This is a genomic window from Solwaraspora sp. WMMA2065 (assembly GCF_030345075.1).
Lineage (GTDB): Bacteria > Actinomycetota > Actinomycetes > Mycobacteriales > Micromonosporaceae > Micromonospora_E.
On sequence record NZ_CP128361.1, the window covers coordinates 3,104,227 to 3,219,569 of the forward strand.

General features: G+C 69.6%; 94 protein-coding genes, 2 tRNA genes and 4 pseudogenes (2 of these 100 only partly in view). 35 read left to right on the forward strand and 65 right to left on the reverse strand.

The window, feature by feature from the left end:
• A protein-coding gene (cobC, locus tag O7610_RS14000; RefSeq protein WP_502959094.1) for an Rv2231c family histidinol phosphate aminotransferase CobC crosses the window boundary here: on the reverse strand, positions 1-10 show its 5' end (the start). It extends 1,040 nt beyond the left edge of the window; 10 of the gene's 1,050 nt are visible here — the first part of the coding sequence; its start codon is at positions 8-10; the stop codon falls past the left edge of the window.
• A gap of 224 nt (positions 11-234) precedes the next feature.
• Here cobC and O7610_RS14005 point away from each other — a divergent pair, with 224 nt between their 5' ends.
• Positions 235-2,298, forward strand: a complete 2,064-nt coding sequence (locus tag O7610_RS14005; RefSeq protein WP_289213623.1) for a transglycosylase domain-containing protein — start codon at positions 235-237, stop codon at positions 2,296-2,298.
• Here the strand turns inward: O7610_RS14005 and O7610_RS14010 are convergent.
• Positions 2,278-3,873, reverse strand: a complete 1,596-nt coding sequence (locus O7610_RS14010; protein WP_289213458.1) for a cobyrinic acid a,c-diamide synthase CobB — start codon at positions 3,871-3,873, stop codon at positions 2,278-2,280. The genes O7610_RS14005 and O7610_RS14010 overlap by 21 nt on opposite strands.
• A gap of 127 nt (positions 3,874-4,000) precedes the next feature.
• Here O7610_RS14010 and O7610_RS14015 point away from each other — a divergent pair, with 127 nt between their 5' ends.
• Positions 4,001-4,840 carry an SURF1 family cytochrome oxidase biogenesis protein gene (locus O7610_RS14015; RefSeq protein WP_289213459.1) on the forward strand — a complete coding sequence of 280 codons (840 nt, stop codon included), beginning with the start codon at positions 4,001-4,003 and terminating at the stop codon, positions 4,838-4,840.
• Complete coding sequence (locus tag O7610_RS14020; protein ID WP_289213460.1) at positions 4,837-6,099, forward strand: APC family permease; 1,263 nt, start codon at positions 4,837-4,839, stop codon at positions 6,097-6,099. The genes O7610_RS14015 and O7610_RS14020 overlap by 4 nt, the downstream gene beginning before the upstream one ends.
• A 180-nt stretch (positions 6,100-6,279) precedes the next feature.
• Here O7610_RS14020 and araA read toward each other — a convergent pair whose 3' ends face one another.
• The 7 genes from araA to O7610_RS14055 all read right to left on the reverse strand — a co-directional run bounded on the left by araA (position 6,280) and on the right by O7610_RS14055 (position 15,036).
• On the reverse strand, positions 6,280-7,776 hold the full coding sequence (gene araA / locus O7610_RS14025; RefSeq protein ID WP_289213461.1) for an L-arabinose isomerase: 1,497 nt from the start codon (positions 7,774-7,776) through the stop codon (positions 6,280-6,282).
• Between the two features lie 76 nt (positions 7,777-7,852).
• The gene (locus O7610_RS14030; protein WP_289213462.1) at positions 7,853-8,545 is read right to left on the reverse strand and encodes an L-ribulose-5-phosphate 4-epimerase; all 693 of its coding nucleotides are present in this window, start codon (positions 8,543-8,545) and stop codon (positions 7,853-7,855) included.
• Positions 8,545-10,227 carry a ribulokinase gene (gene araB / locus O7610_RS14035; RefSeq protein ID WP_289213463.1) on the reverse strand — a complete coding sequence of 561 codons (1,683 nt, stop codon included), beginning with the start codon at positions 10,225-10,227 and terminating at the stop codon, positions 8,545-8,547. Before araB ends, O7610_RS14030 begins: the two co-directional genes overlap by 1 nt.
• A 43-nt stretch (positions 10,228-10,270) precedes the next feature.
• Positions 10,271-11,293, reverse strand: a complete 1,023-nt coding sequence (gene yjfF / locus O7610_RS14040; protein ID WP_289213464.1) for a galactofuranose ABC transporter, permease protein YjfF — start codon at positions 11,291-11,293, stop codon at positions 10,271-10,273.
• A complete protein-coding gene (locus tag O7610_RS14045; RefSeq protein ID WP_289213465.1) occupies positions 11,290-12,423 on the reverse strand; it encodes an ABC transporter permease in 1,134 nt (377 codons plus the stop codon). Before O7610_RS14045 ends, yjfF begins: the two co-directional genes overlap by 4 nt.
• Positions 12,420-13,946, reverse strand: a complete 1,527-nt coding sequence (locus O7610_RS14050) for a sugar ABC transporter ATP-binding protein (RefSeq protein WP_289213466.1) — start codon at positions 13,944-13,946, stop codon at positions 12,420-12,422. The genes O7610_RS14045 and O7610_RS14050 overlap by 4 nt, the downstream gene beginning before the upstream one ends.
• Positions 13,947-14,082: 136 nt before the next feature.
• Entirely contained in the window at positions 14,083-15,036 is a 954-nt protein-coding gene (locus tag O7610_RS14055) for an ABC transporter substrate-binding protein (RefSeq protein ID WP_289213624.1), read from the reverse strand.
• Positions 15,037-15,700: 664 nt separating this feature from the next.
• On the opposite strand from O7610_RS14055, the gene O7610_RS14060 reads away from it, so the two are divergent.
• The 4 genes from O7610_RS14060 (at position 15,701) to mmsB (ending at position 20,917) form a co-directional block, all read left to right on the forward strand.
• On the forward strand, positions 15,701-16,684 hold the full coding sequence (locus O7610_RS14060) for a LacI family DNA-binding transcriptional regulator (protein WP_281555677.1): 984 nt from the start codon (positions 15,701-15,703) through the stop codon (positions 16,682-16,684).
• 351 nt (positions 16,685-17,035) lie between these two features.
• Entirely contained in the window at positions 17,036-18,178 is a 1,143-nt protein-coding gene (chvE, locus tag O7610_RS14065) for a multiple monosaccharide ABC transporter substrate-binding protein (protein WP_281551187.1), read from the forward strand.
• A 10-nt stretch (positions 18,179-18,188) separates the two neighbouring features.
• Positions 18,189-19,739 carry a multiple monosaccharide ABC transporter ATP-binding protein gene (gene mmsA, locus O7610_RS14070; protein WP_289213467.1) on the forward strand — a complete coding sequence of 517 codons (1,551 nt, stop codon included), beginning with the start codon at positions 18,189-18,191 and terminating at the stop codon, positions 19,737-19,739.
• A complete protein-coding gene (gene mmsB / locus O7610_RS14075; protein ID WP_278170952.1) occupies positions 19,736-20,917 on the forward strand; it encodes a multiple monosaccharide ABC transporter permease in 1,182 nt (393 codons plus the stop codon). The genes mmsA and mmsB overlap by 4 nt, the downstream gene beginning before the upstream one ends.
• A 275-nt stretch (positions 20,918-21,192) precedes the next feature.
• Here mmsB and O7610_RS14080 read toward each other — a convergent pair whose 3' ends face one another.
• The gene (locus O7610_RS14080) at positions 21,193-22,623 is read right to left on the reverse strand and encodes a condensation domain-containing protein (protein ID WP_289213468.1); all 1,431 of its coding nucleotides are present in this window, start codon (positions 22,621-22,623) and stop codon (positions 21,193-21,195) included.
• A 183-nt stretch (positions 22,624-22,806) separates the two neighbouring features.
• On the opposite strand from O7610_RS14080, the gene O7610_RS14085 reads away from it, so the two are divergent.
• The 4 genes from O7610_RS14085 to O7610_RS14100 all read left to right on the forward strand — a co-directional run bounded on the left by O7610_RS14085 (position 22,807) and on the right by O7610_RS14100 (position 33,481).
• Positions 22,807-28,416, forward strand: a complete 5,610-nt coding sequence (locus tag O7610_RS14085) for a non-ribosomal peptide synthetase/MFS transporter (protein WP_289213469.1) — start codon at positions 22,807-22,809, stop codon at positions 28,414-28,416.
• The gene (locus O7610_RS14090) at positions 28,413-29,951 is read left to right on the forward strand and encodes a class I adenylate-forming enzyme family protein (RefSeq protein ID WP_289213470.1); all 1,539 of its coding nucleotides are present in this window, start codon (positions 28,413-28,415) and stop codon (positions 29,949-29,951) included. The genes O7610_RS14085 and O7610_RS14090 overlap by 4 nt, the downstream gene beginning before the upstream one ends.
• A gap of 63 nt (positions 29,952-30,014) precedes the next feature.
• Positions 30,015-33,155, forward strand: a complete 3,141-nt coding sequence (locus O7610_RS14095) for a non-ribosomal peptide synthetase (protein WP_289213471.1) — start codon at positions 30,015-30,017, stop codon at positions 33,153-33,155.
• Between the two features lie 44 nt (positions 33,156-33,199).
• A complete protein-coding gene (locus O7610_RS14100) occupies positions 33,200-33,481 on the forward strand; it encodes an acyl carrier protein (protein WP_281551206.1) in 282 nt (93 codons plus the stop codon).
• Between the two features lie 116 nt (positions 33,482-33,597).
• Here the strand turns inward: O7610_RS14100 and O7610_RS14105 are convergent, their stop codons facing one another.
• From O7610_RS14105 to fabI, 5 genes are all read right to left on the reverse strand, one after another.
• Positions 33,598-34,491 carry an IS982 family transposase gene (locus O7610_RS14105; protein WP_281551207.1) on the reverse strand — a complete coding sequence of 298 codons (894 nt, stop codon included), beginning with the start codon at positions 34,489-34,491 and terminating at the stop codon, positions 33,598-33,600.
• A 317-nt stretch (positions 34,492-34,808) separates the two neighbouring features.
• On the reverse strand, positions 34,809-35,231 hold the full coding sequence (locus O7610_RS14110; protein WP_281551208.1) for a hypothetical protein: 423 nt from the start codon (positions 35,229-35,231) through the stop codon (positions 34,809-34,811).
• Between the two features lie 65 nt (positions 35,232-35,296).
• Positions 35,297-36,103 carry a helix-turn-helix transcriptional regulator gene (locus O7610_RS14115; RefSeq protein WP_281555678.1) on the reverse strand — a complete coding sequence of 269 codons (807 nt, stop codon included), beginning with the start codon at positions 36,101-36,103 and terminating at the stop codon, positions 35,297-35,299.
• Between the two features lie 41 nt (positions 36,104-36,144).
• A complete protein-coding gene (locus O7610_RS14120) occupies positions 36,145-36,606 on the reverse strand; it encodes a MaoC/PaaZ C-terminal domain-containing protein (RefSeq protein ID WP_281551209.1) in 462 nt (153 codons plus the stop codon).
• A gap of 38 nt (positions 36,607-36,644) precedes the next feature.
• On the reverse strand, positions 36,645-37,469 hold the full coding sequence (gene fabI / locus O7610_RS14125; protein ID WP_475052506.1) for an enoyl-ACP reductase FabI: 825 nt from the start codon (positions 37,467-37,469) through the stop codon (positions 36,645-36,647).
• A gap of 232 nt (positions 37,470-37,701) precedes the next feature.
• Between fabI and O7610_RS14130 the strand changes: the two genes are divergently transcribed.
• Entirely contained in the window at positions 37,702-38,067 is a 366-nt protein-coding gene (locus tag O7610_RS14130; RefSeq protein WP_281551211.1) for a nuclear transport factor 2 family protein, read from the forward strand.
• 319 nt (positions 38,068-38,386) lie between these two features.
• Positions 38,387-39,802 carry an MFS transporter gene (locus tag O7610_RS14135; RefSeq protein WP_281551212.1) on the forward strand — a complete coding sequence of 472 codons (1,416 nt, stop codon included), beginning with the start codon at positions 38,387-38,389 and terminating at the stop codon, positions 39,800-39,802.
• Positions 39,803-39,891: 89 nt separating this feature from the next.
• Here the strand turns inward: O7610_RS14135 and O7610_RS14140 are convergent, their stop codons facing one another.
• The 9 genes from O7610_RS14140 to O7610_RS14180 all read right to left on the reverse strand — a co-directional run bounded on the left by O7610_RS14140 (position 39,892) and on the right by O7610_RS14180 (position 52,710).
• Positions 39,892-40,335, reverse strand: coding sequence for a PaaI family thioesterase (locus tag O7610_RS14140; RefSeq protein WP_289213472.1), 444 nt, complete (start codon positions 40,333-40,335; stop codon positions 39,892-39,894).
• Between the two features lie 8 nt (positions 40,336-40,343).
• On the reverse strand, positions 40,344-41,132 hold the full coding sequence (locus O7610_RS14145) for a thioesterase II family protein (RefSeq protein ID WP_281551214.1): 789 nt from the start codon (positions 41,130-41,132) through the stop codon (positions 40,344-40,346).
• Between the two features lie 19 nt (positions 41,133-41,151).
• A complete protein-coding gene (locus O7610_RS14150; protein WP_281551215.1) occupies positions 41,152-42,153 on the reverse strand; it encodes an LLM class flavin-dependent oxidoreductase in 1,002 nt (333 codons plus the stop codon).
• 1 nt (position 42,154) lies between these two features.
• Positions 42,155-43,762, reverse strand: coding sequence for a long-chain-fatty-acid--CoA ligase (locus O7610_RS14155; protein WP_281551216.1), 1,608 nt, complete (start codon positions 43,760-43,762; stop codon positions 42,155-42,157).
• A 63-nt stretch (positions 43,763-43,825) separates the two neighbouring features.
• The gene (locus O7610_RS14160) at positions 43,826-49,594 is read right to left on the reverse strand and encodes a type I polyketide synthase (protein ID WP_281551217.1); all 5,769 of its coding nucleotides are present in this window, start codon (positions 49,592-49,594) and stop codon (positions 43,826-43,828) included.
• A complete protein-coding gene (locus O7610_RS14165) occupies positions 49,591-49,920 on the reverse strand; it encodes an acyl carrier protein (protein WP_281551218.1) in 330 nt (109 codons plus the stop codon). The genes O7610_RS14160 and O7610_RS14165 overlap by 4 nt, the downstream gene beginning before the upstream one ends.
• 67 nt (positions 49,921-49,987) lie before the next feature.
• Positions 49,988-51,100 (reverse strand): fatty acid desaturase family protein, encoded by a 1,113-nt coding sequence (locus O7610_RS14170; protein WP_281551219.1) that lies wholly within the window; start codon positions 51,098-51,100, stop codon positions 49,988-49,990.
• Between the two features lie 159 nt (positions 51,101-51,259).
• Positions 51,260-52,480, reverse strand: a complete 1,221-nt coding sequence (locus tag O7610_RS14175) for a beta-ketoacyl-[acyl-carrier-protein] synthase family protein (RefSeq protein ID WP_281551220.1) — start codon at positions 52,478-52,480, stop codon at positions 51,260-51,262.
• Positions 52,480-52,710, reverse strand: coding sequence for an acyl carrier protein (locus O7610_RS14180; RefSeq protein ID WP_281551221.1), 231 nt, complete (start codon positions 52,708-52,710; stop codon positions 52,480-52,482). Before O7610_RS14180 ends, O7610_RS14175 begins: the two co-directional genes overlap by 1 nt.
• Positions 52,711-52,942: 232 nt before the next feature.
• On the opposite strand from O7610_RS14180, the gene O7610_RS14185 reads away from it, so the two are divergent.
• Together O7610_RS14185 and O7610_RS14190 are read left to right on the forward strand one after the other, a co-directional pair.
• Entirely contained in the window at positions 52,943-53,134 is a 192-nt protein-coding gene (locus O7610_RS14185; RefSeq protein WP_281551222.1) for a hypothetical protein, read from the forward strand.
• Between the two features lie 18 nt (positions 53,135-53,152).
• Positions 53,153-53,386 (forward strand): hypothetical protein, encoded by a 234-nt coding sequence (locus tag O7610_RS14190; protein WP_281551223.1) that lies wholly within the window; start codon positions 53,153-53,155, stop codon positions 53,384-53,386.
• 4 nt (positions 53,387-53,390) lie between these two features.
• On the opposite strand, the gene O7610_RS14195 is transcribed toward O7610_RS14190, so the two are convergent.
• From O7610_RS14195 to O7610_RS14230, 8 genes are all read right to left on the reverse strand, one after another.
• Positions 53,391-54,443 (reverse strand): beta-ketoacyl-ACP synthase III, encoded by a 1,053-nt coding sequence (locus tag O7610_RS14195; protein WP_281551224.1) that lies wholly within the window; start codon positions 54,441-54,443, stop codon positions 53,391-53,393.
• On the reverse strand, positions 54,440-55,420 hold the full coding sequence (locus O7610_RS14200; RefSeq protein ID WP_281555679.1) for a ferritin family protein: 981 nt from the start codon (positions 55,418-55,420) through the stop codon (positions 54,440-54,442). The genes O7610_RS14195 and O7610_RS14200 overlap by 4 nt, the downstream gene beginning before the upstream one ends.
• A gap of 83 nt (positions 55,421-55,503) precedes the next feature.
• Entirely contained in the window at positions 55,504-56,172 is a 669-nt protein-coding gene (locus tag O7610_RS14205; protein WP_289213473.1) for a flavin reductase family protein, read from the reverse strand.
• Positions 56,169-56,672: a hypothetical protein gene (locus O7610_RS14210; protein WP_289213474.1), complete on the reverse strand. Its 504-nt coding sequence runs from the start codon at positions 56,670-56,672 to the stop codon at positions 56,169-56,171. Before O7610_RS14210 ends, O7610_RS14205 begins: the two co-directional genes overlap by 4 nt.
• 15 nt (positions 56,673-56,687) lie before the next feature.
• Positions 56,688-57,179: a type II toxin-antitoxin system RatA family toxin gene (locus O7610_RS14215; RefSeq protein WP_289213475.1), complete on the reverse strand. Its 492-nt coding sequence runs from the start codon at positions 57,177-57,179 to the stop codon at positions 56,688-56,690.
• A gap of 2 nt (positions 57,180-57,181) precedes the next feature.
• A complete protein-coding gene (locus O7610_RS14220) occupies positions 57,182-58,477 on the reverse strand; it encodes an aspartate aminotransferase family protein (RefSeq protein ID WP_281551228.1) in 1,296 nt (431 codons plus the stop codon).
• A 34-nt stretch (positions 58,478-58,511) separates the two neighbouring features.
• The gene (locus O7610_RS14225) at positions 58,512-59,651 is read right to left on the reverse strand and encodes an acyl-CoA dehydrogenase family protein (RefSeq protein ID WP_281551229.1); all 1,140 of its coding nucleotides are present in this window, start codon (positions 59,649-59,651) and stop codon (positions 58,512-58,514) included.
• Positions 59,652-59,723: 72 nt separating this feature from the next.
• Positions 59,724-61,394 (reverse strand): aldehyde dehydrogenase family protein, encoded by a 1,671-nt coding sequence (locus O7610_RS14230; RefSeq protein WP_281551230.1) that lies wholly within the window; start codon positions 61,392-61,394, stop codon positions 59,724-59,726.
• Between the two features lie 303 nt (positions 61,395-61,697).
• On the opposite strand from O7610_RS14230, the gene O7610_RS14235 reads away from it, so the two are divergent.
• Positions 61,698-62,216, forward strand: coding sequence for a transposase family protein (locus O7610_RS14235; protein WP_289211540.1), 519 nt, complete (start codon positions 61,698-61,700; stop codon positions 62,214-62,216).
• Positions 62,135-62,470 (forward strand): transposase family protein, encoded by a 336-nt coding sequence (locus O7610_RS14240; protein ID WP_289213476.1) that lies wholly within the window; start codon positions 62,135-62,137, stop codon positions 62,468-62,470. The genes O7610_RS14235 and O7610_RS14240 overlap by 82 nt, the downstream gene beginning before the upstream one ends.
• A 151-nt stretch (positions 62,471-62,621) precedes the next feature.
• On the opposite strand, the gene O7610_RS14245 is transcribed toward O7610_RS14240, so the two are convergent.
• The 3 genes from O7610_RS14245 to O7610_RS14255 form a co-directional block, all read right to left on the reverse strand.
• Positions 62,622-64,172 carry an MmgE/PrpD family protein gene (locus O7610_RS14245; protein WP_281551232.1) on the reverse strand — a complete coding sequence of 517 codons (1,551 nt, stop codon included), beginning with the start codon at positions 64,170-64,172 and terminating at the stop codon, positions 62,622-62,624.
• 4 nt (positions 64,173-64,176) lie between these two features.
• Complete coding sequence (locus tag O7610_RS14250) at positions 64,177-65,232, reverse strand: diacylglycerol/lipid kinase family protein (RefSeq protein WP_281551233.1); 1,056 nt, start codon at positions 65,230-65,232, stop codon at positions 64,177-64,179.
• A 29-nt stretch (positions 65,233-65,261) separates the two neighbouring features.
• Positions 65,262-65,346 (reverse strand) — tRNA-OTHER (locus tag O7610_RS14255).
• 206 nt (positions 65,347-65,552) lie between these two features.
• Between O7610_RS14255 and O7610_RS14260 the strand changes: the two genes are divergently transcribed.
• A complete protein-coding gene (locus O7610_RS14260; protein ID WP_281551234.1) occupies positions 65,553-66,551 on the forward strand; it encodes a bifunctional lysylphosphatidylglycerol flippase/synthetase MprF in 999 nt (332 codons plus the stop codon).
• Between the two features lie 28 nt (positions 66,552-66,579).
• Positions 66,580-66,747: a hypothetical protein gene (locus O7610_RS14265; RefSeq protein ID WP_281551235.1), complete on the forward strand. Its 168-nt coding sequence runs from the start codon at positions 66,580-66,582 to the stop codon at positions 66,745-66,747.
• Positions 66,748-66,862: 115 nt separating this feature from the next.
• On the opposite strand, the pseudogene O7610_RS14270 reads toward O7610_RS14265, so the two are convergent.
• From O7610_RS14270 to O7610_RS14290, 5 genes and pseudogenes are all read right to left on the reverse strand, one after another.
• A pseudogene (locus tag O7610_RS14270) lies at positions 66,863-67,006 on the reverse strand (IS5 family transposase); the annotation flags it as partial.
• A 109-nt stretch (positions 67,007-67,115) separates the two neighbouring features.
• Positions 67,116-69,179 carry a reverse transcriptase/maturase family protein gene (locus O7610_RS14275; RefSeq protein WP_281551236.1) on the reverse strand — a complete coding sequence of 688 codons (2,064 nt, stop codon included), beginning with the start codon at positions 69,177-69,179 and terminating at the stop codon, positions 67,116-67,118.
• A 253-nt stretch (positions 69,180-69,432) separates the two neighbouring features.
• A pseudogene (locus O7610_RS14280) lies at positions 69,433-70,125 on the reverse strand (IS5 family transposase); the annotation flags it as partial.
• A 498-nt stretch (positions 70,126-70,623) separates the two neighbouring features.
• Positions 70,624-70,934, reverse strand: a pseudogene (locus O7610_RS14285) (transposase family protein); the annotation flags it as partial.
• 217 nt (positions 70,935-71,151) lie between these two features.
• Positions 71,152-71,949: an AfsR/SARP family transcriptional regulator gene (locus O7610_RS14290; RefSeq protein WP_281551237.1), complete on the reverse strand. Its 798-nt coding sequence runs from the start codon at positions 71,947-71,949 to the stop codon at positions 71,152-71,154.
• Between the two features lie 831 nt (positions 71,950-72,780).
• On the opposite strand from O7610_RS14290, the gene O7610_RS14295 reads away from it, so the two are divergent.
• The 6 genes from O7610_RS14295 to O7610_RS14320 all read left to right on the forward strand — a co-directional run bounded on the left by O7610_RS14295 (position 72,781) and on the right by O7610_RS14320 (position 81,060).
• Complete coding sequence (locus O7610_RS14295) at positions 72,781-74,169, forward strand: IS1380 family transposase (RefSeq protein ID WP_289212459.1); 1,389 nt, start codon at positions 72,781-72,783, stop codon at positions 74,167-74,169.
• A gap of 454 nt (positions 74,170-74,623) precedes the next feature.
• On the forward strand, positions 74,624-76,090 hold the full coding sequence (locus tag O7610_RS14300; protein WP_281567291.1) for an MFS transporter: 1,467 nt from the start codon (positions 74,624-74,626) through the stop codon (positions 76,088-76,090).
• A gap of 2 nt (positions 76,091-76,092) precedes the next feature.
• The gene (locus O7610_RS14305) at positions 76,093-76,800 is read left to right on the forward strand and encodes a TetR-like C-terminal domain-containing protein (protein WP_281551238.1); all 708 of its coding nucleotides are present in this window, start codon (positions 76,093-76,095) and stop codon (positions 76,798-76,800) included.
• A gap of 332 nt (positions 76,801-77,132) precedes the next feature.
• Positions 77,133-78,788: an IS66 family transposase gene (gene tnpC, locus O7610_RS14310; protein WP_289213477.1), complete on the forward strand. Its 1,656-nt coding sequence runs from the start codon at positions 77,133-77,135 to the stop codon at positions 78,786-78,788.
• Positions 78,789-79,082: 294 nt separating this feature from the next.
• The gene (locus O7610_RS14315) at positions 79,083-80,210 is read left to right on the forward strand and encodes a cytochrome P450 (RefSeq protein WP_281551241.1); all 1,128 of its coding nucleotides are present in this window, start codon (positions 79,083-79,085) and stop codon (positions 80,208-80,210) included.
• Between the two features lie 19 nt (positions 80,211-80,229).
• Positions 80,230-81,060 carry an alpha/beta fold hydrolase gene (locus tag O7610_RS14320; protein WP_281551242.1) on the forward strand — a complete coding sequence of 277 codons (831 nt, stop codon included), beginning with the start codon at positions 80,230-80,232 and terminating at the stop codon, positions 81,058-81,060.
• A 543-nt stretch (positions 81,061-81,603) separates the two neighbouring features.
• Here the strand turns inward: O7610_RS14320 and O7610_RS14330 are convergent.
• Positions 81,604-82,026, reverse strand: a complete 423-nt coding sequence (locus O7610_RS14330; RefSeq protein ID WP_281551244.1) for a phospholipase D-like domain-containing protein — start codon at positions 82,024-82,026, stop codon at positions 81,604-81,606.
• Between the two features lie 172 nt (positions 82,027-82,198).
• Here O7610_RS14330 and O7610_RS14335 point away from each other — a divergent pair, with 172 nt between their 5' ends.
• The gene (locus tag O7610_RS14335; protein ID WP_289213478.1) at positions 82,199-83,401 is read left to right on the forward strand and encodes a PP2C family protein-serine/threonine phosphatase; all 1,203 of its coding nucleotides are present in this window, start codon (positions 82,199-82,201) and stop codon (positions 83,399-83,401) included.
• Positions 83,402-83,476: 75 nt separating this feature from the next.
• Here O7610_RS14335 and O7610_RS30655 read toward each other — a convergent pair whose 3' ends face one another.
• Together O7610_RS30655 and O7610_RS14345 are read right to left on the reverse strand one after the other, a co-directional pair.
• On the reverse strand, positions 83,477-84,190 hold the full coding sequence (locus tag O7610_RS30655) for an iron transporter (protein ID WP_502959095.1): 714 nt from the start codon (positions 84,188-84,190) through the stop codon (positions 83,477-83,479).
• A gap of 449 nt (positions 84,191-84,639) precedes the next feature.
• Positions 84,640-85,308: a DUF433 domain-containing protein gene (locus O7610_RS14345; protein ID WP_289213479.1), complete on the reverse strand. Its 669-nt coding sequence runs from the start codon at positions 85,306-85,308 to the stop codon at positions 84,640-84,642.
• A gap of 230 nt (positions 85,309-85,538) precedes the next feature.
• Between O7610_RS14345 and O7610_RS14350 the strand changes: the two genes are divergently transcribed.
• Together O7610_RS14350 and O7610_RS14355 are read left to right on the forward strand one after the other, a co-directional pair.
• A tRNA-Arg gene (locus O7610_RS14350) sits at positions 85,539-85,611 on the forward strand.
• 360 nt (positions 85,612-85,971) lie between these two features.
• Positions 85,972-87,525: a DUF3824 domain-containing protein gene (locus O7610_RS14355; RefSeq protein ID WP_289213480.1), complete on the forward strand. Its 1,554-nt coding sequence runs from the start codon at positions 85,972-85,974 to the stop codon at positions 87,523-87,525.
• Here O7610_RS14355 and O7610_RS14360 read toward each other — a convergent pair whose 3' ends face one another.
• The 8 genes from O7610_RS14360 to O7610_RS14395 are packed head-to-tail and all read right to left on the reverse strand — an operon-like array spanning position 87,526 to position 97,138.
• Positions 87,526-88,770: a DUF1501 domain-containing protein gene (locus O7610_RS14360; RefSeq protein WP_289213481.1), complete on the reverse strand. Its 1,245-nt coding sequence runs from the start codon at positions 88,768-88,770 to the stop codon at positions 87,526-87,528. It abuts the gene before it with no gap.
• Position 88,771: 1 nt separating this feature from the next.
• Complete coding sequence (locus O7610_RS14365) at positions 88,772-90,043, reverse strand: DUF1800 domain-containing protein (RefSeq protein WP_289213482.1); 1,272 nt, start codon at positions 90,041-90,043, stop codon at positions 88,772-88,774.
• 5 nt (positions 90,044-90,048) lie between these two features.
• On the reverse strand, positions 90,049-91,521 hold the full coding sequence (locus O7610_RS14370) for a tyrosine-protein kinase domain-containing protein (RefSeq protein ID WP_289213483.1): 1,473 nt from the start codon (positions 91,519-91,521) through the stop codon (positions 90,049-90,051).
• A gap of 58 nt (positions 91,522-91,579) precedes the next feature.
• Positions 91,580-92,965, reverse strand: coding sequence for an O-antigen ligase family protein (locus O7610_RS14375; RefSeq protein WP_281551251.1), 1,386 nt, complete (start codon positions 92,963-92,965; stop codon positions 91,580-91,582).
• On the reverse strand, positions 92,965-94,098 hold the full coding sequence (locus tag O7610_RS14380; protein ID WP_289213484.1) for a glycosyltransferase: 1,134 nt from the start codon (positions 94,096-94,098) through the stop codon (positions 92,965-92,967). Before O7610_RS14380 ends, O7610_RS14375 begins: the two co-directional genes overlap by 1 nt.
• Before the next feature lies 1 nt (position 94,099).
• The gene (locus tag O7610_RS14385) at positions 94,100-95,005 is read right to left on the reverse strand and encodes a glycosyltransferase family 2 protein (protein ID WP_289213485.1); all 906 of its coding nucleotides are present in this window, start codon (positions 95,003-95,005) and stop codon (positions 94,100-94,102) included.
• Positions 94,998-96,257: a lipopolysaccharide biosynthesis protein gene (locus O7610_RS14390; RefSeq protein WP_289213486.1), complete on the reverse strand. Its 1,260-nt coding sequence runs from the start codon at positions 96,255-96,257 to the stop codon at positions 94,998-95,000. The genes O7610_RS14385 and O7610_RS14390 overlap by 8 nt, the downstream gene beginning before the upstream one ends.
• Entirely contained in the window at positions 96,254-97,138 is an 885-nt protein-coding gene (locus tag O7610_RS14395) for a glycosyltransferase family 2 protein (RefSeq protein ID WP_289213487.1), read from the reverse strand. Before O7610_RS14395 ends, O7610_RS14390 begins: the two co-directional genes overlap by 4 nt.
• 389 nt (positions 97,139-97,527) lie before the next feature.
• On the opposite strand from O7610_RS14395, the pseudogene eccB reads away from it, so the two are divergent.
• From eccB to O7610_RS14410, 3 genes and pseudogenes are all read left to right on the forward strand, one after another.
• Positions 97,528-98,355 (forward strand): annotated as a pseudogene (eccB, locus tag O7610_RS14400) (type VII secretion protein EccB); the annotation flags it as partial.
• 121 nt (positions 98,356-98,476) lie between these two features.
• Entirely contained in the window at positions 98,477-98,986 is a 510-nt protein-coding gene (locus tag O7610_RS14405) for a type VII secretion protein EccB (protein ID WP_289213488.1), read from the forward strand.
• Between the two features lie 355 nt (positions 98,987-99,341).
• Positions 99,342-100,172 carry a siderophore-interacting protein gene (locus tag O7610_RS14410; protein ID WP_281551257.1) on the forward strand — a complete coding sequence of 277 codons (831 nt, stop codon included), beginning with the start codon at positions 99,342-99,344 and terminating at the stop codon, positions 100,170-100,172.
• 38 nt (positions 100,173-100,210) lie between these two features.
• On the opposite strand, the gene O7610_RS14415 is transcribed toward O7610_RS14410, so the two are convergent.
• The 6 genes from O7610_RS14415 to O7610_RS14440 all read right to left on the reverse strand — a co-directional run bounded on the left by O7610_RS14415 (position 100,211) and on the right by O7610_RS14440 (position 104,155).
• Positions 100,211-101,206, reverse strand: a complete 996-nt coding sequence (locus tag O7610_RS14415; protein ID WP_289213489.1) for a DNA polymerase domain-containing protein — start codon at positions 101,204-101,206, stop codon at positions 100,211-100,213.
• 142 nt (positions 101,207-101,348) lie between these two features.
• Complete coding sequence (locus O7610_RS14420; RefSeq protein WP_281551259.1) at positions 101,349-101,708, reverse strand: hypothetical protein; 360 nt, start codon at positions 101,706-101,708, stop codon at positions 101,349-101,351.
• Positions 101,709-101,787: 79 nt separating this feature from the next.
• Entirely contained in the window at positions 101,788-102,489 is a 702-nt protein-coding gene (locus O7610_RS14425; RefSeq protein ID WP_281551260.1) for a TetR/AcrR family transcriptional regulator, read from the reverse strand.
• 266 nt (positions 102,490-102,755) lie between these two features.
• Entirely contained in the window at positions 102,756-102,962 is a 207-nt protein-coding gene (locus tag O7610_RS14430) for a histidine kinase dimerization/phosphoacceptor domain-containing protein (RefSeq protein WP_281555681.1), read from the reverse strand.
• 110 nt (positions 102,963-103,072) lie between these two features.
• On the reverse strand, positions 103,073-103,267 hold the full coding sequence (locus O7610_RS14435; RefSeq protein ID WP_289213490.1) for a hypothetical protein: 195 nt from the start codon (positions 103,265-103,267) through the stop codon (positions 103,073-103,075).
• A gap of 123 nt (positions 103,268-103,390) precedes the next feature.
• Entirely contained in the window at positions 103,391-104,155 is a 765-nt protein-coding gene (locus O7610_RS14440) for an FAD-dependent oxidoreductase (RefSeq protein WP_281551262.1), read from the reverse strand.
• 656 nt (positions 104,156-104,811) lie between these two features.
• On the opposite strand from O7610_RS14440, the gene O7610_RS14445 reads away from it, so the two are divergent.
• Positions 104,812-105,873, forward strand: a complete 1,062-nt coding sequence (locus tag O7610_RS14445) for a YihY/virulence factor BrkB family protein (RefSeq protein WP_502959096.1) — start codon at positions 104,812-104,814, stop codon at positions 105,871-105,873.
• Between the two features lie 35 nt (positions 105,874-105,908).
• On the opposite strand, the gene O7610_RS14450 is transcribed toward O7610_RS14445, so the two are convergent.
• The 3 genes from O7610_RS14450 to O7610_RS14460 form a co-directional block, all read right to left on the reverse strand.
• A complete protein-coding gene (locus tag O7610_RS14450; RefSeq protein ID WP_289213491.1) occupies positions 105,909-106,643 on the reverse strand; it encodes a Clp protease N-terminal domain-containing protein in 735 nt (244 codons plus the stop codon).
• Between the two features lie 53 nt (positions 106,644-106,696).
• Positions 106,697-107,116 (reverse strand): roadblock/LC7 domain-containing protein, encoded by a 420-nt coding sequence (locus O7610_RS14455; protein WP_281551266.1) that lies wholly within the window; start codon positions 107,114-107,116, stop codon positions 106,697-106,699.
• A gap of 129 nt (positions 107,117-107,245) precedes the next feature.
• On the reverse strand, positions 107,246-107,617 hold the full coding sequence (locus tag O7610_RS14460) for a hypothetical protein (protein WP_281551267.1): 372 nt from the start codon (positions 107,615-107,617) through the stop codon (positions 107,246-107,248).
• A 228-nt stretch (positions 107,618-107,845) separates the two neighbouring features.
• On the opposite strand from O7610_RS14460, the gene O7610_RS14465 reads away from it, so the two are divergent.
• Positions 107,846-108,871, forward strand: coding sequence for a glutathione S-transferase family protein (locus O7610_RS14465; protein ID WP_281551268.1), 1,026 nt, complete (start codon positions 107,846-107,848; stop codon positions 108,869-108,871).
• Between the two features lie 74 nt (positions 108,872-108,945).
• A complete protein-coding gene (locus O7610_RS14470; RefSeq protein WP_281551269.1) occupies positions 108,946-109,230 on the forward strand; it encodes a putative quinol monooxygenase in 285 nt (94 codons plus the stop codon).
• 51 nt (positions 109,231-109,281) lie between these two features.
• On the opposite strand, the gene O7610_RS14475 is transcribed toward O7610_RS14470, so the two are convergent.
• Complete coding sequence (locus O7610_RS14475) at positions 109,282-109,506, reverse strand: hypothetical protein (RefSeq protein ID WP_281551270.1); 225 nt, start codon at positions 109,504-109,506, stop codon at positions 109,282-109,284.
• Positions 109,507-109,516: 10 nt separating this feature from the next.
• Positions 109,517-110,902, reverse strand: a complete 1,386-nt coding sequence (locus O7610_RS14480) for a dipeptidase (protein ID WP_289213492.1) — start codon at positions 110,900-110,902, stop codon at positions 109,517-109,519.
• A 90-nt stretch (positions 110,903-110,992) separates the two neighbouring features.
• On the opposite strand from O7610_RS14480, the gene O7610_RS14485 reads away from it, so the two are divergent.
• Complete coding sequence (locus O7610_RS14485) at positions 110,993-112,471, forward strand: plasmid pRiA4b ORF-3 family protein (protein ID WP_281551272.1); 1,479 nt, start codon at positions 110,993-110,995, stop codon at positions 112,469-112,471.
• A gap of 76 nt (positions 112,472-112,547) precedes the next feature.
• Here O7610_RS14485 and O7610_RS14490 read toward each other — a convergent pair whose 3' ends face one another.
• The 3 genes in view from O7610_RS14490 to O7610_RS14500 are tightly spaced (at most 32 nt apart) and all read right to left on the reverse strand, a layout consistent with a single transcriptional unit that may run on beyond the window.
• Positions 112,548-113,666, reverse strand: a complete 1,119-nt coding sequence (locus tag O7610_RS14490; protein WP_281551273.1) for a M48 family metallopeptidase — start codon at positions 113,664-113,666, stop codon at positions 112,548-112,550.
• Between the two features lie 32 nt (positions 113,667-113,698).
• Positions 113,699-114,427, reverse strand: a complete 729-nt coding sequence (locus O7610_RS14495) for a uridine kinase family protein (protein WP_281551274.1) — start codon at positions 114,425-114,427, stop codon at positions 113,699-113,701.
• Positions 114,424-115,343, reverse strand: the 3' portion of a protein-coding gene (locus O7610_RS14500) for a cobyric acid synthase (RefSeq protein WP_281551275.1). The gene runs 685 nt beyond the window's last position; only the last 920 of its 1,605 coding nucleotides appear in the window; the start codon falls outside the window, past its right edge; it ends in the stop codon at positions 114,424-114,426. Before O7610_RS14500 ends, O7610_RS14495 begins: the two co-directional genes overlap by 4 nt.

Genomic DNA, 115,343 nt, shown 5'->3' on the forward strand with positions numbered 1-115,343 from the left:
ACTCCTGCATGGTGGCGATCATGCCGGGCGGGCGGGATGAAATCGACGAAGGGTGACGCTTGTGACACGATTCGTCTTGTGGTTTTAATCCTTTTGGTCACTTTTTGTAGCTGTCCGGCTTAGCTTTGGGCCGTGAGGAAACACACCCGCCACCCCGCTCGCCGTGGCCGCCTCGTCCAACTGCTCCGGGCCGGTCTGATCGCCGGTGTCGTGGTCGCCGCCGCCGCGTACCCGATGGCCGCCGTCGCCGGACTCGGCATCATCGCCAGCACCAGGGCGATCGACCAGATTCCCAGCGAGCTGCGCGACGCCCAGCCGGCCCAGACGTCGTACGTCTACGCCGCCGACGGCAAGACCCTGGTGACGATGTTCTACGAGGAGCACCGCAAGTACGTACCGCTGACCGAGATGTCGCCGTTCATCCAGCAGGCCATCGTCGCCTCGGAGGACAACCGGTTCTACCAGCACTCCGGCGTCGACCCGAAGGGCGTCGCCCGGGCGTTCGTCGCCAACCAGCAGGCCGGCGGGGTGTCCCAGGGCGGCTCCACCCTGACCATGCAGTACGTCCGGCTCGCCCTGCAGCAGACCGCCCAGAACCCGCTGGAGCTGCAGGCAGCCACGGCACAGACCCCCGGCCGCAAGATCCGGGAGATCCGGATCGCGATGGAGCTCGAGAAGCAGATGTCCAAACCGGAGATCCTGGAGCGGTACCTCAACGCCGCCTACTTCGGTCACCGGGCGTACGGCATCTACGCCGCCGCGGAGATCTTCTTCTCCAAGCACCCGAAGGCGCTGACCGCCAGCGAGGCCGCGCTGATCGCCGGACTGGTCAAGGCACCGTCGGAGTACGATCCGGCGACATCGGACCAGGCCGCGGCCACCGAGCGGCGCAACTACGTCATCGACCGGATGGCCGACCTGGGCTACCTCTCCCCGGTCGCGGCCGAGCAGGCCAAGGCCGAACCGATCCGACTCAACCTGAGCACCCCGCCGAACGAGTGCGTGTCGGTGCCGCAGGAGCACAACGACTGGGGCTTCTTCTGCGACTACCTCAAGTCCTGGTGGATGAGCCAGAAGGCGTTCGGCGACAGCCCGTCCGAGCGGCTGGCCAACCTGCGTACCGGCGGGTACCGGATCGTCACCAGCCTCGACCCCGGCATCCAGAAGGTCGCCCAGGAACAGGTCACTTCCCGGGAGTCGATCGGCAGCCCGTTCGCGCACGGCCTGGTGGCGGTCGAACCCGGCACCGGACAGGTCAAGGCGATGGCGGTGAACCGGGTCTACTCGCTCGACCAGACCGGCAACGGCCAGCACTCCAACCCCAACCTGCGGGAGAAGGTCAAAGGCAACTACCCGAACACGGTGACACCGCTGCTCGGCGGCGGCGACCTGCCCGGGTACCAGGCCGGCTCGACCTTCAAGATGTTCACCATGCTGGCCGCGCTGGACGCCGGAATGCCGTTGCGTTCCGGATTCAACGCGCCGCACCGGATCAACTCCATCTACGACGGCGGCCAGGGCAGCAGCAGTTGCGGCGGACGGTGGTGCCCGAGCAACGCCGACGGGTCGATGGCCGGCTTCCACTACATGTGGTCCGGGTTCGGTAAGTCGGTCAACACCTACTTCGTCTGGCTGCTGCAGCAGGTCGGCGCGGAGAAGGCGGTGCAGATGGCCGAGCGGCTCGGGCTGCGTTGGCGCACCGACGTCGACCGGCGCAACGCCTCACCCGAGTACGCCAGCAAGTGGGGCGCGTTCACCCTCGGTGTCTCCGACGTGACCCCGCTGGAGATGGCGAACGCGTACGCCACCATCGCCGCCGACGGCAGCCACTGCGAGGACTCGCCGGTGCTGGCGGTGGAGAACCCGGACGGCAGCCCGGTCACCTACCGGGCATTGACCGGGGCCGACGTCGAGGTGGCCACCCCGCGCTGCCGGGCGGCCTTCTCTCCGGACGTGGCCCGGGCCGCCACCGACGCCGCCCGCTGCCCGGTCGGCGACCGCCCGGCCACCGGCGGCTGTGGTGGCTGGGCCACCGCTGAAGGGGTCGCCAAGGCGGTCGGGCGACCGGTCGCCGGCAAGACCGGTACCACCGACAGCACCCGGTCCGCCTGGTTCACCGGCTACACCCCGGAACTCGCCGTGGCCAGCTTCATCGCCGACCCGGACAACCCGTTCAACGCGGTCGGCGACTGGCAGTCGCAGAAGCCGGTGGACTCCGCCGCCGGCACGTTGAAGAACGCCCTCAAGGGCAAGCCGGTACGCCAGTTCACTCCGCCGTCAGCCGAGATCGTCGGCTGAGGCCACCAGCACCGGCTCGGTGTCCTCGTCGTCGCCGACAGCCGGCGGCCGGGGCCCGGGGGGATGCGGCGCGGACGCATGCGGCGCTGCCGAATGCGGTGCAGGCGGGTGCGGACCGGGCGGATGCGGCGGCACCGGCGGATGCGGTGCGGGCTCGCCGGCCGGCGGGCCGACCGGGGAGCCCGCACCGGGGCGGCCGTCGGCGGCGGCGACCACCAGTCGCCGGGCGATCTCCGGCGCCCCCGCCCAGTGCAGCGTCAACTGGGAGGCGTGCACCCGACGCCAGACGAAGCCTTCCGGCACCCCGTTGCCCCAGGTCCACGCGGGGGTGTGGCCGGCACGCGGGGAAACCACCGCCTGGTGCTGCTTGTAGCCGATCAGGCGACCGCCGAGCGGCGCGACCGGGGTGGCCGCCCGCGACGTCGCCTCCCGGTAGCCGACGATCATCCGGTCGGTGGTCGACGCCACCGCGTCGAACACCTCACCCATCGGCCGCCCGTCACACTCCCGGACCAGCCAGAGCAGCCCGGTCCCCTCGGCCAGCACCGGCCGACCGGACCGGGCCAGGTCGGCCACCGCGAGGGTCAACGCCCGGTTCGCCGACAACTCCGGCAGGTAGGTCTCCGGCAGCCCGCCGGGCAGTACCAGCGCCGCCGTCGCCTCCGGCAACGACTCGTCCCGCAGCGGATCGACCGGCACCACCGCGGCACCGGCGGCGGTGAGCAGTTCGACCGTCTCCGCGTAGCCGTAGATCAGCTCAGCGGTGCCGGCGACCGCGATCACCGGACGCCGGGCCGGCGGCGGCGCCGGCGGCACCCCGGCCGCCTCGGCCTCGGCGGCCAACGCGTCGCCGGCGGTCCACTCCGGCACCGGCAGCTGCGGCGCCGACCGGGCCATCGCCAGCACCAAGTCCAGGTCGACGGCCGCGTCCACCGCCTCACCGAGCCGGCGGATCAGCCGTACCGTGTCGATGCTGTGGTGCGCGACCGGCACCACCCCGGCCGGGCGCGGGATCCCCGCCGGCAGTTCGCCCCGGTGCAGCGCGCCGAGCACCGGCACGCCGATCTCGTCCAACGCGGTACGGAGCACCTGTTCGTGCCGCGCCGAGCTGACCCGGTTGAGGATCACCCCGCCGAGCCAGAGCAGTTCGTCGTACGCCCGGAAACCGTGGACCAGCGCACCCACCGACTGGCCCATCGTCGCCGCGTCCACCACCAGCAGCACCGGGGCGCGCACGGCGGTGGCGACGGTCGCCGTGGACGGGCTGTCCGGCCGGCTGCCGAGACCGTCGAACAGCCCCATCGCCCCGGCGACCACGGCGATGTCGGCTCCGGCCGCACCGTGCACCAGCAGCGGACCGATCCGCCCGGAGCCCACCAGCATCGGGTCCAGGTTGCGGCCCGGACGCCCGGCGGCGGCACCCAGGTACGCGGCGTCGGTGTGGTCCGGCCCGACCTTCAGCCCGGCGGTGCTCAGCCCTCGGTGCCGCAGCGCGGCCAGCAGGCCGATCGCCACCGACGACTTGCCGTGGCCGGACGCGGGGGCGCTCACCACCAGGCGGGGCAGGGACGGCATCTGCGACTCCTCTGTACGTACGGGTGACGGGCGGTCCCGGGTGACGGACGCCCGGTGGGGTCGGCCGGACCGCCTCCGGCGGCATCGGTGGAACAGCCGCAAGACGATACCCGGTAGTCTCCGCCATGTGTACCGGTTCCTGCTGACGCCCCGGTGGCTGGGCTACCTCGTGGTGGCCCTGGCCGCCGCGGCGGTGATGGTTCAGCTGGGAAACTGGCAGCTCGACCGCTACCACCAACGCAGCGCGGTCAACGACCGGATCGACACCGCCGGGCAGCAGACCCCGGTCGAGCTGACCCGGGCCGCCGGCCACCCAGGCCCGGCACCCGGCCAGGCCGGCGACCCGCCACCGGAGTCGGCGACCTGGACCAGGGTGACCGCCGTCGGACGCTACGACAGCGACAACGACGTGCTGGTCCGCAGCCGTACGGTGAACAGCCGGGTCGGCTACGAGGTGCTCACCCCGCTGGTGCTGGCGGACGGTTCCGCGGTGCTGGTCGACCGGGGCTGGATCCCGCCGGACGACAGCGGGCTCGCCGTCGCGCCGCCGGTGCCGCCGGCGCCGACCGGCGAGGTGAGGGTGACCGGGCTGCTGCGCCAGCCGGAGCCGATGTCCGGCTCGGTGACCCGCCAGGACGGCACGCTGCAGACCCGGCGGATCGCCACCCCGGTGCTCGCCGCCGAGTTGCCCTATCCAATCTACGGCGGCTACGTGCTGCTGCAGGAGCAGGATCCGCCGGCCGACCCGGTCTTCGTCGCCGTACCGATCCGGCACGAGAACAGCTGGCAGAACGGCGGCTATGTGGCCCAGTGGTGGATCTTCGCGGCGATGACCCTGGTCGGTTTCGGCTGGCTGGCCCGGCGCGAGGCACACCACCGGCGGCGGCCGGCCGGTGACGGTGACCGGGCCGACGCCATCGGAGGCGATGCCGACCCGGTCGACCGGCGTCCGACTACCGTGCGGTGAGCCCGACCGACCCGTCGCCCGGCGGCCTGGCCCGCCGGCTGGGCACCGGCGACGCGGTGGTCGTCGGTCTCGGCGCGATGATCGGCGCCGGGGTGTTCGCCGCGTTCGCCCCGGCGGCGGCGGCCGCCGGCGGCTGGCTGCTCGCCGCGCTCGGCGTCGCCGCCGTGGTGGCCTACTGCAACGCGATGTCGTCAGCGCGGCTGGCCGCCCGTTACCCGGAGTCCGGCGGCACCTACGTGTACGGCCGACGCCGGCTCGGCGATTTCTGGGGCCACCTCGCCGGCTGGGGGTTCGTGGTCGGCAAGACCGCCTCGTGCGCGGCGATGGCGCTCACCGTCGGCAGCTACCTGGCCCCGGGGTACGCCCGGCCGGTCGCCGTCGCGGCGGTGGTCGCGCTCACCGCGCTGAACCTGTTCGGCGTGCACCGGTCGGCCCTGGCCACCCGGATCATCGTCGGTGTCGTGCTGGTGGTGCTGGCGGCGGTGGTCGTGGCCGGGCTGATCGGCGGCACCGGGCCGGTCGTCGGCGGGGCAGGCGGCGTACCCGTCGACGGCTGGGGGGTGCTGCAGGGCGCCGGGCTGCTCTTCTTCGCCTTCGCCGGCTACGCCCGGATCGCCACCCTCGGCGAGGAGGTCCGCGACCCGCGGCGCACCATCCCGCGGGCGATCCCGATCGCACTGGGCATCACCCTGGCGGTCTACGCGCTGGCTGCGGTCGCGGCGCTGCGGGCCCTTGGCCCGGCCGGGCTGGCCGACGCGCCGGCACCGCTGGCCGCCGCCGTGTCGCAGGCCGGTGCCGGCTGGTTGACCCCGGTGGTACGCGTCGGCGCGGCCACGGCGGCGCTCGGGGCGCTGCTGGCATTGATCCTCGGGGTGTCCCGGACCGTGTTCGCGATGTCCCGGGGCCGGCATCTGCCGGCCGGGCTGGACGCCGTACATCCGCGCCGTCAGGTGCCGCACCGGGCGGAGATCGCGGTCGGGGTCGCGGTGGTCGCCCTGGTCTGCGTCGCCGACCTGCGCGAGGCGATCGGCTTCTCGTCGTTCGGGGTACTAATCTACTACGCGGTGGCCAACGCCGCCGCGTTGACCCTGCGCCGCGACGAGGGCGCGCTGCCGAAGGCCGTACCGGTCGTCGGGATCGCCGGCTGCCTGCTGCTGGCCGCCACCCTGCCCGGCACGGCAGTGCTCACCGGGCTGATGGTGTTCGCTGTCGGCGTCGGCGTCTGGTGGGCCGGCCGCAGCGTCCGGTCCCACCGCTGAGCCGTCCGGCCGCCCGCTGAGCCTTGCCCGGCGGCGAGGGAACCCACCTGGATGTCCTGGAGCCGATTTCACGACGTTGACGGTCCCTCGACGGCCAGGACGGTCCCTCGACGGCCAGGACCGTGGACCTGCTGGTCCCGCTGCCCGGGGCGCCAGCACCCGGGCAGCAGGACCAGCAGGTCAGAAGCCGCGGGCGAGCCGATGGTACGCCTGGCTCCAGCGCAGCTCGGCGGCGAACCGCCGGACCGTCGTGTCGGCGTCGATGACCGCCAGTTCAGTGCCGGTCATCTCGGCCAGATCGTGCAACTCGTCCACCCCGACGGCCTGGGAGAGGACGGTGTGGTGCGGGCCGCCGGCGGTCAGCCACGCCTCGGCCGACGTCGGCAGGTCCGGCTCGGGGCGCCACACCGCCCGGGCCACCGGCAACTTCGGCAACGGCTGTGCCGGCGGCACGACCTCTATCTCGTTGGCCACCAGGCGGAACCGTTCGCCCAGGTCGACCATGCCGAGCACGACGGCCCGGCCGGGTGCGGCGTCGAAGACCAACCGGACCGGGTCCTCCCGGCCGCCGATGCTCAGCGGGTGAATCTCACACGACGGGGTGTCGGCGGCGATGCTCGGGCAGACCTCCAGCATGTGCGCGCCGAGGATGAGCTCCTGACCAAGGGTCAGGTCGTACGTGTAGTCCTCCATGAACGACGTACCACCGGAGGTGCCGACGGACATCGCCTTGAGGGTGCGCACCAGTACGGCGGTCTTCCAGTCGCCTTCACCGCCGAAGCCGTAGCCGTCGGCCATCAGCCGCTGCACCGCCAGACCGGGCAGCTGCCGCAGCCCGCCCAGGTCCTCGAAGTTGGTGGTAAAGGCCCGGAAGCCGCCCTCGGTCAGGAAGCCGCGCAGGCCCAGCTCGATGCGTGCGGCGTAGCGCAGCGAGTCGTGCCGGTCGCCGCCGGCCCGCAGCGCCGGGTCCACCCGGTAGCGCTGCTCGTACTCGTCGACGAGAACCTTGACGTCGGTGTCGAGCACGGCGTCGACCGCCTCGACGAGTTCGTTCACCCCGTACGTGTTGACCGAGACTCCGAACCGGACCTGCGCCTCCACCTTGTCGCCTTCGGTGACCGCGACGTTGCGCATGTTGTCGCCGAACCGGGCCAGCTTCAGTGAGCGCAGCTCGGTGTGGCCGATCGCGGCCCGCGCCCAGCCGGCGATCCGGCCGACGACCCGGGGGTCGCTGACGTGGCCGGCGACGGTCTTGCGGGCCACCCCGAGCCGGGTCTGCACGTAGCCGAACTCGCGGTCGCCGTGCGCGGCCTGGTTCAGGTTCATGAAATCCATGTCGATCTCGGCCCACGGCAGCGTCACGTTCGCCTGGGTGTGCAGGTGCAGCAGCGGCTTGCGCAGCGCGTCCAGGCCGGAGATCCACATCTTCGCCGGGGAGAACGTGTGCATCCAGGCGACCACCCCGACCACGCCGGGTTCGGCGTTGGCGGCAAGGCAGACCCGCAGGATCTCCTCCGGGCTGGTCAGCACCGGCTTCCAGACGATCTTGACCGGCAGCCCGTCGGCGGCGTCCAACCGCCGGGCGATCTCCTGGGACTGCTCGGCCACCTGCTGCAACGTCTCCGGACCGTACAGCCCCTGGCTGCCGGTCAGGAACCACACCTGCGCCGACCGCATCGATGCCTCCATCACCACGGATCCCCCCTGTGCCCCACTTCTCGGTCCCATCTGGACAATCTCTGCCGGCCGCGGTTCACCGCTGGCCGTACACGTTCTGGTAACGCTCGTACAGCGCGTCGACCGCTGCCTGCGGCAGCGGCTCGACCGGACCGAGCTGGCGGGCCAGGTGGATGGTGCGGGCCACGTCCTCGCACATCACCGCCGCCTTCACCGCCGCCTTCGCGGTCGCCCCGATGGTGAACGGGCCGTGCTGGCGCATCAGCACCGCCGGTGACCGGTGTCCGGTGAGCGTCGCGACGATACCCCGGCCGATCGCGTCGGAGCCGATCAACGCGAACGGCCCGACCGGGATCTCGCCGCCGAACTCGTCGGCCATCGCGGTCACCGCGCACGGGATCGGTTCGCCGCGCGCCGCCCAGGCGGTGGCGTACGGGCTGTGCGTGTGCACCACCCCGCCGACGGACGGCATGTGCCGGTAGACGTACGCGTGCGCCTCGGTGTCGCTCGACGGCGCGTAGTCGCCCTCGACCAGCGCGCCGTCCAGATCGGTGACGACCATGTGCGCCGGGGTGAGCTCGTCGTAGCTGACCCCGGACGGCTTGATCACCAGCAGGTCGGCGCCGGGCACCCGGGCCGAGACGTTGCCGCTGGTCCAGGTGACCAACCCCCAGCGGGTCAGGTGCTCGTGCAGCCGGCACACCTCGGCACGCAGTCGGGTGATCTCGGCGGCGAGTTCGGCGGAGTGGATGGCGGTTGTCGTCGTCATTACGCGGAAGCCTCCCGGTCGGAGCGGGCGAGCGCGGCGTTGCGGATGTCCCGCAGCCGGTGCATCGCCTTGTCGGCACCGGCGCCGAAGTGGTCGTGCAGCAGCTGGTACTCGGCGTACAGCCGGTCGTAGCCGGCGGCGGCGTCGGGGTCGGGGCGGTAGACGGCGGTCTCCACCGCGCCCATCACCCCTGCCGCGGTGACCACGTCCGGGTAGGCCCCGGCGGCGACCGCCGCGTGGATCGCCGAACCGAGCGCCGGTGCCTGGTCGGAGCTGGCCACGCTGACCGGCCGGCGCAGCACGTCGGCGTAGATCTGCATGATCAGCTTGTTTCGTTTCAGCCCGCCGGCGACGACGAACTCGGTCACCGGCAGCCCGGCCCGTTCGAACGTCTCCACAATGGTGCGGGTGCCGAACGCGGTCGCCTCGATCAGCGCCCGGTAGATCTCGTCCGGTCGGGTGGCCAGGGTCAGCCCGACGATCAGCCCGGACAGGTGATGGTCGACCAGGACCGACCGGTTGCCGCTGTGCCAGTCCAGGGCGACCAGCCCGTGCCCGCCGACCGGCTGCTCGGCGGCCTGCCGGGTGAGCAGCTCGTGCACGCTGAGTCCGAGGCGCGCGGCCTCGTCGTGCACCGCCGGCGGTACGCCGTTGTCGACGAACCAGGCGAAGATGTCACCGACGCCGGACTGGCCGGCCTCGTAGCCGTACGCCCCGGCGGTGATGCCGCCGTCGACGACGCCGCAGATGCCGGGGACCTCGACCAGGTCGGTGCCGTTCATCACGTGGCAGGTGGAGGTGCCCATCACGGCGAGCAGTTGCCCCGGCGCGACCGCGCCGGCCGCCGGCGGGGTGACGTGCGCGTCGACGTTGCCGACGGCGACCGCGATGCCGGCCGGCAGCCCGGTCCAGCCGGCGGCCTCGGTGGTCAGCCCGCCGGCCCGGGCGCCCAGCGGCAGGATCGGATGCTCCAGCCGGGTGGCCGCGAAGTCGGCGAAGTCGGGGTGCAGCGCGGCCAGGTACGCCGGGTCCGGGTACCGGCCGTCCTGGTAGATACCCTTGTAGCCGGCGGTGCAGGCGTTACGGGTCTCGGCGCCGCACAGCTGCCAGACGATCCAGTCGGCGGCCTCGATCCACCGCTCGGTACGGGAGTAGACCTCCGGATCCTCCTCCAGCAGCTGCAACGCCTTGGCGAACTGCCACTCGGCGGAGATCTTTCCGCCGTACCGACCGATCCACGGCTCGCCGCGCTGGTGGGCCAGGGCGTTGATCCGGTCGGCCTGTGGCTGCGCCGAGTGGTGCTTCCACAGCTTCGGCCAGGCGTGCGGCCGGTCGGCCAGCTCGGGCAGCTGGCACAGCGGGGTGCCGTCGGCCAGGGTCGGCAGCACGGTGCACGCGGTGAAGTCGGTGGCGATGCCGATCACCTGTGCCGGGTCCACGCCGGCGTCGGCGAGCGCCGCCGGTACGGCGTGGCGGAGCACGTCCCGGTAGTCCTCCGGGTCCTGCAGGGCCCAGTCCGGCGGCAGCGGTTTGCCGCTTGACGGCAGTGTCCGGTCGATGACGGCGTTGCGGTACTCGTGCACCGCCGAGCCGGCTTCGGCGCCGTCGGCGACCCGGACCACGACGGCCCGCCCGGACAGGGTGCCGAAGTCGATGCCGATGGTGTACTGGTCGGTGTTCACCCGTTCTCCCTGTGGTGGATTCCTGCCTGGCCACTATGGTGAGTCATCCGCGCCGCCGGGTGACCAGGCGTTGCAGGATGATGAAGGCGAACAGCAGCGCGCCGATGACGATCTTCGTCCACCAGGAACTCAGATCCGCCTGGAAGGCGATGATCGTCTGGATGAGACCGAGCACGCCCACCCCGAGCACCGTACCCAGCAGGTACCCCGATCCGCCGGTCAGCAGCGTGCCGCCGATCACCACCGCGGCGATCGCGTCGAGTTCCATTCCCTGGGCGTGCAGGCTGTAGCCGGAGAGCATGTAGAAGCTGAGCAGCACGCCGCCGAGCGCCGCGCAGAACCCGCTGATGGTGTAGACGGCGATCCGGGTACGCCCGACCGGCAGGCCCATCAGCAACGCCGACTGGGGGTTGCCGCCGATGGCGTACACCTTGCGACCGAACGGCGTATACGCCAGCACGAAGGCGGCGATCAGTACGACGACGAGCGCGATGACCACGCTGATCGAGATGAAGTAGCCGTCGCCGAAGCGGATCCGGTGTTGCGCCGCCGCGGTCCAGAACACGTCGGTGATCGGGATCGAGTCGCTGGTGATCAGGTGGCAGAGTCCACGGGCGAAGAACATCCCGGCGAGGGTCACGATGAACGGCTGGATGTCGAAGAAGTGGATGATCAGACCCATCAGCAGGCCGAGCGTGGTGCCGACGAGCAGGACCAGCGGCAGCACCACACCGGCCGGCCAGCCCGCACGCAGCAGTACGGCGGCGCAGACGGTGGTCAGGGCGACCACCGCGCCGACCGACAGGTCGATGCCGCCGGTGAGGATCACGAAGGTCATCCCGACCGCGACGACCAGCAGGAAGGCGTTGTCGACGAAGACGTTCAGCAGGATCTGCGGCTGCGCGAACCCGGTGTAGTTGAGCGCGCCGAGGCCGTACATGGTGGCGAGCAGGGTGAGCGTGGCGAGCACCGGCAGGTGCCGTTGCTGCGGCAGGTACCGCCGAGGGCGGACGGTCGGCGTCGGCGCGGTGGCCGTCGCCTGCCGGGGGTCGCTGACGTCGATCATGCCCGTACCTCCGCCTCTGCCGGCGCCGCCGGGCCGGTCTGCTGGGGCAGCCCGCCACCGGCGCCGTCCGGTCGCTTCCCGGGCGGCGCCCCGGGCGGGCGGGCGGGGCCGCCCCGGCGGGTGATCCCGGCCAGTCGGGCGCGGAACGCCGACGACTGGGCCAGGCACAGCACGATGACCACGACCGCCTTGAACAGCAGGTTCGCCTGGCTGGGGATGCCGATGGTGTAGATGGTGATGTCCAGCGCCTTGATGATCACCGCGCCGAGGACGCTGCCGGCGAGGGAGAACCGGCCACCGGTGAGCGCGGTACCGCCGATGACGACGGCGAGGATCGCGTCGAGTTCGATCAGGTTGCCGGCGTTGTTGCCGTCGGCGCTGGAGACGTTGGAGCTGAAGATGAGCCCGGCGATGCCGGCGCACAGTCCGGCGAAGACGTACGCCAGGATGACGAGTTGCCGGGCGCGGATGCCGGCCAGCCGGCTGGCGGTCGGGTTGCCGCCGACCGACTCGACCAGCATGCCGAGCGCGCTGCGCCGGATCAGCAGCGCCGCTGCGGTGACCACCGCGACGACGATGAGCACCGACACCGGCAGGGTGAACGCGTAGCCGGCACCGATCACCTTGTACGGTGCCGAGTTGACGTTGATGATCTGCCCGTCGGTGATCAACTGGGCCAGCCCTCGGCCGGCCACCATCAGGATCAGCGTGGCGATGATCGGCTGGATGCCGATCGCGGCGACCAGGGTGCCGTTCCAGAGGCCGAGCAGCACCGACAGCCCGAGCGCCAGGGCGACGGCGAACAGTACGCCGGTAACGCTGTTCTGGTCGGCCAGACCACTGATGTGCAGGCAGGCGAGCGCGCCGGAGATGGCCATCACCGAGCCGACGGACAGGTCGATGCCGCCGGTGGCGATGACCACGGTCATCCCGACGGCGACCAGGACCAGTGGGGTGCTGGCCCGCAGGATGTCGATCAGCGACCCGTACAGATGTCCGTCACGAACCGTGACGGAAAAGAAGCTCGGAGTGAAGAACAGGTTGCTGACCAGCAGCACCACCAGGATCAGCACCGGCCAGAACAGCCGCTGCCGGACCAGGCCGGTCAGTCGTCGGTGCGTGTCGCTCATGCTGCCGCCTCCCCGGCGATGGTCCGCATGATCCGGTCCACGTCGACGCCCGCACCGTTGGCGAGCTGGTCGATCATCTGCCGGTCCCGCAGTACCGCGATCTTGTGGCTGAGCCGGAGGACCTCCTCCAGCTCGGCGCTGATGAACAGCACCGCCATGCCGCCGCCGGCCAGCTCGACCACCAGGCGCTGGATCTCCGCCTTGGCGCCGACGTCGATCCCCCGGGTCGGTTCGTCGACGATGAGCAGCTTGGGCTCGGTGATCAGCCACCGGGCCAGCAGCACCTTCTGCTGGTTGCCGCCGGACAGGTTACGGATCGGCAGCTCCGGGTCGGCCGGGCGGATCTGCAGCGCGGCGATGTACTTGGCGACCAGCTCGTCCTGGCGGCGACGCGGGATCGGTCGGGCCCACCCCCGGGCGGCCTGCATGGCGAGGACCAGATTCTCCCGTACGGTCAGGTCCTCGACCACGCCCTCGGCCCGGCGGTTCTCCGAGCAGAACGCGATGCCGTTGGCCATCCCGGTCCGCGGGCCGCGCAGCGCGATCGGTCTGCCGGCGATGCTCAGCCGACCCCGCTCCGCACGGTCGGCGCCGAACAGCAGCCGGGCCGCCTCGGTACGCCCCGATCCGAGCAGCCCGGCGAAGCCGACCACCTCGCCGGCGTGGATGGTCAGGTCGAACGGGGCGACCGCCCCGGACCGGCCGAGTCCGGTGGCCTCCAGCACCGGCTGACCGCCCTCCAGGGTGGCCAGGTCCGGCTTGGACTCACCGTCGAGCTGCTCCAGCACGCTGAGGTCCTTGCCGATCATCTTGGCCACCAGCTCCAGCTGGCTCAGCTGCGCGACCGGCCACTCACCGATCAACCGGCCGTTGCGCAGCACGGTCATTCGGTCGGCGATCTCGTAGACCTGGTCGAGGAAGTGCGAGACGAACAGGATCGCCACCCCGGAATCCTTGAGCTGGCGGATCACCGCGAACAGCTGTTCCACCTCGGAGGCGTCCAGGCTGGAGGTCGGCTCGTCGAGGATGAGCACCTTGGCCGAGATGTCCACCGCGCGGGCGATGGCGACCATCTGCTGTACGGCGAGCGAGTGGCTGGCCAGCGGCGCCGTCACGTCGATGTCGAGGTGCAGCCGGTGCAGCAGCTCGGCCGAGCGGCGCCGCATCGTGGCCCACCTGATCGCGCCGAACCGACGGGGCTCCCGCCCGATGAAGATGTTCTCCGCCACCGACAGGTTGGGGCAGAGGTTCACCTCCTGGTAGACGGTGCTGACGCCGGCCTGCTGGGCCTGCAGCGGACCGGCGAACCGGACCTGCCGGCCGGCGAGCCGGATCTCGCCGCGGTCGATCCCGTAGACCCCGGTGAGAACCTTGATCAGAGTAGACTTGCCGGCGCCGTTCTCGCCCATCAGGGCGTGCACCTCGCCGGGGAACATCCGGAAATCGACGTCGTCGAGCGCGACGACGCCGGGGAAGGTCTTGCCGATCCCGGTCATCTCCAGGATCGGCGCCGCGTCGGTCATCCGTACCTCTCACTGCTGTCGCTGCGGTCGGCCACCGCCGGCCCGGTCGGCGCCTGCGAGGGCCGACCGGGCCGGCGGCCGGCGCCTGCCCCGTCGTCCCGCCCGGCGCGGTGGCCGGGCGGGACGACGGATCGGCTCAGTACTCCCGGGTGGGCAGCGCTTCCTCGGCCTGCTCCTGGGTGAAGGTGGTCTCCTCGGTGACCACCCGCTTGGGCACCGACTCGCCGGCGTGCACCTGCTCGACCAACTCCATCAGCTGTGGCCCGAGCAGCGGGCTGCACTCCGCGATAAAGTTGATCTTGCCGTCGGCGAGCGCCTGCATGCCGTCGCGGACCGCGTCGATCGTGATGATCGTGATGTCCTGGCCGGGCACCAGACCGGCGGCCTCGATCGCCTCGATCGCGCCGAGACCCATGTCGTCGTTGTGCGCGAAGAGCACGTCGATGTCGTCGTGGGCCTGGAGGAAGGCCTCCATGACCTCCTTACCCTTGGCCCGGGTGAACTCACCGGTCTGCGACGCGATGATCTCGAACTTCGGGTCGACGGCGATCGCCTCACCGAAGCCCTGCTTGCGGTCGTTGGCCGGAGCCGAGCCGGTGGTGCCCTGCAGCTCGACGATCCGCACCGGGCCGGGCTCGTCGGCGAACTCCTCGGCCAGCCACTCCCCGGAGAGCCGACCCTCGAGGACGAAGTCGGAGCCGATGAAGGTCTCGTACAGCGTCTCGTCCTGCGAGTCCACTGCCCGGTCGGTCAGGATCACCGGGATCTCGGCATCCTTGGCCTCCTTGAGCACCGTGTCCCACCCGGACTCCACGACCGGGGAGAAGGCGATCACGTCGACCCGCTGGGCGATGAAGTTGCGGATCGCCTTGATCTGGTTCTCCTGCTTCTGCTGGGCGTCGGCGAACTTCAGCTCGATCCCGGCCTCGGCCGCGGACTCCTGGACCGACTTGGTGTTCGCCGTACGCCAGCCACTTTCGGCGCCGACCTGGGAGAAGCCGAGGACGATCTGGTCGTCACCGCCGCCACCCCCCTCCGCGCCCGAGTCACCACAGGCGGCGGTGGTCGCCACCATCATCGCCGCGATCATGACGGCGGAAAAACGTCTGAACACTGCCTACCTCCCGCTGAGGCTGATGTCGTCCGCCGGTTGGCCGGACGACCGGCGGTCGAAACGGTCCACGGATGCGGTGGACCGACTGTTAGCGTTAACTTTGCGATTCGGCCAAACACCCGGCGTACGCCAAGCTTCCGACCCACCGACACCCTTCCCAGGTGGCCCAACTGGTCGGGATGCCATCGACAGCCGAGGCTCAACCGCCGCGTTTCAGGAGTGTTACCGTTCTCATCGAGCACGTCAAGGGGGTGGATCGCGGCCGTTACCGCTCTGTTGCGACAACTTTCCTCGGCACCACCGAGTGGGGCGGGACGATCAGATGAGCGATAACATCGACAACGGTCGCAGACCAGGGTATCCGGTCGGGTCTCCGTAGTAGGGCAACCGCTGCCGGATCGGCGGAACCAGGTTCTCCCCTCGGCTCGCCGCCAGCCCATGGCGGCTCCCGGTGGGTGACCGCTAACCTCGCTGTTGACGGAGCTGGCACGGGCACCGGAAGACAGCCCGGCCCACCCGGCCGGTCCAGTTCCGCGGCCCTGGCACCACGCCGGGTCTGAAGATCATCGGCAGTGCCGGCACGTCCCGGCCGGACTTGAGGTGGGCAGCGGTGAGCAGCAGAAGCGTCCGGGAACCAGCGATGACGGATGTGGCCAGGCTGGCCGGGGTGAGCCACCAGACGGTGTCCCGGGTTCTCAACGGTCACCCCAACGTGCGCGAACAGACCCGGCTACGGGTCCGAGCCGCCATCGCCGAGCTGGGCTACCGGCCGAACCGCGCGGCCCGCGCCCTGGTCACCGGCAAGTCACAGGTGATCGGAGTGGTGGCACAGAACTCGACGCTCTACGGCCCAGCGTCCCTGCTCGCCGCGTTCGAGCAGGCCGCCGGGGCCGCCGGGTTCGCGGTCAACGTGGGCAGCGTCCGCAGTCTGGATCGGCAGTCCATCGCTGGCGTCGTCGACCGCCACCTCGACCAGCGGGTCGCCGGCCTGGTAGTGCTCGCACCGGTGGTCTCCGCCGGCGAGGCCGTGCAACAGGTGCCGGCCGGAGTGCCACTGGTCACCATCGACGGTGACCCGCAGCACAACACCGCGCTGGTCACCGTCGACCAGGCGGCCGGGGCCCGGGCCGCCACCCGGTGCCTGCTGGACGCGGGTCACCCGACCGTCTGGCACGTCTCCGGTCCGGGCGACTGGTTCGACAGCGCCGGGCGGATCCACGGCTGGGAGCAGACCCTGCGGGACGCCGGCGCCGAGGTCCCGCCACTGGTGCCGGCCGACTGGAGCGCGGCGTCCGGCTACCGCGCCGGGCAGATGTTGGCCCGGATGCGCGACGTCACCGCCATCTTCGCCGCCAACGACCACCTCGCGCTGGGCATCCTGCGGGCCCTGAGCGAGCGGGGCCGGCGGGTGCCGGACGAGGTCAGCATCGTCGGCTTCGACGACGTGCCGGAGGCCGCCTACTTCACCCCACCGCTGACCACCGTACGGCCGGACTTCGACGCGGTGGCCAAGGCGAGTCTGGCGCTGCTGCTGCGGCAGATCGAGTCGGGCGCGCGCAGCGACGAGCGGCACACCATCGAGCCGACCCTGGTGCACCGGCGCAGCGTCGCCGCGCCCAGCTGAACCGGCCCGCCAGCAGAGCCGACGGCGCTCCACATCCAGCCCTTGAGCTGTGGAAACGTCCCGCAACGGAGGCGTCGGGGCGACGCCGGCGCGGGCGGTCGGATGTTTCGCATCGGTTTCCCAAGGATCGCGTAGGGGCTCTTGACAGCGAACTTGTGAGCGATAACACTGCGACTCACAGTGCCACCGATAGTTTGCAGCAACCCGACAGCGTGACGGGGCCGCATGGCCACCGGCCGCCCGCCGTGCCCGGTGCACCGCCCAGCGGTCCGGCACCTCATCGCCCACGGCACCACAACCTCCCGCCTGCGGCGCCACCGCCCGCAGCCCATCCCAGAGAGGGAGACGTCCGTGCAACTGCGCACGAGCACCATAATCCAACGGCTGGCCACGATCGGCGTAGCCGCTGCCCTGGCGACCAGCCTGGCCGCCTGCGGCTCCAGCGAGAAGACCATCAACCAGGAGACCGGCGACGGCGACAACACGGGGGCCCTGGTCGGTGTCACCATGCCCACCCGGTCCTCCGAACGCTGGATCAGCGACGGCGACAACGTCAAGGCCGCGCTGGAGGAGCTGGGTTACGAGGTCGACCTGCAGTACGCGGAGAACGACATCCCGACCCAGGTCAACCAGATTGAGAACCAGATCACCCGGGGCGCCCGGCTGCTGATCGTCGCCTCGATCGACGGCACGGCGCTGACCACCCAGCTGCAGCAGGCCGCCGACCAGGGCATCCCGGTCATCGCCTACGACCGACTCATCCGCAACAGCCCGAACGTGGACTACTACGCCACCTTCGACAACTTCAAGGTTGGCGTACAGCAGGCCACGTCCTTGCTGGTCGGACTCGGCATGCTCAACGCGGACGGCTCCGCCGGCGAGGCCGACGGCCCGTTCAACATCGAGCTGTTCGCCGGATCGCCGGACGACAACAACGCCACCTTCTTCTTCGACGGCGCGATGTCGGTGCTGCAGCCGCACATCGACTCGGGCAAGCTGGTGATCCGCAGCGGCCAGACCGACTTCGACACCGTCGCGATCCTGCGTTGGGACCCGGAGACCGCACAGCGGCGGATGGAGGACCTGCTCACCCGCACCTACCAGGGCGGCGTCACGGTCGACGGGGTGCTCTCGCCGTACGACGGGCTCTCCATCGGCATCCTGTCCGCGCTCAAGAGCAGCGGATACGGCACCGCCGGCCAGCCCTACCCGGTGGTGACCGGGCAGGACGCCGAGGAGGTCTCGGTCAAGTCGATCCTGGCCGACGAGCAGTACTCGACGATCTTCAAGGACACCCGCGAGCTGGCCAAGAAGACCGTCGAGATGGCGCACGCCGTCCTCAGCGGCGACGAGCCGGAGGTCAACAACACCACCGACTACGACAACGGGGAGAAGGTCGTCCCGTCCTACCTGCTCGAGCCGGTGATCATCGACAAGAGCAACTACGAAGTGCTGATCGACAGCGGCTACTACTCGGCCGAGCAGCTGGGCTGAGTCCACGATCATGCCGACCGACGCCATCCTGCAGATGCGGGGCATCACCAAGACGTTCCCCGGCGTGCGTGCCCTGCACGACGTCAACCTGACCGTACGCCGGGGCGAGATCCACGCCATCTGCGGCGAGAACGGCGCCGGCAAGTCGACCCTGATGAAGGTGCTCTCCGGCGTCTACCCGCACGGGTCGTACGCCGGAGAGACCAGCTTCGACGGCCGGCCGGCCCGGTTCGCCGGGATCCGGGACAGCGAGCACCGGGGCATCGTGATCATCCACCAGGAGCTGGCGCTCTGCCCGCAGCTGACGATCGCCGAGAACATCTTCCTCGGCAACGAACAGACCCGCCGTGGGCTCATCGACTGGAACCACACCAACCACCAGGCGGCCGAGCTGCTGCGCCGGGTCGGGTTGACGGAGAATCCGACCACCCTGGTCGCCGAAATCGGGGTGGGCAAGCAGCAGTTGGTCGAGATCGCCAAAGCGCTGTCCAAGCAGGTGAAGCTGCTGATCCTGGACGAGCCCACCGCCGCGCTCAACGACGAGGACTCCGCGCACCTGCTCGACCTGCTCCGCGGGCTGCGGGACACCGGCATCACCTGTGTGATCATCTCGCACAAGCTCAACGAGATCCTCGCCATCGCCGACACGATCAGCATCCTGCGCGACGGCGAACTGATCGAGACGCTCGACCCGGCGAACGACGAGGTCACCGAGGACCGGCTGATCGCCGGCATGGTGGGCCGGTCGATGGAGCACCGGTTCCCGCCGCGCACCCCGAAAATCGGCGCCGAGGCGCTGCGGATCGAGGAGTGGACGGTGCGCTCCCCGGACGGCGACCGGGTGGTCGTCGCCGACGCCAACCTCACCCTGCACCGTGGGGAGGTCGTCGGGCTGGCCGGGCTGATGGGAGCCGGTCGGACCGAGCTCGCGATGAGCGTCTTCGGTCGGGCGTACGGCCGGGACATCAGCGGCCGGGTCTACAAGGACGGCCGGCAGATCCAGCTGCGCTCGGTCCGCGAGGCGATCGACCACGGCATCGCGTACGCCACGGAGGACCGCAAGCGGTACGGACTCAACCTGATCGAGGACATCCAGCGCAACGTGTCGGCGGCCGGGCTGACCCGGCTGGCCCGCCGTGGCTGGGTCAACGAGGGCGCCGAGCACCGGACGGCGCAGGGGTTCCGCCGCAGCATGAACATCAAGGCGCCGAGCGTGGCGAGCATCGTCGGCAAGCTCAGCGGCGGCAACCAGCAGAAGGTCGTGCTGTCCAAGTGGATCTTCACTGAGCCGGACGTGCTGATCCTGGACGAGCCGACCCGGGGCATCGACGTCGGCGCCAAGTACGAGATCTACTCGATCATCAACCAGATCGCCGACAACGGTACGGCGGTCCTGGTCATCTCCTCTGAACTGCCCGAACTGATCGGGCTGTGCGACCGGATCTACACGTTGTCGGCCGGCAGGATCACCTGCGAGGTGCGGCGGGCCGACGCCACCCAGGAGCGACTCATGCAGCACATGGTGCAGGGACAGGAGCAGGGATCGGGGGCCGACCGGTGAGCGTCGCCCGGATCAACGTCCGCGAGAGCGGCATCTACATCGCGTTCGGGCTGATCGTCGTGCTGTTCGCGGTGCTGACCGACGGGGCACTGCTGCAGCCGCAGAACCTGTCCAACATCATCGTGCAGAACTCGTACGTGCTGATCCTGGCGATCGGCATGATCCTGGTCATCATCGCCGGGCATATCGACCTGTCGGTCGGCTCGGTGGTCGGCGCGACCGGGGCGATCGCCGCCGTACTGATGGTCGAGCACGACCTGCCCTGGCCGCTGGCCCTGCTGATCACCCTGATCGCCGGTGCCGCGATCGGCGCCTGGCAGGGCTTCTGGATCGCGTACTTCGGCATCCCGGCGTTCATTGTCACCCTGGCCGGGATGCTGCTGTTCCGGGCGCTCACCCTGAGTGTGCTCGGCAACCAGGGCATCGGGCCGTTCCCGGATCCGGTGCGTACCCTCGCCAACGGCTTCACCGAGGGCTATCTGGGCAACATCGGGTTGGGCCCGCTCGGCGGCGCCGATCTGGTCAGCCTGCTGGTCGGTCTGGTCGCGGTCGGCGGTATCGCGGTCAGCCAGTGGCGGGCCCGGGTCGCCCGGCTCGGCTACGACCAGGCGGTGGAGCCGATGCCGGTCTTCCTGTTCAAGATCGTCGGCGCCTCGGCGGCGGTGCTGTTCGTGATCGTGCAGTTGGCCCGGTTCAAGAACCTGCCGTGGGTGCTGGTGCTGCTGGCGGCCCTGGTGCTCGGCTACTCGCTGCTGACCAAGCGGTCGGTGTTCGGTCGGCAGATCTACGCGGTCGGCGGCAACCTGCAGGCCGCGGTGCTGTCCGGGGTCAAGGTCAAGTCCGTCGTGTTCTGGATCTTCGTGAACATGGGGGTGCTCTCCGCGCTGGCCGGGATCATCTTCGCCGGCCGGCTCAACCTGGCCGGACCGACCGCCGGCAACACCTTCGAGCTGGACGCGATCGCCGCCGCGTTCATCGGCGGGGCGGCCGTGCAGGGCGGGGTCGGCAAGGTGGTCGGCGCGGTCACCGGCGGTCTGATCATGGGCGTGATCAACAACGGGATGTCGCTGATCGGCGCCCCCAGTGAGAACGTCATGCTGGTCAAGGGTGCGGTGCTGCTGGCCGCGGTCGCCTTCGATGTGTGGAGCAAGCGCCGCGCCGGCGTCGCCTCCCGCTGACCCCGCCGATCCACCCGGACCGCCTGGGCTGTCCACCGGGATGCGGCGCAGCTCACCATCGACCCCACCGGTCCGACACCCGCAGCCCGCACCGCTAACCTCCTGATGCTCGGCGACAGCCCGGAGCCGCCGGCGATCCCGGCGGCGGTGACCATCACGGCCAGCCACGGACGTCGTACCGCGAACCGTAGGCAACCACGCCTACCGCGGCCTGCCCTGCTCCCACACGACGGGGGCGGGGCAGGCCCATGTCGTCCTAGCGCACCAGCTTGGCTTCACCTGACGATCTGGCCCCGTCCGCCGCCAGGGCTGGGCTGCCAGGGCCAGGGCACGTCCCGGTAGGCGGCCTCGATGAGCAGCGACTCCAGGTCGCGCAGGTACGGCTCGATCGTTTCCGGTGCCAGGAACCGGGTGTCGACCGTGTAGGTGAGGCCGAGCGCATCCGGCTCGTCCACCACGTGCAGCAGGCGGTGCCAGGAGGCGGCGTCCAGGCCGTCGGTCCGGGAGAAGCGACTGTCGTCGGCGGCCGCCCGCAACTGCTGCTCGGCTACCGGCGGCACGTCGTCCACCACGTCCCCGCCGGGCAGCCGGACGTCGTTAAAATAGTAGTGCGGCAGGAATGCGGTGGTGTAGTCGTAGCCGAGCTCCTCGAACGTCGTCCGCATCGCGACGGCGTCGTAGTAGGCGTGCAAGTATCCGTCCAGCGCGACCCGATAGATCCGTGGTAGCAGCTCAAAGAAACCCGGGCGATCGGCGATGTCCAGCACGCAGAAGCCGATTTGACCGAGATTGGCGATCGCATTGACGTACTCGGGCCGGAAGCGGTTGTGCGACATGTTGAACAGTCCGCAGACCTGACGCCCGGTCGCTCCGGCGGACAGGGCGGTGGTAGCGGCGAGCAGCACCGTCGAGAAACTCACCCGATGCCGGGCGGCGACCATCCGGGCGGCGGTGGCGGCGGCCGACGAGACCAGTGTGCCCCGGTGCAGCCGTGGGGTGGCCGGCGGCGCCGGCTCGTCGAGCGAGACGTCGGCCAGCCGGCGGTACTGCCGGAGCCAGTACGCCACGGTACGGCCCGAGTGCCGCTGGTCCGGCCCGTGCTGGCGGCGGGCCACGTCCACCGACTGCAGCCCGGCCGGGGTGCCCAGGTCGCCCCGGAGCAGGATCAGCCGCAGGTCACGCAGCACCACCTCGACCGCGTACGCGTCCACGGTCGAGTGGCTGAAAACCAGCACCAGCTGGCGTACCACGCCGTCGACCCGCACCACGGCGAACCGCACCGGCCACTCCCGACCGTGGTCGAAGGCGATATCACCCAGCCGGCGGGTGAGCTCGGCGGCCGCCACGGCGCCGTCGCCGGTGCCCGCAACCACCAGGACCGGGACCTGCCCGGCCGCCGCGGTCTCCTGCCGCGACGTGCCGTCCGCCGTCCGGCATACCCGGGTACGCAGCCCGCCGTGCCGGCCGACTAGCACGCCGATTGCCCGCACCACGCTGGACAGGTCGGCCGGGGCCCGACGCGGCACCGCCAGCACCCGACGCAGGTTGAGGAACAGGTGCTGGGTCCTCGACAGGGCGGCGGCCCGCCACATGACCTGCTGCGCCCAGGTCATGTGGGCCACCTCAGTCCGGCCACCGTGGAACTCCGCGTGGACCAACTCGTCCATGGCCCACTCGGCGGGCACGACGGCATCGACGAATCGCATTCCCGACGGTACGACGGCACGACATGCATCGAATCGATCATTCGTCCGTACCACAGTGCACTAAAAGTTGATTCCGCTGTGCCGACGACGGGGGTCAGGCTGATGGCTCACGTAGACGAATCAAAGGCAATCCGGGTGACGAATCTCGACGTACCAGCGCAGGATGTCCCGATCCAATCACAAGTGATTCAGCACCGAAAAGGGGAAAGTCCGGCACTGTCGTTCGGTCAGGAGCGGATCTGGTTCACCGAACAGCTGACGCCGGGTACCGCCGGCTACGTCGTGCACAGCACGGTACGGATGGGTGGACCGCTCGATGCCGACCTGCTGCGTGCCGCAGTGGATACCGCCGCGGCCCGCCACGACAGCCTGCGGATGCGGTTCACCGAGAACCTCGACGGCGAGCCGCAGGTCGAGGTGGTACCGCAGGTCACCGTACCGTTCACGGTGCTCGACGCCGACAACGAGGCACACGCCCGGGAGCTGGTCGACGCCGCCGTGCGGACCCCGTTCGACCTGGCCGTCGCACCGCTGCTGCGGGTGCTCCTGGTCCGGCTCGGCGATGACGACCAGGTGCTGCATGTGGGGATGCACCACATCGTCAGCGACGGCTGGTCGCTGAACCTGCTGCTGGCCGAGGTCGCCGCCCTCTACGGCGCGCTCACCGACGGTCTGCCGGTGCCGCCGGCACCGGCCATCGACTACGCCGACTACGCCGCCTGGCAGCGGGTACGCGGTGACGGGCCGGCCGTTCAGCGGGAGCTCACCTACTGGACCGGGGCGCTCGCCGGAGTGCCGCCGCTGCAGCTGCCGACCGACCGGCCCCGACCCGCCGTGCAGTCGTACGCCGGCGACGTGCACCGGTTCGGCTTCGACGCCGAGCTCACCGCGGCGCTGCGCCGGCTGAGCCGGGCCCACCGCAGCACCCTCTACATGACGCTGCTCACCGGCTGGCAGGCGACGTTGTTCCGGTACAGCGGGCAGCGGGACTTCGCCGTCGGATCACCGGTCGCCGGCCGGGTGGTGCCGGAGGTGGAGAACCTCGTCGGGCTGTTCGTCAACACGGTGGCGATCCGGGCCGACCTGTCCCGGGCACCGGCCAACGGCGCCGGCGGTGGCGGTGCCGGCGATCGCGGTGGTGCCAGCAGTGCCGGCGACGGCGGTGAGCCGGGCTTCGGTGAGCTGCTGCGCCGTACCCGGGGGCGGGTGCTACGGGCGCTGAGCCACCAGGAGGTCCCGTTCGAACGTCTGGTCAAGGAGCTCAACGTCGCCCGCGACGTCAGTCGGGCGCCGGTGTTCCAGGTGCTGTTCACCCTGCAGAACTACTCGCGGGCGCGGAGCAGCTGGCCGCGCGGGATCACCACCGGGGCGTTCGGCAGCGACACGGCGGCGGCCCGGTTCGACCTGTCGCTCTACGTCAGCGAGACCGGCGACGGGCTGCGGGCCATGCTGGTCTACAACACCGACCTGTTCGACGCCGCCACCGTGGCACGGCTCACCGGGCACTACCGGGCGTTGCTGCGCGCCGCGGTGGCCGACCCGGACCGGCCGGTGGTGGATCTGCCGCTGCTCGACGACGCACAGCAGCGGCAACTGACCGCGTTCAGCACCGGCCCGGTGCCCGGCACCGACCGGCCACGACCGGCCACTGCCGGGGCGGTCAACCTCGGCGACCTGGTCACCCGGCACGCCACGGCCACCCCGCAGGCACCCGCCGTGGTCCACGGCGACGACCTGATCAGCTACGCCGAGCTGGACCGACGCGCCAACCAGCTGGCCCACCAGCTGCGGGAGCAGGGTGTCGCGCCGGGCCACCTGGTCGGCGTCTGCCTGGACCAGTCGGTGCAGTTGGCGGTCGCGCTGCTCGCCGTACTGCGGGCCGGCGGGGCCTACCTGCCGCTCGATCCCGAGCAGCCACCCGCCCGGCTGCGGCTGATGCTCGCCGACGCCGCCCCGACGGTGGTGTTGACCAGCAGCGCGATCCGCGCCGAGCTGGGCGGCGACGCCGCCCAGGCGGCCCTCGCCGGGGCGACCTGCCTGGACCGGATCGCCCCGGTCGTCGCAAAGCAGCCGACCGGGCCGCCGGCAGGGGCGGCGGGCGGCGACGACCTGGCCTACGTCATCTACACGTCCGGCTCGACCGGCGTGCCCAAGGGGGTCGCGGTCGCCCACCGGCAGGTACTGAACTATCTGGACGGGGTCGCCGAGCGGTTCGACGTCGTGCCGGCCGGCCGGTACGCGCTGCTGCAGTCGCTGTCGTTCGACTTCAGCGTCACCGTGTTCTACCTGGCGTTGGCGACCGGCGGTTGCGTGCATCTGGTGCCGAGGCGATGCACCGGCGAGGAGCTCGCCGACGCGCTGCGCACCGGACGGATCGACTACCTGAAGATGACGCCGTCGCATCTGCGGGCGCTGGCCGCCGAGGTTGACACGGCGCGGCTGCTGCCCCGGCGGGCGCTGATCCTGGGCGGGGAGGCGGCCGACCTGGACTGGGCGGCGGACCTGGCCGGGCACGGCGTACCAGTGTTCAACCATTATGGACCGACTGAGGCCACCGTCGGGGTGACCACCTACCGGGTGTCGGCGCACGAGCGGGGGCCGGGCAGCGTGCCGATCGGCCGCCCACTGCCGTACGCCCGGGTGCACGTGCTCGACGCCCGGCTGCGGCCGGTGCCGGTCGGCGTACCGGGTGAGGTGTACCTGGGCGGCGACCGGCTGGCCCGCGGCTACCTGAACCGGCCCGGGCTGACCGGGCAGCGGTTCGTCCCGGACCCGTTCGGTCCGCCCGGCTCCCGGCTGTACCGCACCGGTGACCTCGGCGCGTGGCGTGCCGACGGCGAACTGCTCTTCCTGGGCCGCACCGACCACCAGGTCAAGATCCGCGGCTACCGGGTGGAGCTGGGTGAGGTGGAGGCGGCGCTGCGCGAGATTCCCGGGGTACGGCAGGCCGCCGTACTGCTGCGTGACGACCGGTTGGTCGGCTACCTGGAACGCGCCCCGCAGGACCCGGCACCGGAGACGGCGCACGGGCCGGAGCCGGCCGAGCTGCGCCGGCTGCTCGCCGACCGATTGCCGGACCACATGATCCCCAGTCGGTACTGCTGGCTGGACCGGCTGCCGCTGCAGGAGCACGGCAAGATCGACCGCAGGGCGCTGCCGGAACCGGGCGACGATCAACCCGCCCGCGAGTACGTCGAGCCGACCGGTCCGGTGCAGACGCTGATCGCCGCCGTCTGGCAGGCGGTGCTGCAGGTGCCCCGGGTCGGCGCCGACGACGACTTCTTCGAGCTGGGCGGGCATTCGCTGCTGGCCACCCAGGTGGTCGCCCGGCTGCGCCGGGAACTGCCGACGGTCCGCGTCGGCGACGGCGCGCCTCCGGCTGTCAGCGTGATGGACCTGTTCCGGCACCGCACCGTACGCGAACTCGCCGCCCTGCTGACCGACGGTGACACCGAGCGGGGTCGGCTGCTGCATGAGCTGACCGCACCGACCTCCGCCGCCGAGCGGGTCGCCACCCTGGTCTGTGTCCCGTACGGCGGCGGCAGCGCGGTGGTCTACCAGCCACTCGCCGACGCGCTGCCGGCCGGCTGGCGGCTGCTGTCGGTGGCGATGCCCGGGCACGACATCGGGCTGGCCGACGAGCCGGCACCGATCGACGAAGTCGCCGAAGGCGTGGTCGCGGAGATCCTGGACCGGGTCGACGGACCGCTGATCCTCTACGGCCACTGTGGGCCCGGCGGGGCGCTCGCCGTAGAGGTGGCCCGCCGGCTGGAACAGGCCGGGCGGGAGTTGACCGCGGTCTACCTCGGTGCGATCTTCCCGTTCGGCCGGCCGACCGGCGGGCTGCTCGGTCCGCTGCTGCGGCTGCGGTTGGTGGAGCGGGTCCGCAGCGACCGGATCTACCGCACCTGGTTGCAGGCGCAGGGCACGTCGATCGGTTCCCTCGACCCGGAAGAGGCGGCGTTCCTGATCCGGGCGATGCGTCACGACGCCCGGGTCAGCGAGGACTACTTCACCGCGCTGATGCGCGACCAGGTGACCCCGCTGCGCGCCCCGGTGATCTCGGTCGTCGGGGAACGCGACCGGGGCACCGACTTCCATGAGGAACGTTTCCAGGAGTGGCACTTCCTGTCCGACCGCACCGCGCTGGCGGTGATCGACGAGGCAGGGCACTACTTCCTCAAGTACCGGGCCGGCGAGTTGGCGGAGATCGTCACCGGCGTCCACCTCCGGCTCGCCGTACCGGCCGAACCAGACGTGCCACCCACCGACGATGCGGGGGTGGAAGACCCAGCGTGGCGGCTGCACGCGGTCTCCGACCGAGGCCCGGCCGCCAATCCGCCGGGGGCCCGGTCCGGACCGTCGGCACCGGACCGGGCGGCGACCGGACCGGACCGGGCAGGTGGGCCACAGCCCAGCCTGCGCCGGTTCGGTCTGGTCGCGGCCGGCCAGATCGTCACCACCACCGGCACCGCGTTGACCAACTTCGCCGTACCACTGTGGATCTATCTGGAGACCGGTTCGCTGGCCCGGTTCGCCCTGTTCTCGATCGTCAGCCTGCTTCCCGGGCTGCTGATCGCCCCACTGGCCGGGGCGTTGATCGACCGGACGAGTCGCCGCCGGGTGCTACTGGCCGCCAGCGTCGCCGCTGGCGGCGCCAAGGCGGTGATGGCCGGGCTGCTGATCGCCGACCGGGCCGAGATCTGGCACTTCTACCTGCTCGTCGGCTGGCTGTCGGTGGCGTTGGCGTTCCAACGGCTGTCGTTCGTGTCGGCGGTGCCGCAGCTGGTGCCGAAACGCTTCCTCGGCCACGCCAACGGCCTTACCCAGACCGCAGTCGGGTTGACCCAGTTCATGGTGCCGCTGCTGGCGGTCGCGCTGCTGGAGGCGGTCGGACTGCGCGGCATCATGATCATTGACGTGGTGGCGTACGTTTTCGCCGTCACGGTGCTGATCGCGATCCGGTTCCCCCGCACGCTGGCGCTGCAGCGGCGAGAGAGCCTGGGGCAGGAGATTCTCAACGGACTGCGCTACTCGCTGCGCCGCCGGGAGTTCCGCGGCATGCTCGCCTTCTTCGCCGCCCTCAACCTGTTCCTGTTCCCGGTGCTGTTCCTGCTCTCCCCGCTGGTGCTGGGCTTCGCTGAGCTGGCCGAGGTGGCCCGGATCGCGCTCACCGGCGGGGTCGGCGCGGCCGTCGGCGGGCTGGTGATGCTGGTCTGGGGCGGCCCACGCCGCTACCGGATGCGGGCCGTGCTGATCGGCACGCTGGGCATCGCGGTGGCCTGCGCGGTGACCGGGCTACGCCCCAGCCTGCTGGTGATCGGTGCCGGGGCGTTCGGCATGTACTGCGCGCTCGGCCTGGTCAACGGCATCTACAACACGATCATCCAGATCAAGGTGCCGCCCCGGTTCCACGGTCGGGTTTTCGCGCTCAACCAGATGGTCGCCTGGTCGACGATGCCACTCGGCTGGGGGGTGATCGCCCCGCTGGCCACCAGCCTGATGGAGCCGCTGCTGATGCCGGACGGGGCGCTGGCCGGCACGGTCGGGCTGGTGATCGGGGTCGGTCCGGGCCGGGGCATCGCCCTGCTCTACATCGCCTTCGGCGTCTGCATCGCGCTGACCGCGATCGTCTCCATGCGTACCCGGGTGCTGTCCCGGTTCGACGACGAGGTGCCGGACGCCCCGCCGGACGACCTGGTCGGCATCGAGACCCGGCAGGCCCGGGTGGCGGCGTCCCCCGGCGGTGGACAGCGAGCCCAGCAACCGGCGTCCCCCGGCGGTGGCCGATGAGCCCAGCTACCGGTGTCCCCCGGCGGCCGGCCGCCGCGCCGGCCGCTCGGACCGTACCCGAACTGCTCGACTGGCGCTGCGCCCTGCACCCCGACCGGGTCGCCATTGAGGTCCACGGCGTGGGCCAGCTCACCTTCGCCGACTGGCGGGTCGGGTCGCTGGCGGTGGCCGCCGCGCTGCGACGGGCCGGGGTGACCCCCGGTGACCGGATCGCGCTGGTGTTCGCGGCGCGGGAGTGGACCGGCTACGCCGTGGCGTACTGCGCGGTGTTGCGGGCCGGTGCGGTCGCGGTGCCGCTGTCCGACCGTCTCGCCCCGGCCCAACTGGAGTACGCGGTGCGGCACTGCGCCGCCCGGCTGGTGCTGCACGGCCCGCTGACCGCTCCGGCCGGACCGGCGCCGGCCGTACCCGCCGGGGTCGCGCCACTGGCGCTCGCCGACCTGGTCGCCGACGGCACCGACGCGCCCGCTCCCCCGCCATGCCCCGGTGACCTGGCTCAGATCCTCTACACCTCGGGCACCACGGGCCGACCCAAGGGCGTCGGCGCCAGTCACGCCAACCTCGTGGCCGGGGCGCCGAACCACCCGCGCCGGCTGGCCCTGGCCCACTCGGAACGCTTCCTGCACGCCTTCCCGATCGGCACCAACGCCGGGCAGACCATGCTGTTCAACGCGTTGACCGCGAAGCCGGCCGCGCTGACCCTGCCCCGGTTCACCCCGGCGCGGTTCGCCCGCCTGGTGACCGCGCCCGGCACCGGCACCGTCTTCCTGGTCCCGTCGATGGCGATCGAACTGCTCGACTCCGGTGCCCTGCGGGCGCGGGACACCTCCGGCGTGATGCTGATCGGGTCGACGGCGGCGGCGCTCGCACCGGCGGTCGCCACCCGGCTGGCCGCGACGTTCCCGGCCGCGACGATCGTCAACTACTACTCGTCGACCGAGGCCGCCCCCGCCCAGACCGTGATGGTCTTCGACCCGGCACGACGGGCCGCCGTGGGCCGGCCGGCCGAGGGTCAGCTGATGATCGCCGACGAACAGGGCCGGCCGCTGCCGCCGGGCAGTGTCGGCGAGGTCTGGCTGCGCTGCCCGCATCCGCGCTCGTACTACCGCGACGGCCCGGCCACCGAGGCGACCTTCCGTCAGGGCTGGGTCCGGATGGGTGACCTCGGCCGGCTGGACGCCGACGGCTACCTGTACCTCGCCGACCGGCACCAGGACATGATCAAGTCCGGTGCCTTCAAGATCTCCTCACTGGAGGTGGAGGCCGCGCTGCACGAGCATCCCGCCGTCGGCGAGGCGGCCGCGGTCGCCGTCCCGCACCCCGTGCTCGGGTCGGCTGTCGGGGCGGTGCTGGTACCCCGCGCCGGGCATGCACCGCACGAACTCGCCCTGCCCGCGGTGCGTGCCTTCCTGTCCGACCGGCTCGCCGACTACCAACTGCCGGCCCGGGTGCTGGTCGTCGAGGCGCTGCCCCGCAACGAGGCCGGCAAGGTCCTCAAACGGGCGCTGGCCGCGCTGTTCGACCCGCCGGGCTGACCGGCTCCGACCCGGCCGCACCGTCCGACATCGACAAGACAACAGCAGTACCAGGAGGATCCCGTGGGCACCGCCGAAGCGACGTACGCACAGCACGCCGTCTGGTTCACCGAACAGGCCGGGGTGGCGGGTACGGCGTACCACATGGCCCTCGGCGTGTGGTTCGCCGCCGGCCTGGACCAGGCAGCGCTGGCCACGGCGTGCGCCGCCGTCGTCGACCGGCACCCGGTCCTGGCCACCCGGGTCGACGACAGCGACGGCGTACCGCGACTCGCCCCGGCCGCCGACCGCCCGACGCTGCAGCATCAGGCGCTGCAGCGGCTGACGCCGTCGGCCGGTGGCGCGGACGCCGACCGGCTGATCGCGGCGGAGATCGCCCGCCGCCACGACCTGCGCACCGGTCCGCTGGCCAGGTTCAGCCTGATCCCCGCCGCCGACGGTGACCGGCACCTGCTGCTGATCACCGCCCACCACCTGGTCTTCGACGGCACGTCCAAGGACGTGCTGGTCCGGGACCTGGCGGCGGCATACGGTGCCGCCCGCGCCGGTCGCCCGGTCGAACTGCCGGCGGCACCGACCGACGGGTACGCGGCACGGGCCGGCACCGAACGGGACCGGGTCGCGGCCGAGTCGGCGGCGGCCGCAGAACACTGGGCCACCCGCTGGTCCGGCCCGGGTGGGCTGGTGCTGCCCGGTCTCACCCGGGTGCCGACCGGCGCCGAACCCGGCGACGCCGTACCGGTGGTCCTGGCGCCGGGTCTGGTCGCCGGGCTCGACCAGGCCCGGCGCAAGCTCGGGATCACCCGGTTCGAGCTGCTGCTGGCCGCGGTGCACGCGCTGCTGCACAGGTACGGCAACCAGCAGGTCCCGGTCGGCGTCGGGGTGTCGACCCGTACCGCCGACGACGCCGACGAGATCGGCCTGTTCGTCAACGAACTGCCGGTCACCGTCCCGGTGCCCGACGACGCGGGTTTCCGTGACCTCGCGCACGCCGTCCGGGACGAGACACGGGCGCTGAACCGGTTCCGGGCCGTCCCGCTGGCGCACGTTGCCACCGGGCTGCGGCCGGCGCCCGCGCTCACCCCGGTGTCGATCGGCTACCGCCGCCGCGCGCCGGGACCTGTGTTCGACGCGGTGCCGACCACCGTCGACTGGGCGATGTTCAGCGGCGCGGCCCGCGACGCGCTGCACATCCAGGTCGTCGACGGGCCGGCACCGGACAGCGACCAGGAGCACCTGGAGATCAACCTGCAGTTCAGCCCGACGGCCGTTCCCACCGCCGCCGTCGCCCGGGTCGGCGACCATTTGCGGACCCTGCTGGCCGCCGTGGCCACCGACCCGGAACAGCCGATCGCCGACCTTCCGGTGCTGCCTCCCGCCGAGTCCGAGCTGGTCTGCCGTGGCTGGAACGCCACCGGCCGTGACTACCCGGCCGACACGACCGTGCCGCTGCTGTTCGCGGCGGCGGTACGGCGGACACCGGACGCCGTCGCGGTCGTCGACGGTGGGCGTACGCTGAGCTACGCCGATCTCGACGCGGCCAGCGCTCGGCTGGCCGGGCTGCTGCGGGCCCGTGGCGTCGGGGCGGGATCGCTGGTCGCCGTGCTGCTGGACCGCTCCTGGCAGGCGGTCGTCGCGCTGCTCGCGGTGCTGCGCAGTCGGGCCGCGTACCTGCCCGTCGACCCCAACTATCCGCCGGCCCGGCAGGCGATGATCCTCGACGACGCCGCGCCGGCGCTGGTACTGACCACCAGCGGTACGGCGGCCGCCCTGCCGGCCGGGCCACCGGTGCTCGCCCTCGACCAGCTCGATCTGACGACTGCTGACCCAGAAACCGGTGCCCCAGGGGCCGCTGACCCGTGGACCGCGGACCTGCCCGACCCGGACGAGCTGGCGTACGTGCTCTATACCTCGGGTTCCACCGGGCGGCCCAAGGGGGTACGTGTCCCGCACGGCGCGCTGGCCAACCTCCTGCTCGGCATGCGGGACATGTTCGACAGTGGGCCGGCTGACCGGTGGCTCAACCTGACCTCGCCGTCGTTCGACATCTCGGGGGTCGAGGTCTACCTGCCGCTGACCACCGGTGGTCAGGTGGTGGTGGCCTCCGGGGTCAGCGCGCTCGACGGCGCCGGGGTGCTGCGGCTGATGCGCGAGACCGGGGTGACACATGTGCAGGCGACTCCGTCGGGTTGGCGGGTCCTGCTGGAGGCCGGGCTCGACGACCAGGTGGTGGCGGTCACCGGCGGCGAGGCGCTGGCGGTCCCGCTGGCCCGCCAGTTGCGCTCACGGGTGGCCCGGCTGGTCAACGGGTACGGCCCGACCGAGGCGACGATCTACGCGACGATGGCGGAGATCCCGCCGCAGCCGGACGAGGTCACCATCGGCCGGCCGGTGCCGAACACCACCGCGTACCTGCTGGACGCAGAGCGGCGGCCGGTGCCGATCGGAGTGCCCGGCGAGCTGTACCTGGGCGGGCGGGGCGTCGCCGACGGCTACCTGAACCGCCCCGAGCTGACCGCCGAGCGGTTCGTCCCCGACCCGTACGCTACCGACGCCGGCCGTCGTCTGTACCGCACCGGCGACCTGTGTCGCTGGCTGCCCGACGGCCGGCTGGAATTCCTCGGCCGGGCCGACGACCAGGTGAAGATCCGCGGCCACCGGGTGGAGCTGGGTGAGATCACCGGCCGGCTGCTGGAGCATCCGGCTCTCGCCGAGGCCGCCGTACTGCTGAACGGTACGGACGAGGCGTCGCCGCGGCTCGTGGCCTACCTGGCGCCCCGCGGTGCCGCGCCGACCGTCGCCGAGCTGCGCCGGCACCTGACCGAAACGCTGCCCACGGCGATGGTGCCCACCGACTGGGTGCTGCTCGACCGGCTACCGGTGAGCCCGAACGGAAAACTGGACCGGGCCGCGCTGCCGGCACCGACGACCGGCGGTACGGACCCGGTCGGCGCCCCAGACCCCGCCGAGGCGGACCCGGTCCTCGATGCGATCCGGTCGATCTGGCAGGACGTGCTGCAGATCGCCGAGATCGGCATCGACGAGGACCTTTTCGACCTGGGCGGGCACTCGTTGACGATCACCCGGATCAGTAGCCGGATCCACCGTCGGCTCGGCGTCGAGGTGCCTCTGGACGCGTTCTTCGACACGCCGACGATCGCCGAGATCGCCAACCTGGTCCGCGAGGCCGGCGGCCGGTGCTGACCGGGCGGACGACGCCGAACAAGGTGGAGACGAAGGAGGATTCGGTGGACACGACGACGCTGCGGCAGCGGGTGATGGAGCTGGTCGACGAGGCGACCGGCGGCACGGTGCCGATCGACCAGCTGACCGGCGGCGGATCGCTGATCGCGCTGGGAGTCGACTCGCTTGGCCTGCTCCGTCTGGTCGACGCCGTCGAGGCCGAGTTCGGCGTCGAGGTGGAGTTCGACGGCTCCGGCCAGCGGATGGACACTCTGGACGACCTGGTGGCCGCAATCGTCGACGCCCGCGACGAGGCGGAGCCGGACCGGGTCGCCACCACCGGGTGACGAATCGGTCATTACCCGCCAAGGCGCCGGCTTCGATGCCTGTCCGACACGGCGTCACTGTCCGTCGGTGCCGGGTGAGCCGGTCGCTCGACTAGACGAGTTGTTCCGAAGTCCCGTCAGTGGTCGTAGGCGATCAGGGACCGGGTGACGGGTGCGCCGGTCTTGTTGTTGTGCCAGATCGCGGCGGCCATCGCGAGGAGTCGCTGGGCCACCCGTACGGCGACGCCGACGAAGGTCCGCCCACCGTGTTCCTCAAGATCAAGCTGGCCCTTGAGGGTGTCGTTGACCGACTCGATCAGCTGCCGGACCTTCTTGAGCATCGGTTCGCCGTAGCGGGCCTTCTCCCGCTTGCGTGACGGGCGTAGCAGGGTGATGCCCTGGTCGGCGAGTTCCCGCTCGAGTGGTCCGGACGCGAAGCCCTTGTCGCTGATCAACAGGATGCCGTCGTGTTCGGCGACGACACCGGCCTCGACCTCCAGCATCGCGGCGAGGACCTCCCGCTCGCCGATCTTCGGGTTCGCCAGGGCCCACAGGATCGGCATCCCGGTCGGGGTGCAGACCAGGTACAGGCGCAGTCCCCAGAAGAACCGGGAGTGGGAGGCGCAGTAGCCGTATCCGGCCCAGCCGGCCAGGTCCGAACGTTGCACGGTGGGGCGGGACATGCCGCACGGCACCGGGGTGGAGTCGACGATCCAGTGGTTGTCGAACCAGAAGTCGCTGTCGCGGGCCAGGTTCCGGATCGTCTTCTTGATCAGCGGGAGGGCGGCGCGGAGCCGTTTGTTGTAGCCGGGCCGCTGCGGTAGGTAGGGGAACATGCCGGCCAGGTGGACCCGGGCGTAGCGGATCCAGCGGGCTTCGGAACGGGCGCCGAGCAGGACCTGCGCCACGGCCAGGCAGACCAGTTCGGAGTCGGTCAGCAGTGGTGGTCTGCCGCGCCACCGGGGCGTGCGGATGCTGTCGTCGATCTTCACGTACAGTGCGGTCAAGAGGGTGTCCAGGTCTTGCGTCACAACATGATCTTGGATGCCCTCTCCTCATGCCCGGACATCGACCCCTGACTTCGGAACTACTCGTCTAGGAGCAGCGGGAACGTCGCGCAGGTCGAGCCGGCAGCAGCGCTCATCGGGACGCCCTGTCCCGTCGACCGGGCGGGTGACGCCCCGGGCCGCGATCGCGCCGGTGGATAGGGGTTGACGTCGGGACCGCAGACCTCGTACCTCAGGTGCCGGATCCGACGCGGCCGGCCCGGTTGCCCGGACCGACCGCAACGCTGGCCCGGGCCAACCGTGCGCGGGTCACCAGTGGGTCCCCGCCCGACCGAGCCCGGTCAGGACTGCTTGCGCAGCCCGATAATCTGCAGAACGGCAAACAGGCCGACGACCGCTGCCTGCATGACGATCCAGACGCGGGCGATGGTGGAGGGATCACCGAGCCCGGCAGCCGCCACCACCAGACTTGCCAACACCCAAATCACATTGACGAACACCACCATACCTGCGGCGCTGGCGCTGATCACCGAACGGGTCCCGACGATCCACACGCCGACACCGAATACCAGCAGGAAGACCCCGATTCCCCGCAGGAATCCGGTGGACAGGTCGAAAAGATCACTGAGCATGCTGGCCGCCACGAGGTACGCCAGTCCATTCAGACTGGTAACCACGGCATCCAGCTTCAACGCGAGTCGGAGGAACTTGTCGGATGTGCCGTCTGCAACGGAGCCGCGTGCCGCGGCGGCAGGAGTAGTCATGGGACGACCTTGCCAGCCCATTGGTCGCGCTGTCGATTACCTATGAGATAAGCAAATACCGAATATCAGCCGGTCGATAGCGCGAAACCGGGTAGGCCCCGCAACTCGCGCGCGGTGGCCTCGTCAGCCGGGTAGAACGATTCGATCGACAGTTCCGCGACCGTTATGTCCAGTGGAGTGCCGAACGTCGCGACTGTCGTGAACATACTCAGCACGCCCCCGCCCCGCCGGACCCGTAGCGGGACGACGATGCTGTCGACCAGGGTCAGCTCCACGTCGCCGGAATCGTCGCCCGGGTAGCCGGACAGCTCCTCCTGCAGCTCGGCCAGCACCGGGTCGCCACTGGCCTCCACCTGCCGACGCAACCGGTGGAGCAGGTGGGCCCGCCACTCCCCAAGGTTGACGATGTGTGGTGCCAGCCCTTCCGGGTGCAGGCTTGCCCGCAGAACGTTCGCCGGTGGGGCGAGCAGTGACGGCGAAACGAGATCGGTCAGCACGCCGAGGCTGGTGTTCGCTTCAACGAGATTCCAACCCCGGTCCACGACGACCGCTGGATAGGGCTCGTGGCCGGTCAGTACCTGGCGGACCGCAGCCCGGATCAGCGACATCGACGGCTCGTCCAACGGCGTCTCCGAGTACACCGGCGCGTAGCCGGCCGCCATCAGCAGTCGGTTGCGCTCGCGCAACGACAGGTCGAGCTGGTCTGCGAGTTGGAGCACCATCTCCCGGCTTGGGGCCGACCTGCCGGTCTCCAGGAAGCTGAGATGGCGGGTGGAGATGTTTGCCCTGATGGCGAGTTCGAGCTGGCTGAGCCGCCGGCGCCGCCGCCAGTCCCGCAACAGCTCACCAGCAGCCGACCTGGTCATGGTGATGGACATCAGCTCATTGTGCACCACCGACTACATCGCGTCGATTACCTAGCAGGTAAGGTCTTTCGAACAGGCTGGCGGTCGCCAGCACCGTACAGGTAGGTGACGCTGGTCCGCAGCACGACCGTCGGGGTCGCGCCGTCCCTGGTCTCCAGCTGTACGCCGAAGACCGACTCCCAGTACCCCCGCGGGCGTGCCCGCGCCGACCGCAACTCGATCTGGGCACGCAGGCACGCCCCGACGCCCACTGCGGCGCCGAGCCGAATCCCGTCCACGCCCTTGTTCAGGACATGGTCCACCCCGTCCACGGTGATCACCTCGTCGATCATCGCAGGAATGAGTGCCACCACCAGAAAACCGTGCGCCACCGGGCGGCCGAATGGCCCGGCCCCGGCCCGGCCCGGGTCGACGTGGATCCACTGCCGGTCACCAGTGATGCGCGCGAAGTCGTCGATCAGCTCTTGGTCGATCCGCTTCCAGTCGCTGGTGCCGAGGTCGGCTCCCACCAGTGCAGGCAGATTGGCAGGACAGGCCAGCCGATGCATCAGCGCACCTCGGCGGCGTCGCGCCTCCCGCTGGTGGCGGCGGCCGTCGGTACCGAAGCCGCGCCCATCGCATGCACCCCGCCGTCGGCGTGGATCACCTCGCCGGTCACCGCAGGCAGCCAGTCCGACCAGAGTGCGCAGATCACCCGGCCGACCGGCAGGGCGTCATTCACGTCCCAGGGCAACGGCGACCGGTCCCAGGCCGTCTGCAGCGTCCCGAACGAGGCGATCGCCGTGGCCGCGACGGTCCGCAGCGGGCCGGAGGCCACCAGGTTCACCCGGGTGCCCTGCGGCCCCAGCGCGTGGGCCAGATACCGACAGCAGCTCTCCAGGCCGGCCTTCGCCACCCCCATCCAGTCGTAGCCGGGCCAGGCCTGGCGGGCGTCGAAGTCGAGACCGACGACCGATCCGCCACCGGCCTTCGCCAACAACGGAGCGCACGCTCGAACGATCGCCGCGAAGGAGTAGGTGGAGACCTCGATCGCCCGCGCCACGTCAGGCCACGGCGTGTGCAGGAAGTTGCCGTCCAACGCCGACGGCGGCGCGAAAGCGGCGGCGTGCAGGAGGCCGTCCAACCGTCCCCATCGTGACTGCAAATCGGCTGCCGCAGCCACCAGGTGATCGGGATCAGTGAGGTCGAGCTCCAGCACCGGACATGGTCGTGGCAGTCTCTCTGCCACGACCATGGTAATCGACAGCCCTCGCCCGAATCCCGTGAGGACGATTTCCGCGCCCTGCTCCTGCGCCAGTCGGGCGGCGGCGAATGCTATCGATCGGTCGGTGAGCACGCCGGTGACCAGGATCTTCCTGCCAGCCAATAGCATCGTATCTCCCATCGTCGTCGAGGGTGAAGGCCGGCGTCGCGGCCTTTCCGCTTTCCTGTCGTCTTCATTGTCCGACAGCCAGCTGACGAGACATTGACAGAGCACTGATCCGGCCATCTCAGCCCTCATTACCCACCAGGTAATCGACGGGCCGACCGCAGCGTGCCATATTTTCATCGACTGTCGACCCCAGCAGCTTGGCTGCCTCTACCGAAACGGAGCTAGGCGTTTCATGAGTGAAGTCACCAAGATCGTCGAACGGTACCTCGAGATCTGGAACGAGCCGGACGCACAGGCGCGCACGCAGCAGATTCGCGATCTCTGCCAGGAGAGCATCGTCTTCACCGACCCGATGGCGGACGTAAGCGGACACGAGGCGTTCAACGCACTCATCGGCGCGGTGCAACAGCAGTTCCCCGGGATGGTGTTCACGCTCGCCGGCGCCGTCGACGCCCACCACGACCTGGCCCGCTTCACCTGGGGGCTAGCGCCGGCGGGAGCGGACGAGCCCTTGGCGATCGGGTTCGACGTGATCAAGGTCGGTTCGGACGGCCGGCTCGCAACGATCTACGGGTTCCTGGACAAACTTCCCGGCTGACCGGCCCCTTCCCCACGGATGGCCTGGCCATCCGGCCTTCGGGCTCCTTGTCCGGCGGCGATCTGGCCAAGGCTCACACCAATGGGCCTTGGCCAGATCGCCGCTGCCCTGAGGCCGCAACCCGTCGCGGGGTGGCGGCCGAACCGTTCTGCTCGCCGTCCGGGCAGCGCGCCCGTACCACGGCGACCCCTCCTGTCGCGCCGGGCGACCCTGGCCACCGCCGGCAACCTGCCGCCCGCTGCCGGCGACGTGACGGTTCGGCTGACTGGCTTCGTGCCGGCCCACCGGTGAGCGGGCGGCCTGACGGCTGGAGCTCCCCTTGACGCACTCCACCACCATGTCCGAGCCGGCGTACAGTTCGTCGATCGGCACCCGGCTCGACCGGATGCCGATCACCGGCGCGCACCGTACGCTCACCCTGCTGATCGGTCTCGGGCTGTTCTTCGACTACTTCGACAGCAACCTGTCGGGCACGGTGTCCAAGGTCCTACAGGTCGAGTTCGGTGTCGACGGCAACGCCCTCAAGCTCTTTCTGGCGTCCGGATTCATCGGCCAGTTCTTCGGATCGATACTGCTCGGCCGATTGTCCGACATCATTGGACGCCGTCGGGCGTTCATGCTCAACCTCGCCGTCTACAGCGTCTTCACCCTGCTCGGTGCATTCTCGCCGAACGTCGCCTGGCTGATCGTTACCCGTTTCATCGCCGGTGTGGGGATCGGCGCAGAGCAGACACTGGCAGACTGTTACCTGGCGGAGGTACTGCCCGCCCGCCGCCGCGGACGCTTCATCGGCTGGGCCTACTGCATCGCCTTCTGCGGCGTTCCTGCCGTCGGGTTCACCGCGCTCTGGCTCGCACCGCGGACGATCCTGGGACTCGCTGGCTGGCGTTGGGTGTTCATCATCGGCGCGCTCGGCACCGCGCTCATCTGGATCCTGCGGCGCAGGCTGGTCGAATCCCCACGCTGGCTGGCCGAACAGGGCCGGACCGCCGAAGCCGAGGCAATCGTCAGCGGGCTCGAACGGCAGGCCGGAATCCAGCAGCCACCGGCCGGCACGACACCGAGCATGCTCGGACGCCCCCGCCCCCGCCCCCGCCCCCGCCCCGGCTACCGCGAGCTATTCGGGCCGCTGTACTGGCGCCGCACCGTCATGCTCTGGACGTTCTGCCTGCTTTCGGTGACGGCATACTACGGATTCGGCACGTTGGCACCACAGGTGCTCGCGGTCAAGGGATTCGACATCGTCGCCGGGCTCGGCTACACCGCGATGTCCTTCCTCGGCTATCCGATCGGTTCCCTACTGTCCGTGCCCATTCTCGACCGCGTCGAGCGACGGACGCTGATTTGTGTGTCGGCCACGCTGATGGCGGCGAGCGGCATCGGCTTCGGCCTGGCCGGCAACGCCGTCGCCATCGTCGCCTTCGGCTTCAGCTACACGTTGCTGAGCAACGTGTTCTCCACCGCGTCGCACGTCTATCTGTCCGAACAGTACCCCACCGCGTTCCGAACGACTGCGGCCGGCGCGGCCTACTCGCTGTCGCGGCTCAGCGCCGCTCTGCTGCCCTTCGTTCTACTACCGATCCTTACCAACGCCGGCGCCGGTTGGTTGTTCACCGTCATCGCCGGTTGCGTGGTCGTCATGATCGTCGCGGTCCTGCGGCTCGGCGACCGCACCACCGGGACGTCGGTCGACCTACCAGTGCAGGTGGAACAGGCCGGCTACCGCAGGAACTGACCCCGCACGCAATCGGGGTGTCCGCAAACCGTGGACGGTTCGCGGACACCCCGGTGGAGCTACCGTCTGTGTCGAACGGCGTGAGCGCGTCAGCCGAGCACGATCTGGGACTGAACGACGATCCCCACCGCAGGATGCTCACCGTCTGCCAGCCCGGCCTGCACAAGCTGCAGATCCGTCTGAACCACGACGACACTACGACCGACGCTCAACGGCCTCGCAACCGCTCGCACCGTACCCTGCCGGACCGGGGCGAAGAAGTTCACCTTCAGCTCGATGGTCGAGGTAACCGCGCCAGCGGGAATGTTCAGATAAGCGCACACACCCGCCACCGAATCCGCCAAGGTGACCAGGGCGCCCCCGTGCAGCACGCCGCCGGCCGTGCAGAGCCGCGCCTGCCAGTCCATCTCGCCGACTACCCAGTCCTGGTTCAGCTGTCCAAACCGGATATCGAGGGTCGCCGACATCGGCATGATGTCCGGCAGGGTCCGGCTGGTGACGGCCGCTGCGGTGGCCTCGTCACGGCCGTCCACGGACGGTGTCAACGGACCCTCGACGATTCGAGCCGGTAGAGGTGACGCGCGAAGTCGGTAGTGACGGTCAGTGCGTGGGCGTCGATGTAGAAATGGCCGCCAGGGAACTCACTGTTGCCGAGGTACCGGGGAGTACGGTCGCGCCACGACTGCATGGCGTCCCGCCGCTGCATGAGCGGATCCGACGCCCCACCGTACGAGACCACCGGACAACCGACCACTGCCGGCTCGTCGACGTACTGCGCGCAGATCGCCAGATCGGCACGCAACGCCGGAACCACCAGCGCCAGCATCTCCGGATTGTCATAGATTTCCGCTGGGAAGGAGCCAAGCTTCTTGATCCACTTGACCATCTCCGACTCCGACATCCGGCTCTGTTCGTCCGTCGGCTGGAAGAAGCCCTGCGGCGCCCAGCCGGACATTCCGAGCACGATCGGTCCAGGGTCGCCCTCGGCCTCGATCCGCTGAGTCAACTGGTACGCCAACTGTGACCCCATGCAGTGTCCGAAGAAGGCGTACGGACGATGGTCGAGTTCGCTGACGACCGCCTCGTACAGGGCGTCCATCAGCGGCTCCCACCGGTCGTACGCCTCCTCCTCACGCCGGTTGTGCCGGCCAGGCAGAGTAACCGCCTGAACCGCGATGTCCGACGGCAGCAACTCCGGCCAGTCTCGATAGATGATCGCTCCGCTGCCGGCATGTGGAAAGAGGAACAGGCGGATTCTGGCGTCGGCGGACGGCTCCTGCGGATGCAGCCACTGCCCAGCCTCCGACGTCTGCCCGACATAGTCAGTCATGATCGACCTCCGGTCCGGATCAGGTAGTAGCCAACGGGACGGCTGCTTCTCGCAGCGCCGGCAGGACCACCGCGCCCAGTTGGTCCAGCTGCCGGCTGGGATCCAGCGACCCGATCCGGATCACCACGTGCCGGGTGCCGGAACGCAGGTATCCCAGCAGCCAGTCGGCGCACTCCTCGGCCCTGCCCCAGCCGTACGCCTGAATCCTGGCCATCGTCTCCAACGACCGGCCGTAGTACCGGTGCAGGTAGTCCGCCAACTCAGCCTCGGCCTCGGCCTTGCTGTCACCGATGGTCACCGTGGCGTACAGGCCTGGGGTCACCGCGCCCTGCGGTCGGCCCAGCTCCCGGCAGTGCGCCAGCACCGTCTGCCAGGCCGTGTCGTACGCAGACGCCGTGGGTAGGAAGGGCAGCCACCCGTCGTACCGTTCGGCGACCCGCCGCAGCACCCGGGGGGTGTCGCTGCTGGCCAGCCAGAGCGGCGGTCCTCCGGTCCGGTAGGGCGTGGGCAGCCGGTGCAGGCCGCTCGCCTGCCAGTACCGTCCGGTGAAGTCGACCTGACCGTCACTGCGGCTGGCGCCCCAGGCCGCCCGCCACAGGTCGGCGATCTCGTCGAGCCGGCTGGCGCGGCCGGGGAAGACAGCGCCGACGATGCCGAACTCCTCCTCCGTCTCAGGGATCGGAAATCCCGAGCCGAGGCCGAGAGCCAGCCGGCCGGCACAGGCATGATCAAGGCTGGCGATCATGTTGGCGCCGATCAGCGGATGCCGCAATGCCGGCGTCATAGCGGCCGTACCGAGAGTAACCTGGCTGGTCACGGCGGCGCAGGCGGCGAGCACCACCAGCGGGTCCAACCGCGGCCGCGCCACCAGCGAGTCTCCGGTCCACAACGAGTCGAAGCCCAGCAGCTCGGCTCGCCGCGCGAAGTCAAGGATCTGCGCCATGTCGATGTTGTCGGTTATCGCCTGTTCCCGGGTCGGCAGCAGAACCCCGATCCGAAAGGGCTGGTCGATGACGGACACCTCAGTCTCCTTCCGATGCTGACGAAGCGACTGCGAGGTCGGCAGCGGCCCCGGCGGCAAGGCGTTCCCGGACCAGTCGGCGGAGAATCTTTCCCGACGGATTGCGCGGCAGATCCTCGACAATGTGATATTCGACCGGGATCTTGTAATCGGCTACCCGACCGCGGAGGAACATCAGCAGCTCGCGACGGGTCGCCTGGCGCTGGGGGCGCAGCACCACACAGGCGTGGACCGCATCGCCCCAGCGGGGGTGCGGCATCCCCACCACGGCGACGTCGGCGACTGCGGGATGGTCGGCGAGCTCCTTCTCGACCTCTGCCGGGTACACGTTCTGCCCGGCCACGATGATGGTGTCGTTGATCCGATCGCCGAGGAAGAGGTGGCCGTCTTCGTCGAGCCGGCCGGCGTCACCCATGTACAGCCAGTCACCAACGAGCGTCTGTGCCGTGGCGTCGGGCAGATTCCAGTAGCCCAGCATTCGGGCTGGGGTACGGATGCACACCTGGCCCGTCTTGCCCGGTGGGACTTCACGGCCTTCCCGGTCCACCACCTTGATCTCGGTGCCCGGGCAGGCCCGACCTGCCGCGCCCAGCAGTCGGCTGCCCGGTACGTGTGCCTCTGGCGGCAGGCAGACCGCCACCGTCCCGGTCTCGGTGCTGGCGTAGATCTGCGCGAACTCGCAGCGGAACGTCTCCAGGCACTGGCGGAGCAGTCCGGCTGAGATCGGCGCGGCGCCGTAGGCCACTTTCCGCATCGACGCGAACGTGTGCGGGCCGACACCGTGTTCGGCGAGCATCATCGCGAGCATGGCGGGAGCGACGAACGTAATGGACACCCTGTACTGCTGGATGAGTCGGACCGCTTCCTGCGGAAGGTACATCCGCATCACCACGTTGGTGGCGCCGGCGTTGAAGCCGTGCATGAACCAACCGATCCCGGCGATGCCCAGACCGGGCAATGAGATGAGGCTGACGTCGTCGGCCCGCCAGTCGATCCAGTCGACCCCTGCGGCACGCATCGCAGCAGGCAGTGTGAAGAAGCTGCGATGGGCCAGGACGACCCCCTTCGGCTTGCCGGTCGTCCCGCTGGTGTAGATCTGTACGACCGGGTCGTGCGGACCGCAATGGTGATGTACGTCAGCGTCCGACGCGTCGGCCAGCCAACACCGCAGTCCCGCACCCGGGTCGTCAGGGTCCTCGGCGTCGAGCTCCACCACCTCGCGAAGCGTCGGAAGATCCGGACGCACCCGGTCGACCACCGGCCGGAACTCACGCTCCACGAAGAGCAGTTCAGCTGTGGAGTCCCGCAGGATGTGGTCGACCTCGCCTGCGGTGAGCCGCCAGTTGACCGGGACCAGCACTGCGCCGATCTTGGCGCCGGCAAGCACCGTCGAGTAGTAGTGTTCCGACTCTTTGCCGAGATAGGCGATGCGGGTCCCCGCACGGACACCGGCCTGGCGCAGCCGGTGCGCAGTCCGGTTGCTGTCCCGGTGCAGCTGCGCGTACGTCAGTGCCCGATCCGCACAGCGGATCGCCACGTGATCGCCGCGGTCACGCGCATGCGCCGCGGACGTGACCGGCAATGTCCACTGTTCAGGCAGGTCTTCCACACAATCCTCCAGAATGGCAGCGGGACCGATCCGCGGGACCAGGTAGGGGTATCGGCCCGGCGGTCAGCCGAGGTACTCGGCGGCGAACCGCCGGTCCAGGAAATCAACCAGCTCCTGTACCGACGGGTGGTCGAAGGTCAACGACGCGGGCAGCGGGATCCGCAGCGCCGATTCCAGGCCACTCTTAATCTCGACTGTCATCAGTGAGTCGAGTCCGAGTGAAACGAACTCGGCGGCAGGGTCAAGTTCACTCGGGTCATCGAGGTGCAATACCTGCGCCACCTTCGCTCGGACCAAGTCGCCGATGGCGGCGCTCCGGTCGACCTCCGGGCTCAGCAACCGCTCGAGCAGATCGCTGCCGGCAGGGCCGGACGGCCGGCCGTCGGAGACACGCGAGTACAGGGCGTTGTCCAGTGGCAGTGCACTCGCGATCCGGTCCCAGTCGTACTCGCCGACCACCCGATGCGCGACCGGTCGGTCCCACAGGTGAGTGAGGGTGTCCAGTGCCCGCGCAGGGGAGAAGAACCGGACGCCGCTGCGGTCGACCTCCTGGCTCAACTGTGCGTCGAGCCGGGCCGACATGCCGACCTCGCCCCAGGCACCCCAGCTCAAGCTGAGACCAGGCAGCCCAAGGGCTCTCCGCCAGGTGGCCAACGCGTCCAGGAAGGCGCTCGCCCCGGCGTAGTGAGCCTGGGTCGCGCCGCCGATGACGGCCGCGATCGAGGAGTAGATCACGAAGAACTCGTGCTCCGGGCAGCTGAGGCTGAGCTCGTGCAACAGCCATCCGCCAAACACCTTGGGACCGAACTGCTCCTCGATCGCCGGCCAGTCGAGCTTCGCGATGAGTTCCTTGCCGACCGCACCCGCCGCGTGCACGAATCCGCCGACCGGGTGCGGCATGCCACGCAGCCGCTCGGCCAGGTCGGCCACGTCTGCCGGCTGGCTGATGTCGGCCGCGAGCACGGTCACCTCGGCCTGTGCCCGCAACTCGGCGAGGATCGACTCCGCCTCCGGAGTCGCTCGCCCGCTGCGGCTCACCAGGACGAGTTGACGGGCACCGCCCTCGACCAACCGTCGCCCAGTCACCAGACCGAGCCCGCCCAGGCCACCAGTGATCACGTACGTCCGGTCCGCCCGGAGACGGCGGAGCCGTCCCGGGGTGGCGGACGCGTCCGCGCCGACGTCGGTCAGGGCCAGGGCCACACTGCCCGGCGCGGCACCGTCCCGGAGCAGTCTCGCCACCTCATCCACTTCGTCTGGCCCGTACCGGATGAGCCCGCCCTCGGCGAGGCGGTCCTGGCCAGCTGAGACGGCGGCTCGCCCGGCCGCGATCTCAACCGCGTCCGCGCCCGGCCGTACCAGGATGGCGTCCGACACATTTATCCGGCTCGCCGGCTCGCCTTCGTAGCTGACCACGACGACGTCTCCTACGCGAAACTCGCGGTCGGCTGGAGCATGCGACACCGTACCCGCGCAGACGCTGCGGGTCAGCTCCGGACCGATTGGCACGACGACATCGACCAGCACCTCGATCTGTCCCGGACCGGGCACGACGGTCGGAGCCGGCGTGATCCGGTACCGCGCCGCGGCACCGGCCGGCGCGTCCGGCCCGGACACGACGAAGCCACCGGGCCAGGGCGGCGTGTTCTCGCCCGGCAGCAGCCGGCGTACGAATCGTCGGCCGTTACGGAACGCGACCTGGAAATCGTCCGGCCGGGGGGTACTCCACTCGCGGACCAACGCAGCCAGGTCGGCGGGATCGGCGAGGTCGGCAGGTATCCCCGACCCGGCGGCAGGCGCGAGATCGACCAGCGTCGCGCGGTACTGCGGATACTCGGTAAGTAGGACCGGGCCGAATCCCCACAAGGAAGCGGCGCAGAGCCCCACCGCCGCCGGCTCGTCGCCGGGGAGCATTTGTGCCCCCCTGGTTACCAGCCACAGCCGGGGTCGCCGCTCGACGGGTGCGGCGTCCAGAGCCGCGATCACTCGTAGCAGTTCACGGTAGTGGTTTTCGGACTGCCGGTGCAGTTCGGACATTGAGAATTCCGTACCGCCGCCGCGCCAGAACCAGGCCACATCGGTGACGCCGGATTCGGCCAGAGCCGCCGGGGCGCCATCGGCCTCCGGTATCACCAGCACCCCCACGCCCTCGCGCGTCCCGGCCTCGCGGAGGGCTTCCGCCAGCGCCGGCTCGGCATTCATGACGAGCACCCGCCGGGTGGCCTCGGTCACCTGCCGATCCGGCTGCGCCCGCAGCCAACTGAGCCGATGGGTGAAGAACCGTTGCCGGGTGGCGTCGCGGAACCCCCACCGAATGCCGTGCAGCCGGGCGGCGAGCCGGTCCCCGTCGAACAGCCACAGGTCGACCGAGCCGAGATCGGTGGCGTCCACAGGAACGCGCAGCCGTGCCTGGAAGCGGATCTGACCGGCTCGCGGCCGACGTAGCACCTGCGTCGTTCCGATCATGAGGGGGCCGGCGGCCGGACCGGCGTCGTGCACGGCCGCTATCCCCTGCAACGCGGCCTCGAGCACGTCGATCGGGAAGAACTCACCAGGGCTCACGCGCCGGTTGGTGAGTCGACCGGCGATCGAGGCACCATCGCGGAGCACCTCTTCCAGCCGCCGCAGCAGCGGACCGTAGACGCGGCCGACCGAGGCCAGGTCCAGGTAGGCGCTGTCACCGTCACGGGACTGCGGGGGCCAGACAGCGCCGGCTTCCACGGCCGGGACCTGCGGCTGCGGTACCTCCTCCGGCCCGACGGCGGTGTCGGCGTCCTCGACCAACGCGGTGAGGTGCTTTATCGGGGCGTCGCCGACGACGCTCAGCACCTCCACCGCCACCGTGCCGTCCGGACCAGTGACGCACCGGGTGTGCACCGTACGCGGCTGCTCGGTCAGGATCAGCGGCGCGTGCAGGACCAGATCTCGTACGACCCCACGGTGCTGACCGAAAAGCTCCTCCTGCACCGCCAGCAGCAACTCGACGTACGCCGAAGCCGGCACGGTCGCTTCCCCGTTGACCACGTGATCTGCCGCCAACGGCAGATCCAGTGACGAGAACTCGCTGGTGAACTCACGGCGCTCAGGCGTACCGGTGTCCCTGCCGAGCAGCGGGTGATGCCCGCTGCCGACCGACCCGGTGGAGCGGGTGGCGGACCGACCCGGGGCGGGCAGCCAGTGCCGCCGCCGCTGAAACTGGTACGTCGGAAGCGACATCGTGGGCTTTCGGCGGTCGTGCAGGCCACGCCAGTCCACCGCGATCCCGGCGCTGTACAGCGCCGCCAGACAGCGCAGGGTCGTTTCGTCGGTCCGGTCGCGCCGGCTGAGGCTGGCTACCCAGACGTGGTCGTCGGCGTTGACGCACTGCCGTGCCTGGGCGGTGAGGACCCCGGCCGGGCCGATCTCGACGATCGCGTGTCGCCCCCGCTTGACCAGGGACCGGATTCCGGACAGGAACTGCACCGGTTCGGCGACGTGCCGGACCCAGTACTCCACGTTTCCGATCTCCGCGAAGCGGGCCGGTGCACCGGTCACGTTCGACACGATGGCGATGTCGGGTTCCTGGAAGGTGATCCTGTCGAGCGCGGCCCGGAACTCGTCGAAGATCTCCGCCATCAGTGGCGAGTGGAACGCGTGTGACACCGCGAGCCGGTCCACCCGGACGCCGCGCTCACTCAGCCTCCGGATCACCTCCTCCAGCGGTCCGACGGCTCCAGAGACGACGCACTGGGTCGGGCTGTTGTGCGCGGCCAGGGCGAGTTCAGGCTGAGCCGCCAACAGCGGCTCGACCTCCTCGATTTCCGCGTGCACGGCGGCCATCCCGCCGGGTCGGCTCACCGACTGCATCAGCCGGCCCCGGACGGCGACGAGGGTCACCGCGTCCGGCAGCGTGATCAGCCCGGCGACCGCCGCCGCCACGACCTCGCCGATGCTGTGCCCGATCAGCACGCTCGGCCGGATCCCCCAGGACAGCCACAACCTGGCCAGGGCCAATTCCAGCGTGAACAGCGCGGGTTGCGTGAGCCAGGTCTGGTCGATCGCTTCCGGGTCCGACGCCTCGTCGAGGAGCAACGCGCGTACTGACCGACCGAGGTGCCCAGCGAACAGTTCGTCGCACTGGTCGACCCAGTTGCGGAAGACCGGGAACCGGCGGTAAAGGGCGGCCCCCATTCCGGCGTACTGGGCGCCCTGCCCGGTGAACATGAACGCCACCTTGCGGATCGGCGCCTTCGGCCGGGCGTCCGGCTGGGCGTCGAGGCCGGCCAGCAGCGTGTCGAGCTGGGCCCGGTCGGCGGCAACGCCCGCGAGGCGTTGGCCGAAATGGGTCCGCCCGACGTTGGTGGTGTAGCAGAGCCGGGCCAGGTCGACTTCGGGCTGTTCGGCGAGCAGCCGCTGGTAGCGCTGGGCGAGCGCGGTCAGCCCGGCGTGGTTCTTGGCAGAGATGGTGAACACGTGCCGGGCGGCGCTCGGCCCAGTGGCCGTCAGCGCCGCCGGCCGCGCGGGTGCCTGTTCCAGTACGGCGACCGCGATGGTTCCGGCGAATCCGAAACTGTTCACCACCGCCCGGCGTACCGGTGCCGACCAGGGTTGGCACTCGGTCGGCACCCGGACCGGATAGCTGTCCCAGGGAATCCGCCCTGACGGGGTCCGCAGGTTCAGGTGCGGGTAGATCGTCGCTGACCGCATCTGGAGGACAACCTTGATCAGGCCGACGATACCGGAGGCCGGCTCCATGTGGCCGAGGTTGGTCTTGACCGAACCCACCAGGACCGGTGACTGGTGGGTACGCGACTCGGCGAACACGTCGTTGATGGCACCCATCTCGATGGGATCACCGAGCGGGGTGCCGGTGCCGTGTGCTTCCACGTACTGGATGTCCGCCGGGCGCAGCCGGGCCGCGGCGAGAGCGGTCCGGATGGTCTGTTCCTGCGCTGCGCCGTTGGGCACGGTCAGTCCAGCGCTGTCACCGTCCTGACCGACCGCAGTGCCCCGCACGACGGCCAGCACGGTGTCGCCGTCCGCGATGGCCGACGACAGCCGTTTGAGGACCAGTACGCCACAACCCTCGGCGCGCACGTAGCCGTCGGCCGACTCGTCGAAGGTTTTGCACTGACCGTCCGGGGCGAGCATCTGTCCGTGGGAGAAGATCACCGGGATCCGGGGGTGGTGCAACGCGTTCACCCCGGCACAGAGCGCTATGTCGCACTCGCCTCGACGCAGTCCGCTTGCCGCCAGATGCAGAGCGGTCAGTGACGACGAGCAGGCCGTGTCCACGCTGAGGCTGGGTCCCCGCCAGCCGAGGAAGTACGACAGCCGGCCGGACAGGGGAAACATCGTGATTCCCGACGCGAGATGACCGTCGAGTTCCGCGTAGGGAATCTCGCTGATCTCCAACGCATAGTCGATCGAGCTCGCTCCGACGTAGACTCCACCGTTCCCCCTGCGCAGCGGTGTCGGATCGATGTTGGCGTTCTCCAGTGCCTGCCAGGCGGTCTCGAGCAGCATTCGTTGCTGCGGGTCGATGTACTGGGCCTCCTTCGGCGATATGTTGAAGAACCCGGCGTCGAAGTGGTCGATCCGTTCGAGGAACCCGCCGCCGGTCGTATGGATCTTGCCTTTCTCCCCCGGCGCGGCGGGTGTGAAGGCCGCCACGTCCCACCGGCCGACCGGCAGGGGCACTATGCCGGACCGCCCGTCGCGCAGGAATGCGTCGAAGTCGTCGAGCGAGTCGCAGCCGCCTGGGAATCTCAACCCGACGCCGACAACGGCGATCGGCTCGTCCAGGTCAGCCGACCGCACGGCGGCGGTGGACGGGGCGACGGTGTCGGTCATCGGGCGACCTCCGCGTCCCGGCGTTCGGCGTCGCTGCGCTCGGGCGCGTCGAGTTCGCGCATCAGGTAGTCGGCCAGCTGCGCGATCGTCGGCTGGTTGAACAGCACCCGAGTGTCGATCTGCAGGCCCAGGCGCCGCTCAAGTGTCCGGCGCAGCTCGATCAGGCTCAGGGACGTCAAGCCGAGTTCGAAGAATCCGCTCTCCAGCGGGAGATCGTCATCGCTCTCCATCAGAAGTGCCGCTTTGAACTGATCGAGCACGAAGCTCTCCACCGCATCCCGTCGCTCGGCGAGCGGGAGCGCGTGCAGTGAAAATTCGTCGGGCATGCTCTGGCCACACCTTCGTCGTAGACGCCCGCAGTCGCGGGTCCGGCGGATCGGGAGACGTACGGGATCAGGTGCCGGCGGATCCGGTCGCGACCGGCAAGGGACGTCGGGCGGGTTCGCTGACCTCGTGCAGGAACGACGCGACCTCGCGGTACGACTCGAACAGAGTCACCTCGCGGTACGGGATGTCGTGCTCACCGCAGTAGCGCTGCACGATCGGCCGGCACCGGTTGAGGTTCATCCGTGGCATCGTCGGGAAGAGGTGATGCTCGACCTGGTAGTTGAGCCCGCCGTAGAGGAAGTCGACCAACGGGGACGGACGGATGTTGCGCGAGGTCAGGACCTGACGTTCCAACCAGTCCAGCGACTCCTCGCCGGCACGCACCTCCATGCCCTTGTGGTTGGGCGCGAAGATGAGGCCGAAGTAAACGCCGAGGACGGCCTGCTGCACCACGACGAAGGCGACGGCCTTGACCGGCGACAGGACGACGAACAGCAGCCCCAGGTAGACGGCCATGTTGGCCAGGATGAGCACGAGTTCCTGCACCGGCTGGCGGAGATTCCCATTGAAGACGGCGAGCAGCGAGGTGCGCCGCATCTTGTAGCCCTCGAAGATCAGCAGGACGAAGAAGAGCGTGCGTTGGTGGCGAACCACGAAACGGCCCCACCGGGTGCGGGTCGCGTACTGGCTCATGTCGAAGATCGCCGTACGCCGGCCGATGTCCGGATCGAGGTCGATGTTGTTCGGGAAGCTGTGGTGGCGGTTGTGGTGGTTCACCCACCACCCGTAGCTCACGCCGTTGACGAGGTTCGCGTGGATCAGCCCCATCGCGGTGGCCGCCCTGCCACGGAACATGGCCTTGTGCCCGGCGTCGTGCCACATGAACGCACTCTGCGCACAGCTGAGACCCATCCAGGCCGCCACCGCCAGCTGCCACCACGAGTCGCCAATCAGAAAGAACGCCACCAGACCGGCGCCGAACATCGCCGCGTTGAAGGCCAATCGTGCGTAGTACCGCTTCGGCGCGAGATCCAGCAGCCCGGCGGCGCGGACCTCCCTGGCGAGTACCGCGAAATGCGCACCCACCTCACTGGCCGTCGCTGAAGCGGGATCGGCGCCGACCAGGCCGCTTCTCGCCGGCCCGGCGCCGGTGGCCAGATCTTGCTGGTTGGCCTGCATGGATCATTCTCCTTCCTGGATGCGAACCTGCTCATGAGCCTGCTGCTCAGCGCTGACCGACACCTGACCGGACGCTGACTGAGTGCGCTGGACGGGCGCTGCTGCGCCTGAGACGAGTAGTGCCCGCGACGGGTTGCGGCCGGTGCGGGCCGGCAACGGTCAGGCTCGAGCGACCAGAACCGCCGCGTTCTGGCCGCCGAATCCGAGCGAGGTGCTGAGCGCGATATCGAGTCGCAGCGGGGTCGGCTTCTGTGCGATATCGATGTCGAGCCGTCCATCGGGTTCGTCGAGGTTGGCAGTCGGTGGCACCATGCCGCGTTCCACCGCCAGCACTGTGAACGCGGTCTCCACCGCGCCGGCCGCACCGAACAGATGGCCGGTTACTCCCTTGGTCGAGGTCACCAGCGCGCCCCGGCCGACCACCCGGCGCAGCATCTGTGCCTCCACCAGGTCGTTCAACGGAGTCGCGCTGCCATGGGCGTTGACGTGCTCCACCTCACTGGGTGCGATTTGGGCGTCAGCCAGAGCGCCGCGGACCGCGGCCTCGGCTCCCCGTCCCTGAGGATCCGGGGACGTCACATGGTGGGCGTCGGCGCTGGCACCGAAGCCGGCGATCCGCGCCCGGACCCGCGCCCGGCGGGCCTGGGCGTCGGCGAGCCGTTCGAGCACCAGCACACCCGCGCCTTCGCCGGCCACGAAGCCGTCCCGGGCCGAGTCGAACGGACGCGACGCAGCGGACGGGTCGTCACAGCGTCGTGACAGCGCGCCCATCTGTGCGAACCCGGCCATCACCAGCGGGGTCAGCATGGCCTCACCGCCGCCGGTGACGACGATGTCACAGCGCCGCAGCAGCAGCAGGTCTCGGGCGAGTCCGATCGCGGTCGCACCGGACGCGCAGGCCGTGGCGACCACCAGGCTCGGACCGGTCGCGCCGAGTTCGATGGAGACCTGGCCGGCCATCATGTTGGGTAGCTGCCTCGGCAGCAGCAGCGGCGAGACCTGTCCGGCACCTTCGGTGAGCAGGACGCGGTGCTGCTCCTCGACGGTGCCCGGACCACCATCGGCACATCCGAGGACCACCCCGACCCGTGCACCGTCCCAGTCGCGAACGTCGAGTCCGGAGTCAGTGACCGCCTCCTCGGCCGCCAGCACCGTCAGCTGAACGAACCGGTCGAGGCGCCGGGCCCGCCGCGGTCCGAGCATCCGGTCCGCCGCGAAGCCCGGCACCCGGCAGGAGATGTCCACCGGGCAGTCGTTCAACAGCGGATCGGTCTGCGCGGTCGGCATCCCGGCGCACACCCGGTGCCAGTTGGCCTCGACTCCGATACCGGCCGGACTGACGAGGCCCAGCCCGGTCACCGCCACGTCGCAGGTGGACATCAGACCCTCGTGCTGCGGGATTCGACGAGATCGCGGACCGCTCCGATCGTCCCTGCCTGAATCAACTCGTCGTCGGAGACGGGTACTCCCAGTTCCTTATCGATCACCAGGCTCAGCTCGACCATGTCGAGCGAGTCGAGCTCCAGGTCCTGGAACGTCATCTCTGGGGCGAGCGTTGTCCGGTCCAACTGGAACTTGCGGGCGATGATTTCCGTCAGCTGCTCGAACATCGGTATCTCCCTAAGGTTGATCTTGTTCGGTGTTGGTGCCCCGGATGCCCGGGACGATGGGGTGTGGCTGATCAGGCGTCTGCCGCACGGTGGCTCGGAAGGAACGGCCGCCCTGTCGTTCTGGACGCCCTGACCACCGATTCAGATCTGATGCGGACCGTCGCTGTTCAGGGACCTGTTGGCGCAGTTGTCCACGGAGCTGACCCGCCTGAGATCGCACCACGAGGACCTGATGGCCGACTGGGTCCGCAGCGTCAACCGGCTGCGTGACATGCTCACCGGGATCTTCCCCGCACTGGAACGCGCCTTCGACTACTCGACGCGCTCCGCGTTGAACCTGCTCACCGGCTTTCAGACCTCGCAGACAATCCGCGACGCCGGTCTCGCGGGCATCGAGGAGTTCCTGCGCGAGCAGCAAGCCTAACCCAAGGGCATCTACGATATGGCCGCCACCGCCCTGGCCGCAGCCGAGCAGCAACTTTCGCGACCGCCCGGTGAGGCCACCACCGCGGTCCTCGTCGCCCGGCTCGCCCAGCAACTGCTGGACCTGGACCGGCAGATCAAGGACATCGACAAACTGATCACCAGCCAGTTCCGGGCACACATTCAGATTCCTTCTGCTGTTCGGTCCGTCGCACAGCGAGGCATGTATCCGCCATGGTCAATCAACGATTGACCGGTCAGTAACCGAAGCCGTGCGTCACAGGCCAAGTAAAGGTGGTCGCGCCCCAGGTAAGGCCACCGCCGAAGGCAGCGGTCAGCACCCGAGCACCGGGGTCGAATGCCCGTGCCGCCGCCAATTCTGCGATCAGTAGCGGAATGGACGCGGCGGCCGTGTTGCCGACGCGTTCAATGTTCGACGCGACTCGGTCCATCGGGATCCCGAGGCGTTCGGCGATCGCGGTGCAGATCCGCGCGTTGGCCTGATGCGGCACGAACCAGTCGATGTCCGCGGGATCCCAGCCAGCCTGCTTGAGGGCGGCCAGCGCGGCGTTCGACGTGCGTTCGACGGCATGCCGGTAGACGTCCCTGCCACGCATCTGGAACCAGAGATCCTCCGAACCTGGCAGGCGTCCTGTCGATCGCTGGGCCGACCCACCACCGGGGATCATGATCAGTTCGGCGAACTCGCCATCGCTACCGAGTACGCAGGGCCCGAGGGCACCCGGTTCCGCAGCGGACCCCGCGCGGAGCACCACCGCCCCGGCGCCATCGGCAAAGATCACGGCCGCCTGCCTATCAGTGGGATCGACGATCGTGGAGAACGCGTCGGCCCCGACGACCAGGACTCGGTCCGCCGTGCCGGTCGCGATCTGCCCGGCAGCGCTGTTCAACGCGTAGAGAAACCCGCTGCAGACGGCCGCGACGTCGTGCGCGGCCACGCCACTGAGCCCGAGCCCGGCGGCAACCTGCGGCGCGGTGGCCGGACACAGCCGTTCCGGGGTGGAGGTGGCCACGATCACCGAGTCCACGTCGCCGCCGGCGGACTTCAACGCCGCCGCACCCGCTTCGATGGCGAGTGCCGCAGTGCCGACCCCTGGGTCCACGACATGCCGGCGGGCGATGCCTGTCCGGCTGCGGATCCAGTCGTCGGACGTGTCGAGGTGGCGAGCGAGTTCCTCGTTGGTGACGATCCGGGGCGGCACCCAGGATCCGACGCCGGCGATCACCGCCGACCGGGTCGTGACCGGCGCGCCGGCCATCCGCCGGGTACGGTGTCGACTCCCGCTCATACCGGCAGCCCCAGCACCGGCAGCGCATCGGTCAGGCCCATGTATCGCAGCCGTACCGCCGCCATCTCGTCGGTCCAGCGCTCCGCAGTGGCGTAGCGTTCAGCCGGTGTGGTGTCCAACAGCCGACGGCCGGGCCACACTTCGTAGTCGCCCACTATGTCGGCATACTGTGCTAATCCTTCCTGGAACAGTGTCTCGCGCCGCATGATGTAGGCCTCCTCCGGCAGGTCGTCCCATAGCTGCCGGCCTTGCCGAAGGATGTCCAGCAGGCGCGACCGGTAGTCCGGATGGGCCGCGAGATGATCGCGCAGGATCGAGCTGCCGACGCTGAGGTGCCGGATCTCGTCGATGGAGGCACCGCGGGCGATCTCACTCGCGGCCGGGTCGAGCACCTGCCACTTGCGTTCACTCAGCTCGGCTGCGGGTGCCAACACCCCTTCGATGACAATGGTGAAGATCGCGACGCCGCCGATGAAGTCCCCTTCGTCGCGCACCGTCCGGGTTGCGAACTCCTCGACCGGGTCCAGGATCTCCCTGGTGTAGTCGGCCGACATCTTGGCGATCGTCGCCTCCAGGTCCTCCTTCGCCAGGCCGAGCTCGACCAGGTGGTTGCGGAACACCATGGCGTGCCGTGCCTCGTCGACCAGCTGCGTCGTGTAAAACTCCAGCTCCGGCACCCCCGGTGCCTGGGCGACGTAGTGGGCGAGGATGCGGGTCGCCTTCTCCTCCGCGATGGACCGGTAGCCCAGCTCCATCACCAGCGCGTCCCGAAGCGGTCCTGGCCGCAACATGTGCTCAGGCGTGGCCGCAGTCGGCAGGTGCCCGGTCTCGGCACGTCCGCGCAAGGTTCCCTGCGCGACAGCCGAGAGCCAGTACGCGAGATTGCACTGCTCGGCGGTGAGGTTGAGATTCATCGCGCCGTCGAGCAGGGTCGGCGCGTCGTCCCAGTCCGCCTCGGGCGGCACCGTCCGGGTCATCATCGGCTCCTTCACCTCTGGATCGGTTTGGTGCGGCACCGGCTGCCGGACGCGTTGGAACGTCCGGCAGGTGCCGTCGGGTCCTACGGCTGCTGCCTGCGGCCGCTGTGCTGGCCCGCCGCCTGGCTGTCCGTGTCGTCGCTACGGCTGGCCGACGCTGGCGAGACCAGGGTCATGGTGGTTACCTCGTGCAGTCGGCCCGCGTGGTTTAGCAGTGGCCGGCCTCTTCCGACCGAGCCGCCCGTGACCTCGGCAAGGAGCAGCTCGTGGTCGCCGGCGTCGACGATGCGGACCAGCCGGGCACTCAGCCAGGCCAGCGCGCCGACGATGAAGGGCGCACCGCTGATCCGGTCCGGCTGCCACGGGACATGCTCGAACTGCGCCCGGCCGTGGGGGCGGCGCGGGTCGGAGAACCATTTCGCCGGTTCTGCCTGAGTGGCGTCGAGAACACTGACCGCGAACGACCGGTGGGCCTGGAGCAGACTGAGGAACTGCGAACCCCGGTGTAGGCAGAGGCCAACCAGCAGGGGATCCCGCGACACCGCAGTCAACGAGCTGACGGTGACGCCGTGCATGGCGCGACCGGTGTCCACCGCCAGAACCGCAACCCCCGATGCGATCTGGCGTACAGCAGCCCGGCTGCGCCCGGCCTCGGCGTTGCCGGGCATCTGGTCCGTCGCCGGATCGTCCCGCTGGTTCGCCGCCGGATCGGCCAGCCTGGTTCTGCCGGTCCGCGCCTCAACGCTGTTCACTTCGACGATCCACTATGGACGACGAGCGACTCAGGTGCAGTGTCGGCTTTCGAGCGACCCGGCGACTGGATCGAGTCGATCAGCTTGGCGTAGAGGGGATGAGGAACCGGCTCGAACGGCATTCCGAACGGCTTCAGGAAGTTGCCGAACAAACCACGGTCACCGAAAAGGTGGAACGGAATGACCAGCAGCGCCCACTCCGGCCCGATGAACAACATCCACAGACCCACCACGACAGCCTGGGTGATCAGGCTGTGCATGACGTTGTAGAGCACGTAGTACACCTTCGAAATCTTCTTCGAATTGCTGCGCCGGTAGGCGATGGCCCCCGGCAGGTAGCCGATCAGATCGATGTAGAGAAACAGCGCGATGGCCGGCAGCCAGCGAATTTCGTCCCAGTGCATGACAAGCAGCACTGCGCTGACCACGAAGCCAACCAGATATTCAGCCCGGTGTAGTCGAAACGTGTTCGGAGTTTCGAACGGATTTTTCTGATCCATGATCTACCTCTCCAATCAGGTCGATGCGACCGACGTCGGTCGCAGTCCGGGTACTTCCAGGCCACCGCCAAGGCGAACCTCATCGAACATCCCCACAACGACCCAGGCCACCGTCTCCCTGATGACCCGTTCAGCAATCGGATCGAGGATCCCCTCCAGGCTCGGGATGCCGAAGTCAAACTCTGCGGAGAACTGCAGCTGACAACCGTCGGCGACATGATCGAACGTCCAACGCCCGTTGAATACGTCGAAGTCGCCGTCGGTCTGGGCGAAGTCGACGATCAGCTCGTCGCGACGGAAACACTCTTCCTCGGTCCAGCGGAGCAGCCCACTACGGAAATGCAATTCCCAGCTCGAACTCCCGGTCAGTTCGGGCAGGGTCTGATGAACTACTGTCGACTCCACATGTGGCGCGAGCTCCGGATAGCGCTCGAAGCGGACCACGCCGTCGAACACGGTCTCCGGCGAAACTCGGGGAATAAAGGCTGAAAGCTCTACTTCACGCACGATCAGTAACCACCTTCCGGCATACGGGCACGCTTGTCCACGAGATCGCGGGTCGCACCGTCCAACGCTTCGAGAAGAAAATTGACGTCCGAGTCACTCAGGATCGCGGGCGGCGTGAAGCGCACGACCGAGCTGCCGTTCATCGAGTGGTTTCCGACGATCCCGTGGTTGAACAGCTCGATGAGCAGTTCGCCAGCAAGTCCGGCTTCCACCAACTCGATGCCGATCAGCAGCCCTTCACCTCGTACGTCCACCACCAGCTCCGGGCAGTTGGCCGTCACGATCCGGCGTATCTCGGGCAGTAGGCGATGCCCGATCTCCATCGCCCGCGTGACCAGCCGCCCCTCTTTGATCGCCTGAATGGCACCGCGCACCGCGGCCATCAGCACAGGCGCGCCGGAAAAGGTGCCGGTGTGCAGGTACGGATCCTTGTCGAAGGGGCGGAAGGCGTTACGGCTGGCCAGCGCCGCGGAGACCGGCAGCAGTCCGCCGCCGAGCGCCTTGCCGACCAGCAGCACGTCGGGTACCACACCGGCTAGGTCCGCCCCCCACCAGTGGCCGAGCCGGCCCATCCCGGTCTGCACCTCGTCCAGGATGAGGAAGCCCTGGTAGCGCTGACACAGCGTGGCCACCCTGCGCAGGTAGTCCGAGGGCGGAATGATCACTCCACCCTCACCCTGCACCGGCTCGACGATGAAGCAGACCTCTCCTGGGTGGGCGGCGAGTTCGCGTTCGACCGCCCCGGTGTCGCCGTAGGGGACCCGGGTCACTCCGGGCAGCAGCGGCTCGAAAGGCCTGCGGTAGACCTCCTTTCCGCTGGCTGACAGGGCTCCCATGGTCTTGCCGTGGTAGCCCTGGTGCGTGGCGACGATACGACGCTTACCGTGACTGCGAGCCAGCTTCAGGCCGGTCTCGACAGCCTCCGCACCGGAGAGCGCGAAGTGCACACGGTCCAGGCCCTTCGGGGCCACGGAGATCAGCGCCTCCGCAGCGGCGGCGACGGTCGGCTCGAGCAGGATCCGGGTGGCGATGGGATGGCGGTGCAGTTGCTCTAGGACGGCGTTCATCACCGTCGGGTGCCGGGCACCCATGATGAAGACGCCGTAACCGCCGCAGTTGAGAAACCGTTCGCCATCGCTGGTCTCCAGCCACGCGCCGGACGACCCGACCTCCATGTGTGACCCGAACAGTTCGGCCAGGGTCGCCCTCCCCTTGCTCAGGTGAGCCCGGTAGAGATCCAGAGTGCGCCGTTCGGCGCCGGCGCCGGGCAGTTCGACAGCTGGTCCGACCATGGTCATGCCGTTCACCTCCGATCGTTGTTGTCCGCGCCGGTCAGGACAGCACCAGCGGCCGGCCTGCGAAGTAGTCGACCAGCGGCTCAGCCGCGCTGGCCTGCGATGGCGGATGGAATGCCAGTGGCCGGGCCGCAGCGGTCAAGTAGGCGTCGTCGCTCGACGTGATGAAGGACATGCCGCCGGACAGTTCGACCGCGAGATCGGTGGCCTGCCGGATGGCGTCCTGGGCCGCGTACCGGGCGATCAGGACCGCCGCCACCGCCTCGTCTCCATCGACGCCATCAAGGACTGCTCGGGCCACTCCCTCGACCCCGGCGATCGCCGACTCCAACCGGATCGTCATCCTCGCCCGGTCGGTGACGGATCCGCGGCCGTTTGCAAGCACCCGTTCGACGAGTGCGCTGGCCGCCCCGAGATAGACCGAGGTAATCATCAGCTCGAACCAGACGAAGCCGGCGGTTTGCAGATCGTCGAGCCGGTCCGGGTCGTCCGGTGCGGTCCGGATGACGAGGTCCTCCGGCACGTGGACGTCGGCCAGTCGCACCTCGTTACTCTCGGCGCCGGCCAGCACGTACGTCGACCAGAACGGGTGCACTGACACGCCGGGACTGTCGGCGGGTATCAGCAGTACGGCGAGGCTCGGCCGGCCGTCCACATCCGGCACCGCCGCGCTGGCGGTAAGCAGATCCATCGACGTCGACAGGCTGCACGGCTTCTTGCCACCACTGACCAGGTAGCCACCGGACACCGGACGGGCACTAACGCTCGGCGTCAGGATGTTCGCATTCGGGCGGCCCTCGGCCCAGCCCGAGGCCATCAGCAACCCTTCCGGCGCCATCCTGCCCAGCAGCGACAGCTGGGTCCCGGTGAGCCGGCCGGCTGTTCCGGCCAAGGCGAAGAGCATCGCGGCGGTGAAATGGTGCATCGTCACAGCCGCCCCCAGAGACGGTGTGTACGCCGAGATGGCGCGGATCACCCGGACGGCGTCGAGCGCGTCGGCGCCCGCGCCCCCGTACGCCTCAGGTACCAACAGCCCCGCACCACCGTGGGCCCGGTACGTCTTGATCGACGTGGCCTGAGCGGATTCGTGGACGGACAGCGAGGTGTCGGCGAGCGCTCCGCACAGCCCTGGATGGAACTTCTCGCATGCTGCGCGCGCGATGTCGAGAGACCGCATTCGGTTTCAGCTCCCCCTGTAACATGTGTCCGGTGTGGATGACTAGTCTCCGACGCCGAGCCCGGACGGAGTTCACTCGCCGAAGACAGCGGTCCGCGGCCGGATGCCATCAGCCAGGCTCACACCTTGCAGGTGCGACGTCTTGAGGATGGGATAGTTGGCCTCGCCGAACGCGCCGCCGGTCAACCCGGTGCCGCCGTGGCTCGGCAGGTATGGCAGGAACCCGATGTGCGAATCGTTCACCTTTAGCAAGCCGCCGTTGCGCGTCCGGTTGACGAACGTATCGACGACCCGCTGGTCCCGCGCCCACAGCGAATTGCGCAGCCCGTAGCGGTTGGTGTTCACGAAGTCGACGAGACCGTCAAGCAACGCCTCGTCATCGGCGGCTTCCGGCACCACCACGGGGATGAGCGGGAAGAAGGTCTCGTGGGTGACGACGTCGAACCGTCGCGCCCCGGCCAAACCGTCGACCCGCACGACCGTCGGTTCGAGGAAGACGCCGGTGTCCGATGGGGTCCCATCGAGTTCGATCCGCCGCCCGCCGCAGACGAGTTCGGCACCGGTGTCCAGCGCCTGCCGCAGCAGGCGGAAGAAACGCTCACTACGCCGTACCGGCGACAGCAGCACCCCAGGGTCCTCAGGGTAGCCAGGGCGGAGGTCGGCAACCTGCCGGATCACCTCGGCCAGCAGGTCGTCGGCGATCGCGGGGTGCGCCAACACGTAGTTCGGAACCATGCAGATCTGACCGGAGCCGTAGAAGCACTCGGTCACCGCTTCAGCGGCCATCGGCAGGTCGGCGTCGCGCCAGACCACCAGGCCGTCGTTGCCGGCCAACTCGAGCACAGGCTTCTTGCCACGGGTCACGCACTCGCGCTCGAACCGCAGGCCCTCCTCGCTACCGCCGAAGTAGATGACGTCGTTGACGCCCGGGTGCGCCAACCACCGGTCGATCGTCTGCTGCGGCCTGCCGCAGACCGCATTGAGCGTGCCCGGTGGCGCGCCGACCTTGCGCAGCAGCGGCGCGATCAGCTCGCGCACCACGTACATGGTGCTTAGTGCGATACTCCTCGGCGCCCGTACGACGACAGCGTTGCCCGCCATCAGCACCAGCACCGCGAGTGCGGCGCTCGGTGCCGGGGCGTTCTGCGGGGGATTGATGCACACCACCCCATCCGGACTTCGACGGACGATGAGGCGCCGGGGTCCGTGATTGAAATCGGCCTGCATCTGCTGGCGGTACCACGAACAGCTTTCTTCACTGTAGACCTGCTCGAGACAGGACAGCTCCCACTCGGCCAGCTTCCGTGGATGCGCTTCCGCCATCAACAGCTCAAGGAGGGTCTCGCGGTTCTCCCGCAACTGCGCCAGAAACAGCTCGCCTAGACGCATCCGGTCGTTCAGCGGAACAGCCGCCCATTCCTCACTGGCACTGACGGCAGCGTCGACCGCCGCGTCGATGTCCGCTACTTCCGCCACGGCGACGCGGCCCACCACATACGGGTGCAGCGCGGTCGGCGAGTCCGGATTCTGCTCCAGCGCGCGCTTTACACTGATACTGGTGAATACATCCTCCAACAACGACCTGGAACTGACCGTGTACACCCAACCCGCACCCGGCACGTCGCGATCACCGATATACGATGCGTAACTGCGCACCGGCGCCGGTGACAGATCACTGGGCAGGTCCCTGTTTCCACCTTCGGCTTCCGGAGGCACGGCATTGACATCACTGGCGATAGCCACTCGATTAGCTCCTCGAGCCATTGGCAAGGACGCCGCTTCAGGCGTCCTTAATCAGTGAGACAAGCAAATATTGCCAGCACTCCCTGACGGCTTGCTGATAACCGCCTGACCGACCACACCAGGAGGACTTCCCGAAAGGGGTCCGCCGATCCGGAACCGAGCCCTGTCGATGTGACGTGGCGTGACGGCCCGGGTGTGATCAACTCGGGCGTGTCGCTTGTGGAGACGGCGGCCGGCATCGTCTAGATCATTCGGGTTATGTGGACTCAAACGATCAACGGCCGGCCGCCGCGTTGTGAGCGTATGACCGGGTTGGACTCCGATCAAGTCGACTGGTTGGTCGAGCAGGTGGACGCGCTGCTGGACTGGGACCTGCCGGTGGGACGGCCGCGGGCGTTGCCGCTGGACACGGCGCTGGTGATGGTGCTGTTCGGGCTGCGGCACAACCTCGCGCCGGACGTGCTCGGTGAGGTGTTCGGCTGCGGCTCGACGACCGTGGAGCGCTACCAGGACGAGTTGGAACCGTTGGTGGACGAGGTGTTGACCCCGTTGTACGAGCGGGTCCGTGACCAGGCCCGCCGGGACGCGGTCCTGGTCGATGGTCTGGTCGCGCCGGTCGGGGAACGCGACGACGTCGACGGGTTGTTCTCCGAGAAGAAGGGCTTCTGCGGGCAGAACGTGCAGGTGGTCGCCAACCTCGCGGGACGGGTGGTCGACGTGGGTGATCCGTGTCCGGGGGCATGCACGACCGGAAGGCCTTCGACGTGTCCGGGATCGCCGCCCGGTGGGCAGGCCACTACGCACCCGGCGGGCCCGGGATGATCGGTGACAAGGGCTACCAGGGTGCCGGCATCGCGAGTCCGTACAAGAAGCCCCGGGGTCGGGAGTTGACCGAGGTCCGACGTGCGTGCAACACCGCGCTCAACCGGCTCCGCGCCGCCGTTGAACGCGCGATCGCCCACCTGAAGTGTTGGGAGGTTCTCAAGACCGGATTCCGCAGATCGCTGGAACAGTTCCCCGCCACATTACTTACGGTAACCAAGTTGGAGATCTTTCGCGTTTACGGATTGCGTTGAACCGACCCGGAAATAGTTTTGGGAAGTCCTCCAGAATCACGGAAAGCAGCCGCAGTCCAGGAAGACGTCGAGAGGTGTCCGGCGACCGGTCGAGCCGACGAAACATGAGACACGTGGACGGCGCCGCCGACGCGACTGGGTACCGCGAGGGTCAGCGCAGGGCGTCGCGGACCAGCCCCGCCAACCGTCGTGGGGTGATCTCGGCAAGGTGCTCGAACTCCTCGGCGACGTCGGCAGCGCCGCCACTGGCAGCGAACTTCGCGCGGACCAGTTCGCGGTGGGACCGGCGGGTTTCGGGCCCGGCGCCGCCAATCGGGATCATCTGTTCCCTGCTCACCGACCGCCCGTCGTTGAGCCAGACCACGAGCCGGGCCGGGGTGGCCTTGGCCGCGTGCCGGAAGGAGACCAGAGCCGGCGGAAGTTCGTCCGGCTGGGCCGTCCCGTCGGTGCCGACGCCGCAGCCGTCGGGTAGCGCCGATCCTGCCAACTCGTCGCCGACGAACTGACGCAGCCATGGTCGGGCCCGTTCGCCCGCCTGCAACAGGGCGGCGCCGAACGGAGCGACAGATTCGAGCAGGGCCGACGTCATCGCCGGATCGTGCCGCAGGCGCACTCGCCGGGCGAGTGTCCAACGCGCCGGATCCGCGATCGCCGGGTGGTCGAAGTCGGCCACGGTCAGGTCGCCGGTCAGTAGCGCCGTGGCGACCGGATAACCGGTCGAGAGGAGCAGCGAGCTGAGCGGGCTGGCCGGGCCGTCGAGGTAGTCGCCCACCTGCTCTGCGGCGAACAGTGTGTACACCGACGCCGCGACCTCGACGTCCACGATCGCGGCCGGGTCGACCTCGCGATGCAGCGCGATCGCGCAGTCGACGGCCGCGTCGATGCCCGGGCCGCCTGGACGGAGCTTGAACGAGAGCGTCTCGGTATGCCAGCGTTGTCCCAGCAGGTCGGTGACGACCTGCGGGACAGGCACCGACGCGAACCGTGCGAGGAATCCCCGGGGATGCTCCAACAGGTCTGCAGGACCGGTCAGGCCGGCGATGGCACCGTCGCAGGCGTCCATGGCCGAGCGCACCGGTACCAGTACGTGCAGCAGTTTGGCCTCACCGCCGAGGAATCCGTGCATGACCGGCCAGGGCGGGGCGGCGAGTGCCAGACTCATCGCGTCGGCCCAGCACTTGGCGGGTGCCTTCACGCAGGCAAACCGCCCGGCCACTGCGCCGACGAGATGGGTGTGCATCGCGCTCTGCCCCCGCAGCGGCCCCAGGGTGGCGGCGGCAGTGATCCGGGCGGCGCATTCGTTGGCCACGATCACGGCGGTCAGCAGGGTCCGCCCATCGATCCGGCCGGTGGCGGCGTAGGCCAGTGGTACGCCTACCGTGGACGGTGCGAGATGGCCGGCGTACGCGGTGTCGTCGAGATTCAGCCACGACCCCACGGCGGCCAGGGTCGCGGCCGAGTGCCGCGGATCCCGTTGGAGAACAGGGCCGTACGCGCGGACCAGCCTGCTGCCGAGAGAGTGCTGCAGCCCTGCTCGGATGGCCGCGATCTGAGCGATGATCTGGCTGATGCCGAGTTCGACCACCGGCTTCGGGAGGTCGGCGAACCGTACCTGAGCGGCCCACCGGGCGAGAGTGCCGAGCAGTGTCGGGCCGAGCTGGGCTGACGACGGCGCCGGTCGGTCGTGCCGCTGAGCGACCAACGACTCACCCCGCGCCCGGTCGGGAGCCGTCGGACCGGCCGAGTCGACCGGCCCGGCAGAATACCGGCAAGGCCTGCGGCAGCACGTCCAGCGTTACTGTCGGCCAGCTCATCGGCAGTAGCTCACCGTCGTGTTCGAACCACAGCGGGTCTCCTGCGGTGTTGCTGACGACGATCCGGCGGCCACGCGAGTACACCGTCCCCGGCCTGGCCAGATGCTGGGCGTTGCGGGTCAACTCGGGTACGTCCACCGGTGCGACGTCGGCGCCGATGACGCAGACGTCGAGCAGCCCGTCGTCGAGCACCGAGTAGGGCAGTACCTCATACTGGCCTCCTCGATGTCGGCCGCCACCGACGTTGGCCAGCACGGTGGGTCCTTCGTGTACGACCGTGCCGTCTACCTCGACCCGCCCCGGGTAGGCGACAAAGCCTGCAGCGGCCCGCGACAACGCCACCTGGTAGCGGGATCGGCCGGTCAGTGGTACGTCGGGGGCGATCGTCAGTGCCTTGGCGATGAGCCCAGAGCAGGCACCCAGCATCACCAGCGCGTCAGTCTCGACAAGCCGGCACAAGTCGAGCAATCGCACTTCTCCCCGGAGCCGGCTTCCGGTCCCTGCGGCGGCCGGGGTCGGCGACAACGCCGCCATCACGGCGTCCGGCCAGGGCAGGTTCCCCCATTGGGCGAGGTAGTTCGAGTTGCCGGTGCCGGCTGGAATTACCAGCAGGGCAGGTGTCGTGTCCGGCCTGTCCGGACTGTTGCCACCGGCCCCACTGACCGACGCCAGCCGAGTCGCCGCGACCAGACCGGCAACCACCTCGCGGACCGTTCCGTCACCGCCCACCGCCAGGACGATCTCCGGCCGGTCTGTCTCGGGACGGGTCGCGGCCCGCTGTGCGACCTCGGTTGCGTCGCCGGGTCCCGCGGTCAAATGGATCTCGACCCGCGCCACGAAGCGCCGGCACAGCGCAACCAACTTCGCCACCAGCGCAGGGCTGTTTGTGCCGGCCATTTGATTGGCGATCAGCAACGCACGGTGGACAACCGTCCTTCTTCGTCGCATCGAGGCTCTCTTCTGAACGTCGCCGGTTGCGGAGAGGGCAGGATTCGAACGCTGCGTGGGCAATGCCCGACCGGGCGGACCCGGCCCCCAATAGACCACTTCGGGTACCTCTCCTCATCAAAAGTCCGACCTCTGACCGATCTGCTTTCGACCTTCGGTCTCGCTTCCGATGTGACCAATCCTGCAGCCCCACGCTGACGACACACTGACAGACCACTGACACCTTCCGACCTGCCGTTACCAGCTGCGCCGACGCCCCCTTGACTGAGCCGGAAGCGCGAGGTGTACTCGATTCGATACTCCACGGACAGGAGCATGAAGTGACTGGCACCCTCACCACGGAAAACCCCGTCCTCCACGCTATTCGCAGCTTCACTACAGCGGAGAATCCGAGCTCCTTCCTGGCGGTAAGCGACGGAAACTCCTATTTTCAGCTACCTGACCATCAAGGAGTAATCGTCTACCGCAGGTCAGGACGTTTCCTCGTCCAGTTCGGTGGACCGTTCGCGCCTGCGGCCTCGTACCACGCCCTGCTCGCCGGGTTCCTCGCCATGGCCAGGGACGGTGGCCTCGACGTAGTGTCGGTTCAACTGCAGCAGACCGACGCTTCGATTTATCTCAGACATGGCTTCACCGTCAACCAGGTCGGCGCCTCGTGGGCACGCAGCCTCGCCGGCTTCTCACTGCGGGGGACGAAGTTCATGCAGCTACGCAACAAGATCTCGCGGGCGCTGCGGGCGGGGCTGACCATATCCGAGGCCACCGACGACCGGTGGTTCCCTGCGCTGCGGGAGATCGACCAGGTCTGGCTCCGCAGCAAGGGTGAGCACGCTCGGCCGCTGGAGTACCTGGTCGGGCAGTACGCCGACGCGATGCAGCCGCACCGGCGCATGTTCATCGGGTTCATCGACGAGACTCCGGTCGGCTATATCTCCTACTCGCCGGTGTACGGCAACAGGTCGGGCTGGATGCACGACCTGAGCCGGCGGCTGCCCAGCCGCCTACCTGGCATCATGGAAGCGATCAACATGCATGCGATCGACGCGTTTCGCACCGAGGGCGTCGACTGGATCCACTTCGGCTTCACCCCGTTCAGTGGGCTCCGCCGCGAGTGCGAGTTGCCCGGCCACGACCCCGGCTTCCGTTGCTTCATGGAGTTGCTGTGGCACCACGGCGAAGCGGTCTACCCCGCGCAGTCGCAGCTCGCGTACAAGGAGAAGTGGGCACCGGACCTTTTCATACCGGAGTACGTCGCCTTCCACGGGCCGGCGAGCATTGCGGGATTTGCCCATATATTCCGGGCATCGAACGCCTTCTAGCGCAGGCAGCCGTCACACAGGAGGAACAATGACGAACGACAGAGAAGCACAGCTCGCCGCAGCACTGGGCCGGGTCGTCGAACTGTTCGCCGCAATCTGCGCAGCACCAGACGACCCGACACTCGCCGCCCGAGCTGACGAGGCGCTGGCCGAGGTAAGCCATCTGGCCCTGGAGGCGCCCGCCGCCGGCGGCTGAGCGTTGCCGGTCAGGCGGTATGCCGCAGACCCGACTTGGGCCATTTAGTGCCTGCCGTGGATGAGCGCGGGTCTGAGAGGACGTCTGATTCACGTATTTTGCCGGTAATGCGGGTTTAGCCGTATCGCCAGGTTGGGGTGGTTTCGGCGGTGAGTCGTTTGGCGAGGTTGTCGATCATCGCGATGGTGATCATGCTGGCGGAGTTGTCGGGTCGGGCTTCGTAGTCGCGTACGAGTCGGCGGTGGTGCATAAGCCAGCCGGATGGGTGGGCCGCGCGGCGAGGTGCCAGCCGTTGGGCTGGTCCTTTTCCGCGCGGCCTCCCGCCGAACCGGATTTGATGGTTTCCCGATCGTCCGGCTCTCCAGTGACTACTGCGTGAGCGGTGTGGCTGGTTGCCCGGTATGGGCGAGGCTGTGGCAGGAAGCGCAGACCACGAGGGTCTTGCGTCTCCGGTTGGCCATGGCCTTGGCCCACTGGGGCTGTAGCGGCCCGGGTTGGCCGAGGTCGGCGAGTTTGCGGACGTGGTGGACTTCCACCTCGCCGGGTTGCTGGCAGACCTCACAGACGTCCGCGAGGAGTCGCGTGACGAGTTCCTTGTGCGGGTAGTCGACCCGGGACGGCTGGCGGTCGGTGACCGTCGCCGTTTTCTGCCGGTGGAGCGGTGTTTCACCGAACCGTGCGACCAGTGGCTGCCTGCCGTCGCGTTCGATGCGTGCCTCGAAGCAGGTGCGTGGCCCGTATGGTGTCTGGATCTTGGCCTTGTGCTTGGCCGCCATCTTCGTCACCGTCGAGCGGTGCTTGCCTGCCAGGGTCTTGAGCATGGAGGTCTCCATGACCCAGCGCAGCCGGTGAAGCCGGTAGACGTCACCGGCGAGCAGGTAGTACTGGACGATGCCCCGGTAGATGGCCCCGTAGGTGGCGACGATGGTGTGGTCGCTGCCGTTGGTCAGGGCCTTCTGCTTGGCGGGTTTGCCGCGGTGCAGGTAGGGGGCGGACTTGGCCTTGATCACGTCTAGGGGGACACGCAGCGCGACCTGACCGTTGATACGTCGGTGACGGCTGGTCTTCTTCGTGTCGTTGTGCTGGACGGTGATCTCGTAGCCGAGGAAGCGGGCCGCGCCTGTGCGGGCGTGGGTGATCAGCGTCTTGTCCTGGGAGAGTTCGAGCTTGAGGTCGTCACGCAGGAACTCGGCCAGGCGCTGTTTGATCTCCTCAGCTTCGGCCTTCGGGCCGGTGAACCCGAGCAGATGGTCATCTGCGTACCTGCAATACCGCAGCCGCCGGTATCCCGGATCGTCCGGGTCGGCGCTGGGCAGGCTGACCATCCGCCGTCGCAGTGCTCGCGCCAGTGGGCGGTCACCACGTCGCCGGGCCTTGGCCAGCTGGTTTTGCAGGTCCAGGTAGGCAGGGTTACGCGCCCTGCGTCCCCCTCGGGTGTACTCCGGAATCAGGACCGTCTCGACGAACTGGTCCAGCTTGTGCAGGTAGATCGAGGACAGGACCGGCGAGGCCACCCCGCCCTGGGGAGCCCCGGACAGAGTCGCACCCCATTTCCAATCCTCCAGGTATCCGGCCGTGAGCATGTTACGCACCAGCCGCAGGAACCGGTTGTCGTGGATCTTCTCCGACAGGATCGTGACCATCACATCGTGATCAAGCGACCCGAAGCAGTCGGCGACATCTCCCTCGATGAACCAGGCCGTCCCGGTCCAGGTGTTGGCGATCTCCCGCAGTGCGGTGTGACAGCCTCGCCGTGGCCGGAATCCGTGGGACCGGTCGGAGAACGCCGGCTCGTAGTACGCCTCCAACAACAAGCGCACCACCTCGCCGACGAGTTTGTCCGACCAGGTCGGCAGTCCCAGCGGACGGGTCTTCCCGTTCTTCTTCGGGATGTGGACCCGCCGGACGGGGGCGAATCGGTATCGCTCGTGACGCATCGCCGCGATGATGCGGCCGATCTTCGCCTGGGACATGCCGTCCACGGTCTCCTGCGTGACCCCCGGAGTCATCGCGCCGTGGTTGGCGTAGATGCGCCCGTAGGCCAGCAGATACAACTGCGGGTTGAACAGCTGCCGATACAGTTCGTCAAGCGGCAGACCGCGCCTGCCGCGCTCACGCAGGACACCCAGCACCGTTGCGGCGCTCTGCATTACGCATACCTCCCGATCTGGTGGTGTCCCATCACCTGGCCCCCTTCGCCCGTGTAGACGGCTTTCCCGCCCTCCCTGGCCGGGCGTTACTCCGGCGACTACTACGAGGCCTCCGTCGCCATAGGACTCGCGTCCGTTAGGCGATCCCGCGTTCGTCCCTGTCGTACGTAGCAGCGTGACGTAGGCGCCCCACTCATCTCCTTCAACACCCTCGCTGGGCGTCGCCCCGCGCTCTGGAGGTTGCGTCAGCCCACACTTCGATTCCGACGCAGAGCACAGCACCGGTTTCAGAGGTCTTTCCGGTGGATGGGAACTTGCATCGACTGGAGATTAGGGTTCAGGCAATCCAGCTTTCGCCATATCACGCGGGTCCCCCCCGGCACACCGTCCCTGACCGCTGGACCCGGTCGCCGGGTTAGCTGGCATGCTCTTGTCTCCTCAGCCTTTCAGCGTCAGGTAAGCCATTCGACCCAGGAACCTCCCTCCAAGTCCCTCCCGGCTGCACCGGGGATACAACAGGGCGCCTCGCGGCGCACAGGGTGCGTTCGACGACCCATCGGCGCTTGACCACGCTGAAGCCCTTGGCCTGTGGGTCCTTGGTGACGATCTCGACGTCGACGCCGAGTGCGGCGCCATGTTCGACGACACGGTTCTTGAATCCGGCGTCGGCCCAGGTCTTGGTCAGGGTGGGGTAGGCGGTGGTGGCCTGGTCGAGCAGGTCCATGCCGATGGCGTTGTCGCTGGCGCTGGCCGCAGTGACGATGACGGCGAGGAGCAGTCCGAGGGTGTCGGTGATGATGCCGCGTTTGCGGCCTACGATCTTCTTTCCGGCATCGGTGCCCTGTGTGGACAGCGGGACATTGGAGGAGGTCTTGACGCTCTGGCTGTCCATGATGGATGCGGTGGGTTGGATGGTGCGGCCGTGGTGGTCGCGGACGAGGCCGGTGAGGTGGTAGTTGAGTTCGGTGAAGATGCCTTCCTTACTCCAGGCGGCGAAGTAGCCGTAGACGGTGCGGTGGGGCGGGAAGTCGTGGGGCAGGTAGCGCCAGGGGATGCCGGTGCGGTTGACGTACAGGATGGCGTTGAAGATGTCGCGCAGGTCGTGGGTGGGGGTGCGGCCGCTGACGCCGGCGTCGGTGCGGGCCTGTCGCCAGGCGGTCAGGCGGGGTGCGATCAGGGCCCAGCGGGCGTCGGACAGGTCGGACGGATAGGCTCGCCGTTCGGTCATGCAGGAGGCCTACGGCGTCGGGGCGGCGGCTCGGCGGACGCGATGTCCGTCGATGTGGGGATCAATGTGAATCAGACACGATCCCGGGGTGAAATGCGGCGAAGCCGGGCGAGCATGTGGCTGCCGGTATGGTCTCTTTCTGGGTCGGGTCGGGCATTTTGCGACGCTGCCCGGCGTGCTGCGCCTCGTCGATGCCCTGGTCCGGGCCGGCGCCACGACCGTGGTCGCGCCACTCTGCCCGCGCTGCGAGAAACAGCGCCCGCTCAGCCGCCCGTTCAACAGCCTACGACTCTGCGCCGGCTGCACCCGCAAGGCCGTGGCCATGCAATGCGGTCGATGCGGGAAGCTGCGGCCCCCGGCCCGCCGCAACGACAACGGCCACCCCATCTGCCAGCCCTGCTGGTGGAATGATCCCGCAGTTGGAAAGCCTGCACGAGCTGCGGCGGCCTGCGCCGCGTCCCCGCGATGACCGAGGCCGGGCCGGTTTGCACCCGGGAGGACCTGCTGGGACAGCCGGTGTGTGCGTCGTTGGTAGCGTTCCAGGATTCCGGGGGTCTGCTCGCGGAAGGTCTGTCGGCAGCTGTGGGTAGGGCATACCAGGCGTCGTACCCGGACCCGGAGGACGACCTGCCGTCCGTCGACCGGCAGGTCGGTGACGCTCCGTAGGTGGTATCCGTGCACCCGCCCCGACTGAGAGCGCCGCACATCGGACAGACAGCAGTGCCGTGTGGAGTCCGTGCCCGCACCACGATCCGCTCGCCCTCGTCGACCACATCCTCGATGACCAGCGAGGAAAGACCCGAAAGCACTGTCTGCGCGAGCTTGTGGCGTCGATCACGCGGGTGTCAACGAGCCGGACGGCTCTTCGTCACCACCGGATCTGAGACCGGGCCGAAAAACTTGACCCGGCCCTGGCACCCGTCGTCGGCGGCTGAACGCTGCGGTCAGGCGGAATACCGCAGTGAGACGCATGTGTCTCTGCGGCATGAAGGCTCGCAGCGGCAGCAGCGCGCGGCCCCATCTGGGTCAGCCCACCCGGTCCCGAAGGATCAGGTGGTCCTCGTTGGGCCGCAGTTCCGGATCGTGGGACAGGATGGCCCGCTCGTGATTACGCAACATGGGAGACGGGTCGACCCCCAGTTCTTCTGCCATCCGGTTGCGCATCCACTGGTAGACGCTGAGCGCATCGGTCTGGCGACCGCACCGGTAGAGGGCCACCATCAGCTGCTCGCAGAGCCGTTCGTTGGGCGCCTCGGCACGGACCAGTGCAGTCAACTCCGGCACGATTTGTGTGTGCCCACCAAGCTGCAACTCGATGTCGAAGAGCAGTTCCAGGGCGGCGATCCGGGATGCCTCGATGCGGGCTGCGGCGGCCTGCGCAGTCAGCCCGACCGCAACGCCGCCGAAGACTGGGCCACGCCACAGCGCCAGAGCCGACCGCAGTCGGTAGGCGGTCTCGGCAGGGCACGACGACGCCACAGCTCTCGCGTCATTCAACGCCGACGTAAAGGTCATCGCGTCCACGCTCGCGCCGTCCAAGGCGAGACGATAGCCGCACGTCTGGGCCTGGAGCCGGGACGCAGCACGCTCGGGCTCGATCGACTGGAGCTTCCGTCGTAGCCGGCTGACGTGCGCCTGTAGCGCGTTCTCAACCTGATCAGGCAGATCATTTCCCCACAGCTCGGCTATCAGCATACCGGCCGAAGCCGCCTGCCCCTCAGCAGCAAGCAAGGCCGCCAGAAGCGAACACTGCATTCCACTTCGAAAGTGGATCAATTTATCCCTGGATCCGACCGCCACTCTACCCAGGATCCAGAACTCCATGCCAACCCCTCCAGTGCGTTCGCTTGCCGGCCACGACAGAACCAGAGTTGAACTATGCCCCCGCATCAATGGAGCAGCTTGAACCAAGGAAGTGAAATGCTAGCAACAAGAAGGCTCCGCTCACCCTCCCCAGTGAGGCTACCTGTAGAAGTTGCACTCGTCAATGGTATCGATCATTTCCGAAGCAGTGACGCGGTATATCAGGCAGAAGAATGACCGAACTAGGACAGGTAACCGTCAAGCGATACGATCGACCCTCCAACCAGTTGCAGTAGCAGGAGATGCATACACACTGCCGCGCAACCCAAGGTGGTCAATTACGTGCCAGGTAGGGCATCGGATCGACCTGACGACGATATGCACAACGAGCTACGGTCGGCCACGCCGACGAAAAGCTCCCGACAAGGCGGACACCGACCAGTCGTCACCCTGATAGCTCGCCACTGGAGCAGGTCGTCGCCGCGCGCGGTCCGGGACCCGCCTTGCTCCAGAGCCCAACACAAGACACTTTCTTGATCCACCCTAAGCACCCATCCATCACCATGGGTGATGCCAATGGACATCAAGAGATTTGTGTCACATCGCACTGCTATCGCATTATAGGATGTACTCTGCCAAAGAGTGCATCCTGCCGGGCAGGACGCAGCGTGGACCGCAGTGGCCACGATCGGAGCCCAACCGGATCCAGCGTGCGCACCAACGACGTCACTGAGCCTCGATCCACCGATGAAGGTCGGACCGGCAGGACCCCGGCTATAGAAAGTGCCCTCTGAACTGGAAGGATAGGAGTTCTGACGCTTCTATCGCTCGGTTCGAGAGGGCACCTCGCAGGTGAGAATACGCCAGGACGCGCCGGTGGTGCGCGCGACGTTCGACGATCCGAATCTGGTGTCGTGTGCCGGTCTCGTTCCGGTGATGCGCCTGGCCGAGCAGGCCGGTCTGCATGACGCGGTCACCGACCGGGTGCGGCTGCCGACGGACAAGGGCGCGAACCCCGCCGGGAAGGTCGCCACGGTCGTGGCGGGGATGCTCGCGGGCGCGGACAGCATCGACGACCTCGACATCGCCCGGCACGGTGGCATGCGGTCGCTGTTCGGCAGCGTGTACGCGCCGTCGACGCTCGGGTCGTTCCTGCGTACGTTCACCCACGGGCACGTACGGCAGTTACAGGCCGCCGCCCGCGACACCCTGATCGGTCTGACCGGCCGGGCACCGATCCTGACCGGCGCCGACACCCTGTGCTTCGTGGACATCGACTCCATGCTGCGGCGGGTGTACGGCAAGCAGAAGCAGGGCATCGGGTTCGGCCACGCCAAGGTCGGCGGCTACAACGTCTACCTGCGCGGCTACAACCCCCTGGTCGCGACGCTGTCCACCCCGCTGTCCGCGCCGGTGATCGCCGCCACGAGGCTGCGGTCGGGTAACGCCGGCTCGTCCCGGGGCGCCGCCACCATGATCGCCGAGGCCATCACGACCGCCCGGGCATGCGGCGCTTCGGGGGAGATCATGGTGCGAGCGGACTCGGCGTTCTACGCCAAGACGGTGATCAGCGGCTGCCGGCGTCGTGGCGTGCGGTTCTCGGTCACCTGCCGCATCGACCCGAAGATCCGCGCCGCGTGCGACGGCATCGCCGCCGACCAGTGGGTCGACATCACCTATCCGCAGGCCGTCCGGGACGAAGACGCCGGCCGGTGGATCTCCGACGCGCAGATCGCCGAAACCACGTACACCGCGTTCGCCGGCACCCGACACGAGGCGACCGCCCGGCTGATCGTGCGCCGCGTCCGCCGCGACGACCCGCAACAGATCCCCGGCCAGGACGAACTCCTACCGACCTACCGGTACCACGCCGTGTTCACCGACAGCCCGTACACCCTCGTACAGGCCGAAGCCCAGCACCGGCAACACGCGATCATCGAGCAGGTCAACGCCGACCTGATCGCCGGCCCCCTCGCCCACCTGCCCTCCGGACACTTCAGCGCCAACGACGCCTGGCTGACCTGCGCCGCGATCACGCACAACCTCACCCGCGCCGCCGGACACCTCGCCGCGGGCACCTGGTCGACCGCCAGACCCGCCACCATCCGGACCCGGATCATCACCGTCGCAGCCCGCCTCGCCCACCGGGCCCGCACCATCCACCTACACCTGCCCGAGTACTGGCCCTGGCAGGCGGCGTTCGACAACCTGTTCACCGCCGTCCAGCCGGCACCCGGCTGACCACACCCCACCAGCCGAAACCAGGCGGCCCGACCACAGGCCACAATCCCGTTCCACCCCGAACACTCACCCTCGGAGCAAGCCGATCACGTGATCGGCGACTCCCTCACGCCCGCCGCACCACCCAATACAGAAATGATCAACCAACATTCAGCGGCAACCGCGTCGGTGGATCGAGGCTGAGCCCAGCACTCGGCTGCAGCCACAGCGAACGACCCGGGCCCGGTCCTCATTACCCACGAAGTAATCGACACAATTGAGCATAGTCACCAAAATTGCTACGGATAAGCTCCACGTATGACAACCTGGTCAGACCGCCGCCGGCACCGGGACATCGCCCCTTCGCCGCATCGCCGCCGGTTGTTCTGCCAGGAGCAATGCGGTGCGCGGTGCTGCCTCGACGGCAGCCCGTCGGAATACGTGGGACCCCGCAAGCACACAAGAGGGAGGTCAGGTGTCTGAGACCACGGCGTCGGCAGGCCAAGCCACAGCTGAACGACCCGCCGATCCACCGACGGGCACCACGCCCCGCTGGGTGATCATGCCCATCATCCTGGCTGCCATCTTCATGGTCGCGTTGGACTTTTTCATCGTGAACGTCGCGATCCCGTCGACCCAACGCGAGCTCAACGCGAGCCCGGCGGCGATTCAGTTCATCATCGCCGGATACTGGTTGTCGCTGGCAACTGGCCTGATCATCGGCGGCCGCATCGGCGACCTCTACGGTCGCCGTCGGATCTTCCTCATCGGCCTGGCCTGCTTCACTGCGGCCTCCGCTGCCTGCGGCCTGGCCCCGACCGCGGAATTCCTGGTGGCAGCCCGGATCGCTCAGGGCCTGTCGGCCGCGCTTCTGATGCCGCAAGGGCTGGCCATTCTCGGAGTGGTTTACACCGGTGCAGCGCGCGCCCGTGCCTTCACCGCCTACGCCGTGACGCTCGGACTCGCCTCGGTCTGTGGACAGCTCATCGGAGGCATCCTCATCGAAACCGACCTCCTGGGGCTCAGCTGGCGCAACTGCTATCTGGTCAACGTCCCGATCGGGATCACCACCCTGCTACTCACGCTACGGTTCGTGCCCGAGTCCCGCGCTGAAAACCGGACCAGGCTCGACTTCGTCGGCACCGTGCTGATCGCCGCAGGGCTGGTCGCGCTGGTCCTACCTCTGGTCGAAGGGCGCGAGCGCGGCTGGCCGATGTGGACCTGGATCATGCTGGCGGCGTCTGTTCCCGCCCTCGCCGCGTTCGTGCGGCACCAGAGGGCGCTGCTCGCCCGCGCTGGCGGACCACTGATCGACGTCCGACTCTTCCGTGAACGCGCATTTAGCGTAGGACTCGTGGTCACGGTCCTGTTCAACATGCTGATGGGTTCGTTCTTCCTCTTCCTCGCGATCTATCTGCAGGAAGGGCAGGGTATGACGCCCCTGCAATCTGGCATCATCTTCACCCCGATCGCCGCAGGTTACTTCATCACCTCGTTGCGTGCGGAAGCGATCTCCCAACGACTCGGTCGACATGTCCTAACAGTCGGGTCGGTCGTGATGTTCATCGGACTGATCATCACGTACATGATCGTCTCGGACATCGGAATCGGTGGACGGACCGCAGTACTGGTGCCCGGCTTCGTACTCGCCGGCGCGGGCATGGGACTCGTGCTCGCCCCATTGACCAACACGGTGCTAGCCAACCTCGATCCGGAGTACGCCGGCGCCGCCTCAGGCGTGCTGGCCACCTCGCAGCAGGTCGGCGGTGCGGTGGGCGTGGCTATCGTCGGGGTGGTCTTCTACAACCGCTTGGAGGGCTTCACTGATCCGATGACCTACGCACCGGCATTCCTCGCTGGGGTGCTGTGGTTGATCGGGTTCGCTGTCGCGATCGGCCTGCTGGTTCAGTTCCTCCCCCGGCACCGCACCGTAGCAAACTGAAGATGGGAAACGACTTCATGCAACATGACTACCGCCGAGACGACAAGTTGGCCGTCCGGGTCAAGAATGAGGCGTATGCCCGGCTGGCCCGGCCCGGGACCGCAGGTCTGCCGCTCGCGAGCATCGCCGCCGACCTGGATGTCCCGCAGGCCGAGGTCCAGCGCTGCTTCTCCGACCCGGCACAGCTACTGACATCAATGATCCTCGACGCATATCGGGACATGGGCGATCACGCCGAGCGGGGTGCCCAGGCGGCTGCCGACGAAGGCCTTCTTGGGCAGTGGTCGTCCACCTGCCGCGAGATTCGCAAGTGGGCCCAGGACAATCCTGAGCGGTACGCGCTGATCTGGGGACCGCCACAGCCCGACTACAGCGCCCCTGCGGAGACGATGGTCGTCGGCGCCCGAGCCGCAGCGGTTCTCGTGGGCCTGCTCAGGCAGGCCCACCAGGCCGGCACACTGAGCATCGCCGACGAACCGCCGATGAGCGACGGGATGGAACAGAACGTGTCCGCACTCGCGAATGGATTCCTCGCTGGAATTCCACACTCGACCATCTCTCGCACCCTAATTGCGTGGACCCAGTTGCTCGGTATGGTCAGCTTCAGTGTCTACGGACACGTGCAGGGGTTTGCGGCGGATCCGGACGCCTTCTTCGACCACGCAGCAGAGGCGATGGGACGCTTCGTGGGGCTGCCCGCAAATTCCTGACTCATCGATTCAATAGGGCTTAAACATATTGAATAGGGCCGGAGCAGCGGTGCGCAGGAGCACCAGGCTCCGCAGCGGCACGAGTCGTGGACAGGGAGATATCAATTCCTGTCCACGACTACGCGTGCGTCCTACACGTACCCCGCACGTCAATCAGTTAACTGCTCGAACAGTCGTAAGTAGTCCCAGTTCCCGTGGGTGACTTTGTGTAGTCGGACAGTTGGTGCGTGCTCCGGCAGCCGTGGTGGTGTTGATTTGCGGCCGTGACGGTCTCGGTTGGTGCTTCGGTGGAGGCGGATGCTGACGCGGGGTTGAGGTCTGCGCTGGCTCGGGTGGTGGAGGCCAACGAGCGGTGGGAGCGGTTGGCCGGGCAGTTGCGGGAGGAGAACGCGGCGCTGCGGGTGGAGAACGAGCGGTTGCGGGAACGTGATGTGCGGCGTGAGGCCGAGTTGGAGCGGGTGTCGGCGGAGTTGGCGGTGTTGCAGCGGTTGGTGTTCGGGCGTTCGTCGGAGCGGGTTCGGCCGCAGCCGACGGCGGGCGACGGTGACGGCCAGGGTGGGTATGGCGGTGAGCCTGGCGAGCGTGAGCGGGAGAGGGCACCGCGGCGGGGGCCGGGAGGGCGGGCCGGTCGCAGGGATTACTCGCATCTGCCGCGGGTGGAGGTGGTGTGGGACTTCGCCGGGGGCGGGTACTGCTGCCCGGACTGTTCGTCGCGGTTCGAGGCGTTCGACGATCACGCCTTCGAGCAGGTCGATTGGCGGGTGACGGTGCGGGTGGTGGTGCACCGTCGGCGCCGGTACCGGCGGCGGTGCCGGTGTGCCGGGGCGAGGACGGTGACCGCGCCGGGCCCGCCGAAAGCGGTCGGCAAGGGCCGGTTCAGTAACGGGTTCATCGCGATGCTGCTGGTCGAACGGTTCGTGGCCGGGCGCTCCCAGAACTCCCTGATCGCCGGGCTGGCACGCCAGGGCGCCGAGGTCAGCTCCTCGACGTTGGTCGGGACCTGCGCGGCCGCCGGGACGTTGCTGGCGCCGTTGGAGGAGCGGATTGTCGCCCGGTCCCGTGATTCGTGGCATCCGCACGCCGACGAGACGTCGTGGCACGTGTTCACCCCCGATGGTGGTGACGGGCCGGCCCGCTGGTGGCTGTGGGTGTTCATCGGCGCGGACACCACCTGTTTCGTGATGGACCCGACCCGCGCCGGCGCTGTTCTGGCCCGCCACGCCGGGATCGACACCGCCACCGGACAGCTGACCCCGCACGCTGATGGTGGGCCACGGCGGCTGGTCGTCTCCAGCGACTTCTACACCGTCTACGCCTCGGCCGGGCGTAGGACCGACGGCCTGACCAACCTGTACTGCTGGGCCCATGTCCGCCGGTACTTCGTGCGCGCCGGGGACGCGAACCCGACCCAACTGGCGTGTTGGACCCGAGACTGGCTGGACCGGATCAAGGCCCTGTACCACGCCCACGACGAGCTGACCGACGCGTGGAACGCATCCACGGCCGCCGCAGGGACGGCGGCGACCCGGCTGGACGACGCGTACACCGCCTGGGACACCGCCCTGCAGGCGATCGACACCGCCCGGCAGGCCCAGATGGCCAGCCCCGGCCTGCAACAACCCGCGAAGAAGGCCCTGGCCACCCTGGACCGCGAGTGGGACGGCCTGACCGCGCACCGCGACTACCCGATGATCAGCCTGGACAACAACACGTCCGAGCGGGCACTGCGACGGCCCGTCATCACCCGCAAGAACGCCTACGGCTCCCGCACCGACGACGCCGCGCGCCTCGCCGCGACCGTCTGGACCGTCACCGCCACCGCCGAACAGGCCGGCCTCAACGTCCTGACCTACCTCACCGCCTACCTCGACGCCTGCGGTCGCAACGGCGGCAGACCCCTGACCGGTCCGGACCTCCAACGATTCCTGCCCTGGACCGCGTCCCCCGCCGACCTGCACACCTGGGCCCAGCCACCCCCGACCGGCTGACACCCACACCGACCACCGCGACGGCGACGCCACACCCGGCCACGCCGACCATCAGCATGCCCACAAACCGCGTCGCCCAACCCCACGAGACTTGGGACTACTTACGAACAGTCAGCGCATTGTCAGTGCCATATTCAATAATGTTGCAATGAGAACAAACCGATGGAGCACCAGGACCGAGTCTTTCCAATCGACATGCGAGAGGCTCTAATGGCGCTACACGAAGAGACACGCGTCCTGAAGTGGCCATTCCCGCGGCCTTGCGAGGGCACCGTCCCCCCGATCCTCGACGAGTTGCGTAAGGAACTGCCCTGCGCCGTGCTGATCCCAGCAGGGGCGACTGAGGCGAGGCGCGCATGGCTGGTCACCAAACACCCCGACGTTCGACAGGCGTTGATGGATTCACGGCTCAGCGCTGATGAGCTGCTACCAGGCGCGCCGGTACGAATTCAGATTCCGCCAGGTGACCGACCTTCGTCGTTTCTACGCATGGACGACCCCGAACACAACCGACTCAGAAGCATGATCGCTTCGCAGTTCACCGCACGGCGGGTCCGATCCATGCGCCCTGCCGTCGAGGCACTGACCACACAACTGCTGGACGATGTCGCTTCCCGGCACCGACCGGTCGATCTCCACGACGCGTTCTCCAGGAAGTTGCCAACATTGGTGGTCGCCAACCTACTCGGCGTCCCCGACGAGGATTCGCCTTTTTTCGTGGAGAAGACCAGAATCACGATGTCGCAGGAAGATCCGATTAGATCGTTCGCAGCGTACCAGGAGATGTCGAACTATCTGGCCGACCTGGCGGAGCGCCGCCTGCACGACCCGCAGGACGACCTCATCAGCCAGCTCGCCTCGAACAATCTGGCAACCGGAGAAATTACCCTCAAGGAACTCGTAGGAATTGCACGACTCGTCCTCGTTGCCGGCCACGAGACCACCACTAATCAGATCGCACTGAATATTCTCAGCCTGCTGCTCGACCCAGAGCTACGCGCCTCGGTACTTGCCGACGACGGCGCACTGGTCCCACAGTTCATCGAAGAAGCAATGAGATTTTGGTCTATCTCGCAAGACGCAATCGTACGCCTGGTGCTCGAAGATCTGGAACTCGGTGGACGACAGATGCGAAAAGGCGATGCGGTTGTCATATCCATCCCGGCCGGCAACCATGACCCGGAGGTCTTCCCGAATCCGGGCCATCTTGACATATACAGGAATTCCCAGGAACATCTACAGTGGGGAATCGGGCCACACTATTGCCAGGGCGCGCCACTAGCTCGCCTAGAGATGGCAATTTCCCTTGAGGCGCTGTTCACCCGGTTCCCGACCCTGCGACTGGCGACCGACGAGCCCGAGGCGCTGTTTCGCCGAGGAACCGTGTTCCACGGCATCGAATCGCTACCGGTCACCTGGTGACAAATGATTGGAGATCCGCATGCCATTCTTCAGAGCAAACGACGGCACGAACATCCACTACGTCGACAGCGGAGCTGGCCCGCCGATGGTGCTGCTGAGCAGCGCCACCATGGGCATTCAGATGTGGGACAAGCATCTGCCTCCGCTGGACGCCGCAGGGTTCCGCGTCGTCGCCTACGACCGTCGCGGCCACGGCAGATCGGACTGGGCCTGGGGCGGCTACGACTACGACACCCTCGCCGACGACCTCGCCCGGCTGATCGAATCGCTTGACCTGACAGATGTCACGCTCATTGGAAGCGCCATGGGTTGTGCTGAACTGGTCCGCTACATCGCACGGCACGGCACCGACCGGGTTCGCCGAGCCGTGCTGATCGCTACCGTCACCCCAGCCCTCGTCAGTTCGTCCGACGACCGCGATGGATCGGCGGCGAATGAGGTGAATCAGATGCTGGAGCAGCTACGGACGGATCGACCCAGGTACTACTCGGAGATCTCGATGGCTTTCTACGCTGGCGTCGGCGCATCTGCCAAGGACATTCCGCTGTCGGCGGAGTTCACCGAGTGGTTCAGCGATCAGGCGCTGCAGTGCTCTAGTCGGGCCACCATCGAGTCCTACCGGCTGCTGTTCACCAGCGAGCTCCGCGAGGACCTCGGGAGCGTCACCGTGCCGACCCTGGTGATCCACGGCGCCCGCGACCCGATCGCCGACCTAGCCCAATGCGGTGAGGCTACCGCAGAGCTGATCAAGGACAGTCGGCTCGTCGTCTATGACGACGCCGCGCACGGACTGGCGGTGACCGCCGCCGATCGACTCGTCGCGGACATCGTCGCCTTCGCTGACAGCTAAGAGGAGCCACGGGCCCGACGCGACAGCAATCGAGACGCCGCGCTCGCCCATCCGACTCTGCTGGTGGTGGCTCTAGCCTGGTTATCGACCAGCGTCGCCAACCAGCTACGGGCCTCGGACGAGCGGGGGTTCGACGCCCTGAACCCAAAATGGAGCGGGGGCGCACCGAGACGGATCGATGAGCAGACCAGAGACTGGTTCTGCGTCATCGCCCGGTGCGACCCCGCTTCCTCGGTCAGCCCTTCTCCCGCTGGTCCCTAATCAAACTGCACGAATACCTCATCACTGCGGGCCACATCACCACGATCAGCGTCGAGACTCCTCCGGCGGATCCTGCACGAACGCGGGATGTCCTGGCAGGCCAGCAAGACGTGGAAGGCCAGCACCGACCCCGAACTCACCGCCAAGATGCGCCGGGTGCTCCAGCTGTACGACAACCCACCCGGACACGTTCAGTCATGGGTGGTCCATACTCGGTTCGCTACACACGGTCCATTCCCGATCCGGTCCGGCCGCACGCCGCGTGGCCCCCGTAGTCGCTGTTCAGGGTTGCAGCCACCATGGACTGCTGTCCGCCACCCCGAAGTCGTTGCTCGGGTGCCCGCTCACCGGCTGCGGATCGCCCAGGTGGGCGGCGTCGTCGCGCCGGCTGTGACACAGGTCGATCCCGCCGGCGAAGGCGACGTCCCGTTCGGGGCGGCCGGGGTGGCGGGCCACCACCAGCTTCTGGTGGTGCGAGCCGAACCGGCGTACCCGCTGGTCGAGCAGCACCTGGCCGCCGTCGTCGTTGATCTCCTCGGCCAGGTTTCGGTTCTGCTCCGCGCTGTAGATCAGCACGTCGAGGTGGGAGCGCCAGACCAGGCCACGGACCGCCACGCCCCGGCCAGCGGCGGCGGACAGCAGATCGACCACGGTCGGCCCGTCCGGGCGTAACCGCTGGTCGAGGGTCGCCCCGCCAGTCGGCAAAGAACAGCTGGTCGCCGTCGCCCATCGCGTCGACGACCTCGACCAGCCGGTCGAAGTACGCCGCGCCGTGCACGTGTACGCGCACCTGGTTGCCCCCGGACCACACCGGCAGCCCGGAGGCCGGGTTGCCGGTGTGGTCGCCGGTGAGGAACCAGTCCTCTAGGCTGCGTTCGTGTCAGTCGAGGGTGGGAACGCGGACGAGCGCCTCAAACGCATCGAGGCGATCACCGACCCTGCCCTGTCCCGGCTGAGCTTTGACGCGCTGCTGGTCGAGTCACTGGCCCGCACCGGCGGGCTGCTCGGCGCCGACTCCGCCGCCGTCTGCCTGCTCGACGCACACTCCCAGCAGCTGGTCACCGCAGCTGCCTGGGGAATCGAGGCCGGCCACGAACCGCCGGCCCGGCTGCCGCTCGGTCGCGGGTACGCCGGCAAGGTGCTGACCACTGGTGACACGGTCATGCTGACCGACCCTGACGACGACGCGCTGGCGCATCCGGCGTTGCAGGGGCAGGGCATCCGGTCGCTGCTGGCGGTGCCGGTGACGATTGGCGGCTCGGTCGGCGGGGTGCTGCACGTGGCAACCCGACGACGCGGGCCGGCCTGCGACGACGAACATATGTTGCGGCTGCTGGCCGACCGGATCGCCCTGGCCGACCAGGCCCGCGAAAGCCAGGTCGACCGCGCCGCCACCCTGGCGCTGCAGTACGACCTGCTGCCCACCGAACTACCGGCGGTCGCCGGGCTGGAGTTCGCCGCCCGGTACGTAGCCGGCCACGACGCCGGGGTCGGCGGTGACTGGTACGACGTACTGCCGCTGCCGAACGGCTGGGTCGGCGTGGCGATCGGCGACGTCACCGGACGCGGGCTGCACGCGGCCACCGTGATGGGCCGGCTGCGCAGCGCGCTGCGCGCGTACGCTCTGGAAACCACCGACCCGGCCGACGTGCTCGCCCGGCTGGACCGCAAGGTGCAGCACTTCGAGCCGGGCATGATGGCGACGGTGTGCTACGCGACGATCGACCCCACCCGGACGGTCGTGTCGGTGTCGACGGCCGGCCATCCGCCGCCGGTGATGATCGGCGCCGGCCACGCCGCACACAGTCTGCCGGTGCTGGCGGACCTTCCGCTCGGCACCCGCATCCACCGGCCACGCCGGGCGCGCAGGCACCCCCTCGAGCCCGGCGCGCTGCTGTTCTTCTTCACCGACGGCCTGGTGGAGCGGTGGGGGCCGACCATCGACAACGGCCTGCGTCAGTTGTCCGACTCGTTGGTCGCCACCAGCGCCGAAACGGCCTGCGCCGAGACGATGGGCGCGCTGGTGGACGGCCGACCGCTGGTCGACGACATCGCCATGTTGGCGCTCCGCCGCCGATAGCCACTGTTGGCGCTCCGCCGCCGGTAGCCATTGTTGGCGCTCCGCCGCCGATGGCTGCAGTCGATGTCGCGGGCGCTACCAGCGGCCGATCGACGGCACCCCGGCGGCGTCGTGCGGGGTACGGGCACTGGGATCGTCCGAGGTACGGGAGGCGGCAGCGGTGTCCGCCCAGTTGCGTGGGCCGGCGCCGTCCCCGCCGATCGTCGGGGCGTCGGCGCCTCGCGGCTGCGCGTCCGGGCTGGTCTTGCGCCCGTTTGCGAACGTCACCTGGTCGAAGCGCACCTCGACCGGAGTCGCGTACCGCTTGCCGTTGACCGGGTCGTGCCGCATGAACTGCGGCGGCGCGATCCGGACCGTCACGTCGTACGGGCCGGGACCGGGCACCGAGGCGTTGCCACCGTAGTGGTACAGAAACGGGTGCCACAGGAACGGCAGGCCGGCGGTGGCGACCGGTTGACCGTCCCGGTTGACGGTGATCCGCACGTCCAGACCGGGAATGAACCGGCCGTCGGCGGCATCCGCGACCGCGACCTCCAAATGCACGTTCGCATCCGGGGCAGCCTCCCGCCAGACCAGCTGACCGCCGGAGAGCTCGTACATGCCCTCCGCCTCCTCGTTGACGAACGCCACTAGGTAGTCGCCGGCCAGTTGGCTCAGCGCCCCGTCCTCCTCGGCCATGGCGCGCAGCGCGCCGCCGTACGCCTGACCCTGCCGCCGGGCGACGGCGAGCTGCTCCTCGGTGGCCTCGTTGCTGGTCCGCATGGGCGGCTGCGCGGCTGGTGTCGTCATGGTGACCCTCCGGGTCGATCTGCTTGCGTCCCCTGGTTGGAGGTCTACCCCGCAACGGCCCTGCTATTACTCACCCCACCGACAGATCGGTGGCCCGGTGGGCAGCACCAGTCACCCGCCGGTCAGAGGGCTGGTGCGCTGCCGTGTCGTTGCCGCTGTGCTGCCACTGCCGAGTCAGCCTGGCGACCTAACGACGCCTGCGGGCCGGGCCTCTCACGACCGCGTCAGGTCAGCGGGATCTGCCGCATCGTGGTTCGGGTGGCTGCGTAGATGAAGGGTCGCGGCTCGGCGAGGCAGCGCGATGGGACACGGGGGGCGTTGGCGTTTGTGGATGACCGTGCCAGGGTCGCCGGGATGGGTGACGTCGGAGCGGAGGCCGGCGAGGACGCGCGCAAGGCCGAGGAGGTCGGCATCGATATAGAACCGGACCTCGGCAGGTTTGATCCTGCTCACGCGGCGCGTTGGGAGTTCTCGTACGCCAGCGCCCACCGCACGTCGGGCATGTCGAGTTGGTACGTCCCGGCAATCTCCTCGACGCCCGGCCCTGCCTCGTCCTGCTCCCAGAGCACCTCGGTGCTGAACCCCTTGATCGATGGCCGACCGAACCGGACATCTGGCAGGATACGGACCGGAGACTGGGGGTTGGGGTCCGGTCGCCATCCGGCAGCGACATCGCCGTCCCAGGTGACCCGCTCGACGAACGCCGCCGACGGAGGAGTGAGCAGCAACTGGTTACCGACTGCGGCCACCAGGCCGTATTCCGGGTCGAGACCAGCCTCCGCCTGAGCTTGCAGAACGAGTTTATCTGCCGGCGACGTACGGTCGGCGGTCGGCGAGTGGGTAGGGCACCCCGAATCCTCCCGGAGCAGGTCGATGAACGCCCGCAACTCGACCATCGGCACCCGGTGGGTACGGCGGTACTCCCGCAACAGCCCCGCCTCGACGAACTCGGCCCACGTGACCGAACGGGCGCCGCGCGGCTCGGTGCGTAGCACGGGTTTGTGCCGGCGTCCCTTACGCTCGTCGCCCTCCAGCCAGTAGTGCAGCGTCGACTGCGCCACCCGAAGGAGCCGGGCAGCCTCCGCCTCCGAGAAGACCTCACGCTCCAGGACGCTCACCACCGTGCCGGTCTCCCACGCACCGGCTTCTTCATGGGTATGCCAGACGGCCTTGTGCGACGCCTTCGTGGCTGTGCCGCCCGCGTAGGGCGGACCGCCGGCCGCAGACCGGGATTCGTGTGCTGGAGTTGTGGTCCTGGCCTGGGAGGACGGGGGCGGGTGACGTGGGTGAACGTGGGCGACTCCCTGCCATCCAAGGTGAACCCCAGGTCGCTAGACTGGGCCCTCGCGCCCTCGTAGCTCAGGGGATAGAGCAACGGTTTCCTAAACCGTGTGCCGCAGGTTCGAATCCTGCCGGGGGCACCCCAGAGATCAGCGAGAACGCCAGCTGACCAGCGCGTACGCATATCGCGGTCGTAGGCAGCAGGATCTGCAGTCAGCCAGACTCGGCTCGTACGCCCAGATCCGCTCAGCGTCGGCGTCCGCGCGGTCCTGCGCTGCTTCCAGCTTCGCAAGCTCGTCCGCGCCCCAGCGGCAGCGCCACCTAGCCCAGGGCAGTCGCCAAGCGCGCTCGATCACGAGTACACGTTGTGACGGCCGGCACAGCAGCCTGGAGAGTCGTTTCGGGGTGCCACAGCCACAGTGCCGGAGGCCCGTCACCATACGCGGGTGTTTCGCGACTGGTGCGTAGGGTGGAAGACGCTACCAGCACCAGCCCAACCTGTGAGTCCGAAAATGACTGTTAGGCGAGTTTCATCCCGTACGCTCGGCGCGGGCACGGGCGCGCCGTGGCTGACCGGCGTCGTCGCGTACGCGGCGGCGGTCGCCATGGCGCTGGTGGTCCTTGTGACGCCGGCTCCGGCGGTCGCAGCTCCGCCGTACACGCTGGATGAGCGTGCCCTGGCGATCGCCTCGCCGTCACTGGTCTACGTCGAAGTGGTCTACACCGGATACCTGCGCGACAAGCAGTCCGGCGCACCACTGCGCGCGTCGCCGATCACGTTCACCCGGCGGTGCAGCGGCTTCGTCGTCGGCACCGGCGGCGAGGTGATCACCAACGGGCTCTGCGTACGGCCGGCGAAGGACACCGCAGCGCAGAACGCCCTCTACTCGCTCGGACGCATCCTCATCGCGGAGGAGACTCTCGAGGCCGACGCGCTCGACCGCTACGTCGCCGACAACCTCCGCCAGAGCATCTTCACCGGCCTCGAAGCCGCAGACGAGCCGGACCATCAGGTGTACGGGCAGCTCGGCGTCGCGCCCACGGGCGGTCTGACGGAGAGCCCGGCGATCCCCGGCGAGGTGACCGAGGTGCTGGACGCCGACGCCGGCAACATCGCCCTGGTCAAGCTGGAGCAGCAGAACCTGCCCGCGGTCGAACTGACCTCGTCGGGCACCCTCGACCTGGGTTCCTCGCTGGTCGTGGTCGGCTACGCCACCGACGAGGTCGATCCCCGCACGGCGACGTACTCGCTGCGATCCAAGCCGGTGAAGGTCATTGGTACCGGCACCCGCGGCTCCGCGTCGGTGTACCGGGTCAACAAGGACGTCGGCATCCACTCGCTCGGTGGGATGGCGATCGACACGAACGGCCACGTCGTCGGGGTGCTCGACAACGACCTGGAACTGCCTGACCGGGCGAACCGTGCGCTGGTGCCGATGCAAACCATCACCGCGCTGCTCGCCGAGGCGGGCGTCGACAACGCGTTGGGCGAGACCGATCAGCTGTTCCGCAGCGGGCTCGACGCCTACTTCGCCGGTGACTACGAGACCGCCATCAGCCAGCTCGGCACCGTCGTAGAAAACTCGCCGGTGAACTCGGTCGCCCAGACGTACCGGCAGAACGCCACCGAGCTGCAGAAGATCGAAGACAGCTTCTCCAGCGGAGCTGGCTGGCTGATCTGGGCCAGCGGCGCGGCCGGCGGCGCGCTGGTGATCGGGCTGATCATGCTCGTGGTGCTGCTTCTGCAGCGCCGCGCCCGCCGCCAGCTCACGTCGGCCGAGCCGGTGCCCCCGGCCGCGCCATATCCGTTCTCGCCGGCGTCCGGATACCCGGGCCAGCCCACTCCCGGGTACCCCTCGGCACCCGCCTATCCGGCCCAACAGCCAGCGCAGGAATACCCGCCCGCACCTATCTACCAGCCACCCGCACCCGCTTACCAGGCGCCGCCTGCCCCGCGACAGGGGGCAGCGCCCGACGACCAGACGTGGCCCGACGACGAGGCGTTGCCCGACGAAGTCGGGCCCGACCCGCACGGGCCCAACCGCCACCACTAGCTACAGCGCGATCAGCGACAGTGGCTTCGGCTGGTATCCCTCCAGGTAGCGGGCCGGGTCGGCGTGCAGTACGGAGGCGAGCAGCGTGCCGAAGACGTCCCGGAAGTCGGTGGTCGCCTTCAGGTCGCCGTCGTCGAGGTCGGTGAGACTGGGCTGTTCGCCGTGGAAGCCCCCGACGACTCGAGGGCCGAGTACGAAGACCGGTCCGGCGGTCCCGTGGTCGGTGCCATCGGAGGCATTGGCGCGCACCCGGCGGCCGAACTCACTGTAGACAACGACCGTGACGTTGCGCCCGGCCGGGCTCGTCGTCGTCAGCCGGTCCATGAACATGGTCAGCGCCCCGTCGACCTCCTTGAGCAGCCGCTCCTGCGCGGGCCGCTCGTCGGCGTGCGTGTCGAAGCCGCCCAGGCTGACCGAGTAGACCTGGGTGGGTACGCCTGCCTCGATGCACCGGTGCACGAGCGCGAGTTGGGTGGCCAGTGACGTCTCACCGCCTGTGCCGGTGGCCGGGAGGTGTCCGGCCTCGCCGGCCTCGAACGGCTGATCGGACTCCCGTACCCGTCGGATCAGGCCGTCCACCCGCAGAAAGTCGTGCAGCGCGGTCGCCGCCCGTGCCTGCAGGACGTCCTCGCCCCGCTGTTCGCGCCCGAGCGCGCGGACCATGTCCGCGCTGATCCCGGCGGGCAGTTGGGGTACGCCGAGCGTGACACTCGCTCCCGCCCGCGTCTCGCCTGCCAGCAGTGGCGGAAGCACCGGCTCGAAGCTGACGGCCGCTTCCGGCGATGCCTGGATCCCGTCGAGCCAGCGCCCCACCCAGCCGGTCCGGATCGGCGTGTCGGGCGACCCTGTCTGCCAGATGTCCATCGACCGGAAGTGGCTGCGGTCCGGCCGGGGGTATCCGACGCCGAGGACGACTGCCAACCGCTTGTCGTCCCAGAGCCGCTTCAGTCCGCCCAGCGCGGGGTTGAGTCCGAGCGCGCCGTCGAGGTGGAGCACCTCCTCGGGGGCGTAGGCCAGCTCCGGCCGGGCGGAGTGGTAGGCCGGGTCGGTGTACGGGATGACGGTGTTCAGCCCGTCGTTGCCCCCGTACAGCGTCACGATCACCAACGTGTCGGCCGGTCCGGGCTCGCCGTCCTTGTCGCCCTTGGCGAGCAGCTCAGCGATGCCCAGGCCGGCTGCGGCGAGCGCACCGCCGCCGAGCGCGCCGGAGGCCAGCAGGAACGTGCGTCGGGTCAACGGATCCATGCTAGTTCACCAGGTATTCCGGGCTGGCCAGGCCGAGCGTGATCAGCTCCCGCGGTGTCGTCGCCTGTTTCAACGCCGCGTACGTACGGTTGGTCCAGGTCGGAACGACGAGTACGTCGGCCAACCGCTCCACCGTGACCCACACGCCGCCGGCCGACTCGGCGAGTACGCCGGCCAGGCCCAGCCTTACCTGGGCTGCCGAGGAGGTCAGCCAGGCTGTCCCGCTCGGCCAGCCGGCCACACTCGGCGGCGCGAACGGCACCTGCCCGAGACCCTTGAGCCCACTGACGACCGTGTGGAAGGCCTCGCCGGAGAGCCGCGCCGGGCGGATGCCGAGCTGCCGCATTGCTCCGACCAGCCACTCCATCGGCTGCTTCACCATCCGGAAGCGCCCCGAGCGGAACTGCTCGTCCTCGACCAGGGCGCGCAGCATCGAGATGCCCACCGGGAACGCCGCGACCATCTTCCCCCGGGTGGACTCCGGGATCGGCTCGGTGGAGGACGCGTACCGGAACCACAGCCGGTCCGCGATGAACCGGGGGCAGGCCGGCCGGGCGGCGAGGTGGTCCACCAGCGAGAGCGCGTCGAACTTCGTGGTGGCGCCGAGAATGGTTTTGGGACCGGCGTCGTGGTCCTCGGGTACGAAGATCGCCGTCGCCGGCACGCTGAGGTCGGTCTTCCAGCCGGTCAGTGCCCGGCCGGCCGCCTTGACGTCGCGTTCGCCGTACTGGCCGATGCCGAGCATGAACAGTTCCATCAGCTCTCGGGCAAAATTCTCGTTCGGCGCCCGTCTGGTGTTCGTGTGCCCGTCGAGCCAGTAGACCAGCGCCGGGTCGGTGACCAGTTTGCGGGCCATTGTGGTGAACGTCGGCGAGCTCCGTATCTTTTGGTGCTGTGCCAGCATGAACTGCGGACTTCCGACCTTCCGTATTGAGGTCGCCCAGTGCCCGTGCCAGAAGAACAGCAGCTTCTCGGTGGTCTGGTGGTCGGCGACGGTCAGCCGGTCGAGCCACCACCGGATGATCGTGTCGGTCTGCTGGCGGCGGAGCGCCTCCGCGGCGGCGCGCCGCTCGGCGCCCGGGTCGGGCAGATCGTCGAACGCGTCGGGGCCAAGCTCCGGCATCGGCGCCGCCGCTGCACCCCGGTCCTGCTCTCCGGGGTCCATCAGGCGCGCCACGGTGGCCCCGTATCCGGCCTTCGACGCGGCGGCCAACTCGGACGAGGTCGGACCGAACCCCACACGTCGCAGGAGCAGTGCGACGCTATCGCTCATGTGGATTAACGTACGCGACTGTGCCGGCGACCGGGTACCGCCGAGCGCCCGCGCCGCGTCGCCGCCCCGCGCCGCGTCGCCACCAGGCCCACCAGGTTGACAGGTAGGGCACGCAGCACGTCGGTGGCGACGGCCAGCTGATCAGCGCGGGTGAAGCCGACCCGGGCCACCAGCAGCGTCGCGTCGGTCGCGCCCGCCAGCAGCAGCGTCTCCGCATCGGACAGTAGCGATGGCGCGTCGACCACGACGAACCGGCCGCCGAGCCGCAACGACTCCAGCGCCGGGGCCAGCGCATCCGAGGCCAGCAGTTGCTCGCTCGGCCCAGGCCCGACCGGACCGGCCGGCAGGACGTACAACGGCAGGTCCGGGAGCCGGTGTGTGGCCTGCTCGGCCGCGACCTCGCCGCGCAGCACGCTGGTCAGGCCGACTGTGTTCGGCACGTCGAAGAGCCGGTGCACGCCGGGATGCCGTACGTCCGCGTCGATCAGCACGACCGGCTCGCCGGCCCGGGCGAACGCGATGGCGATGTTCGCCGCAGTAGCCGTTCTTTCTTCCCCCGGCACCGGGCCGGTGACCGTGAGGCTGGCGAACCGGCTCCCGGCCGCGCGCAGCCGCAGGTTGGCGCGGATCTGCCGGTACGCCTCGACGCGCGGCTCCGTGTCGTCGCCGGTCGCCAGCGGCGGCCTCCCCCCGCCGGCCGCGACGGCACCGAGCAGGACGGTGCCGGCGACCTCGGCCGCGTGGCTCTCGTCTCGTACGGTGCGGTCGCGCGCGTAGCGGACCACCGCGACGAGGACCCCGATCGCAAGGCCCCCGGCGGCGCCGAGCCCGGTGTCGGCGGTGACCTGCGGTGTGGCCGGGGCCGAGGGCGTCGTCGCCGGCCGGGTCACCGAGACCTTGACCGGTGACTCGTCGATGCCGGTCGGCTTCTCCAGGCGCGCGACGTATGCGGGAAACTCCGCCGCGATCGCGTCGGCGATGTCGCGGGCGCGTACCGGATCCGGGTCACGGACCTCGACGGTGAGCACCGCCGTGCCGGCCGCGCCGGTCACCGTGACCCGCTGCGTCAACTCCGAGGGCTGGTACGGCAGTCCGAGCCGCCGGACGACGGCTTCGGCCACCTCGGGGCTGTTGCCCACCTCGGCATACGAGCGCACCCGCTGCAGGATGTAGTTGCCGCCCTCGTTGAGTTGGCCGATGTCGCGGGTGGTGAAGTTCGGCGCGAAGAACAGTTGGGCGTCCGCCCGGTACATGGGTTCCTGCTGGGCGGACGCGAGACCCGCGCCCGCGCCGCCAAGCAGCACCAGCGCCAGCACCAGCCACCGCTGCGACCACACGGCTCGCAGCTGGCGCTCGAGGGTGAGCTGCTGCCACTGCTGGTGCCGCTGCTGGGGTACGGATGGCGCGACATCGCCCGGCCCGTCGGAGGCAGGCCGACTGAGCAGCCGAGCCGGGGCGAACCGCCCGGAAAGCTTCACGCTGAACCTCACACCCCGCCGGAATAGCGGCGCAATGTTAGCAGCAGGTCCGCTCCGCTCATCGTCGCAAGGCCGTCAACGCCGGGTCGGGGAGCCTACAGTCGACGGGTCGCAGCGACTCGGCGGCGCCGATGCCGACGGCGAGCAGCAGCACCCCTGCGGCGGCCGGCCACAGGTAGAAGTCGAAGAACCAGATCTGTACGGCGAACCCGACGATGAGCATCCGTGCCGTCAGCGACCTGAGCTTGACCAGCACGACCGCCAGGATGGACACGAACACCAGCAGCGCGAGCACGCCGAAGTCGTACCAGAGGGTGAGGTAACTGTTGTCGAACGCCTGTGCCTGCCCGTCGGAGATGCCGATCTGCTGGAAGAACCGCACGTGCGCCTCCGGGCCCAGGCCGAACAGCGCACTGCCGGCACCGTCCATGATGCCGGACCAGGCCTCTTCCGTACGGCGGTAGCGCGCCGTCGCCGAACTCGACCCGCCGACGTTGGTCAGGCGGGCCCGGACGAGGTCCGTCAGGTCCCGCACCGGCTTGGGACCGACGGCCACCAGCACGGTGCCGGCGGCGGCGGACGCCGCGACCAGACCGACCCCGCGCCGGGTGAGCTTGCGCGGCTGGGCCAGGTACCAGATGCCGAGCGCGCAGGCCGTACCGATCCACGCGCTGCGCGACCCGGACAGCAGCAGGCCGACCGCGCCTGCGGCGAACGGCACCTGCCAGAGCCGGCCGCGCAGGCCGACGGCCACGCACATCGCCAGCATGCCGTACGTGCCGTAGACGATCGGATGTCCCATAGTGCCGGCCGACCTGCCGGCTCCCGCCTGTGCCGTGAACGCGTTGCTGATGGCCAGCTGGTCGAGAACCGGCCAGGTGCCGGACATCCGCTGGTAGACGGCCAGCAGCGTGACGGGTACGGCGACCCAGGCGAACGCCCGCGCCAGGCGGACCACCGGCGCACCGGCCCGCGCCTCGGCCACGACATGCCAGCCGACCAGCGCATAGCAGGTCAGCGGCGCGACGGCGATCACAATGTCCTTCGGGCCGGTCCACCACACCAGGCCGGTGAGCACGCAGGCCGCCGGGACCACGAATCCCACCATCCCGCCGGACGGCAGCGGCGCGTACGGCTGGAAGCGCTGAATCCGGCCGAGTGCGGCGATCGCCGTCGCCGCCAGCAACACTATCCATACCGGATCGACGGGGTATCCGGGATCGGCGGTGACCGGGACGAGCAACAGGACCGCGAACAGCGTGTAGTTGAGCCGATCCGGGGTCCACAGCCCCCAGGCGAGCACGCCGACGACGGCCACGGCGGCGAGCGCGAACGGCTGCCAGGCCGCCACCACCCCGACCGCCACGGCAGCCGCCCCGGCGACGACCGCCACGGCCGGGTCCGCCGGACGGGACGCGCCACGCAGCGTGGGCAGGTGCGACATCAGCTGACCGCGCCCAACTCTTCGAGGTACGCGACGAAGCGTGCGGCCGGGGACGGTTCGGTGGCGAGCTCCTGCCCGCGCCGTGACGCCTCGGCCGTGAGCCGCCCGAACGCCTCCCGGTCGGCGGCCAGATCCAGCAACGCCGAGGCGAGCGCACCGGCGTCGGCATCCACCAGCAGTCCGCCACCACCGGCGAGGATCTCTGTCGTGGCGCCCGCCCGGTAGCCGATCACCGGTGTGCCGCAGCGGAGCGACTCGAACGTCACCCGGCCGTAGGCCTCGTTGCGGGACAGCATCAGCGTCGCGTCCGCCCGCGCGTACAACGCGGCCGGGTCGTCCGTCCACGCTACGGTCTCGAGCTGCGCCTCGACGCCGTACCGGCGGGCCAGGTCGGCGAGGTCGCTCCGCGCTGCGCCGTCACCGACCCCGGCCAGGGTGAGGGTGAACGCGCGGCCCTGGCGCGCGCAGATCGCCAGCGCCTGCACCGCGTCGGCCTGGCCCTTCTCGGCGCTGTGCCGGCCCAGCAGCAGCAGCCGCTCCAGTGCGACCGGACGGTCCGCACCCGGCCCGGGGACACCGGATTCGACCGGCGGCGGGATCACCCGCAGCTTCGTCCGCGCCATCGGTACGGCGCTGGTCACCTGGCTGGCGGCGTACGCGGAAACCGCCACGACGCCGTCCGAGAGGCGCGCGATGAGCTGGACGATCGCGGCCCGGGGCAGCACGGACCGCAGGCTCGGGTTGCTGAGCAGGCTCTCCCGCACCACCCAGACGTGCGGCAGCCGGGCCATCCGCGCGGCGATCGCCCCGGCTGGTACCACCGCCGAGTTGGTGACCACGACGTCCGGCCGCGTTCGGTGCAGCAGACGCCGGTATCGGGGAACCGACGCGAGTGCTTGGAACAGTCGGACCGCGCCGACCGCAGGGCCGTACCGCCGGCCCATCCACAACCGGGTCGGCAGCACGACCACGTCGGCGCCGGCCGCAGCGAGCTGCGCGCGCAGCGGCCCGTCCCCGGGTAGCGTGACGGTGACCTGGTGCCCGCGCGCCCGTACCGCCTCGCCGACCAGGGCGAGCAACGAACGCTCCGCGCCCATGAGATCGGCGGAGTGGCTGACGAACAGGGCGTGCACGCTAGAACCTCTCCGTCGGGCCGTGCACTCCACGCAGCCCGTCCCAGTAGCCGGCAAGAACGGCGAGCGCCCGGCGCCGGTCCTTGCGGCCTCCGGCGACGAGGCGGAGCACCGACCTGGCCAGGTTCTTGTAGTGGACCGGCTCCCCGATCAGGATCCGCCGCAGCGGACGGGGGTAGTGCTTGCGTACGTAGAGGATCTCGTTGCGGTGATGGTAGTACTGCGCGCGAGGACTCGAACCGGCCAGGCTGCCGCCCCGCCGGTGCCACACCTGCGAGGCGCAGACCAGGCCGATCCGGCCACCCGCCGTGGCGATCCGCCGTACCAGGTCGAACTCCTCCTTGTAGTGGAAGAACCGCTCGTCGAACAGGCCGACCCGGACGGCCCAACCGACGCCGAGGAGGATGGCCGCGCCGGTCACCACGTCCACATCGTGCGCACCGACCTCGCACCCGGCGCAGTGGACCGGCCGCACCCGGCCGCCCGGCAGCGTCGCGGCGACGACGTACGGCTCCGGGTCGGGGGCGTCGGGTCGCGCGGACGTCGTCTGGACCGATGTGGACACCGCGTACCGGTCCGCATGCGCCAACAGCGCCGACAGCGTGTCCGGCCGGGGTACGCAGTCCGCGTTCAGCAGCCAGACGAAGGCCGCGTCGCGGTCGTGCGCGACCCGGATACCGGCGTTCATCCCGCCGGCGTAGCCGAGGTTGGCGTCGAGCCGCACCAGCGTCACCGCATCACCGAGCGTACGCAGCTTGTCGATGGAGTCGTCGGTGGAGCCGTTGTCGACGACGACCACCTCCGGCACGGCGCTGCCGGCGGCGACCGCCCGGACGCAGCGGATCGTGTCGTCCGCGCAGTTCCAGTTGAGCACCACCGCGACGACGCGGGTTCCGTCGCTATTCACGCCCGCTGTCCCTGTCCCCCGCCACCCGATGACCGGCCCCGGACCGGACGGCGAGGCCCAGCGCCGTGCTGTGCGCGGCGAACAGGGCCACCGACAGCGCGGCGACGCCCCACGCCCCGTACGGCGCGGCGACGAGAGGATAGCCGACCACTGCGGCCAGCGCGGTGCCGAGCGCGATCACGGCGGTGGTGCGCTCGCCGCCGAGGTTGACCAGGCGCGCGCTGAGGACCTTACCGACCGACACCGCGACGCTGCGCGGCACCAGCAGCGCACCGAGCAGCACCGCCGCCGCGTACCCGCTGGTCAGCACCCCGATACCGGCCAGCCCGACGAGCACCAGCACTCCCATGCCGACCGCCAGGTAGACAGCCCGACGCAGCACCCCGCGCAGCCGATCGGCCGAGCCTTCCTCGTGGTCGCGCAGCGTACGCTGGGCTGCGACGACTGCGCCGGCCTGGGAGAACTCGATCGCCGCTACCGCCAGGGAGTAGATCGCCAGTGCGTCCGCGCCCTGGTAGCGGGCCAGCGCGAGTTGGTCGAAGCGGTACGTGAAGATCTGTGCCACCGCGCCGGTGTGGGTCAGGCCCAGCCGGGCGAGGCGTTCGGGCTCCGCCGAGGCGCGCCGCGCCATCGCGCCCAACGGTGCCCCGTGCGCCGCCCACATCGCGACGGCCATCACCGCCTGGCAGCCCAGCCAGGCCAGCAGCCAGACCGTCGCGTCGTCGACCGAGGCGAGGATGAGCACGAGGTAGAGCACGGGCGCGGTGGCGGCGAACAGCGCGCGCTGGCGGTAGACGGCGACGAACCGCCCGAGGGTCAGGCCCGCCGCCGCGGGCATGGTGCCGGCCGCGACGCACGCCGCCCCGGTCGCCGCGAGTGCCGGTGACGCCGCCTCCGCGTACCAGGCGAAGACCCAGCCCAGCGTGGCCGACAGCGGCACCGTGGCAGCGTAGACGGCGAGGCTGCGCCGCCCGGACCGCTCCCGTAGCCAGTCGCTGCCCTGAGCGAGCATGAACGTCTCCAGTGACAGCCCGCCGACTGCGACGCCGACGGTCGCGCTCGTCGTCGTAGCGACCAGCAGGCCGCGCTCTGCCGGCGGCAGCGCGACGCTGAGCAGGATGGCGAACCCGGACATGGCCAGCGCGGCCACGTACATCGCCGTCGCGCTGCCGACCGCGCGCCGGATCGCGTACGCCGCCGGCCTGAACCGGCCCGGCCCGGACCGGCCCGGGCTCAGCCCTCGGCTCGTCAAGCCCGCAACCCGGCGACGGTGCCCCGGATGACGGCGGTCGCCGCGTCGGGGCGGCGGGCGAGCAGCGCCTTCGCGGCGTAGCCGAGCCGGGCCGCGGCGGCGAACGGCACCCGGTGCCGATAGTGCTTGCGGAAGAAGATTATGCAGCTGCGGCTGGCGTGAAAGTACGTCGTGGTCGACTTGGCCGCCATGTCCGCCGTCGCCCCGGTCGCCACCCCGCCGGTGTGCTCGACGGCCAGGTCCGGGACCGCTGTGGTCGGGATGCCCAACCGGGCCGCACGTAGCGCTATGTCAGCCTCCTCGTAGAACAGAAAGAAGTCCTCGGAGAACCCGCCCAGATCCTGCCACGCGCGGCGGGTGACGAGCAGCGAGTGGCCGGCCGCGTAGACCAGTTTGCTCGACCCTGGCACCCCGCCGGCGGGCGGTCGTCCGCTCTGGCCGGTCCACAGGTCGACCATGCCGAGGTCCGGCCCGCCGCCCGGTGCGACGCTGGCCGTCGCGCCGATCGCGGTGTCGCCGGCGTGCAGCACATCGAGGGCCGAGGCGAGCACGCCGCCCGCGATCCGAGTGTCCGGGTTGAGCACCCATATGACGTCAGCGCCCTCGGCCAGGAGCCAGGTGGCGGCGAGGTTGTTGCCGGCGGCGTACCCGACGTTGCCGTGCCCGGCGATCACCCGGACCGTCACGCCGGCACGCTCGGCGGACCCGGCGATCTCTGACAGTTCGGCGGCCTGGTCGCTGTTGTCGACGATGGCGATCGCGATGCGCGGACCGGTGGCCTGCGGACCGGTGGCTCGTCCGGTCACGATGGAACGGATGAGGCAGCCGGTGTCACCCGCACTACGGTAGTTGACGATCGAGATGCCGAGCAGACCGCTCACCGTGCCCCCACCGCACCATAGCCCGCCACACGCCCAGGACACGAGTACGAAACAGGCTCCCGATCAACCTGTCAAGTAGCCTCGGAACCATTTCCTTCCTGGACCAGGTCGACCAATCCAACTGGATCATGCCGGCTTTGCCAAGCCCGACTCCCTAGATTGGAGCAATCGCATTCGTCGGGCACGACTGGCGTCTGCGCGGTGATGAGCGCGGCAGCCACAGCGTTCGGGGGCCTACCCGAGCATCCGCGATGCCCTGGAGGTCGCGGCCGGTGAGGCCGGCTCCGTGACGATCGACGCGGGCGACGGCATCGGACAGCCCGGAGATGATCGACCTACGCGGCCTGGTTCGCGTGCCGGCGCCCGCCCCGACGGGGGGTGACCCAGACATGGCCACGCGACGCGACCAACTCCACTCGTACCAGTTCCTCACTCAACGGGTCATATCTGCCTACGTGATGCGCGAGACCGACCCGCAGCAGTCCCCGCTGCGCCGCGGTGTCGGCGCAATCTTCGGCGGCCTGATGATCGCCATCCTGGTAGCCGCCGGGTTCGGCATCTACGGCATCGTGACCAAGGCCGGCAGCGACAGGTGGCAGGCCGACGGCGCGGTCGTGATCGAGAAGGAGACCGGCGCCAGCTTCATCTACCGTCAAGGCAAACTGCACCCGACGCTCAACTACGCGTCGGCGGTGCTGGCCTCCGGCCGCCCCGACGCGCCCGTGTTCCGGGTGCCTGGCAACTCGCTGGCCAGCACGCCCCGCGGCGTCACGATCGGTATTCCGGGCGCGCCCAACTCTCTGGCACCGGCCAGTAAGCACATTGGCCTACCTTGGACGATCTGCTCGGCGCCCAGCGGGGATGACACCGGCCGAACCGTCGAGACCGTCTCTCTGGTCGTGTCCCGGGCACCGGTCGGCGGGCGGTCGCTGGCGGAGGAGGGCGTGCTGGTCCGCGACTCCCGGCAGGACGCGACGCACCTCGTCTGGCACGGCCGCCGGTTCCTGATCCGCGACGCCCGCAACGTCGTACCCGCCCTCTTCGGAGAGGTCAACGCCGCACCGGTCGGCCCGGCGTGGCTCGACGCGCTACCCGCCGGCAACGCCATCGAACGGGTCGCGTTCAGCGGCCGCAACCAGCCGTCCAGCGAAGTGGACGGCTGGGCGATCGGCGAGGTGCTGGTCGCGCAGACCGGTTCGGGGCCGCAGTACTACCTCGTCCTCGACGACGGGCTCGCGCCGATCACCGAGCTGCAACGGAGAATCCTGCGCGCCGAGTTCACCGTGGCCGGTCGAGATACCTGTGTCCCAGGCTACGGCGGCACCGACCAGCAGCCAGGTGCGGCCAGCGGCCGGAGACAGCGCGCCGCCTGCGTCGCCGCCCGCGCTGATCCGACCGGCAACCGGCTACACGCTGTGCGCGGTCACCAGCGACGCACGCACCGTACCGACGATCACCTCTGTCGGCGGTACGGTGGCCGGCCTCGACGAGGCCGTACCGACCGACTCGGTCACCCGCGACGGTGTGATCCTCGCCGACTATGTGCTGGTGCCGCCGGGCCGGGTCGCCGCCGGGCGGGTTTTCGGCGCGCCGACCGCCGATACCGGCCCGTACTACGTCGTCACTGACCTCGGCATCAAGTTCCCGGTGCCCAACGCGACCGTCCTCGGGCAGCTCGGCTACTCGGCGACCCAGGCGACCGATGTGCCGACCACGCTGGTCTCGCGGATACCCACCGGACCGACGCTCGACCCGTCGCGGCCACCCGCCCCGCCTCGGCGGCCCCCGCCGACTGACACCGGGGGGCGCTCAGTCGAGGAGCTTGCCGGGTGGGCCGGGTTCTTCTAGCTCGTCCCGCCGCGCGGCGGCCCGGGAGCCACCGCAGAGCGCCGGGACCTCCGCCGCCCCCGCAGCAGCGCGACCGACAGTGTCAGCACGGTCAGCACATAGTGAAACGGCCGGCGACGCGTTGGCTGGCACCGAGGAGCCCTTTCTGCGGCGTACCCGCCCGCGGTAACCGGCGGGTTCCGAAAGACCCCGGCCTCGGTCAGGCTGTTGCGGCACGGTTAGCAAGCCATCTCGGAGCCGGTACACGACGAAGTCGCCCGGGGGGTCACGCCGCACCGGCCTCCGTCGCCACGCAGTACGCCGCGAAGTAGGCTCGCCTAACCTAAGAAGGAGCAGCGAAGCGGAGGAACATGCGATGGCGACGACCCGGCGGCAGGCACCGAATCAGTACGTACTCACGGTCGAGTCCACCGAGTGGCTGACGCCGCACCTGGTGCGGGTGGTTCTCGCCGGGCCGTCGCTGGCCGAATTCAGCTACGTCGGCCACACCGACGCGTACGTGAAGCTGCTGTTCGTCGACCCCACGCTCGGGCTGGAGCCGCCCTACGACCTCGCCGCGCTGCGAACCACCCTGCCGGCCCGGCAACGGCCGGTGACCCGTACCTACACGGTCCGCTGGTTCGACCAGGCCACCCGGCGGCTGGCGATCGACTTCGTGACCCACGGCGACGCCGGGGTGGCGGCGGTGTGGGCGGCCAAGGCCACGCCCGGCGACCGGCTGGTGATGTCGGGTCCCGGCGGTGCGTACGCGCCCGACCCGGAGGTCGGCTGGCACGTGTTCGCCGGGGACCTGTCCGCGTTGCCAGCGATCGCCGCGTCCCTGCAGGCACTGCCGGAGCACGCGCGCGGCGTCGCGCACCTCGAGATCACCGATCCGGCCGACATCATCGACCTCGAACACCCCGCCCAGGTGACGGTGAACTGGCTGGTCAACGCCGACGACGGTGACACCGTGTTCCTCGCCCGCGCGATGGAGGACTGGCCCTGGCCGCCTGCCAAGGACTCTCCCGGCGCCGTGCAGGTCTTCGCGCACGGCGAGCGAGAGTCGATCAAGGCCGTCCGCAAGGTGCTCCAGGCACGAGGCGTCCCCCGCGAGGCGATCTCGATATCCGGCTACTGGGCCCGCGGCCGCACCGAGGACGTGTTCCAGGCTGAAAAGCGCGAGCCGGTCGGCCGGATCGACTGACCGTCGTACCCGGACAGGGCCGTCGTACCCGGACAGGGTCAGCCCGGCCCGCCGTCGGGCTCCCGGGCCTCGCGTCTACGGCGTTCGGCGGCGCGGCGCTTGCCTTCGTGCATCGCGACCACCCGCGCGATCGGGATGCCGTGCCCCTGCTCGACCAGGCCGGGATCGAGGCGCTGCGGCAGCGGCATCAGCGTCGCCCACGGATCGCCGTCGCCGAGCAGGGACGGCACCGTACCGATGGTGTAGTCGGTCGGCACCGCCGCCTCCAGCGCCTCCCAGGTCAGTGGGAAAGAGACCGGCAGACCCGGCCGCAGCCGTGGGCTGTACGGGGCGACCACGGTCGCGCCGCCGGCCCGGGTCGAGTCGAGGAAGACCTTGCCGTCCCGCTGCTCGACGATGAAAGCCGTCGTCGCCAGCGCCGGGTCCAGGCGTTCGGCTCGGGTCGCGATCGCCCGGGTCGCCGCGGCGACGTCGGCATGGTCGGCGTCACCCGCCAGCGGCACGAACACGTGCGCACCCTTGGCGCCGCTGGTCTTCACCGCCCCGGCCATGCCGCACGAGGTCAGCACCTCGCGGACCAGCAGGGCCGCCTGCGCCGCCAACCGGAACGCGCCGCCCGGCGGCGGGTCGAGGTCGAGGATCAGGTGCGTCGGGTACGCCCGTTCGCCGGCTGTCGTCAAAGTCGGATGGAACTCGACCGACCGCTGATTGGCGAACCAGAGCAGAGTCCGCCGGTCGTTACACAGACCGTAGGTCAGCATCCGCCGGGAACGGTCCGCCCACACCTCGGCGGTGGCAATCCAGTCCGGTGCGTACCCGGGCAGGTTTTTCTGCATGAACGGTGGCTGGCCGGGTCGGACCCGGACCACCGACAGCGGCCGGTCGCGCAGCGCGGGGACGATCTGGTCGTGCACCGCGTCGAGATAGTCGACGAGGTCGCGCTTTGTCGCACCGGCGCCGTCGAACAGCGGCTGATCGAGGTTGGTCAACGGCACCCCGGCCCGCTCCTCACCCGCCTTCGCACCTCGTGGCATCCGCCCATCGTTCCACGCCGATCACCAGTCGGGAATATTGTGCGGGTACCGGCCGGCCCGGCCGGTGCGGTTGGCCGCCGCGCCAACCTCGCCCGCTGGGGCCGCTTCGCCCACCGGCTCCGACTCGCGTCCGCTGCGGGCGTCAACGCATCAGCTGCAGTACCAGGACGACCACGCCGAGGGCGAAGAAGAGCGGGAAGTCGGGCGGCAGGATGCCGCCGAGGTTACGGTAGAAGCGCAGGATCAGCATCATGCCGAAGAAGGCCACTGTGTAGCCGGCGGCGATGGCGCCGATCCCCGGCCGCCAGATGCCGATCACCAGGCCGGCGGCGGCCAGAGTGTCGAGGACCGCGATCAGCAGGGTCAACGCCCGGCTGGGGCGGAACCCGAAGTGGTTCTGCAACGGCTGGATACCTGCCTCCATACCGATGTACATGGCGAGGCCGTGCAGGACGAACTCCATGATGAGCACGGCTGTGCAGATGATGACGATGATCCGCACGGACAGTCTCCAGTTGTTCGGGCGTGGCGTACCGCGGTGTTCCGAGGGGTGTCGCGGTGCCTTGGCGTGGTGTGTCGGGTCAGGTCGGCAGTCCGGCCAACTCGGCCAGGCGGGTCAGGGCCTGGTCGAACAGGGCTGCCCGGTCGTCGATGATGTTGTTGAAATGGCCGAACAGCTCCAGGTTGAGCATCCCGAACAGCCCGCTCCACGCGGCCAGCGCGGCGATGACGGACTCGTCGGGCACGGCTGGGAGCACGGCCGACCGCACTCGCTCGAGGTCACCGCCGAGCGACTCGGGCGTGGCCTGAGCGGTCGGCGGGGTACGCAGCACTCCGGCTCGGTGCGCGTCGCTGATGATCCGGCCGAGCACGACCTTGTCCCGCATCGCCGCCTGCAGAGTGGTCTCCGGGGCGTGGTAGCCGCGTACCGGTGATCCGTAGAGAAGTGCGTACTCGTGCGGGTGCTCGATCGCCCAGCTACGCAGCGCCTGCCCGACCGACCGCCACCGGCCCGCGAAGTCGTCGGCCGCCGCCTCCTCGTCGGCCTGCTCGACGGCGGTGCCGACGGAGTTGTAGCCGTCGGTGACCAGCGCGGTCAGCAGGTCGTCACGGCTCGGGAAGTAGCGGTAGACCGCTGAGGAGACCATGCCGAGATCCCGGGCGATCGCCCGCAGGGAGAGGTTTTCGGCACCCCGGTCGGCGAGCTGCGCCTTGGCGATCTCGACGATCTCGTCGGTCAGTTCCTTGCGGACGCGTTCCCGCAGCGCGCGTGCGGAAGCCAAGGCCTCTCCTCCTTCGAGCGGTCCCGTCGGCACCGGCACCGGCACCGGCACCGGCACCGGCACCACCGCACCGATCGTGCAGGTCAGTACCGCCGAAGCTTACCCGACCGGGTACCACGAATTAGAGCATCGGTCGTACTCATGAGCAATAGTCTTTACGGAGAGCACCGCTCTTGTCAGCCTCATATCGAACCTCACCACCCTCGCAGGTCGGCATCAACCGCCGTTCCTGCCAGCTCTGCGGCACAGCCATCCCCGAATCCATCTCAGGTCGAGAGGAAGCCGTAGCCGGAGACCGCCGCCCGCACCTCGGCCAGCGCATCCCGCGCCACCTCGGCCATCTCGGTCACCGCCCGGTCCGGCGCCGAGTCCACCATCCGGGCGGCGAGATCGGCCTTGAGGGTCACCGCGGACAGCCGTTGGCCGAGGATGTCATGCAGGTCGCGGGCGATCCGGAGCCGTTCTCTGGCCACCGCCAACTGGGTCAGTTTCGGCCCGCGCCTGCAACAACTGCATCGAGGTGTCGATCTGGTTGTAGATCGCCACCTGCACGCCGCTGGTGATGGCGATCAGCAGATCAGGATCACGACCGAGTCGGCGCTGACCCGCAGCAGGCCCACCGCGATGGCCACGAAGACCACGGTGTGGCCGACCACCAGCGCAACGGGCAGTTGATCAGCAGCATCACCAGGCTGAAGAAGGCCAGCCCGGACAGCCAGTCGTAGCGCAGCTGGGGCACCATCGCCAGGCCACAGATCAGGGTCAGGGCGACCGTCACCGGCGCACGGTTGGCGTGCAGTTGCGGAGTGTTGCGTGGCGGCCCGGGTCGGTCGTTGCGGCCGCCCGACGATGGTCAGCCGGACGGTGATCCGACCACCGACGTCGGTCGGACCGACGCTGGTCAGACGCGGACCCGGCGGTGCCACTCCACGTCGTACGCCAGCAGCCAGGAAGACGCCCCACCCCAGAAGTACCGGCGGTAGAGCGGCGCGAGAGCGACGTCGAGCCAGCCGCGGCCGGGCAGGCTACGGAACCGGCCGTACCGCGTGCCGGCGCGCAGCGCCCGCTCCGTCCGGGACCTGCGCATCGACTCGTACGTGGCCAGCGCCATCGGCACGTCGTCGACGTCACGCAGACAGCGGCCGAGCACCACGGCGTCCTCCAGGGCGAGCCCGGCGCCGAGCCCGTACCCGACGGGGTGGGCGGCGTCGCCGAGCACCACCATCCGGCCCCGTCGCCAGTGCGCCAACCGCTGCGGCAGATAGAGCGGCACGGGGCGGCCCAGCGTGGTGCACTGAGCGATCAGCGTGGCGCACGGGGTGTCGCCCTGGCCGTACTGCGCGGACAGCCGGCTCCGCCAGCCCTGCTCGCTGATGCCAGCCAACTCCGCCGGGTCGAGGTCGCCGGTCGGCACGAGCGCGTTCCACCAGACGGTGCCGTCCGGCTTGGCGGTGTACTGGAAGCAGCCCTGCCGGCTGACCACCAGATGCAACGTCCCGGCCACGATGCCCGGCAGCCGGGTCACCCCGTCGATTGCGCAGTGTCCGCCGTACTCGGGCGGTGGCGCCGCGTTGCTGATCACCCGGCGCACCCGCGAATGCGTCCCGTCGGCACCGACGAGAACGTCGCACTCCACCCGGGCCCCGTCGATGAACTGCGCGGTCACCCCACCGGTGCTGCTGGTGGCCCCGGCCAGTCAGCGGCCGGTGTGGACCTCCGCGCCGGCCCGGATCGCTTCGTCGCGCAGTACGGACACCAGGTCGCCACGCATGATCGACACGTTCATCGGCCGGTTGGCCAGGCGTCCGGCCCGGGACAGTCAACCCAGCAGCCGGCCTTCGCCGCTCCACAGACACAGCCGGTTCACCACGATCCCGCGTGCCTGTATCTGCTCCAGACAGCCGACCGAGTGCAGCGGCCCCGAGCGCGTTGGCGGTCAGGTTGAGAAAGCCCCCGGTCGTCCCGGCGGGATCGAGGTACGCCTCGTAGACGGAGGTTCCGACGCCGGAACGGGCAAATGCGACCGCAGTCAGCGAGCCGGCAAGACCGGCACCGACGATCGTGGCACGAAGTGTCATGAATTCACGCACCCAGAAGTCTGCCGCCAGGTACTGCAGCGCCCCTTGAGATGTGGCCGGCGACCGAGCCGGCCGCCACCATCGTCGCATCCGGCCCGGGGTACGCGTCCGACCCGATCTGGCGGTCCAGGGGTGTTCCTTGAAGTCGATCGGCCCGTCCGGCGCAGGGGGACGACGACCCGAGGATTGGCCAGGGTGGCGGTTGGGCAGGATCCTCGTACCGCACCGATCGGAGGTCGCCACGATGTCGACAGCGGGTACCACAGGGATCCAACCGGGCCAGGACGGGCCGGTGACTGAACGCCGGAGCCCGGGCGATCCGGACCGGCCGCCGGTGGGGCCGGACGAGGGGCCGGACCACCCGGCCCGGCTGTCTGCCTCGTCGCTGTGGGCAGCCGCTCGGCGTACGATCCGCGAGTTCACCGCCGACGCAGTGCCCGACCTGGCCGCCGGGCTCACCTACTACGGCGTACTGTCGATCTTTCCTGGCTTGTTGGTGCTGGTGGCGGTGCTCGGGCTGCTCGGCGGCGGCGCCACCGACGACGTCCAGGGCGTGATCGGCGGTCTCGCGCCCGGCGAGATCGGCGGCTTCCTCGACCAGTCGATTGCCCAGGTCCGGGAGAATTCCGACACGGCTGGCCTGGTGGCCGTCGTCGGTCTGCTCGCCGCGTTCTGGTCGGCGTCCAGCTACATCGGGGCCTTCATGCGGGCCGCCAACGCCATCTACGACGTGCCGGAGGGTCGCCCGATCTGGAAGACGTTGCCGATCCGGCTGGGCGTCACCGCCGTCATCGGGCTGATGCTGATTGCCAGCGCCCTGATCGTCGTCTTCACCGGGGAACTGGCCGCCCGGACCGGGGAACTGCTGGGTGTCGGACGGGAGGCGGTCGCCGCCTGGGACGTCGCCAAGTGGCCGGTGCTGGTGGTCCTGGTCAGTCTGATGTTCTCGATCCTGTACTGGGCCACGCCGAACGCCCGGCAGGGCGGGTTCCGGTGGGTGAGTCCGGGCAGCGTCCTGGCGGTGCTGCTCTGGCTGCTGGTCTCCGCCGGATTCGCGTTCTACGTCGCCAACTTCGGGTCGTACAACGAGACCTACGGCGCCATCGCCAGCGTGATCGTCTTCCTCGTCTGGTTGTGGCTGACCAACATCGCGATCCTGCTCGGCGGCGAGTTGGACGCCGAACTGGAGCGTGGCCGGGCGATCGCGGCCGGCCATCCGGACGACCGCGAGCCGTATCTCGAACTGCGGGACACCCGCAAACTGCCCGCCAACCGTCGACCGACAACCGCCGAGACTGACGGCTGACGGCTGACGGCTGACGGCTGACGGCGGACGGAAAATCAGGCCGCCGGCAGGTCCTCCCGAGAGGCCGCAGAGCGGACGTACGTCTCGACGTCGGGTTTGGTGACTCCCAGATCGGCCAGCGGGCCGGCCCCGGCGGCGTACTCCAGCAGGGCGAGCAGGATGTGGGCCGTCCCGACCATCCGGTCGTCGAACCGTAGCGCCTCGCGGAAAGTCAGCTCCAGCACCTTGCGCACCTGGGCGTCGAAAGGGACGAGCTCCGGCACGTGGTCGACCGCCGGCGGCAGGGCCGTCGCCGCCACCTGACGAATCCGGTCCAGGTCGCCCACCCGATCCGCCAGAACCCGGGCGGCGAGGCTGTCCAGGTCGGCCAGCAGGGCCAGGACGAGGTGCCCGGTGGTGATCTCGTCGTTGCCGGCCCGGCGGGCCTCGTGCTGGGCGGCGACCACCGCGTTGCGGGCCTGCGGAGTGAACCGGCTGAACCCCTGCTGCGGGTCGAGGTCGTTGGGTTCCTCCGGGGTCTTCGGTACGAACCGCTTCTGCGCGGCCTGTTTGCTGACCCCGATGCTGCGCCCGATCTCGGTCCACGACGCGCCGGACCGGCGGGCCTGATCGACGAAGTGACCGATCAGGTGATCGGCGAGTTCGCCGAGGTGGTCGCCGACGACGACGGCGTTGCTGAGCTGGGCGAGTCGGTCGTCACTGGCTTGTTTGATCCCGGCGATCAGGTCGTCGAGGCGGACCGGATTGCCGAGCGGCAGATATTCGGACATGCGTCAACCTTAAGTTGACGCGTGTCCGACGTCAACCCAAGGTTGACGTTTTCTCAGAGCCGTACCTGATTTGCCAGGTGCTCGTCGAGCATGGTGGTCAACCGGCCGGCCACCCCGCGCGCCTCGATGTGCAGCCGGGCGACGTTCAGCCCGTCGGCGCCGAGCACCGCGAGTAGCGCACTGTCGTTGATCGCGTACACCGAGAAGTAGCCCTTGTGACTGCGGACGGTGGACTCCCGGAACGGGCCCTGCCGCAGAGCGAGGCCGGTCTGCCGACCGAGCCCGAAGGTCGCCGCCGCGAGCGCCGCCAGGTCGTGCGGCTCTGTCCCGTCGGTCAGATCGTGCAGCAGCAACAGCCCGTCGACACCGGCGATCACCGAGCCGATCACGCCGGTGACGCCGTGTTTCAGTGAGGCAAGTTCAGCGGACGCCGGATCCGGAGGTGACGGAACGCTGCCGTTGGTCCCAGACATGACTGATCTCCGTTCGACGGTACGGGGCGGGGTCGTCATTCCACCCGGGCAGCGCACTCGCCGGGAAGGGCCGCCGAGCGCACCCGGCCGCCCGCCCCGGCGAGCAGACGAAAACTCCTACCGGCCCGGTCAGAGCTCGATCGAGGCTTCGAGCTGGCGCAGCTGGTGCCGGGCGAGGGCCAGGTTCGACCGGGACCGGCTCAGCGCCAGGTAGAAGAACAGGCCCTGACCGGACCGGGAGGAGACCGGACGGATCAGGTGGTACTGGGTGTCCAGCGTGATGAGAATGTCCTCGATGCCGTCAGCGATCTTCAGCATCTCCAGGGTACGCATCTTGGCTCGGACCACGTCCGTGTTGCCTGCCGCAGCCACCGCGAGATCCATCTCGGCCGAGCCACCGGCGGTGCCGAGTGTCATTCCGCTGGAATAGTCGACCAGCGCGGCACCGATGGCACCCTCGATGCTCATCGCGTCCTTGAGTGCCGTGTCGAGTGAAGCCATGCCCTGCCTCCGGGGTGATTTCAGGTGGGTCAACGCCCACCGGAGAGTTGCACGACGATGAGCCATGGTGCACGTCGCCGGGCGATAACTGGCTGAGCAGACTACCAATCCCGCGTCCGACGTCCACCGAAGCCACCGGCATGACCGATACCGCACAGGAGGCTGCCGCTGTCAACCCGACTACGTCCGGACCAGGTGCGGTGCCCGTCGGATGGGTACGGTGCAGACATGGCGAAGACGGCAGACGGCAGCTACGTCAACCCCGGCGGTGAGTTCACCCGCGATCAGCGGTACATCGCGACCCGGATCACCGGCGACGGGCGCGATGGATATCCGGTAGAATCGCATCGATACCGGCTGGTGGTCAGCAGGGCATGTCCGTGGGCAAACCGGGCGATCATCGTCCGCCGGCTGCTCGGTCTGGAACAGGCCCTGTCGATGGGCGTGGCCGGGCCGACCCACGACAAGCGCAGCTGGACCTTTGACCTCGACCCGGACGGACGGGATCCAGTGCTCGGTGTCGAACGGCTGCAGGACGCCTACTTCGCCCGATTTCCCGGCTACGAGCGCGGCATCACCGTGCCGGCGTTGGTCGACGTGCCGACCGGGCAGGTGGTGACCAACGACTACGCCCAGATGACCCTCGACCTGTCCACCGAGTGGACCGCGTACCACCGCAGCGGCGCGCCGCAGCTCTACCCGGAGCCGCTACGCGCCGAGATCGACGAGGTCAACTCGGTGGTCTTCGCCGACGTGAACAACGGGGTCTACCGCTGCGGGTTCGCCGGTAGCCAGCACGCCTACGAAGCGGCGTACCGACGATTGTTCGACCGGCTCGACTGGCTCTCCACGCGACTGGAGAACCAGCGCTACCTGGTCGGCGACACCATCACCGAAGCCGACGTACGGCTGTTCACCACGCTGGTGCGCTTCGACCCCGTCTACCACGGACACTTCAAGTGCAACCGGCAGAAGCTGACCGAGATGCCGGTGCTCTGGGCGTACGCCCGGGATCTGTTCCAGACGCCGGGATTCGGGGACACCATCGACTTCGATCACATCAAACGGCATTACTACGAGGTCCACCGGGACATCAATCCGACCGGGGTGGTACCGGCCGGCCCGGACCTGGCCAACTGGCTGACCCCGCACGGACGCGAGCGGCTCGGCGGGCGCCCGTTCGGCACCGGCAGCCCGCCGGGGCCGCCACCGGCCGCCGAGCGCGTGCCGACCGGTCACACCCCGCTGAACTGAATCCGAACCCCGCTGAACTGAGACCGAACTTGCCAAAGACCGAACTGGCCGGAAACCGACGCAAAGGAGCGGCATTGATCATCATCGCCGGTGCACTGTACGTAGAGCCCGCCGGCCGGCCGGCATACCTGGCTGAATGCCAACCGGTGGTGCAGGCGGCCCGCGCCGCGAAGGGCTGCCGCGACTTCAGCCTCAGCGCCGACCTGGTCGAGCCGGACCGGATCAACGTCTACGAACGGTGGGAGTCCGAGGCGGAACTGCTCCGCTTCCGGGGCTCGGGGCCGTCGTCGGGGCAGACGGCGGCGATCCGCGACGCTCGGGTCGAGCGTTTCGAGGTGTCGTCCGTAGGCCCGCCGTGATGCTCTCCGTCGGTCGGCCGCGACCCAGCCGCAGCCGACCGACGGACCAGGTCACGACCGACCCGAGACGCCGGCCGTGGCCGGCTCCTCCACCCGCAGGCCGTGGGCACGCACCTCGTCGGCCACCCGGGCCAACGCGGAATCGATGGCGCAGAGGGCAACCGAGACCTCGCCGAGCTGAGCGCGCAGCGACTCCTCGGACCAGGCGGAGACGCTGACGCCCCGCAGAGCACTGACCGCGGCGTCGAGCCGCGCAATCACCTCGTTCGTACTCATGTTCGAAAGACTAGCGTACCGGCGGAAGCCCGCGCAGCTGAATCGCCGGATCCGCCACCGCCGCGAGCAGGAACGCCTCGGCCAGGCAGACCCGGGCGAACTCGCCCAGGTGCAGGCTCTCGTTCGGCCCGTGCGCGCCGGTGTACGGGTCCTCCACCCCGGTCACCAGGATCGCCGCGTCCGGAAACATCTCCTGGAACGTGGCGATGAACGGAATCGAACCGCCGACACCGACGTCCACCGGCGCCACGCCGTCCCACGCCGCCGCGAACGCCGCCCGGGCGGCGTCGAAGTACAGACCGGCCGCGTCGATCACGCAGGCGTCGCCGTCACTTTCCAGGCTCACCTCGACCCGCGCCCCCCACGGGGCCTGTGCCCGCAGGTGCGCGGTCAGCGCCGCGTACGCCGCCGACGGGTCGTCACCCGGGGCCAACCGCAGGCTCAGCTTGGCCCGCGCCGCCGGCACCAGGGCGTTCGGAGCGCCGTCGGTGGCCGGGGCGTCGATGCCGAGCACGGCCAGCGCCGGCTTGGTCCACAGCCGGTCGGTCAACGCTCCGGTGCCGGTGAACCGCACCCCGTCGACCATGCCGGCCTCGGCCCGCAACCGCTGCTCGGGCAGGTCGACGGCGGCGCCGGTCCGGCCGACCAGGCCCGGTACCGCCACATCCCCGGCCTCGTCGTGCAGGGTGGCCAGCAGCCGGCAGAGCGCGGTCAGCGCGTCCGGCACCGGACCGCCGAACATGCCACTGTGCACCGCCTGTTCGAGGGTACGGACCTCGACGAAACAGTTGACCAGACCACGCAGCGACGTGGTCAACGCCGGTACACCGATCTCCCAGTTCGCCGAGTCGGCGATCACGATCACGTCGGCGGCGAGCTCGTCGCGGTGGGCGTCGAGCAGTCGGGACAGCGACTCGCTGCCGTACTCCTCCTCCCCCTCGACGAAGAGCACCACACCGACCGGCAACGCGTCACCGAACGCCCGCAGCGCGGCGACGTGCGCCATGACTCCGGCCTTGTCGTCGGCGGCACCCCGCCCGTACAGCCGGCCGTCCCGCTCCACCGGCTCGAACGGGTCACTCGACCACAGCGCCGGATCACCAACCGGCTGCACGTCGTGGTGGGCATACAGCAGCACCGTCGGGGCACCGGGCGGCGCCGGCCGGCGGCCGAGCACCGCCGGCTGCCCGCCGGCCCGGACCACCTGCACGTCCAGCCCGCAGCCCCGGGCCAGCTCGGCGACCGCCGCAGCGGACCGCTCCACCTGGCTGTGGTCGAACCCGTCGAAGGCGATACCGGGGATGCGGATCAGCCGCTCCAGGTCGGCGCGAACTCCGGGCATCTCCCGGGCGATGGCGGACCGCAGGTCGGCGGCGGTGGGGATGGCAGTCGTCATCCGACGATGGTAGGGGCCGTCCGTTGCTCATCCGGCGACACGCCGGGACCTCGCCTCGCGGCGCCGCAAGCGGACGGGCACACTGGCGCGATGGACGGCACCGACAACCCCGAACCGTGCGACTGCCCCGGCTGCAGTGAGGAGACCGGCGACGTCATCGGCACCCTGCTGAGCGGCGCCGCCGCCCTGGTCGACGACGACGATCCGATCGCCGCCGAACTCACCGGGGCGATGTTCGTCGCGATGGTCGGCGACGAACCCGACCCCGACGGCGTTCGCCCACTCCGCGACGGGCTCATCCCGCAGCTCGCCGACCGAGGCGGTCCCGAGGCGGTGGCGCTGCTGACCGCGATCGCCGCAGTGTCCCCACCGCCCGCCGCCGAGGTGGCCAGAGTTGCGGCGACGACCCTCGCCGGGACCGGCGTACCGATGCCGAAGTGGGCCGACGAGGTCGCCGCCGAGGTGACGGTGGACGACTGCTGGCGGATCGACAGCCCCGACGGGACCGACTCGGTCTTCACCGTCGCCTTCCGGCGGGCCGGCCGTACCCACGCCATGATGGTGATCGTCGACCACGCTGACTGCTCGGCCGCCCAGGACATCCTGCTGCTGGACGGTGACCAGCTGCCGGCGGCCCTGGACGAACTGACCCGGGATCCGGGCACCACCCGGACCCGACTCGACCCGGCCGACCTGCGGTGGCACGTCGAGCAGGCGTTGGACGCCCGCAGCGTGCACGACGAGGCCGACGACGAACTCGACGACGAACCGGAACCCGACGACGACGAGGGGCCGCCGTACCCGGTGCTGGCCACCCTGCTGGACGCCCGACTGGCCACCATGCCGGAGTCGGACCGGCCGCCGGCCCCGCACCACGACGCCGGTCCCGACGACCTGGCGGACCTGCTCCCCGGCCTGCTGCACGGCGGTGCCTTCCCCGCGCAGCGCCGTCCCGGGCCGGTCCGGCCGGCACCGGCGCGCAAACTGCCGGCCAAACGGAAGAAGTCACAGGGACCGGCGCCGGTCTACCAGGTCGACGTGGTGCTGGCCGACAGCGAGCCACCCGTCCGGCGACAGCTGGAAGTCGTGGGTGACACTCCGTTGGAGGACCTGCACCACGTGATCCAGTCGGCGTTCGACTGGGACGACAGCCATCTGCACCTGTTCGAGACGCCGTACGGCGATTTCGCACCGCCGGGTGACCGGACCGGGCACCAGTCGGAGCGCAAGGTCACCCTGGAGCAGGTCGCCCCGGCCGTCGGCGACACGATCACCTACCGGTACGACTTCGGCGACGACTGGACCCACAAGGTCACCGTCGTGGCGGTCACCGACCGCGACCCGACGGCGGTCTACCCCCGGTGTACGGGTGGCGAGCGGGCCGCCCCGCCGGAGGACTGCGGCGGTGTCTGGGGCTACGCCCACCTGCTCGACGTGCTGGCCGACCCGTCCCATCCGGAGTACGCGGACCGACGCGACTGGCTCGGTCTCGACGACGGGCAGGCACCGCTGGACCCGGCGCGGTTCGATCCCGACGTGATCGAGCGGCGGCTGGCCGCGCTGCGCTGACCGGCTGCAGGTCACTCCGCCGGCCACCAGGGCCGGCCACCAGGTCGACCGCGCCGGACGCGCGTCGGACTCCGGGTCAGCTCCGCCGGCCACCGGGCCGGCCGGTGGAGCTGGCCGCGCCCATCCAGGACCGGGCGCGGCCAGCGGCACCGCTGGCCCACTCGCCGACGTCGGCCGCGCCGGAACCCAGCCGACGCAGCAGGCCGACCAACGGATCCTGGCTGCGGCCGAACTCCTCGCGGTACGCCTGCGCGGCGGCCTTGATCTCCTCGGTCACCGAAGCGGCCGGGTCGTCGGCACGGCGTGGGTAGTCACCGGCCAGCACCTGCGCGTACCCACCGGAGTCGATCCACTGCCGCAGTGCCGCGGCCCGCGCCACCGGCACCGGGTGGGTGCTCCAGGCGGTCATCCGGAACTTGTGCAGGCTGTCCCGCAGGTCACCGCCGCCGTCGTACTCGGCAGCCTGCTCCAGGAACGCGGCGGTGTCGATCTGGCTGAGGTCGCCGCCGCCGGCCAGCTTCATCAGCAGCCGCTGCGCCGCCGCCGGGTCCTGACCGGCGAGCAGCCCGGCACGGTCGCCGGACAGCTCCGCCTTGCGCCACCACTCCAGCATCGCGGCGATGATCGCCCGCAGCGCGATCGCGCCGACCGGCAGCCAGCTCAGGTTCGCCGCCCAGCGGGTCAGGATGGCGAGAATTGTCTGGTAGACGGCGTGACCACTGCGGACGTGCCCCAGCTCGTGGCCGAGCAGCGTCCGCAGCTCGGCGTCGTCGAGCTGCTGTACGCAGGCGGTGTTGACCACGATGAACGGTTTGTCCAGGCCGATGGCCTGGGCGCCGAGCACCGGGGACTGGGTCACGAACAGCTCCGGCAGCTCCGGCACGTCCAGCGCGGTCCCCGCCTCGGCGAGCAACCGGTGCACCCGGGGGTACTGGCGGTGGTCGACCCGGATCGCCGACGCCAGGTAGCTGAGCCGGAACGCCCGCTCGTTCCACATCCCGAAGAACGTCCGTACCACGTCGTCGAAGCCACGCAGCTCACGGAGCGCGGTCAGCGCGCCCCGGTCGGCCGGGTGCTCCCAGGCACGGGAGCTGATCCCGGTCAGCGTGATCCGCCGCCGGTCCGGGGTGGCGGCGTCCGGCGTGCCGCCGCTCGCCGCGGCCGTTGGCGTGGTGCCGTCGTCGTCTGCGGTCATGGCGGACGCTCCCCCGGGATCGGCTGACTGGCCTACCGGGCCGATGGTGCCCCACCGGCGCCACCGGCGTCTACGTCCGGCCAGTCCCGGATCCACCCGTACGCCAGCTGGCCGGACGGGAGCTCAGCAGCGCCGTCAACGACCATGTCGACCGAACCGAGCGTACCGTCGGCGGTGAAGAACCGCTCCTCGGCCCGCCGCCAGCGGTCGAGCGTCGGCTGTGTCGCGGCCCCGTCGCGGGTGAGCGACCGGGCCAGGCGCACCGGTTCGGGTGCGGTGACGTAGACCGACAGCGTCGCGGCCGGCCGGACCGCCGCGCGGGCCGCGCTCACCCCTTCGATCACGAGTACGGCGGGCGGTTCGATCACGGTCCAACCGGCGCCGAACCGCCCGGCGGCCCAGTCGTATCGTCGGTAGCGGGCCGGCCGCCCGGTCCGCAGCGGGTCGAGCACGCAGGCGCTGAGCCGGGGCCAGAAGGTGAACTGGTCACGCCAGCCGTCCAGCAGGTCGTCGGTGTGCACGACCGCCACGGCCGGTCCGGCGGCGGTGCTGGACGGCTCCGTGGCCGGCTCCGTCGCCGGCTCTGTCGCCGGCTCTGTCGCCCTGATCGTCGCGCAGGCGGTGGCCAGGCAGTCGGCGAAGGTGGACTTGCCGGCGGCGCTCGGGCCGTCGACGACGACGAGCCGGACCTGGCCGAGGCGGGCCGGGGCGGCGTACACCCGCCGGGCGAGACTTTCGAAGGTCGAGACCCCCCGCGTCACCGGGGAGCTCCAGGTGGGATGAACGGTAGTCCGGCCGGCGGCCCGGACTCGATCAGCCGCCACAGCGCGGCGGTGTCCAGGTGCTCCTCGACCAGGTCGCCGAGCAGATCCAGTCCGCGTTGGCGCAGCGCAGCGAAGCTGGTGTCCGGTGCGACGGTGAAGCCGTGCCGGCCGGCCCGGCGGGCCACGTCGGTGAGGTAGCGGCGACGAAACTCGTCGGACTCGAAGGCACCGTGCCAGTGTGTGCCGTACACCGAGCCGAGCCGCGTGCCCTCGGTGCCGCCCGACGTGCCAGGGCCGGCTCCGGTGCCGGTGCCCACCTCGGTGCTGGTGCCGGTGAACAGCGGCGAGGTCGACCCGTCGGACCGGGAGACGTACCCATGGTGAATTTCGTAGCCGCGCACCGGCACGTCACTGTAGGCCCGCCCCGCGCTGCGGGTGACGGTCTTACGCTCGGCGAAGGTGATCTCGACGGGCAGCAGGCCGAGCCCCGGTACGCTGCCCCGGCGGCTCTCCACCTCGTCGTGGATCACCCGGCCGAGCATCTGGAAACCGCCGCAGATGCCGAGCAGCGGGCGGCCGGCGCTGGCGTGCGCGGTCACCGCCGCAGCCAGCCCGGTCCCCCGCAACCAGGCCAGGTCGTCCACGGTCGACCTGGTGCCGGGCAGGACGACGAGGTCGGCGGCGGCGACCTCGGTCGGGTCGACGGTGAGCCGGACCTGCACGCCGGGCTCGGTGGCGAGCGCTTCGAGATCGGTGGCGTTGGAGATCCGGGGCAGTCGCACCGCCGCGACCCGCAGGATGTCGCGGCCGCGCGGCGCCGCGGGCCGTCCGATCGTCCCGCCGTACGCCAGTGAGTCCTCGCCGTCCAGCCAGAGATCGGGCTGCCAGGGCAGCACCCCGTAGGTGGGTCGGC

Excerpts from the sequence above, each read along its gene's own strand:
- O7610_RS14190 (WP_281551223.1), top strand. The coding sequence starts at position 53,153 with ATGGCCGCCACCGCCCTGGCCGCAGCCGAGCAGCAACTTTCGCGACCG.
- O7610_RS14455 (WP_281551266.1), bottom strand. The coding sequence starts at position 107,116 with ATGTCTGGGACCAACGGCAGCGTTCCGTCACCTCCGGATCCGGCGTCC.
- O7610_RS14145 (WP_281551214.1), bottom strand. The coding sequence starts at position 41,132 with ATGACTGACTATGTCGGGCAGACGTCGGAGGCTGGGCAGTGGCTGCAT.
- O7610_RS14250 (WP_281551233.1), bottom strand. The coding sequence starts at position 65,232 with ATGCGACGAAGAAGGACGGTTGTCCACCGTGCGTTGCTGATCGCCAAT.
- O7610_RS14375 (WP_281551251.1), bottom strand. The coding sequence starts at position 92,965 with ATGTCGCACCTGCCCACGCTGCGTGGCGCGTCCCGTCCGGCGGACCCG.
- O7610_RS14480 (WP_289213492.1), bottom strand. The coding sequence starts at position 110,902 with ATGACGACTGCCATCCCCACCGCCGCCGACCTGCGGTCCGCCATCGCC.
- O7610_RS14060 (WP_281555677.1), top strand. The coding sequence starts at position 15,701 with ATGACGGATGTGGCCAGGCTGGCCGGGGTGAGCCACCAGACGGTGTCC.
- O7610_RS14450 (WP_289213491.1), bottom strand. The coding sequence starts at position 106,643 with ATGTCCGAATATCTGCCGCTCGGCAATCCGGTCCGCCTCGACGACCTG.
- O7610_RS14475 (WP_281551270.1), bottom strand. The coding sequence starts at position 109,506 with ATGAGTACGAACGAGGTGATTGCGCGGCTCGACGCCGCGGTCAGTGCT.
- O7610_RS14110 (WP_281551208.1), bottom strand. The coding sequence starts at position 35,231 with ATGACTACTCCTGCCGCCGCGGCACGCGGCTCCGTTGCAGACGGCACA.
- yjfF (WP_289213464.1), bottom strand. The coding sequence starts at position 11,293 with ATGATCGACGTCAGCGACCCCCGGCAGGCGACGGCCACCGCGCCGACG.
- O7610_RS14175 (WP_281551220.1), bottom strand. The coding sequence starts at position 52,480 with ATGTCCACCTGCGACGTGGCGGTGACCGGGCTGGGCCTCGTCAGTCCG.
- O7610_RS14240 (WP_289213476.1), top strand. The coding sequence starts at position 62,135 with ATGCACGACCGGAAGGCCTTCGACGTGTCCGGGATCGCCGCCCGGTGG.
- O7610_RS14460 (WP_281551267.1), bottom strand. The coding sequence starts at position 107,617 with ATGGCTTCACTCGACACGGCACTCAAGGACGCGATGAGCATCGAGGGT.
- O7610_RS14320 (WP_281551242.1), top strand. The coding sequence starts at position 80,230 with ATGCCATTCTTCAGAGCAAACGACGGCACGAACATCCACTACGTCGAC.
- O7610_RS14485 (WP_281551272.1), top strand. The coding sequence starts at position 110,993 with ATGGACGGCACCGACAACCCCGAACCGTGCGACTGCCCCGGCTGCAGT.
- O7610_RS14050 (WP_289213466.1), bottom strand. The coding sequence starts at position 13,946 with ATGACCGACGCGGCGCCGATCCTGGAGATGACCGGGATCGGCAAGACC.
- O7610_RS14185 (WP_281551222.1), top strand. The coding sequence starts at position 52,943 with ATGGCCGACTGGGTCCGCAGCGTCAACCGGCTGCGTGACATGCTCACC.
- O7610_RS14200 (WP_281555679.1), bottom strand. The coding sequence starts at position 55,420 with ATGACCCGGACGGTGCCGCCCGAGGCGGACTGGGACGACGCGCCGACC.
- O7610_RS14415 (WP_289213489.1), bottom strand. The coding sequence starts at position 101,206 with ATGCCACGAGGTGCGAAGGCGGGTGAGGAGCGGGCCGGGGTGCCGTTG.
- O7610_RS14445 (WP_502959096.1), top strand. The coding sequence starts at position 104,812 with ATGTCGACAGCGGGTACCACAGGGATCCAACCGGGCCAGGACGGGCCG.
- O7610_RS14220 (WP_281551228.1), bottom strand. The coding sequence starts at position 58,477 with ATGACCATGGTCGGACCAGCTGTCGAACTGCCCGGCGCCGGCGCCGAA.
- O7610_RS14055 (WP_289213624.1), bottom strand. The coding sequence starts at position 15,036 with ATGATCGCGGCGATGATGGTGGCGACCACCGCCGCCTGTGGTGACTCG.
- O7610_RS14365 (WP_289213482.1), bottom strand. The coding sequence starts at position 90,043 with ATGAGCGATAGCGTCGCACTGCTCCTGCGACGTGTGGGGTTCGGTCCG.
- O7610_RS14225 (WP_281551229.1), bottom strand. The coding sequence starts at position 59,651 with ATGCGGTCTCTCGACATCGCGCGCGCAGCATGCGAGAAGTTCCATCCA.
- araA (WP_289213461.1), bottom strand. The coding sequence starts at position 7,776 with ATGCGGTCGGCGCAGGTGTGGTTCCTGACCGGCAGCCAGGGGCTGTAC.
- O7610_RS30655 (WP_502959095.1), bottom strand. The coding sequence starts at position 84,190 with ATGACGACACCAGCCGCGCAGCCGCCCATGCGGACCAGCAACGAGGCC.
- O7610_RS14045 (WP_289213465.1), bottom strand. The coding sequence starts at position 12,423 with ATGAGCGACACGCACCGACGACTGACCGGCCTGGTCCGGCAGCGGCTG.
- O7610_RS14490 (WP_281551273.1), bottom strand. The coding sequence starts at position 113,666 with ATGACCGCAGACGACGACGGCACCACGCCAACGGCCGCGGCGAGCGGC.
- O7610_RS14180 (WP_281551221.1), bottom strand. The coding sequence starts at position 52,710 with ATGTTCGAGCAGCTGACGGAAATCATCGCCCGCAAGTTCCAGTTGGAC.
- O7610_RS14195 (WP_281551224.1), bottom strand. The coding sequence starts at position 54,443 with ATGAGCGGGAGTCGACACCGTACCCGGCGGATGGCCGGCGCGCCGGTC.
- O7610_RS14090 (WP_289213470.1), top strand. The coding sequence starts at position 28,413 with ATGAGCCCAGCTACCGGTGTCCCCCGGCGGCCGGCCGCCGCGCCGGCC.
- fabI (WP_475052506.1), bottom strand. The coding sequence starts at position 37,469 with ATGCTATTGGCTGGCAGGAAGATCCTGGTCACCGGCGTGCTCACCGAC.
- O7610_RS14235 (WP_289211540.1), top strand. The coding sequence starts at position 61,698 with ATGACCGGGTTGGACTCCGATCAAGTCGACTGGTTGGTCGAGCAGGTG.
- O7610_RS14210 (WP_289213474.1), bottom strand. The coding sequence starts at position 56,672 with ATGGATCAGAAAAATCCGTTCGAAACTCCGAACACGTTTCGACTACAC.
- O7610_RS14290 (WP_281551237.1), bottom strand. The coding sequence starts at position 71,949 with ATGGAGTTCTGGATCCTGGGTAGAGTGGCGGTCGGATCCAGGGATAAA.
- O7610_RS14265 (WP_281551235.1), top strand. The coding sequence starts at position 66,580 with ATGACGAACGACAGAGAAGCACAGCTCGCCGCAGCACTGGGCCGGGTC.
- O7610_RS14305 (WP_281551238.1), top strand. The coding sequence starts at position 76,093 with ATGGGAAACGACTTCATGCAACATGACTACCGCCGAGACGACAAGTTG.
- O7610_RS14360 (WP_289213481.1), bottom strand. The coding sequence starts at position 88,770 with ATGGATCCGTTGACCCGACGCACGTTCCTGCTGGCCTCCGGCGCGCTC.
- O7610_RS14005 (WP_289213623.1), top strand. The coding sequence starts at position 235 with ATGGCCGCCGTCGCCGGACTCGGCATCATCGCCAGCACCAGGGCGATC.
- O7610_RS14465 (WP_281551268.1), top strand. The coding sequence starts at position 107,846 with ATGGCGAAGACGGCAGACGGCAGCTACGTCAACCCCGGCGGTGAGTTC.
- mmsA (WP_289213467.1), top strand. The coding sequence starts at position 18,189 with ATGCCGACCGACGCCATCCTGCAGATGCGGGGCATCACCAAGACGTTC.
- O7610_RS14165 (WP_281551218.1), bottom strand. The coding sequence starts at position 49,920 with ATGCCCGACGAATTTTCACTGCACGCGCTCCCGCTCGCCGAGCGACGG.
- O7610_RS14010 (WP_289213458.1), bottom strand. The coding sequence starts at position 3,873 with ATGCCGTCCCTGCCCCGCCTGGTGGTGAGCGCCCCCGCGTCCGGCCAC.
- O7610_RS14410 (WP_281551257.1), top strand. The coding sequence starts at position 99,342 with ATGGCGACGACCCGGCGGCAGGCACCGAATCAGTACGTACTCACGGTC.
- O7610_RS14080 (WP_289213468.1), bottom strand. The coding sequence starts at position 22,623 with ATGCGATTCGTCGATGCCGTCGTGCCCGCCGAGTGGGCCATGGACGAG.
- O7610_RS14030 (WP_289213462.1), bottom strand. The coding sequence starts at position 8,545 with ATGACGACGACAACCGCCATCCACTCCGCCGAACTCGCCGCCGAGATC.
- O7610_RS14170 (WP_281551219.1), bottom strand. The coding sequence starts at position 51,100 with ATGCAGGCCAACCAGCAAGATCTGGCCACCGGCGCCGGGCCGGCGAGA.
- O7610_RS14160 (WP_281551217.1), bottom strand. The coding sequence starts at position 49,594 with ATGACCGACACCGTCGCCCCGTCCACCGCCGCCGTGCGGTCGGCTGAC.
- O7610_RS14130 (WP_281551211.1), top strand. The coding sequence starts at position 37,702 with ATGAGTGAAGTCACCAAGATCGTCGAACGGTACCTCGAGATCTGGAAC.